The organism is Stenotrophomonas maltophilia (genome assembly GCF_900186865.1).
Taxonomy (GTDB): domain Bacteria; phylum Pseudomonadota; class Gammaproteobacteria; order Xanthomonadales; family Xanthomonadaceae; genus Stenotrophomonas; species Stenotrophomonas maltophilia.
The window spans coordinates 2,083,170-2,196,758 of the sequence record NZ_LT906480.1 but is presented as its reverse complement, the minus strand read 5'-3'; the positions used below and the strand labels follow the sequence as shown (position 1 = coordinate 2,196,758).

Sequence of the window (113,589 nt, the reverse complement as noted above, 5' to 3'; positions counted from 1 at the left end):
CCAGGAGGCCCGCCGGCGGCTGTGCGAAGGGCAGGCACTGGCCGTGGTCGCGCATGCGCTGGGTTTTGCCGACCAGAGCCATTTCCAGCGGGTCTTCAAGGCCCACGCCGGTGCGACCCCGGGCCAGTACCGGCGCTGAGCCTGCAATAACGTTCAATACCGTCGCGCGGCGCATCCCCAGACTGGCGCCCCAGCCAGCCGCCGCCGGACCCGATGGAACAGTTCCTGGTCATCGCCACCGTACATTTTCTCGCCCTGCTCTCACCTGGCCCCGACTTCTTCCTCGTTGCACGCACCGCGATCACCTCGGGATGGCGCACCGCCAGTGGCGCCTGCGCAGGCATCGCCCTCGGCAATGGCGTCTTCATCGTAGCCGCTTTCACCGGAACGGCCATGCTGCGCCCAGGCAGCGCAGGGTTCATCGCGGTGCAGTTGGCGGGCTGCGGGTTCCTGCTGTACCTCGGCACGCTGTTCCTGCGCCATGCGGGTTCGACGACGTTGCAGGCAGCTGAAGCGGCCGATGGATCGCCAGCGGGCGGTGCCCACGGATGGTGGAGGGCGGCTGGGCTGGGCGCCCTGTCTGCGCTGCTGAACCCGAAGAATGCGCTGTTCTACGCAACGCTGGCGGCGATGCTCAACGGTCCGCAGGCCGCAACGAAGTTCTTATATGGCGCGTGGATGTTCGGCATCGTCCTGCTATGGGATCTGCTGGTTGCCGCGCTGGTCGGCCACCCGTGGGTGCTGGGTCGATTCGCGCGTGCCCTGCCGTGGCTGGAACGGGCCGCAGGGCTGCTGATGATTGCGCTGGCGCTATGGATCGCCGTGTCGCTGTGGCTGGGCTGATGCCGGTAATTCGCGCCTGTCGCAATAGCGTTCAATACGGCGCGTCCAGCGCAGCCCACACTCGGCACTTTCTGTAGTTTGGTGGCAGGTTTTCGTGCAGCAGTTCTTCATCGTCGCGGTGCTGTACGGCTTCGCCATGCTCCTGCCTGCGTCGAATCACGCGAAGATCCTGCGCACCGCGATGGGCGCTGGCGGGCACGCCGCCATGGCCGCATCGTTCGGTATCGCCATCGGTACGGGCATCAGCTGCGCCACGGCCTTCGTAGCGGCGGGCATGCTGGGAAACCGCGGCCTGTGGACGCTGGCGATGGAGTGCGCGGGTTGCCTGCTGCTGCTGCGCCTGGCGGGCATGTGCCTGCGCGACGCTGGGCTGACCTCCCTCTCTCCGCTTTCCCTGCAGATGCCCCGGGGCCTGAAGGCCCGCTCCCGCTGGCCGCACGCCGAGGCTGGATGCCTGTTGGCGCTCGCCAGCATCAACAACTGGACGCTGCAGTTCGCGGTTGCAGCCCTGGTCAGCGGCCTCGTTGCCGACATGGATACAAAGGCCGCTTACGTGGCCTGCCTGGGCGGCGTCGCGCTGTCGCTCGGCCTGCTGATGGCGTGGCTTGGCAGCCACCCACGCTGGGCACAGGGGTGTTGCCGATTGCTTCCGTGGCTGGAGCATGCCGCGGGCCTGGTGATCGGCGCGGTGTCGGTGGCGTACCTGGCAGGGGTACTGGGTACCACCCTGGTCTGGGCAAGCCTCACGGGGCAGGCGCAGCTGCCCGAATCGATGATGGCCGCGCCCCGCAGCGCCCCATGCGCGTTGCCGCATTGCCGCGCTCGTCGCAACAGTTCGCCATGATCGAGGACTGTAGACGTAGGGGTGGTGCCGGCCGCTGGCCGGCAACCTCGTGAACACGCCAGGCATCATCGGGTTGCCGGCCAGCGGCCAGCACTATCACAGACAAGAAAGGCGGCCCTGCGGCCGCCTTCCCGTGAATCACTTGCCCTTGACGTGCTTCATCAAGCGCCGCTTGGCCTTGACCTGCCGCTCGGTGAGGACGTTCTTCTTGCCCTCGTACGGGTTGGTGCCCTCGCGGAAGATGAAGCTCACCGGCGTGCCGATCAGCTTGAAGCGCTTGCGGAAGAAGTTCTCCAGGTAGCGCTTGTACGACTCCTGCAGTTCCTTCAGGCGGGTGCCGTGCACGATGAAGGTCGGCGGGTTTGCGCCGGCCGGGTGCACGTAGCGCAGCTTGGAGACGTGGCCGCGGATGGTCGGCGGCGGGTTGGTCTCGTAGGCCACTTCCAGCGCCTTGTTCACTTCGCTGGTGGTGAAGGTCTTGTTCGCCGATTCGTGCGCGCGGTGCACCGCACGGAACAGCTCGCGCAGGCCCGAGCCGTGCTTGGCCGAAATGCGCACCGATTCGGCCCACGGCACGAAGCCCAGCTTCAGCGACAGCATGGTTTCAGCCTGTTCGCGCTGGTACTCGGTCAGGCCATCCCACTTGTTGATGGCGATCACCAGCGCGCGGCCGGCGTCGAGCACGGCACCGAGCACGGTGGCGTCCTGGTCGGTCACGCCTTCGGTGGCGTCCAGCATCAGCACGGCGACCTGGCACTGCTCGATCGACTGCATGGTCTTGACCACCGAGAACTTCTCGACGACCTCGTCCACGCGCGAACGGCGGCGCAGGCCGGCGGTATCGATCAGCCGGTACTCACGTCCATCGCGCTCCAGGTCCACCGCGATCGAGTCGCGGGTGGTGCCCGGCACGTCGGAGGCGATCATGCGCTCCTCGCCGAGGATGCGGTTGACCAGGGTCGACTTGCCCACGTTCGGACGTCCGACGAAGGCGATGCGGATACGGTTCGGATCGTTGTCCAGCTCTTCGCCGCTGCCTTCTTCCGGCAGGCGCTGGATCACTTCGTCAAGCAGGTCGTCCAGGCCCTGGCGGTGCGCAGCCGACACGGTCAGCATCTCGCCGAAGCCGTAACGGGCGAACTCCGAACGGACGCTGTCCTCGTCGGTGCCGTCGATCTTGTTGATCAGCAGCAGCGTCGGGCGCGACAGCTTGCGCAGCCAGGCCAGGATCTCGTCGTCCAGCGCCGAGGTGCCCTCGCGGGCGTCGACGACGAACAGGATCAGATCGGCTTCGGCCGCCGCAGCCCGGGCCTGGCGCGTGGTGGCACCCGCCAGGCCTTCGTCTTCCCCGGCAATACCGCCGGTATCCACGACGAGGAAATGGTTGTCCTCGTCGAGGCGGCAGACGCCGTAGTTGCGGTCACGGGTGACGCCGGGCTGGTCATGGACCAGCGCGTCGCGGGTGCGCGTAAGCGCATTGAAAATAGTCGACTTGCCGACATTCGGCCGTCCAACCAGGGCGACCAAAGGCAGCATCGCGATTACTCCAATTTTTAATTTGCCAACCGGAAGGCGGTCAGCTTGCCATCCACGTTCTGCACCAGCAGCACCCCGTCGACGACGACCGGCTGGGCCAGCAGGGCGTCACCGCCACTCTTCGCCCGTGCCGCCATCGCACCATCGGAGGTCTTCAACCAGTGCACGTATCCCTTGTAGTCGCCGACGACCACGTAATCACCGTGCAGCGCCGGGCCGGTCAGCGAACGACGCGCCAGCTCGGTCTGCGACCACATGGCAGCGCCGGTCGCCTTGTCCAGGCCGAACACGCCACCCTTGTTGTCGGTGACGAACACATTGCCCGACGACACCGCCACGCCACCTGCACCGCCATGGTCGCGCGCCCACAGCGGGCGACCGGTCGGGCCCTCGATGGCCATGGTCTGGTTCTTGAAGCTGCTCACGAAGAGGGTGTTGCCCTCCAGCACCGGGGCACCGTCGACATCGGCCATGCGGTCCAGCTCGGTACGGCCTTCGCCGTTGCCAAGGTTCTGTTCCCACAGGGTACGCCCATCCTGCATGGCCAGCGCGGCAACCGCGCCTTCGTCCTTGCCGATGAACAACACGCCCGGACCGGTGACCACCGGCGCGTTGCCGCGCACGGTCAGCGCCGGCAGTTCGCTCGGGTTGAACCACTTCTGCGTGCCGTTGCCGGCATCGAACGCGGTGACGCGGCCGTCGTTGCTGCGCACGAACACCAGGCCCTGGGCCACGGCCGGCGCGGCAATGACCTCACCCGGAACACGGGCGCGCCACTTCTCGCTGCCGTCATTGATGTCCAGGGCGATGACCTGGCCATCGAGCGTGCCGATCACGACCAGGTCCTCACCGACACCCGGGCCGCCGGACAGGCGCAGCTTCGGCTTCTTCTTTTCCTTCTGCGGCTCCCAGGTCCAGACCTTCTTGCCGGTCTGCAGGTCGATGGCGTGCACGCCGCCGGTGATCGCCGCAGCGAACACATGGCCGTTGGCCACGGCCGGGCCCTGGCGCACGCCGATGCGGCGCTCGCCCTTGCCGAGGTTGACCGACCAGGCCTTGTTGACCTTGACGCTCGGCTCGAACTTGACCAGCTCAGCCGGCTCCTGGGCCTTCTTCGCTGCCGCGTCCTTGCCGGCGAACCAGCCCTTCATGGTGCTGCAGCCGGTCAGGGCCATGCCCATCAGGAGCACGGTGGCGACGCGGGTGATCATGACCTTCTGACTCATCAAACCGACTCCGCAGGGGCGGCGACCGTGCCGCCGGCATCCATAACCTTGGTTTCCAGCAGGCGCCGCTGCGGCGCTGCCACGTCAAGCGACTTCAGCGCCTTCTCGTACTGTGCGCGGGCGTCATCGCGCTTGCCCTGCGCCATCAGCGCATCGCCATGGATTTCCAGGCTGCTGCTGTCGGTGGCGCTGCCCAGCAGCTTGATCGCCTCGTCGCTCTTGCCGGTGGCCACCAGCAGGCGGGCCACACGCTGGTCGACCACGCGCTGCAGGTCGCTTTCGACCTTCACGGCGCGCAGGGTGGCCAGCGCTTCTTCGTTCTTGCCGGCGTCGACCTGGGCCTTGGCCAGCTGCAGCGCCGCGAGGTCGCCATAGATGCTGGACGGGCCCGCTTCGAGCGCCTTCACTGCCTTGGCAGCGTCGTCGAGCTTGTTCTGCTGAAGACCGACCAGGGCCTTCTGGTATTCCACGTTGGCCGAGGCCAGCTTGCCGCCCTGATCCTTCTGGTACCACTGCCAGCCGGCAATGGCACCGATCGCGATGGCTACGCCACCGAGGATGCTGGCGCCATTCTTCCGCAGCCAGCTGCGGACGCGTTCACTTTGTTCGTGCTCGTCGAGCAGATCGTCGATCGCCATGCGTACTCTCGCCCCGCCCATCGGGAGGGACCATTGGGTTTAATCGAAGGTGGTGAAACCGCGCCTCAGTGCGAAACCGGGACTACGGAGCCTTCAGAGGATACCTGAAAGCGTGCCACGTTGGCTCGCTGGTAGGGGGTCAGATCGACGATAGCGCCGTTCTGCTGAACCTGGACCGCCGAGGCGTTGCCCAGGGTCACCCGGGTCACCTGGCCCGGCGTGAAGCTGCGGCTCTCGCCGGACTTGATCAGCGCCTTTTCGACCGTGGCGCCGTCCGGACCACCGATATCGACCCAGCTGTCGCCGCTGAACTGCATCTCCAGCGTATTGGCGGCTGCGGGCGCAGCGGGTGCCGAACGCGGCACCGGGGACAGCGAAGCGACATACGGGGTTGCGGCCGGCTTGCTGGCCGGGGCGCTCGCGACTTCAGCCGGGGCTGCCGGCTCGACACCCGCAGCGGACGGAGCTACCGGCACAGCGGCCGGGATCGCGTCCAGCGAGGCCGTGTTCGGCGACGGCGTGGCGCTGCCATCGAAATGGCCGCGGGTGGCGAACCACACCGGCACGGCCAGCACGGCGGTGATGCCGACGTACAGCACGCGCCGGCCGAGATTCTCGGCAATGCGGCGCGCACGCGGGGTATGGGTATGGCTGACCAGGGTGGGCGGCACGACAGGACCCACCTGGGCCTGCTCCAGCAGTTGGCTCACATCGACGTCGAGCAGGCGCGCGTAGCTGCGCAACTGGCCGCGCACGAAGACGGGCGCGCCCAGCTTCTGCCACTGCTCTTCCTCCAGCGACCTGACCACCTGGACCGGCATGCGCAGGCGCGAGCCGACATCCTCAAGGGTCAGTCCGGCCGCTTCACGGGCCTGGCGCAGGCGGGTGCCGCAGCCGGCCGCAGTCTCGAGAGCGCTCACAGTCTGGTCATCAATCACAATGCATCAACCCTGGAGTTAGGAGCCCGCTTCCTGCGGAAATTCCTGTCGAATGCGCTGAAGATAGCGGTCAGATGCCGCCCGATCACCCAGCCGCGCTTCGATTTGAGACGCAAGTTGTAACACGGAACGCGTTGCGGGTGCAGCCGCAATCCTACGTTCGGCGAAGGCCCGGGCCTCCATGTAGCGGCCCTGGCGGAAGCTGAGCTGGGCCATGGCCTCCAGCGCGACCGGGTTTCCCGGCAGCGCCGACAGCGCCGCGCGCAGGTCGCGCTCGGCACGCTCGAACTGGCCTGCATCCAGCGCACAGCTGCCGGCATTGGACTGCGCTTCGGCGACGGCGGGATTGCCCGGCGCCCGCTGGGCATGATCGAACCACACCAGCGATTCGGCCGCCTGGCCCTGCTGGCACAGCCAGGCACCATAGTTGTTGAGCACGTCGCCACGTTGCGGCGCCAGCTCGGCAGCCTTGCGGAAGTTCTCGCCGGCCTGCTGGCTGCGACCGCGACGCTCGTCGATGCCCGCAAGCAGGACCAGGCCGTCGGGGGCCGTCGGCACCAGCTTCTGGGCTTCGCGCGCCTTGCGCTCGGCAGCATCGAGATTGCCGCCCTGGATGTCGCGGCCGGCCAGGGTCAGCAACTCCTGCCAGCGCACCTGCTGCCGCACCCCTTCCGGATCACGGACGGAGTAGACCGGCGCCTCGCTCGGGCCAAGCTTGGCCTTGGGATGGGATTTGCAGCCGCCGACCGCGAGGGCCAGCGTGCCTGCGAGCAGAACCAGCCAGAGGCGGTCAGGCCGCGGCATCGCTCCCCTTCCCCGCCTGCAGCGTCTTGTTGAACTCCGCCTGGCGGCGGGTGCGGTCCATCACCTGGCCCTTGAGCTGGCCACAGGCGGCGTCGATGTCGTCGCCACGGGTACGGCGGACCATGGTCAGCACGTTGCTGTCGAGCAGGATCTTCTGGAAGGCGCGGATGTGAGCCTCTTCCGAACGCTCGTAGCGGGTACCCGGGAACGGGTTGAAGGGGATCAGGTTGACCTTGCCCGAATCCTTGGCCTGCACCGCGTTGTCGAACTGGCGCATCAGGCGGGCCAGCTCGCGGGCATGCTCGGGCTTGTCGTTGATGCCCTTCATCAGGGTGTATTCGAAGGTGACCGATTCGCGGCGCTTGTTGGCGCGCAGGTAGCGTGCGCACGAGGCCATCAGCTCGGCGATCGGGTACTTCTTGTTGAGCGGCACCAGGGTCTCGCGCAGCGCGTCGTTCGGCGCATGCAGCGACACCGCCAGCGACACGTCGCTTTCGGCAGACAGGCGGTCGATCTGCGGCACCAGGCCGGAGGTCGACAGGGTCACGCGCTTGTTGGCCAGGCCGTAGCCCAGGTCGTCGCGCATCACGCTCATGGCGCGCACGACGTTGTCGAAATTCATCAGCGGCTCGCCCATGCCCATCATCACCACGTTGGTGAGGCGGCGCATCTGGTGCGGGACGTTGCCCAGGTGGCGCGCGGCAACCCACACCTGGCCGATGATCTCGGCGGTGGTCAGGTTGCGGTTGAAGCCCTGGGTAGCAGTGGAGCAGAACGTGCAGTTCAGGCCGCAACCGACCTGCGAGGACACGCACAGCGTGCCGCGGGTCTTGTCCGGGATGTACACGGTCTCGATGGCGTTCTTGCCATCCACGCCCATCGCCAGCAGCCACTTGTGGGTGCCGTCGGCGGAGGGCTTGTCGAACACGATGTTGGGAACCAGCACCTCGGCATGGGCCTGCAGCTTGGCGCGCAGGACCTTGCCGAGGTCGGTCATTTCATCGAAGTCGGTGACGTAGCGATGGTGGATCCACTTCATCACCTGATGGGCACGGAACTTCTTTTCGCCGAGAACCTCGACGAAGAACTTCTCCAGGCCCGCGCGATCGAGGTCGAGCAGGTTCTGCTTGCCAGCCGTGGGTGCCGACTTCGGCAGCGGCTGGATGGCGGGGGACTGTACGACCTCGTTCACGGCATTACTCTCAGCGCGAAACGACTTCGGTGGCGGCGAAGAAGTAGGCGATTTCAATCGCGGCATTCTCGACCGAGTCCGAGCCGTGGGCGGCGTTGGCATCGATGGATTCGGCGAAGTCGGCGCGGATGGTGCCCGGCGCGGCTTCCTTCGGGTTGGTGGCGCCCAGCAGGTCGCGGTGGGCCAGGACGGCGTTCTCGCCTTCCAGGGCCTGGATCATCACCGGGCCGGAGATCATGAACTCGACCAGCGCGTTGAAGAACGGACGCTCGCGGTGCACGGCGTAGAAGCCTTCGGCTTCACGACGCGACAGCTGCTTGTACTTGGCGGCCACGACCTTCAGGCCGGCCTTCTCGAAGCGGGCGTAGATTTCGCCGATGACGTTCTTGGCAACGGCGTCCGGCTTGATGATCGAAAGGGTGCGCTCCAGCGCCATGGGATGTCTCCAATGGAATCGGGCCGCTGATGGCCCGAAGGGTAACATGAAAAAAACCCGCGTCGGGACGCGGGCTTAGCCTGATAAACGTAGGCGAATTGTAAAAGATAAAGCGGCGGCATGGTAGTGCCGGCCGCTGGCCGGCATTGGGCGCCATTCAACCTAGGAGCTGCCGGCCAGCGGCCGGCACTACCCCATTCACCGACCTGAGTGAAATCTGACCGGACCGGCCGATTTTGCTGCACTGCAAAATGCCATACGGTACCGTCTGGTCCTAGTATCAAACAATCGTTTGATTAAGGTCCGCCCACCGATGGCCAAGCCCGCCCACTTCTCGACCAAGGACCGGATCCTCGGCGCGGCCGAGGAGCTGTTCGCCCAGCACGGCTTCGCCGGCACCTCGCTGCGCCAGGTGACCAGCCAGGCCGACGTCAACATCGCCGCGGTCAACTACCACTTCGGCTCCAAGGAAAACCTGGTCAACGAGGTGTTCCGCCGCCGCATGGACGAGATGACCGGTGCCCGCCTGTCGCAGCTCGAGCGCGCCCGCGCCGAGCACCCGGGTGAACTGCGCCCGGTGCTGGCTGCCTTCGTCGAGCCGGCCCTGGCGCTGGCCCAGGACCGCCAGAACGGCGGCGCCTTCGTGCGCGTGATCGCCCGCGCCTACGCCGAGAAGAACGACAACCTGCGCAAGTTCCTGTCCGACCACTACGGCCACGTGCTGCGTGCGTTCGGCAAGGCCATCGGCGAGTGCGTGCCGGACCTGAGCAAGGAGGAGCTGTACTGGCGCCTCGACTTCCTGGCCGGCTCGCTGACCTATGCGATGGCCGACTTCGGGCTGATCAAGCGTCCCGCCGGTGTCACCGAAGCGGCGCATCGTGCCCATGCCGCCCACGAACTGATCCATTTCGCCGAAGCCGGGTTCCGCGCCGCCGCACGCGCCAGCGCCCTGCCCGCTTCCCTTGATTCCACCCAGTAACTGCTGACCAACAAAGGCCCTACACCATGTCCAATTCCCTGCTAGTCCGCCGCGCCGCCGTGCTGGGTGCCGGCGTCATGGGTGCCCAGATCGCCGCCCACCTCACCAACGCTGGCGTCGACACCGTGCTGTTCGACCTGCCTGCCAAGGAAGGTCCGGCCGACGGCATCGTGCTGAAGGCGATCGCCAACCTGGGCAAGCTGAGCCCGGCGCCGCTGGCCAGCAAGTCGCTGGCCGAAGCCATCACCCCGGCCAACTACGAGTCCGGCCTGGAGCAGCTGAAGGACTGCGACCTGATCATCGAGGCCATCGCCGAGCGCATGGACTGGAAGCAGGACCTGTACAAGAAGATCGCCCCGTTCGTGGCCGACCACGCGGTGCTGGCCTCCAACACCTCGGGCCTGGGCATCAACAAGCTGGCCGACGTGCTGCCCGAGCAGCTGCGCCACCGCTTCTGCGGCGTGCACTTCTTCAACCCGCCGCGCTACATGCACCTGGCCGAGCTGATCCCGGCCAGCACCACCGATGCCGCCGTGCTGGAAGGACTGGAAGCATTCCTGGTCACCACCCTGGGCAAGGGCGTGGTGTACGCCAAGGACACCCCGAACTTCATCGGCAACCGCATCGGCGTGTTCTCGATCCTGTCCACCATCCACCACACCCAGCAGTTCGGCCTGGGCTTCGATGAAGTGGACGGCCTGACCGGCCCGCTGGTCGGCCGCCCGAAGTCGGCCACCTACCGCACCTCCGACGTGGTCGGCCTGGACACCATGGCCCACGTCATCAAGACCATGGGCGACACCCTGCCGAATGACCCGTGGCATGAATTCTTCAAGTCGCCGAAGTGGCTGGACGCGCTGATTTCCAAGGGCGCGCTGGGCCAGAAGACCGGCGCCGGCATCTTCCGCAAGGTCGGCAAGGACATCGTCGTGCTGGACCTGGAGAAGCAGGACTACCGCCCGGCCGACCGCACTGCCGCACCGGAAGTGGTCGAGATCCTGAAGATCAAGAACCCGGCCGAGAAGTTCGCCAAGCTGCGCGAGAGCCAGCATCCGCAGGCGCAGTTCCTGTGGGCGACCTTCCGCGACCTGTTCCACTACAGCGCCTACCACCTGGCCGACATTGCCGAGACCGCGCGCGATGTCGACCTGGCCATCCGCTGGGGCTACGGCTGGTCGCTGGGCCCGTTCGAAACCTGGCAGGCCGCCGGCTGGAAGCAGGTCGCGCAGTGGATCGCCGATGACATCGTCGCCGGCAAGAGCATGAGCAATGCCCCGCTGCCGGATTGGGTCTTCGACGGCCGCGACGGCGTGCACGCCGCCGAGGGCAGCTACAGCCCGTCGCGCAACGCCAAGCTGCCGCGCTCGTCGCTGCCGGTGTACCAGCGCCAGCGCTTCCCGGACCCGCTGCTGGGCGAGAAGTTCGCGCCGGGCGAGACCGTGTTCGAGAACGACGGTCTGCGCATGTGGCACGACGGTGATGGCATCGCCGTGGTCAGCTTCAAGACCAAGATGAACACCGTGTCCGACCAGGTACTGGACGGCCTGCAGGAATGCGTGAGCCGCGCCGAGAAGGACTTCCAGGGCCTGGTGATCTGGCAGCAGAAGGAACCCTTCTCCGCCGGTGCCGACCTGGCCGGTGCACTCGGCCTGCTGCAGGCCGGCAAGGTCGACCAGTTCGAGGAGATGGTCGCCAACTTCCAGCGCACCAGCCAGCGCATCAAGTACTCGCTGGTGCCGGTGGTGGCTGCGGTGCGTGGCCTGGCCCTGGGTGGCGGCTGCGAGTTCCAGATGCACAGCGCCAAGACCGTGGCCTTCCTGGAAAGCTACATCGGCCTGGTCGAGGCCGGTGTCGGCCTGCTGCCAGCCGGTGGCGGCCTGAAGGAACTGGCCGTGCGTGCCTCGCAGGCCGCGGGCCCGGGCGGTGACGTGTTCGCCGAACTGAAGAAGACCTTCGAGACCGTGGCGATGGCCAAGGTGTCCAACTCGGCGGTCAACGCCAAGGAACTGGGCCTGCTGCGCAGTACCGACAAGGTGGTGTTCAACAGCTACGAGGCCCTGCACATCGCCAAGGCCGAAGCCCGTGCACTGGCCGAAGCGGGCTACCGTCCGCCGCTGCCGGCACGCCGCATCCAGGTGGCCGGTGACGTGGGCATCGCCACCTTCAAGATGATGCTGGTCAACATGCTGGAAGGCCGTTTCATCAGCCCGTACGACTACGAGATCGCCGAACGCATCGCCACCGTGCTGTGCGGTGGCAAGGTCGACCGCGGCACCCTGGTGGACGAAGAGTGGCTGCTGACCCTGGAGCGCAAGCACTTCGTCGAACTGGCCCAGCAGGAAAAGACCCAGGCCCGCATCGCGCACATGCTGAAGACCGGCAAGCCGCTGCGCAACTGATTGATGGCGGGTGCCGACCCCTGGTTGGCACTCCTCTGCCTCTGGTGGGTGCCGACCGTTGGTCGGCACCCCGGCTAAAAAATTCGAGAGATCACTGCAATGACCAAGCAAATCCAGGACGCCTACATCGTCGCCGCCACCCGCACCCCGGTCGGCAAGGCGCCCAAGGGCATGTTCCGCAACACCCGCCCCGACGACATGCTTGCGCACGTGCTGCGCAGCGTCGTCGCCCAGGCCCCGGGCGTGGACGTCAACCGCATCGATGACGCGATCATCGGCTGCGCCATGCCGGAAGCCGAGCAGGGCATGAACGTGGCGCGCATCGGCGTGCTGCTGGCCGGCCTGCCCAACACCATCGCCGCACAGACCGTGAACCGCTTCTGCTCCTCCGGCCTGCAGGCCGTGGCGCAGGCCGCCGACGCGATCCGCCTGGGCAATGCCGACCTGATGCTGGCCGGCGGCACCGAGTCGATGTCGATGGTGCCGATGATGGGCAACAAGATCGCGATGGCGCCGAGCGTGTTCGACAACGACCACGTGGCCATCGCCTACGGCATGGGCATCACTGCCGAGAAGGTGGCCGAAGAGTGGAAGGTCTCGCGCGAAGACCAGGACGCCTTCGCCCTCGCCTCGCACCAGAAGGCCATGGCCGCGATCCAGAACGGCGAGTTCAAGGACGAGATCAGCCCGTACGAGATCGTCTCGCACCTGCCGGACCTGGCCGACGGCCAGCGCATCATCACCCGCAACAAGATCGCCGACACCGACGAAGGCCCGCGCCCGGATTCCTCGGCTGAAGGCCTGGCCAAGCTGCGCCCGGTGTTCCGCAATGGCCAGTTCGGCGGCACTGTGACCGCCGGCAACTCGTCGCAGATGAGCGACGGCGCCGGTGCCGTGCTGCTGGCCTCGGAACAGGCGATCAAGGACTACGGCCTGACCCCGCTTGCCCGTTTCGTCAGTTTCTCGGTGGCCGGCGTGCGCCCGGAAGTGATGGGCATCGGCCCGATCGCTGCGATCCCGAAGGCACTGAAGCAGGCCGGCCTGACCCAGGACCAGCTGGATTGGATTGAACTGAACGAAGCGTTCGCCGCGCAGTCGCTGGCGGTGATCCGCGATTGCGGCCTGGACCCGAGCAAGGTCAACCCGCTGGGTGGCGCGATTGCCCTGGGCCACCCGCTGGGTGCGACCGGCGCGATCCGTACCGCCACCCTGCTGCACGGCCTGCGTCGTCGCCAGCAGAAGTACGGCATGGTGACGATGTGCATCGGCACCGGCATGGGCGCAGCGGGTATTTTCGAGGCGCTGTAAGGATCAAGGCGTTGCCGGCTGATTGTTGGTTGGCTGTGGGGCCCGGGTGGGTGAGGCTGCCCGGGACACGCCGTGAACCCCCAGACCGGCCCAGCCGCTGGCGGCTGTGCGTTCGGGCGCTTGCGAAGCAGTGCTTCGCAAGCAAAGCGCCCTCACCCATGGGGGCTTGGCAGCGGCTTGCTAGCGTGCGCAATCCTGCGCACGCAGCAAGGCCGGGGTTGGGCGTCCTGCCCAACCCGCCAGGCGCATGCGCCTGGCCCATGCCGCTGACAGTCCCGGTCAGCCTCACCCACCCGCGCCACCCAACATTCCGCGCGGCGGAGGGTTTAGCAAAAGCAAGGTCAAAAGCTGGGGTCAGAGCCCTTTGCTACGCAAAGGGATCTGACCCCAACAATCAAAAAAGGCAGCCATAGGCTGCCTTTTTTGCTTGTGCTCCCGCCCTTGATTCCGCCCTTCCCGTCCGCGCCCGCAGGAAACCTAGCAGGCGGTACGGGTGGGCCTTTGCAGGACCGTTGGCGCCATGGATGGCGCCATCGAGCCCCCATGGATGGGTTTACGGCGTGTCCTGCAAAGGCCCACCCGTACCGCCCACCACGTATCAATCAAGGCGCCGCGAACGGAGCGCTTGATAAACCTTATTCCGCCAACATCGCCGTCAGCTTCTCCCGCGCCGGCCCTGCCAGCTTCGGGTTGTCCAGCGCGAAGCGGATCGTCGCTTCCACCAGCCCCAGGTGCGTACCGCAGTCGAAACGAGTGCCCTCGAAACGGTAGGCATCCACCTCTTCGGTCTTCAGCAGCTGCGCGATCGCATCGGTCAGCTGGATCTCGCCGCCGGCACCGCTGCCGGTCTGCTCCAGCAGCTCGAAGATCTTCGGGCTCAGCACGTAGCGGCCGACCACGGCCAGGTCGCTCGGCGCGTCCTCCGGCTTCGGCTTCTCCACGATCTGCGAAATACGGCCCTTGCGGCCATCAAAGGCCTCGGTCGCAACGATGCCGTAACTGGCGGTCTTGTCGTGCGGCACATCTTCAACGGCAATGACGCTGGCGCCACTGGCTTCGTTGAGATCGGCCATCTGCTTCAGCGCACCGTCGCCGCGGTTCCAGATCAGGTCGTCCGGCAGCAGCACCGCAAACGGTTCGTCACCGATCACGGCCTTGGCACACAGCACCGCATGGCCCAGGCCCAGCGCCTCGGCCTGGGTCACGAAGATCGCGCGCACGCCATTGGGCAGCACGTGACGGATCAGCTCCAGCTGCTCCTGCTTGCCGGCGCGCTCGAGCTTCTGCTCCAGCTCGTAGGCCTTGTCGAAGTAGTCGGCGACCGCGTGCTTGTAGCGGTTGGTGATGAACACCAGCGTGTCACAGCCGGCCTCGATTGCTTCGTCCACTGCGTACTGGATCAGCGGCCGGTCAATGATCGGCAGCATCTCCTTCGGCACGGTCTTGGTTGCTGGCAAAAAACGCGTCCCCAAACCCGCTACGGGGAAAACTGCTTTGCGAATTCGCTTGCTCATTGGTGCCTGTTGGCCTCGCGTGCGGGAAAGGGCACGACTTTAGCGGATGAAATGTAAGCATCCTGTTCGATTGGCGAGAACTCGGGCATCGTCGCGAACAGGACTTCCTTGATGGTTTCGGTGTCGTAGCTGCACACCGCCTCGCGCAGGCGCGGGACGTTGCCCAGCACCAGATCGCGCGAGAACATGCGCACGCCGGCCTCGAGGACCTTCGGATGCGCGGTTGCGCGGTAGTCCTCGTCCGAATAGAACAGCGTCTCGTGCAGCTTCTCGCCCGGACGCAGGCCGGTATAGATGATCTGCACATCCTTGTACGGCTGCTTGCCCGCCAGACGGATCATCTGCTCGGCCAGCAGCCGGATCGGCACCGGCTCGCCCATGTCGAGCGTGTAGATCGCACCGTGCGAGGCCGAGGCTGCGGCCTGCAGGATCAACTGGCAGGCCTCGGGGATGGTCATGAAGTAGCGGGTGACTTCCGGATCGGTGACCGTGACCGGACCACCGCGCAGGATCTGCTCGCGGAACAGCGGCACCACGCTGCCGGCCGAGGCCAGCACGTTGCCGAAGCGCACGGTAACGAAACGGGTGTGCGTGGACTTCTGGTCAAGGCTCTGGCAGATCATCTCGGCATAGCGCTTGCTGGCACCCAGCGCGTTGACCGGATCGACCGCCTTGTCGGTGGAGATGAACACGAAATGCTCGACGCGCGCTTCCAGGCAGGCGCGGGCCACGTTCTCGGTCGCCAGGATGTTGTTGCGCACAGCTTCGCGCAGCTGCCGTTCCAGCACCGGTACATGCTTGTACGCTGCGGCATGGAACGCGGTGTCGACCGGATGCAGCGACAGCGCATGGCGGATCACCGCAGGATCGCCACAGTCGCCCAGCACCGCTTCGATCTCGATATCGGGGAAGCTGCGACGCAGCTCACCCTCGATGGTCAGCAGCAGCAGTTCGCTGATCTCCAGCAGGATGATGCGGCCGGCACCGTGGCGCGCGCACTGGCGGCACAGCTCCGAACCGATCGAGCCACCAGCACCGGTAACCATCACGGTGCGACCGCCCAACCAGCCACGGATCAGGTTCCAGTCCGGGGTGATCGGCTTGCGGCCGAGCAGGTCCTCGATCGCCACTTCCTTCAGTTGGCCGGGCAGCGACTGCCCCTGCAGGATGTCGCTCAGCTTGGGCACGGTGCGGAACGGCACGCCGGTGCTTTCGCAGATGGCGACCACCCGCTGCATGCCTGCGGCATCCAGCGAGGGCATGGCGATCACCAGCAACTTGGCCGCAGTCTCGCGGACCACCGCCGGGGCATCATCGAGGCTGCCCAGGATCGGCAGGCCCTGCAGCTTGGCGCCGCGCAGGTGCGGTGCGTCGTCCAGCAGGCCGACCGGTTCGAAGTTGCCGGAGCGGCGCAGATCGCGGACCAGCGTTTCGGCGGCTTGCCCGGCACCGAGGATCAGCACGCGGCGCGCGCTCGAATCCGACTGCAGTGCCTGGTAATCCTTCCAGGCCCGGTACAGCAGGCGCGGCGCGCCCAGCAGCGCCGACAGCGCGAACGGATAGATCACCAGCACCGACATCGGCACGCCGTCGAAACGCTTCCACATCAGCACCAGCACGATGCCGACCAGGCCGATGAAGCTGGCCTTGAAGATGTTCAGCAGGTCGCTGACGCTGGCGAAACGCCACAGCCCGCGATACAGGCCCACGCGCCAGAACACCAGGCCCTGCAGCAGCAGCACCAGGGTGGTGTCGACATTCCAGAGCGGAAGCGAGGGCGCGTTGGGGAGGATCGAGTACCGCCCGGCGTGGAGCAGCTGCCAGCATGCCCAGACCATGAACAGGTCGTGGCAGACGATGGCCGAACGCGGCATCAGGCCGAGGATTCTGTCCCGCCAGGGTGAAGCCATAAGTCAGGTATTTCCTTGTCGGTGACGCAATCCATTGCGCAGGAGGATCCAGAGGACGCTCAGCGCGAGAAACCACGCGACCGCCAGGACAGCCTCCCACCTCGGCTGCAAATTGGAGCAGACATTAAGCACTGTAATACTGAACAGGCCCAAAGCAAAGTACATCCCTGTCACCTGGGCGTGGCCGGCTCCTGCCTGCACCGCCCGCTGGTAGACGTGCTGGGTATGGGGTTCCATCCAGCGTTGTCCGGAGATGATGCGCGCCGCCAGTGTGAAGCCCGCGTCCACGAGGAACGCCGAAGCCGGGACCAGCAGCAGGATCCAGTTGATATCGGTACGCACCGCAGCGATGGCCAGGACGACGGCGACTGCATAGCCCAGCGCGCCACTTCCGACATCACCCATGAAGATCCGGGCCCGCGGGAAATTGAACGGCAGGAAGCCCAGGCAGGCCAGGCCCAGCGCCACCGCGGCCAGCGAATACGGCCAGGGCAGCACCGGCGCCAGGCCCAGCGCAACAACAATGGCCTGGCTGGCGGCAATACCGTTGATGCCATCCATGAAGTTCCAGATGTTGATCAACGAGGCGGTGAATACCAGCACCAGCCCGGCCAGCAACCAGCTTCCACCATGCACCTTGACCAGGGCGGCCAGCAGCGCGGCGGCAATGAAGTGCACCAGCAGGCGGCGCATGGCCGGCAACGGCCGGTGGTCGTCCCACCAGCCGATGCCCGCCACCAGCACCAGGCCCACGCTGGCCACCAGCAGGCTCGGTGTCGATTCAGGCCAGACCCACATCGCTGCACCGGCGGTGACCAGCAGGCTGATGACGATGGCGATGCCACCACCGCGCGGCGTTGCCACGCTATGGCTGCGACGCTCGCCGGGCTGGTCCAGCAGTTGCTGGCGCAGGGCATAACCCCGTGCCGCCCAGGTCAAGCCCGCACTCAGCAGGGCCAGCCCCAGCAGCGCGCCCATCACGAGCCACGGCATGGATCAGAGCACCGCGTAGTTCAGCAGTGGCTTGACCGTGCCCCATTCCTTGCAGCTCGGGCACTGCCAATGGTGGGTACGTGCACCGAACCCGCAACGGGTGCAGCGATAAGCGGGATTGCGCACCAGCAGCTGGTCGGTGATGTGCTTGAGGTCATGCAGGGTCGCCGTGGAATCGGCGCCCTCGGCCAGGGTCAGGTCGATCAGCGCCGATTCGCCACGCACCGACGGACGATCCTTGAGCTGGCGGCCAAGGTAGGCTCGGGCCGGAGCCACGCCCTCCTGCTCTTCCATCAGCCGGGTCAGGGCCAGCACCGGGGCGATGCCACGGTAGTGCTCGGTCATTTCCGACAGGAACGCACGTGCGCCTGCCAGATCGCCCACCTTGCGATAGTTCTGCATCAGCGCCGGCAGCAGCTCCGGCAGGTACTCCGGATCGTTGCGCGCGGCGCGCTCGAAGGCGCGCACGGCCGCTTCCGGATTGCCGGCATCGGTTTCCAGGCGACCCTCAATGATGCCGGCACGCACCGACATCGCATCGGCCTGGTAGGCCCGGGCAATCGCTGCCCTCGCCTCTTCCAGCTTGCCGGCGCCGCGGAAACGTTCGGCCAGTTCGCACTCGAACTGCCCGATCAGCTTGCCCATCGGCTCGCCGGTGACGTCTTCGAAACGGGTGGCGTTGTCGATCGCCTTTTCCCAGTCACGCTCAGCCTGGTAGATGCCGATCAGGTGCTTGAGCGCCTGCGGGGCGCGCTGGTCCAGCTGCGCCAGCTCGGTGAACACGGTTTCTGCACGGTCCAGCAGGCCGGACTTCATATAGTCCTCGCCCAGCGCCAGCAGGGCCTGCACGCGCTGCGCGTCGCTCAGGTCGTGGCGGTTGACCAGCCCCTGGTGCAGGCGGATGGCGCGGTCGACTTCACCGCGGCGGCGGAACAGGTGGCCCAGCGCGACCTGGGTCTCGAAGGTTTCCTTGTCCAGTTCGGCGATGTGCAGGAACAGTTCGATGGCCTTGTCCGGCTGCTCGTTGAGCAGGTAATTCAGGCCACGGAAGTAGGTGCTGGACAGGCGGCTGACCTGGTTGTCACCGTGGCGCTGGCCACCGCGCCGGCCGATCACCCACCCGGCCAGTGCGGCCAGCGGAACGAACAGGAAAAACCAAAGCCACTCGGTGACGAAATCCATCTTCGATCAGCGTCCATCAAAAGATTGGGGGGAAACACCCGCGGCCGGCGTTGCCGCCACGGACTTGTTGGCACGGCGCAGCTGGCTGTAGAGCGGAATGACCACGCTCACCAGTACCAGGCCGGCACCGACCACGACACCCACCAGCAGTGCAGCGATCAGCGCCACGCCCACCGAGGTGTGCAATTGAGTGAAAAGCAGGTTGATCGACATCGCGGTCATGTTGACCGCACCAATGATCAGCCCAAGAATCAGGACCGCCAGCAGGACCAGCAGACGAAAGACCTTCATGCGACAGCTCCAGTGGCAGGAGTCCGTAGCTTATCCGACCCGCGGCTGGATTCGCACGCGGTGGCGCGACGGGGGCTCAGGCCGGATCGGCGTCCAGCGGCAGCACACTGCTGACCCGCTCGCGCAGTTCCTTGCCCGGCTTGAAATGGGGGACGTGCTTGCCCGGCAGGGCAACCGATTCGCCGGTCTTCGGGTTGCGACCCAGGCGCGGCGGACGATAGTGCAGCGAGAAGCTGCCAAAACCACGGATTTCGATGCGATCCCCGGCGGACAGCGATCCGCCCATCATCTCCAGCAACGACTTCACCGCCAGATCGACATCATCGGCCTTCAGGTGCGCCTGGCGGCGCGCAAGGATTTCGATCAGTTCGGATTTGGTCATTACCGGCTCACATCAGGGGCATCTCAGCCTGAAACGGCCCGGGCAGAAGCCCGGGCCGTCCAGGAAACAACAAACAGCGTAAGGCCGATTACTCGGACTTGTTGCCGTTCAGCTGTGCACGCAGCAGCGCGCCCAGCTGGGTGGTGCCGCTGGAAGCCGAAGAGGACTGGTATTCCTCCAGCACTTCGCGCATTTCCGCGTCGTCCTTGGCCTTGATCGACAGCTGCAGGGTGCGGCCCTTGCGGTCCATGCCCACGAACTTGGCTTCGATCTTGTCGCCGACCTTCAGGTGCTGGGTGGCGTCGTCAACGCGCTCGTTGGCGATGTCGCGAGCCGAAACGTAACCCTCGATGCCGTCAGCCAGCTCGATGATCGCGCCCTTGGCGTCGACTTCCTTCACCACGCCTTCGACCTTGGAGCCCTTCGGATTGGCAGCCATGTACTGGCCGAACGGATCCTGCTCCAGCTGCTTCACGCCCAGGGAGATGCGCTCGCGCTCCGGATCGACGGCCAGGACGACGGCGTCCAGGGTATCGCCCTTCTTGAAGTTGCGAACGACGTCTTCGCCGGTGGTGTTCCAGCTGATGTCGGACAGGTGGACCAGGCCGTCGATGCCGCCGTCCAGGCCGATGAAGATGCCGAAGTCGGTGATCGACTTGATCTGGCCCGACACCTTGTCACCCTTCTTGTGGGTGGCAGCGAAGGTTTCCCACGGATTGGCGGCAACCTGCTTCATGCCCAGCGAGATACGGCGACGCTCTTCATCGACGTCCAGCACCATCACTTCGACTTCATCACCAACCTGCACAACCTTGGACGGGTTGACGTTCTTGTTGGTCCAATCCATCTCGGAGACGTGCACCAGGCCTTCGACGCCCGGCTCGATCTCAACGAACGCACCGTAATCGGTGACGTTGGAGACCTTGCCGAAGACGCGGCTGTTGGCCGGGTAACGACGGCCGATGTTGTCCCACGGATCCTCGCCCAGCTGCTTCAGGCCCAGCGAAACGCGGTTGCGCTCGCGGTCGAACTTCAGCACGCGGACGTCCAGCTCGTCGCCGACGTTCACGACTTCCGACGGGTGACGCACGCGCTTCCACGCCATGTCGGTGATGTGCAGCAGGCCGTCGATGCCGCCCAGGTCCACGAACGCGCCGTAATCGGTCAGGTTCTTGACGACACCCTTCAGGATCGCGCCTTCCTGCAGCTTGTCCATCAGCTGCTCGCGCTCTTCCGAGTGCTCGCTTTCGACGACAGCGCGGCGCGAGACCACGACGTTGTTACGCTTGCGGTCCAGCTTGATGAGCTTGAACTCGAGTTCCTTGCCTTCCAGGTAGGCCGGATCGCGCACCGGGCGCACATCGACCAGGGAACCCGGCAGGAAGGCGCGGACATCCTTGATGTCCACGGTGAAACCACCCTTGACCTTGCCGCTGATGCGGCCGGTGATGGTTTCGTTCTTTTCCAACGCTTCTTCCAGCTCGTCCCACACCATCGCGCGCTTGGCCTTCTCGCGCGACAGGACGGTTTCGCCGAAGCCGTTCTCGATCGAGTCGAGGGCGACCTTGACGATGTCGCCTTCGGCGACGTCGATTTCGCCAGCGTCGTTACGGAACTGTTCGATCGGCACGATGCCTTCGGACTTCAGGCCAGCGTTGATCACCACGACGTCGCCGCGGACTTCAACAACGGTACCGCTGACGATGGCGCCCGGCTTCAGCTTGGCCAGATTGGCCTGGCTGGCTTCAAACAGTTCGGCAAATGATTCGGTCATTAGATTTACTCTGTTGGACACATGGGTCGGTGGCGTCCCCTTCAGGGGAATGGCGACCGCCCGCCTGTTGGTCGACCCCGGAAACGCAGGTCGTGTGTAGTAGGAAAACCGCCACGCATCATTGCGCGACGGAGCTGGTACAGCACTGCTTTGCGCGACCACCGATGCAGCTGGCAGTGCTCCCGCGCGAACGGATCAGGCAGCCGGAACCGGAAGCAGATCCATCACTCGGGCAACGACATCATCGATGCCGATGCCTGTGGTGTCGATGAGGACAGCATCGTCTGCCGGCTTCAGGGGCGCCACGGTACGCTGGGCATCACGGGCGTCGCGGGCCATGATCTCGCGCAGGAGGTCATCAAAGTTAACAGAAACCCCCTTGTCTTTCAACTGCTTATGCCGGCGCTCGGCGCGCTCCTCGGCACTGGCGGTCAGGAAGACCTTGTAGGGGGCGTCCTTGAAGATCACCGTGCCCATGTCGCGGCCGTCGGCAACCAGGCCGGGCAGCTCCCTGAATGCGCGCTGGCGCTCCTTCAGCGCGGCCCGGACCTCAGGAATTGCGGCAATGGCCGAGGCCAGCGCGCCGGTGGTCTCCAGGCGCAGCTCGTCGGTGGCATCGGTGCCGTTGACCATGACCCGCATCGACTCGCCCTGTTCAACAAACTGAACATGGGTGTCGAAGGTGCAGCGCACCAGCGCCGAGGCGTCAGAGGTGTCGATGTCGGCCCAGCTCGCGGCCACGCCCACCGCGCGGTACAGCGCCCCCGAATCCAGGTAATGCCAGCCCATCCGGCGCGCGATGATGCGGCTGATGGTACCCTTGCCGGCCCCGGAAGGGCCGTCGATGGTCAGGACGGGAGCGAGTGGATTCATGGGGTTCCCAGAGCGTGTGAAGGGGTCATTCTAGCCCCTGCCAGACACCCCCAGCGGGATCTTTTGTGCAACCACTTGAAACCACGAGGAAAAGCCCGGTAGAATGGCGGGCTTGAACGAGCGTCAACTGCCGATTGTCTTTCGCATATCGCGGCCACGCTCCACCCGAACAACTACTGTTTACGCCGAGGTATGCCATGAAAGTCCTGTCCTCCCTGAAGTCGGCGAAGGCCCGTCACCGCGACTGCAAGGTCGTCCGTCGTCGCGGCAAGATCTTCGTCATCTGCAAGTCGAACCCGCGTTTCAAGGCGCGTCAGCGCTAAGCCCAACAGCCTTCACGGCTGCGGCTGGCCCTGCGCGGGGCCGACCCGATGCAAGAAACCGCCTTCGGGCGGTTTTTTGTTTATGCGGCTTTTTCCTGCTGATTTTGCTGTAATCGCCTTTCTTGACCACTGGGGAGTAGATCGAGATGAAGCGTTACCTGTCCGCCCTGGCCGTGATGGCCACCCTGGCCGCCGCCACACCGGCGCTGGCCGATACCCTGCTTGTTGACCGCGCCCGCGAGAAGCCGGCTGGTGCCCTGCCCGTGCGCGGCCAGAGCATGCAGCAGGTACAGGCGCAGTTCGGCACGCCGAGCGAACAGCTGCAGCCGCGCGGCGGGCAGAAGCGGCAATGGCCGACCATCAACCGCTGGGTGTACCCGCAGTTCACCGTCTACTTCGAGAAGCAGAAGGTGATCGACGTGGTGGCCAACCAGGCGGACCCGAACGAAATCGGCCCGAAACCGCCGATCCGTTGATCCCTTTACCCGCCGTGGGCGGGCCTGTGTAGCGAGACCATGAACCAGACCCTTCGTTTTCCTGCCGAGTGGGAAGCCCAGAGCGGCGTCCTGATTGCCTGGCCCACCGCCGACACCGACTGGGCCGACCGCCTGGGCCAGGTGGAAGAGACCTACATCGCCCTGGTCGCGGCCATCACCCGCTTCCAGCCGGTGCTGATCTGCGTGGCCGACGACGATGTGGAGACCTATGCCGAAATGCGACTGCGCTCCAACCGCATCGACATGGACAAGGTCCACTTCACCACGGCCGCCTACGACGATACCTGGCTGCGCGACTCCGGCCCGATCACCCTGCGCCGTGCCGACGGCGGTTTCCAGCTGCTGGATTTCCGCTTCACCGGTTGGGGCGGCAAGTTCGACGCCACCCTGGATGACCAGCTGGTGGGCGTGCTGGACCACGCCGGCGTGTTCAACGACGCGCCGGTGCGCAGCATCCCGTTCGCGCTGGAAGGCGGCGGCATCGAGACCGATGGCGAAGGCACCCTGCTGACCACCTGGAAGTGCCTGCACGAGCGCCATCCGGACCGCGACCGCGCCAGCCTGAGTGCCGACCTGGCCGACTGGCTGCAGCAGGACCGCGTGCTGTGGCTGGACCACGGCTACCTGGAAGGCGACGACACCGACGCGCACATCGACACCCTCGCCCGCTTCGCCTCGGCCGACAGCATCGTCTACCAGGCCTGTGACGACGAGAGCGACTCGCACTACGCCGAACTGCAGGCGATGGGCAACGAGCTGGCCGCACTGCGCACCAAGGATGGGCAGCCGTACCGCCTGTTCCCGCTGCCGTGGGCACAGCCGGTGATCGACGAAGGCCGCCGCCTGGCTGCGTCGTACGCCAACTACCTGATCGTCAATGGTGCAGTGCTGATGCCGGCCTATGGCGATCCGGCCGATGACCTGGCCCGCGACGTGCTGGCGCAGGCGCACCCGGGCCGCGAGATCGTGCAGGTGCCCTGCCGCTCGCTGATCTGGCAGAACGGCAGCCTGCACTGCATCACCATGCAGCTGCCGGAAGGGCTGTTGAAGGCATGACGTTAGTGCCGGCCGCGGGCCGGCAACCCCGCACTGCCTGATGGATCCACGGGATTGCCGGCCCGCGGCCGGCACTACCGATCGCACCCATTCAGCGCGCGACACGCCGTCGCCGTCCATCCGCGCTAACATGCTGGTTTTCCCCCGCAGGAACGCCCCGCATGAACTCGCGCAGCCCCCTTACCGTCGCCCTGATCCAGGAGCGCAACCACGGTGATGCCGCCGCCAACCTGGCGGTGATCGAAGCACGCGTGGCCGAGGCGGCTGCGCAGGGTGCCAAGCTGGTGCTGCTGCAGGAACTGCATAACGGTCCGTACTTCTGCCAGCACGAATCGGTGGACGAATTCGACCTGGCCGAGCCGATTCCGGGCCCCAGCACCGAGCGCCTGGGCGCACTGGCGAAGAAGCATGGCGTGGTGCTGGTCGGCTCGCTGTTCGAACGCCGCGCTGCCGGCCTGTACCACAACACCGCCGTGGTGTTCGAAAAGGACGGTACGCTGCTGGGCAAGTACCGCAAGATGCATATTCCGGACGATCCGGGCTTCTACGAGAAGTTCTACTTCACCCCGGGCGACATCGGCTTCAAGCCGATCGATACCTCGGTGGGTCGCCTTGGCGTGCTGGTGTGCTGGGACCAGTGGTACCCGGAAGCGGCGCGCCTGATGGCGCTGGCCGGTGCCGAACTGCTGCTCTACCCGACCGCGATCGGCTGGGACCCGGACGACGTGCAGGACGAGAAGACCCGCCAGCGCGACGCCTGGGTGCTGAGCCACCGCGGCCACGCCGTGGCCAACGGCCTGCCGGTGCTGAGCTGCAACCGCGTCGGCCACGAGGCCTCGCCGCTGGGCGCCTCCGGCATCCAGTTCTGGGGCAACAGCCACGTGCTGGGCCCGCAGGGCGAATTCCTGGCCGAAGCCGGCACCGATGCCACGGTTCTGCTGTGCGATGTCGACCTGCAGCGCAGCGAGCATGTGCGCCGCATCTGGCCGTTCCTGCGCGACCGCCGCATCGATGCCTACGGCGACCTGCTCAAGCGCTACATCGACTGAGCCGGAGCCCGCGCATGGCCGTCCTCATCCGTGATGCCGGCCCGGCCGACATCGCCGCGATCACCGCGATCTACGCGGTGGAAGTGACCGACTTCGTCAACACTTACGAGTACGACATCCCGGACGCGTCCGAGATGCTGCGCCGCATGCGCGACATCATCGACCGCGGCTTCCCCTACCTGGTCGCCGAGATTGACGGCCAGGTGGCCGGCTATGCCTACGCCAACACCTACCGCACCCGCGTTGCCTACCAGTGGACCGTGGAAAACTCGGTCTACGTCGATGCTGCGTTCCAGGGCAAGGGCGTTGGCACCGGCCTGCTGCAGGCGTTGATCGACGCCTGCGTGGCGCGTGGCTACCGGCAGATGGTGGCGGTGATCGGCGAACCGACCAATACCGCTTCAATCAAGCTGCACGAACGCTTCGGCTTCGAGCTGGTCGGCGTGTTCCGTGGCCTCGGCCGCAAGCATGGCCGCTGGCTGGATACCGTGCAGATGCAGCGCGCACTCGGCGATGGCGCCGACACTGCACCTTCCAATGAATGAACCCATGACCGAAACCCTTCCCGAGACCGGCGACGACCTGTTCGCCGGCCAGCCGGTACGCGTTGTTGAACGCGACGGCGTGCGCTACACCCTGCTGGGCACTGCCCATGTCTCACGCGCCAGCGTCGAGGCGGTGGAGAAAGCCATCGACAGCGGTCGCTTCGACGCCGTGGCCGTTGAACTGGACCCGCAGCGCCTGCAGGCGCTGAGCGACCCGGACACGCTGGCCAAGCTCGACCTGGTCGAGGTGATCCGCAAGGGCCGCGTCGCCCTGTTCGCCGCCAACCTGGCCCTGTCCGCCTACCAGCGCCGCCTGGCCGAACAGCTCGACATCGAGCCGGGCGCGGAACTGAAGCGCGCGGTGGAACTGGCGCGCGAACGCGACCTGCCGGTGCACCTGATCGACCGCGAGGTCGGCCTGACCTTCCGCCGCGCCTCGCAGCGGTTGGGCTTCTTCGGCAAGCTGAAGCTGGTTGCCGGTCTCGGCGCCGGCCTGTTCTCGTCCGAGGAAGTGGGCGAGAACGAGATCGAGAAGCTCAAGCAGGGCGACATGCTGGAATCGAGCTTCGGCGAGTTTGCCAGCGAGAGCCCGGCACTGTACGAGACCATCATCGGCGAGCGCGACCGCTACATGGCCACGCGCCTGCGCGAGGAACACAACCCGCAGCAGCGTGAAGTGCTGGCGGTTGTCGGTGCGGGTCATCTGGCAGGCCTGGCGCGTTACCTGGAAACCGACACCGAGGCACCGGCACCGCTGCGCGCCGAGCTGGAGACGGTGCCGAAGAAGCGCAACATTCCGTGGTTCACGCTGGGCATCCTGGCCATCGTGGCGACCGGCATCGGCGTGGGCTTCTACCGCGGTGGTCTGGGCGTGGGGACCGAACTGCTGGCGACCTGGGCGATGTATACCGGCGGCCTGGCGGGCCTGGGCTGCCTGCTGGCAGGCGGTCACCCGCTGAGCATCCTCACCGCGATCGCGGTGGCCCCGTTCAAGCCGTTCCGCCTGAGCATCCCGACCGGCGCATTCTCGGCGCTGGTGGAAGCGCGCCTGCGCAAGCCGGCGTACGAAGACTTCCTCAAGCTGCGCGACGACGCGCAGAGCCTGAAGGGCTGGTACCGCAATCGGGTCACGCGCGTGGTGCTGACGTTCATGCTGACCAACATCGGCAGCATGCTCGGCCTGTGGCTGACCACCTTCAAGGTGTGGGGCAAGGTGGCGGGTTGATTGTTCCGTGTAGCGTCGAGCCAAGCTCGACTGCGCTCTGGTAGGTGCCAACCTTGGTTGGCACGCCATGCCCGGCAAAAAAAGGGTTCTTCTCCCATCTGAGGGGAGAGGCTCACGGCCGACCCGCTAGATTGTGGTTGTCGAGACTACAAACTGGGGCCGGCCGTGGCCAAGCTGGATTGTATGCCGTTGCTGGGATGCTGGGCGGGATATCGCTTGGATGGATGGCGCCGGGAGGCGCGTGGAGGAGCCACTTGGCTGGTGCTTTCGCTGCTGCCTGATTCACGCCGCCGCCGACGCTGTAGCGGATGTGGCAAGTGGGTGGTGGCCATCCATGACCAGACGCTCCGGCGGGTCCGTGATCTACCCGTGTTCGATGAGCCGGTCGAGCTGGAAGTCCAGCGCCAGCGGCTGGCCTGTCCTCGCTGCGGGCCAAAACTTGAGCATCTGGATTGGCTGGAGCGACATGCCCGGGTAACACAACGGCTGGCGCAGAGCGTGGCACGCATGTGTGCCACGGCCTCCATCCATGCCACCGCAAAGTGGCATGGCCTGGACTGGAAGACGGTCAAGGCGCTTGATTTCAGGCATCTGGTGCGGACGCTGGGTCCGGTGGACCTATCGAACGTCCGGGTGATCGCGATGGATGAGTTTGCGATCCAAAAGGGGCATCGCTACGCCACGGTGGTGGTCGAACCATCACGCAAGCGCGTGCTTTGGGTCGGTCGAGGACGCAGCCGCGCAGACGTACGTCCCTTCTTTGAGCTACTCGGAAAGGACGGCTGCGAACGCATCCAGGCGGTTGCTATGGACATGAATTCGGCATTCGACCTGGAAGTGAAAGCCCAATGCCCAAACGCCGAAGTGGTCTACGACCTGTTTCATGTGGTGGCCAAATACGGTCGGGAGGTCATCGACCGGGTCCGCGTGGATGAAGCCAACAGGCTGCGTCAGGACAAACCTGCCCGGCGTGTGGTGAAGACCTCTCGCTGGCTCTTGCTGGGCAACCGGCAGAACGTCCCGGCCGATCAACGAGTGAAGCTCAAGGAGCTGCTGGCTGCCAACAAGGCCCTATTGACGAGCTATGTGCTGAAAGACGACTTGAAGCAGCTCTGGCGCTACCGTAGCCAGGCCTGGGCAGCAAAAGCGTGGAAGAGCTGGCGACAGCGCGCATTGCGTAGCCGCCTGGAGCCCCTGCGAACGTTTGTCCGTCGCCTACAGCCCTATCTGCCAGGCATCCTGGCTCATTGCCGATGGCCCCTTGGAACGAATCTGGTCGAGGGAATCAACAACAAGATCAAGGTCATCAAGCGCGTCGCCTACGGATACCGAGACGACGCCTATTTCTTCCTCAAAATCCGTGCAGCCTTCCCCGGACTTGGGTGAAGAACCAAAAAAAGGGGGAGGCCGCCCCACTACGACCGGCCTCCCCCACACCACAACACGTTGATGTGCATTACAGCCGGGCAGCGCCCGGCTCTACCATTTCCACTCCACGCGCGCGGCGGATCAACCGCGTCACGGCATTGCGCAGGTCATCCAGCACCGCATAGATGGTCGGCAGGAACAGCAGGCTGACCACCGTGGAGAACGCCAGGCCGCCGGCAATCGCGCGCGCCATCGGCGCGTACTCCGGGCCGTTGCCGAACATCTGCGTATTGGTCAGCGAGATCGGCACCATCGCCAGGATCGCCGTGCCCATGGTCATCATGATCGGGCGCAATCGCTCGCGTGAACCCTCCACCAGCGCCTGCGTGCGTCCCATGCCGCCGCGCCGCAGGTTGTTGATGTGCTCGATCATCACGATGCCGTTGTTCACCACCACGCCCATCAGCACCAGGATGCCGATGAAGGACATGATCCCGAACGAGGTACCGGTGATCCAGAACAGCCAGAACACGCCGAAGATCGAGAACAGCACGCCGCTCATGATCGCCGCCGGGAACAGCAGCGACTCGAACACCGCCGCCATCACCACGTAGATCATCACCAGCGCGATCAGCAGGTTGAACACCATCTGCTGCATCGCTTCGTCGTCGTTGCCGTAGTCGCCGCCATCGAAGGTGAAGCCATAGCCGGCCGGGAAGTTCATCGGCTTGAGCACCGATTCCATCGCCTTGCGGCCATCGGGCGCGGTGACCTTCTCGGCCAGGTTGGCCTTGATGGTGAGCGTGGTCTGGCGGTTGGTACGACCGATCTGGGTCGCCGATGAACCGACGTCAACGGTGACCAGGCTCAGCAGTGGCACGCTGCGACCGTCGCCGGTGCGCACGCTGAAGCCGGCCAGGTCTTCCGGGCTGCTCTGCTCGGCGCCAGCGAAGCGCACCCATACCGGTACTTCATTGTCGCCGCGGCGGAACTCGCGCATCGGCGCACCGCGCAGGGCCAGGCCGACGAAGCTGGCGACCTGCTCGGCATTGAAGCCGAATGCGGCGGCACGCTCGCGGTCGACGCGTACCTTCAGCTCGCCGCCCTTCTCGCCGTTGTCGATGCGCACGTCGCGCAGCTCGGCACGCTGGGCCAGCAGCGGCACCACCTCCTGGCCGATCTCCTGCAGCATCGAACTGGAGTCGCCCACCAGCTGCACCTGCACGCCCTGGTTGCCGCCACCGCCGCCATCACCGCCCTGGTTGCCAACGAAGTAGTCGGTGCGGGCCGACTTCGGCAGGCCCTTGCGCAGCTCTTCCTGCAGCGCCTTGATGTCCTTGGCGTACTTCTCGTCCAGGGTGACCACGGTCGAGCTGCCTTCCTGCTCGCTGTACCAGGAGTACACCTGCTTGACGTGCAGGCGCTCGCGGTTGGCGTCGATCCAGTTCTCCACGCGCGCCACCTCCTCGGACATCTGCCGATAGGTGTAGGCGCCCTTCCACATGTAGCCGATGAAGATGTCCTTGCCGCCATCCCCACCGAACATGTCGACCTTGGTCAGCTTCATCGGCACCAGGCTGACCAGCACCACCAGCACGATGCCGAGCAGGCTCCAGCCGCGATGGTGCAGCGACCAGTCCAGCAGCCTGGCGTAGCGGCGCTGCAGCCGCGCGATCAGTCCGGTCTGCGAGTGCACCAGCTTGGGCGTGGCCATGCGCGCGGACAGCATCGGGATCAGGCTGACCGCGACCAGCCAGGAGGCCAGCAGCGAGACCGAGATGGTGATCGCGATCTGCGCCATGAAGATGCTGATGTTGTTGGTCTCGCCAAACAGGTTCGGCACGAACACGATGCAGTGGCACAAGGTGCCAGCACTGAGCGCGATGGCCACGTTGCGGGTGCCGATGATCGAGGCCAGGCGCGGCTGTCCCGGCATGCGCTCGCGCTCCTGGTAGATGCTCTCCACCACCACCACGGCGTTGTCGACCAGCATGCCCACCGCCAACAGCAGGCCCATCATGGTCAGGATGTTCAGCGTCACCCCGACGAAGTACATGAAACCCAGGGTGATGGTGAAGCAGATCGGAATGGCCAGGGTCACCATCAGCGTGGACGGCCAATGGCGCAGGAAGAAGAACAGCACCGTGATCGACAGGATCAGGCCGACCGCACCGGCCTCGGCCAGTTCCAGCAGCGAGGAGGTCACCGCCTTGCCCTGGTTGTCGATCACCTTGATCTGCACGTCGCGCATCGACGCTTCGGCACGGATCGCTTCAACCTCGGCCAGCGCCGCGCGCGACACCTCCACCAGGTTGGCACTGCGCTCCTTGAAGATATCCAGCCCGACCGCCGGGTTGCCGTCCAGGCGGCGCCCGTAGTTCATCCGCGCCGGCTTCAGGCGCACGTCGGCGATGTCGCCCAGGCGCAGGCCCTTGGCGTTGATCACCAGGTCGCGCATTTCCTGCAGGTCGGTGATCTCGCCCACCGGCTGCACGCGCACGCGCTGGCCGTTGTCGTCGATCTGCCCGGCCGAGATCGAGAAGTTCAGCGTGCGCAGGCGGTCACTCAGCTCGTTGATGCTCAGCCCATGCGCGTTGAGCCGGTTCGGATCAATGGCGATCTCCACCTCGTTCGGCGGCGCGCCGGTAATGTCGACGCGGGCCACGCCGGGGATACGCTCGATGCGCCGCTTGAACTCGCGGTCGAGCATGTCGTAAGCGGTGGTCAGGTCGCTGGTGCTGGCCAGGCGCACCTTCAGCACCGGCTGGTCGCTGCTGGACCACTTGAACACGTTGTAGCGCTGCAGGTCGTCCGGCAGATCGCTGCGGATCGCGTCGATGCGTTCGCGTGCATCGGAGGCGGCGATGGCGATGTCGCGGTCCCAGTCGCTGAACTCGATGAAGATCAGCGCCGCCTCGGAGGTGGCCGACGAGCGCATGCGCTTGATGCCGGTCATCGTCGCCAGCGATTCCTCCACCGGGCGGATGATGGTCCGCTCCACTTCCTCCGGGGTTGAACCGGTGTACGGAATCTGCACGAACAGGAAGGGCGCGGAAATGTCCGGCAACGCTTCCAGCGGCAACCGGAACGAGGCGATCAGGCCGATCACCACCAGTGACACGAAGCACATGATGGTGGTGACCGGGCGGCGGATGGAGAACTCGGCAACACTCATGCCGGCTCCTCCGCACCCGCCGCGCTGCCTGCTGCGCCCGGCTCGATCTCGCCGGCGTGCTTGCGGCCACGCTCGCGGTAGTAGGCGTCACCACGGCGGTCCATCAGGTCATAGACCACCGGGATCACCAGCAGGGTCAGCAGGGTCGACACCAGCAGGCCACCGATCACAGTGATCGCCATCGGCGCGCGTACTTCGGCGCCCTCGCCCATCGCCACCGCCAGCGGCAGGAAGCCGAACAGCGTGCATAGCGTGGTCATGATGATCGGCCGCAGACGCGAACGTGCACCTTCCACCAGGGCCTCGTGCTTGGCCACGCCGGCCTCGCGCAGCTGGTTGACCTTGTCGATCAGGATGATCGCGTTCTTGGTGACCAGGCCGACCAGCAGGATCAGGCCGATGAACACCACCACCGAGATGGGCTTGCCGGTCAGCATCAGTGCCAGGATCGCGCCGACCAGCGCCAGCGGGATGGTGAACAGGATCACGAACGGATGCAGCAGCGATTCGAACTGCGAGGCCATCACCAGGTAGACCAGGAAGATCGCCAGGCCGAAGGCGAAGATCAGCGACTTCGCCGCCTGTGCCAGTTCCTCGCCCTGGCCGCCGATATGCAGGCCGACGCCGGCGCCCAGTGGCTGCTCGGCCACCATCTGCTGCACTTCACGCATGGCCGCGCCAAGATCGATATCGCGCAGGTTGGCCGACACCACCGCAACGCGGGTCTGGTCGGCACGATGGATCTCGCTGGGGCCAGTGGTGGCAACCACGTCAGCCACCGCGTCCAGGGTGACCGGCCGGGTGCTGCCCGGGTTGACGATCAGCCGGCGGATGCTCTCCACGCTGGCGCGGTCGCCTTCCTGGGCACGCACCAGCACGTCGATCTTGCGGTCGCGGAAGCTGTAGCGGGTGGCCACGTCGCCGCGCACCTTCTTCACCACCACGTCGGCGATCTGGCGGGTGGTCAGGCCCAGCGCACCGGCACGTTCCTGGTCGAAGCGGATCTGGATTTCCGGGAAGCCCTCTTCCACCGTGGACTTCACGTCGGCGTAGTGCGCATTGCCGCGCAGCATCGCCGCCAGGCGCTGGCCAGCCACTTCCAACGTCGCCATGTCCTGCCCGCGCAGCTCGATTTCCAGCGGCGTGGAGAAGCTGAACAACGCCGGCCGCGCGAAGTCGACCTGTGCCCCCGGATGCTGGCCCATGCTGTCGCGCAGGCGCTCGGTGATCTCGGCTTCAGTGCGTGCATTGCCACCGCCTTCCATCACCACGGTCAGCTTGCCGATGTTCTCGCCGCTCTCGGTCGGGCTGGCATCCAGGCGGGTGCCGCTGCCACTGACACCGTACAGCGAGGCCACGCCCTCGCCGTTGCCGTGGGCCAGCTGCAGCTCACGCACCAGCGCATCGGTCTGCTTGAGCGGTGTGCCGGCCGGCAGCTTCACCGTCATCTCGAAACGGTCCTGCGCCAGCTGCGGGATCAGGTCGGCACCGAGCATCGGCACCAGCGCCATGGTCGCCACGAAGATGATCGTGGCCACGCCGAGCACCTTGCCCGGATGGGCCAGCGCGCTCGGCAACAGGCGCAGATAGCCGCGCTCGGCACCGGCGTAGGGCTTCATTGCCAGGTCGCTGGCCTTGCGCATCACCGGGCCGACCACTGCCACGACGCCCCGCCACGCACGTACGACCAGCCAGGCCAGCGCATAGAAGCTCCAGCGCGCGGTTGCGACGGCACCACGACGGCCCAGCGCCACCGGCTTCTGCCAGCGGTTCTGCGGCTGCCACGGTTCGTTCGGCGCCTCTTCCGGGAATGCCAGCGGCGGCCGGCCCTTCAGCGAGCTCAGCATCGGGATCAGCGTCATCGATACCAGCAGCGAGATCGCGATGGCGATCGCCACGGTCAATGCCTGGTCGCGGAACAGCTGGCCGGCGATGCCATCGACGAACACCAGCGGCAGGAACACCGCGATGGTGGTCAGGGTCGAGGCGACCACCGCCATGCTCACTTCGCGGGTACCGACGATCGCTGCCTGCAGGATGCCCAGGCCACGCTCGCGGGCCTTGGCAATGCTCTCCAGCACCACGATCGAGTCGTCCACCACCAGGCCGGTGGCCAATGCCAGGCCGCCCAGCGACATCACGTTCAAGCTGAGGCCGAGCTGGCCCATGAAGAAGAACGTGGCGATGATCGAGACCGGCAAGGACAGGCTGATCACGAACGTGCTCCAGCCATCACGCAGGAACAGGAAGATGATCAGGATCGCCAGCAGGCCACCGATCACCGCATCCTTCTTGACGTCGGCGATGGCGTGCTCGATGAAGCGCGACTGGTCCTCGATGGTGGTCATCTCGACGTCGGACGGGAACGTGCCCTTGATCTGCTCCAGGCGCTTGCGCAGCGCTTCGGCGGTGGACACGGTGTTGGCGTCGCCTTCCTTGTAGATGGCCAGTTCAACCGATTCCTTGCCGCCCAGGCGGATCACCGCTTCGCGTTCCTTGTAACCCTGGCGAACGGTGGCCACGTCCTTCAGGCGCACCGGCACGCCATTGGCGACCACGCTGGAGCCAGCACCGGACGATGCGCTCTGCGCCGCCGAAGCCGCCGCGATGGCTGCGGCCGAACCGGTCGAGGCGGCGATGTTGAACATCTGCTGCAATGCCGAGTCGGCTGCACTTCCGTTCGAGCCCTGGGTGGTGACCAGCAGGTTGCGGATCTCCTCCAGGTCAGCGAACTGGTTGACGGTGCGCACCAGGAAGCGCTGCGACCCCTCCTCCAGACGGCCGCCGGAGATGTTGATGTTCTCGTCCTTCAGGCGCTTGATGACGGTGTCGATCGGCAGGTTCAGCTGTGCCAGCTTCTGCTGGTCGATGTCGACCTGGATCTCATCTTCCAGACCGCCACCGACCTTGACCGCTGCCACGCCGGCAACCGGCTCCAGCTTCTTCTTCAGGTCTTCATCGGCATAGCGGCGCAGGCCGGTCAGCTCGCGGACCGCATCGGCATCGCTGGTCGGCGCCACCTTGTTCGACAGCACCAGGCGCATGATCGGCTCGGTGGACGGATTGAAGCGCAGCAGCACCGGGGCCTTGGCCTCCAGTGGCAGGTTCAGCGCTTCCATCTTGTCACGCACCTCCAGACTGGCCTGGTCCATATTGGTGCCCCAGGCGAACTCCAGCACCACGTCGCTCTGGCCGGTTCGCGAGACCGACTTCAGCTTGCGCAGGTTCTTGACCACGCCGACCGCCTCTTCGACCGGCTGGGTGATCAGGGTTTCGATTTCGGTCGGCGCCGAACCGGTGTACTCGGTGCGCACGGTCAGCGTCGGGTAGCTCAGGTCGGGCAACAGGTTGACCTTGAGGTTGCCCAGCGCGATCAGGCCGAACAGCAGCAGGGTGACCGTGCACATGGCGATGGTCACGCGGCGGCGGGTGGCGAACTCCACCAGGCCGCCGCGCATGCCGGCGGCGGCGCCATCGCTCGCCGGCGAGGCACCGTGGTCGTGGCCCGGGGCGGTCATTGCTTGCTCCCGGCCTTGTCTGCCGGCTTGGCGGCCGCTGCGACCGTCTTCGCCTTTGCCTTCGGATCGGCGATCACCTGCACCGCGGTACCGTCGCGCAGCGCGACCTTGCCGGCGGTGACCACCTGATCACCGGCCGCCAGGCCATCACGGATCTCCACCCACGGGCCCTCGGCGTAACCCAGCTTGACCGGAACACGTGCGACCTTGCCTTCGCGCACCCGGAACACCGCCGGCTCACCGTCGTCGAGCAGCGCCAGGCGCGGCACCACGAGCGCATCGGCACGCTGGTCGTAATCGATGCGGATGCGCCCGAACATGCCGGGCTGCAGCGCGTGCGCGGCGCCATCGAAGGCGCTGACCACGCGAAACGTGCCACTGCCCGAATCCACCACCGGCGCGATGCGATCGACGGTGCCGGTGAAGCTCTGGCCCGGCAGCGCATCGGCGGCCAACGTCACCGGCTGGCCGGCACGCAGCGTGGCCAGCTCGCGTTCGGGCACGTTGAGGGTGGCTTCCAGGCGCGAGTTGTCGACGATGCGGAAGATCGGCGTGTTGATCTGCACGAAGTTGCCGGTCTTGATCGAGCGCGATGCGATCACGCCGGAGATCGGTGCCACCACCGTGGTGTAGGACAGTTCCAGCGTGGCCAGGCGGTACTGCGCACGGACGTTTTCCAGATCAAAGCGCAGCTGGTCGACATCGGCAGCACTGACCATCTGCTGGCCAACCAGTTTCTGTGCACGCTGGTAGTTGTTTTCCAGCTTGCGCATCTGCGCTTCGCTCTGGGCTACGGCCAAGCGTGCGCGGTCCGGGTCCAGGCGCACCAGCGGCTGGCCGGCGGTGACCCGCTGGCCTTCCTCGACCAGCACCGCCAGCGCCACACCGGAGGTCTTGGCCACCACCTGCGACTCGGCGCGTGGTTCCAGCGCGGCGGTGCCTGTGTAACTGGCCGCGACCGCGCGATGGCTTGCCACGGCCACTTCGACCGGGACCGCATCGACCTTCTTCTCCTCCTTGGTCTCGGCGGCCTTGGCTTCGGAATTGGGCCCTGCGGCGCAACCGCCCAGCAACAGGGAGGTGGAGATCAGCAGTGCGGCAGCGCAGATTCCGCTGCGACGGCCGGACAGGAAGGTTGGGTGCGACATCGTCAGGTCCCTGGAGGATGCGTGGACAGGTGTGGTAGCAAAGTAATGCACCACTTCACGGCAACACCATATCCCAAAGGTCATGGTGTCTTCACGCCGCTGGTCGGCCCGACCCCATTTCAGCTAGATGAAACCTGAGGCTATACTCGGGGCGTTCCGTACCCCACGCCGGAACGACCAGACCCGAATCCCCGGAAACGACACCATGCGCCCGCAGCCGCTCGCCGCTTGTCTCGCTCTGGCCGTCCTCCTGCCCCTTGGGGCCGCCGCACAGCCCGCTCCTGCTCCTGCCACACCCGCTCCGGCCCCGGCTCCTGCCGCCGCGCCGGCGCCTGCCGCGCCCACCGGCAACTTCGACAATGGCCGCGTGCTGGCCTACACCTGCCAAGGGTGCCACGGCATCACCGGCTACAAGAACGCCTACCCCAGCTACCGGGTGCCGAAGATCGGCGGCCAGACCCAGCAGTACCTGGCCCAGGCCCTGACCGAGTACCGCCAGGGCAAGCGCCGGCATCCGACGATGCAGGCGCAGTCGATGAGTTTCAGCGAACAGGAGATCGCCGATCTCTCTGTTTACCTGTCCACCGTCAAGTAAGGCCCGCCCATGTCGAAAGCCGCGCATCCGCTGCGTCACGCCATCGCCCTGTCCGTTGCCCTGCTGCTGGCGGCCTGTTCACAGTCGCAGGTGGAAAACAGCGAGACATCCGCCGCCGATCCGGGCCATGCCAGTGGCGAACACGGCTCTTCTTCTTCGGCTGGCCTGCCTGCAGGTCGCGAGGCCGCCGGTGAAGCCCGCGCCAAGGTGAAGGGCAAGGCCACCAACCAGAGCTGCATCGACTGCCACGGGGCCGATGGCAATGCGCCGATCGATCCGACCTATCCGAAGCTGGGTGGGCAGTACGGTGACTACCTGGCGCATGCGCTGCAGGCCTACCGCGCCGGTGACCGCCAGCACATGTTGATGACGCCACAGGCGAAGGACCTGAGTGATCAGGACATCGCCGATCTGGCGGCGTATTTCGGCAGCCGGCCGAGCCAGCTGCGGGATCTGCACGGGGTCAAATGACCGCAGGCCCCCGGTGGGTGCGGATCGTTGATTGGTAGGTGCGGACCGTTGGTCCGTACGGAGGTGTAACCGGCTTCGGTGGGTGCGGACCTTGGTCCGCACTGATGCCACCATCCACGCATGGCGTGGATCTACTGATTCCCGACTCGATCAATCGGCGCACTGCTGGCGCCGACCGATACTCAGCCTTCCAGCTCTTCCCAGCGCGCGTAAGCGGCATCCAGCTCGGCCTGCACCTTCGCCAGCTGCTGCGTGTGCGCGGTCACTTCGGCGCTGCTGCGGGTGTAGAACGACGGGTCGTTCATCGCCGAGGTCAGGCCTTCGACATCGCCTTCCAGCTTCTCGATGGTCTTCGGCAGCTGCTCCAGTTCGCGCGCTTCCTTGTAGGCCAGCTTGCGCTTGGGTGCGGCCGGAGCTGCGGTGCCCGGGGTGGCCGGCGCAGCAGCCGCCGGCTTGGCGGCAGGGGCCGCGGCAGGCGCTGCGATGCTGGCCGCATAACGCTGCCAGTCGCTGTAACCGCCCACGTACTCGCCGATCACGCCATCGCCTTCCATCACCAGCGTGGAGGTGACCACGTTGTCGATGAAGTCACGGTCATGGCTGACCAGCAGCAGGGTGCCGGTGTATTCGCCCAGCAGCTCTTCCAGCAGCTCCAGGGTTTCCACGTCCAGGTCGTTGGTCGGTTCGTCCATCACCAGCAGGTTGGACGGCTGCGCGAACAGCTTGGCCAGCAGCAGGCGGTTGCGCTCGCCACCGGACAGGCGGGTAATCGGCGCGCGCGCGCGCTCCGGGGTGAACATGAAGTCCTGCAGATAGGCATGCACATGCTTGCGCTTGCCGTTGAACTCGAGGAAATCGCGGCCTTCGGCGACGTTCTCGATCGCGCTCCAGTCTTCGCGCAGCACGGCGCGGTACTGGTCGAAATACGCGATCTGCAGGTTGGTGCCGGCGTTGACTTCGCCCTTGGCCGGCTGCAGTTCGCCCAGCAGCAGCTTCAGCAGCGTGGTCTTGCCGCTGCCGTTGGGACCGATCAGGCCGATGCGGTCGCCGCGCATGATGGTGGTGGTGAAATCGCGGACCATGGTGCGCTCGCCGAAGGCGAACGAAATGTCCTTGACGTCGATGACCTTCTTGCCGGAGCTGACGCCCTGCGCGGCCTCCATCTTGACGTTGCCGCTGAGGTCGCGGCGCTGCGAACGCTCCACGCGCATCGCCTTCAGGCGGCGCACGCGGCCTTCGTCGCGGGTGCGACGGGCCTTGATGCCCTGCCGGATCCAGACTTCTTCCTGCGCCAGCAGCTTGTCGAAGCGGGCGTTTTCCTGCGCCTGCGCATTGAGGCGTTCCTCGCGGCGGCGCTCGTAGTTGGCCCAGTCGCCTGGCCAGCTGGTGACCTGGCCGCGGTCGATCTCGACGATGCGGGTGGCCAGGGCACGCAGGAAGCGACGGTCATGGGTGACGAACACCACGCTGCCGCTCCAGCCCTTCAGGAACGCTTCGAGCCAGTCGATGGCTTCGATGTCCAGGTGGTTGGTCGGTTCGTCCAGCAGCAGCACATCGGGGCTGGACACCAGCGCGCGGGCGAGCAGCACGCGGCGCTTCATGCCGCCGGACAAGCGGCCGAACTCGGCCTCGCCATCCAGGTCGAGCTTGGTCAGGGTTTCGCTGACGCGCTGGTCCAGGCCCCAGCCGTTGGCGGCATCGATCTTGGCCTGCACGTTGCCGAGGGCTTCGCCATCGAAGACTTCGGCATGGCTGAGGTGGTGGAACTCGGCCAGCCACTGGCCCAGTTCGCCGAGGCCATCGGCGACGACGTCGAACACCGAGCCGGCGGCGCCGTGTGGCACTTCCTGCTCCAGGCGGGTGACACGCACGCCCTGCTGCACGCGGACTTCGCCGTCATCGGGCTTGTGGTCGCCGGACAGCAGCTTGAGCAGGGTGGATTTGCCGGCGCCGTTGCGGCCGATCAGGGCGATGCGTTCGCCCGGCTCGATCGACAGTTCGGCCTTTTCCAGCAACAACGGGCCGCCGACGCTGAAGTCGACGTTCTGCAGAGTAATCAGAGGCATCCGGATATTGTACGGGTTGGGGGCGTCGGCCGGGTTGCACCCGGCACCCGCGGTAGTGCCGGCCGCTGGCCGGCAACTTCAACGGCAACGTCAAAAGCTGGTTTCCTGTGGGATGGCGGGATGGTTGGAATCGACTGGGGATCTGATGGCTTATTCCACGTCCCCCAGCAGCGCCTGCAACCCCGGCAGCCACTGCTTGCCGGGATGCCGTACCAGCCACAGCGTGCGCTGCAGGGCCGGCAGCGGGGTTTCGAGCACGCGCAGGCGGCCCAGGGCCAATGGCTCTTCCAGCGCGTGACGCGAAAGACAGGCCAGGCCGAGGCCGGCGATGGCGGCCTGCTTGATTGCTTCGGTATTGCCCAGCTGCAGGGTCTGGGCGAAGCCACGCAGGTGCGGCAGCAGCGCCTGTTCGACGGCTTCGCGGGTGCCGGAGCCTGGCTCGCGCAGCAGCCAGCGTGCGCGGCGCAGTTCGTCCAGCGACCAGCTGGCGGGGGCATCGGCGGCAGCCACGATCACCAGCGGGTCCTGCTGCCAGGCGGTCACCTGCAGGCCGCGCTCGTGGCACGGGCCTTCGATCAGGCCGGCGTCCACGTCCAGGCGCTGCACGGCAGCGACCACGCCGGCACTGTTGTCGATGCGCAGGTCGACCTCGGCCTGCGGCGCCTGCCGCAGCAGTTCGGCGATGCGTGGCGGCAGCAGGTAATTGCCGATGGTGGTACTGGCGGCCAGCACCAGCCGCAGCGGTGCCCCCTGCGATGGGTCGCCGCCGGCGGCCAGCTGACGCTCCAGGTCGGCGGCGTTGACCAGCAAGGTGCGCGCCGGCTCCAGCAGTGCGCGGCCATGCCCGTTCAGCGCCAGGCGGCGGCCGATGCGGTCGAACAGCGGGGTGCCGAAGTGTGCCTCCAGCTCCTGCAGGGCCGCGCTGCTGGCCGACTGCGAGAGCGCAATGGCCTGGCCGGCAGCGGTGGTGCTGCCATGGTCGGCGATGGCGACGAAAACCTGCAGCTGGCGCAAGGTCAGGCGCATGGCACTTACCTTCTTGATGGGTAGGTTTCACCCATATTATTCGTTTTACAGGTCAGCGACAGACGCGCACGCTTGCCCCATCACTCCAGCCCTGCCCCTGCCATGAATGCCCCCGCTCTCTCCCCCTGGTCCCTGCCCGCCCTGCGCCAGCGCTGGCAGCCGCGCCTGCCCGGCCTGCTGCTGGTGGGCCTGATCGCGGCGGCGTCGCTGTATCTGGCCGAGCTTCCGTGGCTGCAGGCACATGGCTTGAGCGCGCTGACCGTGGCGATCGTCGCCGGCATCGTGGTCGGCAACACCTTCTACCCGCGGCTGGCACCGGGCAGCGCGGCCGGTGTCGGCTTTTCCAAGCACTGGCTGCTGCGCGCCGGCATCGTGCTGTACGGGTTGCGCCTGACCTTCCAGGACATCGGCCATGTCGGCGTCACTGGCGTGCTGATGGACGTGCTGGTGGTTGCCAGCACCTTCGGCCTGGCCTGCTGGCTGGGCGTGCGCGTGTTCAAGATGGAGCGCGAGGCAGCCATGCTGATCGGCGCTGGCAGCGCGATCTGCGGTGCGGCAGCGGTGATGGCCGCCGAGCCGGTGGTGCGTGGCCGCGCTGCGCATGTCACCGTCGCGGTCTCGACGGTGGTGGTGTTCGGCACGCTGGCGATGTTCCTGTACCCGGCGCTGTATGCACTGGTGCAGTCGCACGGCTGGCTGGCAATGGACGCGCGGCAGTACGGCCTGTTCACCGGTGCGACGGTGCATGAAGTGGCACAGGTGGTGGCGGCCGGCCGTGCGGTCAACGAAGCGGCAGCTGACACGGCGGTGATCACCAAGATGGTGCGGGTGATGCTGCTGGCGCCGTTCCTGATCGCGCTGTCACTGTGGCTGGCCCGTGGCGGCAAGGCCAGCGCCGATGGCAGCAAGGCGCGCATCGTGGTGCCGTGGTTCGCGTTCGGTTTCGTGGCCGTGGCCGGTTTCAACTCGCTGCATCTGCTGCCGGCCGGCCTGCAGGCCGGGCTGGTGCAGCTGGACACGGTGCTGTTGGCGATGGCGATGGCCGCGCTGGGCCTGACCACCCACGTCTCGGCGCTGCGCCAGGCAGGCCTGAAGCCGCTGCTGCTGGCGCTGATCCTGTTCGCCTGGCTGCTGTTCGGTGGCCTGGCAATCCACCAGGGTGTGCTGGCGGTGCTGGGCTGATCAGGAGCGTGCCGACCAGGGTCGGCACCTGTAGATTCACGCCGTGCGTGGATGACGACTCCGACGGGGTCAGAGCCCTTTCCTGCGGAAAGGGATCCGTCCCCACCCCATTAGGCGGGACCGGCCGTGCAGGCAGGTACAATGCGCCATGACTGACTTCTCGACCCTGCCGCTGAGCCCGGCCCTGCAGCCCGGCCTGGATGCCCTCGGCTATACCACCCTCACCCCCGTGCAGGCGCAGAGCCTGCCGGCCATCCTGGATGGCCGCGATGTAATCGCACAGGCACCCACCGGCAGCGGCAAGACCGCCGCCTTCGGCCTGGGCCTGCTGCAGTCCATCGACCCCAGCCTGATCCGCGTGCAGGCGCTGGTGCTGTGCCCGACCCGCGAACTGGCCGACCAGGTCGGCAAGCAGATCCGCAAGCTGGCCACCGGCATCCCGAACCTGAAGCTGTTGCTGCTGGTCGGCGGCGTGCCGCTGGGCCCGCAGCTGGCCTCGCTGGAAGGCCATGACCCGCACGTGGTGGTCGGCACGCCCGGCCGCGTGCAGGAGCTGGCACGCAAGCGCGCGCTGAATCTTGGCGCGGTGCGCACGCTGGTGCTGGACGAGGCCGACCGCATGCTCGACATGGGCTTCGAGGAGCCGATCCGCGAGATCGCCGGCCGCACCCACAAGGACCGCCAGAGCCTGCTGTTCTCGGCCACCTTCCCCGACAGCATCCGCGCCATGGCGCGTGACCTGCTGCGCGACGCGGTGGAAGTAACGGTGGAAGGCGCCGACCAGGCACCGGCGATCCGCCACCTGTTCTGCGAGGTGGAACCGGCGCACCGCCAGAAGGCGCTGGCCGGCCTGCTGCTGAAGTACACCCCGGAATCGGCGGTGGTGTTCTGCAACACCCGCAAGGACGTGGACGAAGTTGCCAACTCGCTGCAGCAGTTCGGCTTCTCCGCACTGGCCCTGCATGGCGACATGGAGCAGCGCGACCGCGAGGAAGTGCTGTTGCTGCTGGCCAACCGCAGCTGCAACGTGCTGGTGGCCAGTGATGTGGCCGCACGTGGCCTGGACGTGGAAGAGCTGGCGGCGGTGATCAACTACGAGCTGCCGACCGACGTGGAAAGCTACCAGCACCGCGTGGGCCGCACCGGCCGTGCCGGTGCCAGCGGCCTGGCGATCAGCCTGGTGGCCGGTCGCGAGAAGACCCGTGCCGAAGCCATCGAAGCGCAGATGGGGCAGCCGCTGGACTGGCAGAAGACGCCGCTGGCAACCTCGCGCCCGGCCGAACTGCCGCAGGCCGCGATGCGCACGCTGCGGATCGACGGTGGCAAGACCGACAAGCTGCGCCCAGGCGACATTCTCGGTGCACTGACCGGTGATGCCGGCCTGTCGAGCAAGTTCATCGGCAAGATCGCGATCTTCCCGACCCGCTCCTACGTGGCGATCGCCCGTGAGCAGGCCAACAAGGCCGTGGCCAAGCTGGAAGCCGGCAAGATCAAGGGCCGTCGTTTCCGCGTGCGGATGATGTGACTGAAGCAGCGTGGCCAACCACGGTTGGCAACGATCTGACCTGGTAGTGGCCAACCTCGGTTGGCCCATCCGTGGCGTCAATCGCGAAAAGTGCTGCCAACCAAGGTTGGCAACTACCGGTTCCCGGCCATTCGCCCTGGTAGATGCCAACCTTGGTTGGCACCTGCCCTTCGATCAGAACACCAGTTCGGTGTGCAGCGGCAGATCCGATTCCCAGCGGGCGCGACCACCCAGGCCGTCCAGTTCGACCAGTACACCGGCACCGACCACGTTCACGCCCAGGCGGCGCACCAGCGACAGCGCAGCGACCAGCGTGCCGCCGGTGGCCAGCACGTCGTCGATGATCGCCACGCGGGCCCCGGCCGGCAGCGCATCGGCGTGCACTTCGATGCAGTCACTGCGGTATTCCAGCGTGTATTCCTCGCGCAGCACCTGGCCCGGCAGCTTGCCCGGCTTGCGCACCGGCACAAAGCCCACGCCCAGCTCCAGCGCCATCGCGGCGCCGAGGATGAAGCCACGCGATTCGATACCGATCACCGCGTCCAGCTTCTGGTCGCGCCAACGGTCGGCCATCGCGGTGATGGCACCGCGGAAGTCCTCGCTATGGGCGAGCAGCGGCATGATGTCCTTGAAGAGGATGCCGGGCTTGGGGAAGTCGGCGATGTCGCGCAGTCGGGAGGCCCACTGCGGAGCGACGAGGGCGTCGGTCATGTCACATTGGCTATCTGATGGCGGCATAGGGTACCTGTTCCGGGCGCCGCCTGCCTGTTGGGGGTGTTCGGCCGGGCTGCGCCCGGCACCTGCGGTAGTGCCGGCCGCTGGCCGGCAACCTCAACGGCAACAGCAAGGGCAACAGCAAGGGCAACAGCGGGTTTCCTGTGGGATGACGGGGTGGGTCCGGTTGCGGGAGACGCCGTAAACCCGTCCGTGGGGGCTTGGCCGCGGCTTGCTCGTGTGCGCTGTCCTGCGCACACGGCAAGACCGGGGTTGGGCGTCCTGCCCAACCCGCCCGAGGCATGCCTCGGGCCCATGCCGCGGACACTCCCGCAACCGGCCCCCCCACCTTCGATAGTTTCCTGCGATCTGTCGTAGATCCACGCCATGCGTGGATGAATCTCTATCGAAATCGAACATTTCGAGAATTGAACGAAGAGCATCCACGCATCGCGTGGATCTACCGTGTCGACCAAGGTCGACACCTACCCACAGCCGCGGGAATCTGTCGGAGGTGGGGCGGTGTGGGGCTGCAGGACCGTTGGCGCCATGGATGGCGCCATCGAGCCCCCATGGACGGGTTTACGGCGTGTCCTGCAGCCCCGCACCGTCCCGCCAGACCATCCGCAATCCAGAGCCGCTTTGGCTTTGGCCGTTGCTTGCGCGGTGGCCTCTGCAGGTGCAGGGCGCAGCCCTGCCGAAACCCACCCTCAGGAACTGCAGGACAGCATCGAGCAGCCGGCGCGGTTGTCTGCCCATGCCGGGCGCTTTGCGGCAAAGTGATCGAGCCCCGCACGCTCGGTGTATGGATCGCGCAGCACGTCCTGCAGTGCGTGAACACCGCCGAGGTCACCCCGCTCTGCGCGGTCGATCGCCTCCTGGGCCAGCCAGTTGCGCAGCACATACAGCGGATTGGCTTTGGCCATCTTCGCCGCGCGCTCACTGGCCGAAAGTGGATCGGCCTGCAACCGCGCCGCGTAGTCCTGCAGCCACTGCTGCAACGGCGCCTGCACCGCCTGCTGGCGCGACTCGTCGTAGTACACCGCATCCAGCACGCCCACGTCTGGCGCCGCTGGATCAACCCGCATCAGCGCACGCCAGGCCAGGGTCATATCCATGCCGCCGTCCTGCATCAGCTGCTGCCAGCGCTGGTAGAGCCCCAGGTCGTCATCGTCGGCAGCGGCCAGGCCCAGCTTGGCTGCGGCATCGCGACGCGTGCAGGCCACGAAGGTGGACTGGTAGGCCGCCAGACCGGCCTGCAGCGGCGCCACATCGGCAAACAACGGCGACAGCGCCTGCGCCAACCGGCTCAGGTTCCAGTACGCCACCTGCGGCTGGGTACCGAAACGATAACGGCGGCCCTGTGCGTCGGTGGTGTTCGGCGTCCAGTCCGGGTCGAAGTCCTCGACCCAGCCATAAGGACCGTAGTCGAGCGTGAGGCCGAGCACGGACAGGTTGTCGGTGTTCATCACGCCATGCACGAAACCGACGCGCATCCAGTGCGCGATCATCTCGGCAGTGCGCACCGCGATCTGCGCGAACCAGTCGCCGTACAGCGCCTCACCCTGCCCTTCAAGCTCCGGAAAGTCGCGGGCGATGCACGCGTCGACCAGCTGCCGCAACAAGGCAGTTTCGCCGCGTGACGCTGGCAGTTCGAATGAACCAAAGCGCAGGAACGAGGGCGATACCCGGCACACGATGGCGCCGGGCTCGGCACGCGGGTGGCCGTCGTAGAACATGTCGCGTACCACGTCTTCGCCGGTGCCGACCAGCGACAGCGCGCGCGTGGTCGGTACGCCCAGGTGATGCATCGCTTCGCTGCACAGGAATTCACGGATGGATGAGCGCAGCACTGCGCGGCCATCAGCACCCCGCGAATACGGCGTGGGACCGGCACCCTTCAGCTGCAGTTCCCAATGACGGCCATCCGGTGCGACCAGTTCACCCAGCGAGATCGCGCGGCCGTCGCCGAGCTGGCCCGCCCAGTGGCCGAACTGATGGCCACCGTAATTGGCCGCCCACGGCTGCATGCCGGCGTACAGCGCATTGCCGCCGAACACCCGCGCGAAGCCTTCGCTTTCGACTTCAGCGGTATCGAAGCCGAGCATCGCGGCGACGTCCGGCGCCCAAGCCAGCAGCGTAGGCGCCGCCACTGGAGTCGGCATCACCGGCGACCAGGCCGCGCCCAGCACTTCGCGGCGGCGCGGGCCGGATTCGGGGTCGCCCGGCAGGGTGTGCAGCAGGCGGTTGTCGAAACGGGGGCTGTCGGTATCCATGGTGCTGAAGATGGGGACGACCGCCGCCCGCCTCAATTGCCGCTGAGCGCCTGCAGATGACCGCCGTGGGCCTCGGCACGCTGGTAGGCCGGGCGCTCGCCGATACGCTTGAGGAAGCCACGCAGCGCCGGCTTGTCGTCGAGGCCACCGCCGCGCGCGGCGGCCGCCTGGATCGGGAAGCTCATCTGGATGTCGGCCGCGCTGAAGCGTTCGCCGGCGAACCATGGGCTTTCAGACAGGCGGCGCTCCATCCAGTCCAGGTGCAGTTGTCGCTGCGGGCCGATGAAGCCACGCTCGGCCTTGTCGGCGATGCTGCGCGCAATCGGGCGGGCGAAGAACGGCATCGGCGCGTTGCGGATGCGGCCCATCACCAGGGTCAGCAGCAGCGGCGGCATCGCCGAGCCTTCGGCGTAGTGCAGCCAATAGCGGTAGGCAATGCGCTCGGCGCCATCGGCCGGCATCGGTGACGGCGACAGCTGGCGTTGGGTGTCATAGCGATCCGCGAGGTAGTCGAGGATGGCACCGGACTCGGCCAGTACCAGCTCGCCATCCTGCAGCACCGGCGACTTGCCCAGCGGATGCACGTTACGCAGTTCGGGCGGTGCCAGCAGCGTCTTCGGATCGCGGGGATAACGGCGCAGTTCGTAGTCCAGCCCCAGCTCCTCCAGCATCCACAGCACACGCAGGGAACGGGAGTTTTCCAGGTGGTGGACGATGCGCATGGGGATGATCCTTGGGGAGGCCTGCATCGTACCGCGCCAGCTGCATGCCCTTTGTAGAGTCGAGCGTGCTCGACTGCTTTCCAGAGACAGTCGAGCAATCTCGACTCGACAAAGCAGCAGGCAATAAAAAACGCCGGAAGCTTTCGCTTCCGGCGTTCTGGCTACCAAACGGTAGCAGACGGATTAGACCGCCTGCACCTGGTCAGCCTGCATACCCTTCTGGCCCTGGACGGCGATGAAGGTAACCTTCTGGCCTTCCTGCAGGGTCTTGAAGCCGGTGCCCTGGATGGCACGGAAGTGCACAAACAGGTCCGGGCCGCTTTCCGGGGTGATGAAGCCGAAGCCCTTGGCGTCGTTGAACCACTTGACGGTGCCGGTCTGACGATCAGACATTTGACTAACTCCTGAAACACATGTTGAAAAAATCGCAGCCACCGGGTATCGGGGCCGAGACTGAGTTGCAGGCGTTGGTAAAGCGGATCGATGAGCGGATCGTGAGATCAACTGCACCAGGCCACGATTCACGGTGACCCTAGCAAACACAGTGGGACGAACGATACGCGTGTTTTCTGCAAAAAGCGATAGCCCGGACGTTCATCGGCTGGCCCCGCCCGCTAGACGTGACAAGGGCTGGCAGCCGATCGAGGCTAACCCCGAGTCCCCATTCAGGATTTTCCTACCCTACACTGGGTAAATGACTGAAGCTGAAACCCAAGCTGAACCCGCCCTCCCCCGCATCTGGGTGGACGCGGACGCCTGCCCCACCGTCATTCGCGACATCCTGTTCCGTGCCGCTGAACGCGTTGGCATCGAGCTGACCCTGGTCGCCAACCAGTGGATCCGGACCCCGCCCTCACGCTGGCTGCGTTCGATCCAGGTGCCCCAGGGCCTGGACGTGGCCGACAGCGCCATCGTCGAACGGGTCGCTGCCGGAGACCTGGTCGTCACCCAGGACATCCCGCTGGCCGCGCTGGTGCTGGAGAAGAAGGCCGTGGCGCTGAACCCGCGCGGCCAGCTGTACACGCCGAACAACATGGCCGAGCGGCTGTCGATGCGCAATTTCATGGAAGAACTGCGCGGCGCCGGGGTCCAGACCGGCGGCCCGCCGCCACTGGGCCAGCGCGACCGGCAGCTGTTCGCCGCCGAGCTGGACCGATGGCTGGCGCGGCGCCCGGCCCGCTGACCCGCGCTAGCCGCCCTGCTCCATTCGGCACAGGCGGCGCTGGCTGCTGAACCGCCGCGGTTCCCCGGTCAGCGGATCATCGAAGGCCAGCACCTGTGCCAGCAGCTGCAGTGCAGGCTCGGCGCTGCCCTCCGGCCGCGACTGCAGCTGCGGGTAAAGGTCGTCGCCCTCGATCGGTGCGCCCAGCGCGGCCATATGCACGCGCAGCTGGTGCTTGCGACCGGTTTCCGGCTTCAGCCGGTAGCGCCAGATCGGCCCTTCGGCCTCGATCGGCTCGATCAGGCTGCGCGCATTGGGCTCGCCCGGCACTTCGGCCATGCGGAAGAACGGCTCCCCCGGCACCAGACGGCTGTCCCGCTGCAACGGAAACGCCAGCCCGGGCAGCGCCGGTGCCAGCGCCTCATAGGTCTTCTCGATGCGCCGCTCGCGGAACAGCCGCTGATAGGCATCGCGCGTGGCCGCCTGGGTCGAGAACAGCACCAGGCCGGCGGTCAGCCGATCCAGGCGGTGCAACGGCGCCAGTTCGGTGTTGCCGGTGCGTGCGACCAGGCGCGACAGCAGGGTTTCGCGCACATACCCACCGGCCGGCGTTACCGGTAGGAAGTGCGGCTTGTCGGCCACCAGCAGGTGCGCATCCAGATGCAGGATGGTCTCGGCGAAGGGAATCACCGGCTCGTCGGCAACCTCGCGGAAGTACTGGATTTCCAGCCCCACCTGCCAGGGCATGTCCGGCGCCAGTGCCCTGCCCTGCGCATCCTGCACACGGCCTCGGGCGAAGCGGTCCTGCCATTGCGCGCGACCGATGCGCGGGAAACGCGCGCACAGGCCATCGAGCAGGCTGGGCCAGTGGCCGGGGGGCAGCTGCAGGTGGCTGGGCAGGGTCATGGCGTCCATTCCGGCCACGGGAAAGAGCGCCAAGAGTGCCACCGTTGACACTGCGCAGACAGCCCGGCAACGGACACCCTTGGAGCAAACCTCTATCATTGACGTCTTTAGTCCACGGATCCCCCATGGCTCTTACCGCCACCATCCGCAAGGCCGAACTGCAGATCAGCGACATGGATCGCGGCTACTACGCGACCCACAACCTGACCCTGGCCCAGCACCCGTCCGAGACCGACGAACGATTGATGGTGCGCCTGCTCGCCTTCGCGCTGAACGCCGGCGACCGCCTGGAATTCGGCCGCGGCCTGAGTACCGACGATGAGCCGGACCTGTGGGAACACGACTACACCGGCGACATCCTGCAATGGATCGACCTGGGCCATCCCGACGAATCCCGCATCCGCAAGGCCAGCAACCGCAGCCGGCAGGTGCAGGTGGTCAATTACGGCGGCAACGCCTCGGAGATCTGGTGGGGCAAGCAGGGCAAGGGCCTGGCGCGCTTCGACAACCTGTCGGTGGTTGACCTCGATGGTGCCTTCGTCGAACTGTGGGGCCAGCAGATCCAGCGCGCGATGCGCTGGAGCGTGCTGATCCAGGACGGTGAAGTGCAGCTGCTCAACGATCAGATGCAGCTCGACGTGGTCCCGAACTGGCGCAAGCGCGCCAAGGCATGAGCACGATCCGTTGCGACGTGGTGGTCATCGGCGCCGGCGCGGCCGGGCTGATGACCGCGATCACGGCTGGCCAGCGCGGCCGCCAGGTGCAGGTGATCGACCATGCCAACAAGGTCGGCAAGAAGATCCTGATGTCCGGCGGTGGCCGCTGCAACTTCACCAACACCGGCACCACCCCGGCCAACTTCCTGTCGGCCAACCCGCACTTCTGCAAATCGGCGCTGGCGCGCTACACGCCCTGGCACTTCATCGAGCTGGTCAGCAAGCACGGCATCGCCTATCACGAAAAGGAGCTGGGCCAGCTGTTCTGCGACATCTCGTCCAAGCAGATCGTGAAGATGCTGGTGGACGAATGCCAGGCGGCCGGTGCCCAGATCCGCACCGAATGCAGCGTGCAGCGCATCGAGCACGGCAGCGACGGGTTCCGCGTGCACACCACGCAGGGCCTGTTCCACTGCGCCTCGCTGGTGGTTGCCACCGGCGGCCTGTCGATTCCGAGCATGGGCGCCACCGGCTTTGGCTACGAGATTGCCCGCCAGTTCGGCCATCAGGTGCTGCCGACCCGCGCCGGGCTGGTGCCGCTGACGCTCAGCGGCAAGCACCAGGAACGGCTGGCTGATCTGAGTGGTGTCGCCCTGCCGATCGAGGCGCGCTGCAACGGCAAGAGCTTCCAGAACTTCATGCTGCTGACCCATCGCGGCGTGAGCGGCCCGGCGATCCTGCAGATCTCCTCGTTCTGGCAACCCGGCGATGCGCTGGAGCTGGACCTGCTGCCCGGCCAGGATGCCGGCGAGTGGCTGCGCCAGATGAAGCGCGAGCGTCCGGCCGCCGAGCTGCGCACGGTGCTGGCCGAGGTACTGCCGAAGCGGCTGGCGCAGCGCCTGTGCGAGCACTGGCTGCCCGACCGGCCTGTGCGCCAGCTGGACGAGCCGGTGCTGCGCCAGGCCGCGCAGCTGCTGGGCGCGTTCCCGCTGGTGGCCAGCGGCACCGAGGGCTATCGCACCGCCGAAGTCACCCTGGGCGGCGTGGATACCGCTGAGGTGTCGTCCTCGACAATGGAATCCAAGCGCGTACCCGGCCTGCATTTCGTCGGCGAGGTGCTGGATGTGACCGGCTGGCTGGGCGGCTACAACTTCCAGTGGGCCTGGGCCAGCGGCCACGCGGCCGGTGGCGTGGTGTGAACCAGATCGCCGTTCGATGCGTGCAAGGGGCGCGCGCATGGACGGTTCGCCGCGCATCGTGTATCTAGATTCGCAGATTGGGGAGCAGTGCATGCAGAACGCGAACGACATCACCATCCGCCTGCTGATCGTCGATGACAGCGGCGAGAATGCCGAAGCCATCGTCAGCACGCTGCGCAACAGCGGCATCGCGGTGCGCCCTTGGCGTCCGCAGGATGCGGCCGAGCTGTCCCAGGTGCTGTCCAGCCAGGCCATCGACCTGGTGCTGGCGTCCCCCTCGCAAGGCATCCCGCTGCCGCTGGTGGCCCAGCACATCGCCGCCAGCGGCAAGGACATTCCGCTGGTGCTGCTGGCCGATCGCATCGACGAGGACGAGCTGGTGCAGGCCAGCAGCCACGGCATCCGTGCCCTCGCCCTGCGCCAGCGCTCCGAGCATCTGTTGGCCGTGGTCCGCGACCAATGGGTGGACCTGCAGGCCCGTCGCGGCCTGCGCCGCATCGAAGCGCAGATGCGCGAGACCGAGCGCCGCTGCGATGCGCTGATCGCCTCTTCGCGCGATCCCATCGCCTACGTGCACGAAGGCATGCACATCCGTGCCAACGATGCCTACCTGGAAATGTTCGGCTACGAGCAGTTCGACGACATCGAAGGCATCTCGCTGCTGGACATGGTCGCCGCGCAGCATGTGGAAGGCTTCAAGCAGCTGCTGAAGGGCCTGAGCCGTGGCGAGGCGCCGCCGCCGCAGTACCAGCTCGATGCCCGCCACGAGGATGGCAGTACGTTCGCGGCAACCATGGAATTCACCGCCGCCACCTACGAAGGCGAATCCTGCCTGCAGGTGGTGCTTCGCCGCCGCATGGAGTTCGATCCGGAGCTGGCCCGCGAGGTCGAGGACCTGCGCCAGCGCGATCAGGTCACGGGCCTGCTCAACCGCCCGACCTTCATGCTGCAGCTGGAAAGCGCAGTGGCACAGGCCGGGCGCAGCGAAGGCCAGTTCGGCCTGCTGCTGATCGAGCCGGACCACTACGCGCGCCTGCTGCCGGACATCGGCCTGGCCTCGGCCGACGCGCTGATCGGCGCCCTTGCCGGCCTGCTGGCCGAGGTCGTTGGCGAGGACGCGCAGCTGGCCCGCTTCGGCGAACACAATTTCGCCGTGCTGCAGGCCGGGCCCTACGCGCAGACCGTGGCACTGGCCGAGCGCATCCGCGAAGCGTATGCAGCGCATGTGTTCAGCATCGGCGCGCGCTCGGCCACGGTGACGGTCAGCATCGGTGGCGTGCAGGTGGGCGAGAAGATCGCCAGCATCGGCCAGGTGCTCGCACGCGCCAGCGAGTGCACGCATGCCGCCGCCGAACTGGGCAATACCTGCCGCATCTTCGACCCGGCTGCGGCCGACCGCGTCGAGGAAGAACGCGTGCTGCGCTGGGTCACCCGTATCCGTGAAGCACTGGCCGGCGACGGCTTCCAGCTGCACTACCAGCCGGTGCTGAACCTGCAGGGCGAGCCGCTGGAGCTGTACGAGGCCTACCTGCGCCTGGAGCACAACGGCGAACTGCTGAGCCCGACCGCGTTCCTGGGCATCGCCGAGGAGTACGGCCTGCTGGCGGAGATCAACCGCTGGGTGGTTTCGCAGGCCATCGCCGTACTGGGTCAGCGCGCACGCCAGGGCCACGCCACCCAGGTACTGGTGAAGGTAACGCCGGAATCGTTCGACGACCCCGAGATGATCGCCACCCTGCGGCGCGAGCTGCAGACGCAGGGCGTGCCCTGCGAACGGCTGTGGCTGCATGCGCCGGAAGCGAAGGTGTTCACCCACCTGCGCAGTGCGCAGCAGTTCCTTGCCGAAGTGGCGCCACTGGGCTGCCGCATCGGGCTGGAGCAGTTCGGTTCGGGATTGGACTCGTTCCAGCTGCTCGCCCACTTCCAGCCACAGTTCCTCAAGCTGGACCGCGGTTTCACCAGCGATCTGGCGGCCACCCGCGAGAACATCGACCGCATCAGCCAGATCACCGCACGCGCGCAGGAGGCCGGCATCCGCACCATCGCCGAGTTCGTCAGCGACGCCAATTCGATGACCCTGCTGTTCAGTGCCGGCGTGGATTACGTGCAGGGCGATTTCGTCGGCCCGGCGCTGCCGGAGATGGGGTTCGAGTTCGGGTGACCGCGGTAGTGCCGGCCGCTGGCCGGCAGCCTTTGGTACCCAGGGTTGCCGGCCAGCGGCCGGCCCCACCAAAAGAGAAGGCCGGCTTTCGCCGACCTTTTCATTGATCAGGTCATGTCGACCAGATTATCGATCTTCACGTCCGGATTGACGTCGGCCTCGTAGTCGACACCCTCCACGCCAAAACCGAACAGGCGCAGGAAGTCGGCCTTGTAGCCGGCCAGGTCGCTGATCTCGTACAGGTTCTCGTTGGTGACCTGCGGCCACAGCGCGACCACCTTGCCCTGCACGTCTGCCGCCATTTCCTTGTAGTCGGCACGCAGGCGGCCTTCCTCGTCGACCAGCGCGACGGTATGGCCATCGCCATCGACCAGATCGTGGCGCAGGCGATCGATCGCCACGCCGTCGGCCTTGCCGCCGTAGAGGATGTCGTACAGCACGTCCAGCTGCTCGATGCAGCCTTCGTGGGTGCCCTTTTCCTTCATCACCTTGAACAGGAGCGACAGGTAGAGCGGCATGGTCGGAATGGCCGAGCTGGCCTGGGTGACCACGGCCTTCAGCACCGACACGCGCGCGTCGCCGCCGATTTTCGCCAGCTTCTCGCGCAGGCCCAGCACCTTGGTGTCCAGGTCCTTCTTGGCGGCGCCGATCGAGCCGTTCCAGTAAATCGCCTGGGTGATCTCTTCGCCCACGTAGGTGAAGGCCGTGGTGGTGCAGCCGTTGGCCAGCACGCCGGCGTCGGCCAGCGCGTCGATCCACATCTGCCAGTCTTCGCCACCCATCACCGCGACGGTGCCAGCGATCTCTTCCGGGGTAGCCGGCTGCAGGGTGGTTTCCGTGATTACTTCCTTGTCGGTATCCAGGCCGCGCAGGGTGATCGGCTCGCCGATCGGCTTCAGCGTGGAGCTGATGACTTCACCGGTCTTGGGGTGCTTGCGACGCGGCGCCGCCAGGCTGTAGACGACCTGATCGACCTGGCCGAGATCGGCCTTGATCATTTCGATGGTCTTCGCCTTCACTTCATCGGAGAAGGCATCGCCGTTGATGCTCTTGGCGTACAGGCCGGCTTCGTCGGCGTACTTGTGGAACGCAGCCGAGTTGTACCAGCCCGCAGTACCCGGCTTGCTCTCGCTGCCCGGGCGCTCGAAGAAGATGCCCAGGGTCGCGGCGCCGCTGCCGAAGGCAGCGGTGATGCGCGCAGCCAGGCCGTAGCCGGTGGAGGCGCCGATCACCAGCACGCGCTTGGGGCCGTTCTGGATCGGCGGACGCGCGCGGATGTAGTCGATCTGCTGCTTGACCGCGGCTTCGCAGCCGGTCGGGTGGGTGGTGACGCAGATGAAGCCGCGGACGCGCGGTTTGATGACCATGGATACCTCGGGTTGGCAGATGCGGCGCACGGGGCGCTCAGCAGGAATACGGGTGCGCGCCTGCGCGCGCGAACCGCAGGATCGTAGTGCGCGGGGGCCGAATGCACAACCGACGCTGGCGTAGGGTGGGGTTTGTTTTGCAGGGTTGCACCCTGCACCCGCAGAGGCCTGAGCAACGGCCAGAGCCAGAGCAACGTCAAAAGCTGGGTTCCTGGGGGTGGGCGGGGTGGGTCCGGTTGAGGGGGACGCTGCAAGCACGTCCATGTAAGCTCGGTCGCCGCATCCATGCGGCTCACGCCCCCTCAACCGGACCCACCCCGCCTTCGACAGACTTCCGCGATCTGTTGGAACGGCGTGCGGCCTTGGTAGGTGTCGACCTTGGTCGACACGGTTGAATTCATTCGATATCTGACAGATGTGTCGACCAAGGTCGACACCTACCGACAGCCGCAGGAATCTGTCAAAGGTGGGGCGGTGTCGGAGTGCGGGGTGTCAGCCGCATGGATGCGGCTGCCAAGCCTACAGGGACGTACTTGCGGCGCCCCCGCACTCCGACACCGCCCCACCAATCCACGGAATGCCCGCTGTTGCTGTTGCTGCTGCCTCTGCAGGTGCAGGGCTGCAAGCCCTGCCAACAAAAAACCCCGCTTGCGCGGGGTTCTCTGTGCATTGCGTGCAGCGCGAACGCTTACGGGCGACGGGCCAGGGCCTCGACGTCCTTCGCCTTCGGCAGCAGGTCCTGCTTGCTGACACGCAGGAAACCGATCGTCAGCATCGGCACCGCCACCAGGATCGAGGACAGCACCACAATCACCGCACCGATCATGTGCGTCTCGGCCAGGCCTTCCATCGAGCTGCCGCCGTACAGGTACAGGGCCAGCGCCGACAGGAAGAACATCACCGCGGTGATCACCGTACGCGACAGCGTCTGGTTGATCGAACGGTTCAGCACTTCCATCGAGTCCACGCGCAGGCTGCGGAAGTTCTCGCGGACGCGGTCGAAGACCACGATGATGTCGTTGATCGCAAAGCCCATCACCGACAGCAGGCCGGCCAGCACGGTCAGGTCGAACTCACGACCCAGCAGGGACACGTAAGCGACCGTCACGATCAGGTCGAACATCGCCACGATGCTGGCGGTGACCGCGAACTTCCACTCGAAGCGCACCGCGATGTAGATCAGGAAGCCGGCCAGCATGAAGATGGTCGCGTACAGGCCATTCATCGCCAGGTCCTTGCCGATCTGCGGGCCGACGAACTCGTTGCGCAGCACGGTGGCCTGGTTGTCGGCAGAAGACAGCGCCTTCACTACTGCGGCAGCAGTGGCCTTGTCCTCGGCGGCGGCGTCACCGGTACCCGGCGCATGCTCACCGTGCGGGGCCAGGCGGATCAGCAGGTCGGTGTTGCCACCGACGCTCTGGACCTGGGCGCCTTCGAAGCCACTCTGCTCGAGCTTGTTGCGGACCTGCTCGACGTCCACCGGCTTGTCGAAGCGGGCTTCGATCAGGGTGCCGCCGGTGAAGTCCAGCGCGTAGTTGAAGCCCTTGATGCCGATGATGGCGACCGAGGCCAGGAACACCACGATGGTGACTGCCATGGCGACATGGCGCCAGCGCATGAAGTCGATCTTGGTGTCGTTCGGGAGGATGTGCAGCGGAAACAGTTTCATTGTGCGTGTCGTCCCGTCAGATGGCCACGTTCTGGAGCTTCTTGCGACGGCCGTAGATCAGCGTCGCCAGCGCACGCGACACGGTGATCGCGGTGAACATGGAGGCGAAAATACCGATGATCATGGTCAGTGCGAAGCCCTTCAGCGGACCGGTACCGAATGCGAACAGCGCCACACCGACGATCAGGCCGGTCAGGTTGGCGTCGAGAATGGTGCCCGAGGCACGCTCGTAACCGGTCACAATCGCGGTCTTGCCCGGCACGCCGGCACGCAGCTCTTCACGGATACGCTCGTTGATCAGCACGTTGGCGTCCACCGACAGGCCCACCGACAACGCCAGGCCGGCGAAGCCCGGCAGGGTCATGGTCGCGCCAAACAGCGACATCACCGCCACCACGATCAGCAGGTTGAACAGCATCGCTGCCGAGGTGATCACGCCGAACATGCGGTAGTACACGCTGAAGAACACCAGGGTGAACAGGAACGCGAACACCACTGCGCGCATGCCGTTCTTGACGTTCTCGGCGCCGAGGCTCGGGCCGACCACACGCTCTTCGACGAAGTCCATCGGCGCGGCCAGCGAGCCGGACTTCAGCAGCTTGGCCAGGTCGTCGGCTTCCTTCTTCTGCAGGCCGGTGGTCTGGAAGTTCTTGCCGAACACGCCGTTGATGTTGGCCACCGAGATCACTTCCTCGTTGACCTTGAAGCCACGCACTTCCTGGCCGTCAACCAGGGTCACGGTCGGCACGCGTTCGGTATACACCACCGCCATCGGCTTGTTCACGTTGGCGCTGGTGAAGTCGAACATGCGCTGGCCGCCGACGTTGTTCAGCGTCACGCTGACCGCCGGGGCACCGCTGGTGGAGTCGGTCACCGCCTGCGCGCCGACCATCTGGTCGCCGGTGACGATCACGCGCTTGTTCAGCAGGATCGGACCGCCGCCGTCACGGCGCTGATAGACCTTCGCTTCCGGCGGGATGCGGCCGGAGTCGATGGCGTCCTGGGCATTGCCCTCGACCACCGCGCGGTATTCCAGGGTGGCGGTGGCGCCGATCATGCGCTTGGCTTCGGCAGTGTCCTGCACGCCGGGCAGCTGCACGACCACGCGGTCGGCACCCTGGCGCTGGATGATCGGCTCGGCGACGCCGAGCTGGTTCACGCGGTTGCGCAGGGTGTTGATGTTCTGCTCGATGGCGCCATTGGCGATCTGCGCGATCTCGGTCTCCGGCACGGTCACCGTGATTCGGTTGCCGCTGACGTCGTAGCCGAGCGTCGGCTGCGCCTTCACCAGCGCCGCACGGGCACGCTGTGCGGCGTCATCACCGGCGGACGGGCTGAGGTTGGCCACGATGCTGTTGTCCGCGCGACGCTCCACCGACTGGTACGCGATGCGCGCGTCACGCAGGGTGCTGCGCACGTCTTCGGTGTAGGCGTCCAGGCGCTTGTCGAGGGCGGCCTTCTGGTCGACTTGCAGCACGAAGTGCACACCACCCTGCAGGTCCAGGCCCAGCACCATCGGGCGACCGCCGAGGTTGGCCAGCCAGTCCGGCACGGTCGAGGCCAGGTTCAGGGCCACGGTGTACTTTTCGCCGACCGTGTCGCGCAGGGCGTCGCTGGCAGCGGACTGCGCCTTCAGGTCCGGCAGGCGGACAATCAGGCTTTCCCCTTCCTTCTCGACACCGACGGGGGTGACACCGGCCGTCTTCAGGTCGGCCAGCACACGGTCGCGCAGCGCATCGTCGATCTGCCCGCCACGGTTGGCGGTGATCTGGAGGGCCGGGTCCTTCTGGTAGATGTTGGGCAGCGCGTACAGCGCGCTGAGCGCCAGTACGATCAGGATGACGACGTACTTCCAGCGTGGAAATTCGAGCATTGCTTGGGTCCCGCGCGGCGCCATCCCCGGCGCCGCGGTTGTGCATCGGAAAGGGAGTGGCTTACTGGGCCGACTTCAGGGTACCGGCCGGCAGCACGTTGCCGACAGCGCCCTTCTGCACGCGGATGCGCACGTTGTCAGCCACTTCAATGGTGATGAAGTTGTCGCCGATGTCGGTGACGATGCCGGCGATGCCGCCGTTGGTCAGCACTTCATCGCCACGCTTGATCTTCTCCAGCATGGCCTTGTGCTCCTTCTGCCGCTTCATCTGCGGGCGGATCATCAGGAAGTACATGATGGCGATCAGGATGACCGGGAACAGCAGCGTGGTCAGGCCCATGCCCTGCGGTTGGCCGCCGGCGGCCTGGGCGTGGGCGGCGGGAATCAGGAAAGCAAGCAGGTTCATCGTTGGTCCTTTGGTTGGGCGGCGCTTCGGCCCTTTCACGGGCACGAGGTGTCGACCGCGGATCTGGGTCAGCCTTGAAGTATGCCACGGCCCCGGGCGTTCGTCCTTGGGCCGTTTGGCAGGGGCGTTCGGGTTACAGGGGCGGGGCCACCGCCCCGCGTGCCGCGTAGAAGGACTCGCGGAAGGCCAGGAAGGTTCCCGCCTCGATGGCCGCGCGGATGTCGGCCATCAGCTTTTCGTAATAGAACAGGTTGTGCAGGGTACCGAGCATCGGCGCCAGCATCTCGTTGCAGCGGTCCAGGTGGCGCAGGTAGGAACGCGTGTAACCGCCGGTGCAGGCCACGCAGCCGCAGCCCGGCTCGATCGGGCCCATGTCCCGCGCGTACTGGGAATTTCGGATGCGAACGGTGCCGAACGAGGTGAAATAGTGGCCGTTACGGGCGTTACGGGTGGGCATCACGCAGTCGAACATGTCCACGCCACGTGCGACACCCTCGACCAGGTCCTCCGGCCGGCCCACACCCATCAGGTAGCGCGGACGGTCGCTTGGCAGCTCCGGGTCCAGGTGGTCGAGCATGGCGTTGCGCTCGTGCTCCGGCTCGCCCACAGCCAGGCCGCCGATGGCATAGCCGTCGAAGCCGATCGCCTGCAGGGCCTCGGCCGAGCGGCTGCGCAGGTCGGTGTGCACGCCGCCCTGGACGATGCCGAACAGGGCCGCGTCATTGCCCAGCTCGTCATGCGCGTTGCGGCTGCGCTGGGCCCAGCGCAGGCTCAGCTCCATCGACCGGCGCGCCACATCCTCGGTGGCCGGGTACGGGGTGCACTCGTCGAAGATCATCACCACGTCCGAATCGAGCACCTTCTGGATCTTCATGCTCTCTTCCGGGCCCAGGAACACACGGGCGCCGTCGGTGGGCGAGGCAAAGGTCACGCCCTGCTCGGTGATCTTGCGGCGGTGGGCCAGCGAGAACACCTGGAAGCCACCGGAGTCGGTCAGGATCGGGCCATCCCAGCGGCAGAAGCCGTGCAGGCCGCCGTGGTCGGCGATGATGTCCAGGCCCGGGCGCAGGTACAGGTGGAAGGTATTGCCGAGGATGATCTCGGCGCCCAGCGCACGCACCTGGTCCGGCAGGATGCCCTTGACCGAGCCATAGGTCCCCACCGGCATGAAGGCCGGCGTTTCCACCGTGCCACGCGGGAAGGTCAGGCGGCCACGGCGGGCACGGCCGTCGCGGGTCTTGAGCTGGAACTGCAGTCGGGACATGGAGCGGTCATTCGGGCAAATAGTTGCTCATTGTCTCCCAAAACCGGCTCGACCGCCCATTCAGGCCTGAACGGCACGGCAGTAGAGCCACGCCATGCGTGGCTTTCCTGGTCTCCAGGCACCTGCAAGTGCGCACCAACGGTGCGCACCCACCACAAGCAGGCAGAGGTCAGCGCCCTACCCTGCCTGCGGGAACAGCAGCATCGCGTCGCCGTAGCTGAAGAAGCGGTAGCGCTGCTCGATCGCGTGCTGGTAGGCCTCGAACACGCGCTCCTTGCCGGCGAACGCGGAGATCATCATCAGCAGCGTGCTTTCCGGCAGGTGGAAGTTGGTCACCATCGCGTCGACGCTGCGGATGCGGTAACCCGGGGTGATGAAGATCTGCGTTTCACCGGCAAACGGCAGCAGCTCGCCGTCGCGCATCGCGCTTTCCAGCGCGCGCACCACGGTGGTGCCGACGCCGATCACGCGGCCGCCGGCGGCGCGCGTGCGCCGCACCTGCTGCACCAGCTCGGCACCCACGTTCAGCCACTCGCGGTGCATCACGTGGTCCTTCAGGTCATCGGCACGCACCGGCTGGAAGGTGCCTGCACCCACGTGCAGGGTGACGTGCCCGAACTCCACGCCCTTGTCCTTCAGTGCGGCCAGCAGCGGTTCGTCGAAATGCAGGCCGGCGGTCGGCGCCGCCACCGCCCCCACTTCGCGCGCGAACACAGTCTGATAGCGCTCGCGGTCGTCCACGCCCGGCTCGCGCTGGATGTACGGCGGCAGCGGCAGGCGGCCGGCATGCAGCAGCCACTGTTCCAGCGATTCCGGCACATGGAACTGCAGTACGTAGAACTCGCCATCGCGGCCCAGCACCTCGGCTTCACCGCCGGCATCCAGCGCAATGCGGCTGCCGGCCTTCGGTGACTTGCTGGCGCCCACCTGGGCACGGGCCTGCTGGCCGCCCAGCAGGCGCTCGATCAGTATCTCCACGCGGCCGCCGCTGGCCTTATGCCCGAACAGGCGCGCCGGGATCACCCGGGTGTCGTTGAACACCAGCAGGTCGCCCGGCTGCAGCAGCGACGGCAGGTCGCGCACCTGCAGGTCGGTGAAGGCATCGGGCGCCGGCGGTACCAGCAGCAGGCGGCTTGCGGAACGTTCGGCCAGCGGGGCCTGCGCGATCAGTTCAGCCGGCAGGTCGTAATGGAAATCGGACTTCTTCAAGGCAGTGGGCGGCAACAGGTCGACAATGGCGCGCATTGTACGTCCAGCGTCTGCGAGCCGGCGTGCTTCGCGGCGAACGTCGCGGAAAATGCTGCTATGCAGCAGGTTTCTGCGGGGTTATCGCGCAAAAAAACAAGTGCTAGCATCGAGCCGGAAGTCCGCTGCACGAGCCTGCCCCCAAGCGCGCGTGATGACGCGCGTTTTGCTTTTGAAGACCCGTGCGACCCATTGTTTCAGGAGATCTGCAATGAGCTTCATCGAACGCCTCGCCCCCCTGCGCAGCCAGCCCGGCACCCGTCTCACCACCGGGCTGGACGATGCCACCCTGACCGCCCTGTCCGCCAACCACCCGCAGCTGATCGCCGCGGTGGACGCCGCTGCCGAGGAATTCGCGCGCGTGCAGGCCGACCTGGGGCCGCTGCTGGCGCAGGACGAACAGGCGCAGATCGACGCGATGCAGGACGGTTTCGTCAATTTCTATGCCGATGACGCGGTGACCCCGTACGTGGCACTGGCTGCGCGCGGCCCATGGGTGGTCACCCTGAAGGGCGCCGTGCTGTACGACGCCGGCGGCTACGGCATGCTCGGCTTCGGGCACGCCCCTGACGCCGTGCTGGAGGCGATGGCCCGCCCGCAGGTGATGGCCAACATCATGACCCCCAGCCTGTCGCAGCAGCGTTTCATCACCGCCCTGCGCGCCGAGATCGGCCACCGCCGTGGCGGCTGCCCGTTCGCCCGTTTCATGTGCCTGAATTCCGGTTCCGAAGCGGTTGGCCTGGCCGCGCGCATCGCCGACGTCAACGCCAAGCTGCAGACCGACCCGGGTGCGCGCCACGCTGGCGCTGCGATCAAGCGCGTGGTGGTCAAGGGCAGCTTCCATGGCCGTACCGACCGCCCTGCCCTGTATTCCGATTCCAGCCGCAAGAGCTACATGCAGCACCTGGCCAGCTACCGCGGTGAGGACTCGGTGATCACCGTGGCGCCGTACGACGAAGCCGGCCTGCGCAAGGTGTTCGAGGACGCCGCACGCAACCAGTGGTTCATCGAGGCGGTGTTCCTGGAACCGGTGATGGGCGAAGGCGATCCGGGGCGTTCGGTGCCGCCGTCGTTCTATGCCGTTGCCCGCGAACTGACCCGTGCCCACGGCAGCCTGCTGCTGCTCGACTCGATCCAGGCCGGCCTGCGCGCGCATGGCGTGCTGTCGGTGGTCGATTACCCGGGCTTCGAAGGCCTCGACCCGCCGGACATGGAGACCTATTCCAAGGCCCTCAACGCCGCGCAGTACCCGCTGTCGGTGCTGGCGGTGACCGAGCATGCCGCGCAGCTGTACCGCAAGGGCATCTATGGCAATACCATGACCAGCAACCCGCGTGCGCTGGACGTGGCCTGCGCCACCCTGGCCCAGCTGACCCCGCAGGTTCGCGCCAACATCGCCGAGCGTGGTGCCGAGGCCGTGCGCAAGCTTGAACAGCTGAAGAACGAGCTGGGCGGGCTGATCACTAAGGTGCAGGGCACCGGTCTGCTGTTCTCCTGCGAGCTGGCCCCGCAGTTCAAATGCTACGGCGCCAACTCCACCGAGGAATGGCTGCGCCAGCACGGCATCAACGTGATCCATGGCGGCGAAAACTCGCTGCGCTTCACCCCGCACTTCGGCATGGACAGCGAGGAGCTGGACCTGCTGGTGGGCATGGTCGGCCGCGCCCTGCGTGAAGGCCCGCGCCGCGAGCAGGCCGCTGCCGCGTAAGCCTGCTTGGCGTTTGTAGAGTCGAGCCGTGCTCGACTCGGCCTTTGCCGCGATCTGAACGAAGAGCAGCCGAGCATGGCTCGGCTCTACAGAAGGGCTCATAATCCAAGGACACCCCGTCCCCGACCGCCCTGCGGTTGGCGACGGGGCGTTTTCGTTTCCGGCCAAGAGACAGGAAGATCCATGAAATCGATCTGTGTGTACTGTGGTTCCAACGCTGGCAGCAAGCCGGCCTACACCGAACGCGCCATTGCCCTGGGTGACCGCATCGCCCGCGACGGCCTGCGCCTGGTGTATGGCGGCGGCAACGTCGGCCTGATGGGAACCGTGGCCAATGCCGTGCTCGCCGCTGGCGGCGAGGTGACCGGCGTGATCCCGCGCCAGCTGGCCGACTGGGAAGTGGCCCACCGTGGCCTGACCGAACTGGAGATCGTCGGTTCGATGCATGAGCGCAAGTCGCGCATGTTCGATCTTGCCGACGGTTTCGTCGCCCTGCCCGGCGGCTTCGGCACCATGGAAGAGATCTTCGAGATGCTGACCTGGCGCCAGCTGGGCATCGGCAACAAGCCATGCGCATTCCTCGATGTGGACGGCTTCTACGCCCCGCTGATCGGCATGATCGATCGCATGGTGGAAGAACGCTTCCTGCATCCGGACCAGCGCCAGGACCTGTGGTACGGCTCGGACATCGAAGAGATGCTGGAGTGGATGAAGAACTACCAGCCGGCCCAGGCCTCGAAGTGGATCGACGAGAAGCGCCGCGCCGCCCTGCGATGATGCGGCTGCACGCGGTGGCTCAGGCCGCCGCGTGCGCCCACGGCGCGGGCCGCCCCAGCAGGTAGCCCTGGCCGTAGTCACAGCCCAGTTCACGCAGGGTCTGCCGCTGCGCGTCGGTCTCGATGCCTTCGCCGATGGTCTCAATGCCCAGCGTGCGCGCCAGCGACAGCACGCCTTCCACCAGCGCCCGCGTACTCTGCACTTCCGGACCGTGCAGGCCGGCGATGAAGCTCTGGTCGATCTTCAGCGTGCTGATCGGGAAACGGTGCAGGTAGGACAGCGCGGAGAACCCGGTACCGAAATCGTCCAGCTGCACCTGGATGCCGCGCTCGCGCAGGCCCTGCAGGATACGCAGCGTGTGCGGGCCGTCGTCCAGCAACGCCACCTCGGTGATTTCCAGGCGCAGCCGGCGCGGATCGGCACCACAGCTGTCGAGCAGGCCGAACAGGCGATCACTGCCTCTGCCGAGCGGAAATGCCGGGGCGATACGTTCACCGAGACGTAGCCTTCGCCTCCCCGTGCCAGCCCCGCGATGACCTGCTCGTAGATCAGCCAGTCCACCTGTTCGATCAGGCCGCTCTCTTCACCCAGCTCCAGGAACGCGCCGGGCAGCAGCAGGCCACGGCGCTCATGCTGCCAGCGCAGCAGCGCCTCGTGACCGACCACTTCGCCGTCGGACAAGCGCACGATCGGCTGGTAGAACGGTACGAAATCGCGGTTGTTGATCGCACGGCGCAGATCGGCTTCCAGGTCCAGGCTGCGCATGGCTTCTTCGCGCATGTCCTCGTCGAAGATCGCACAGCGGTCATGGCCTTGCGCCTTGGCCCGGTACATGGCCGCATCCGCATCGCGCAGCAGCTCTTCTCCGGTGCGGTAGCGCGGATTCCACAGGGCAATGCCCAGGCTGCCGGACGGAAACAGTTCGCGCCCGGCGATCCACATCGATTCCTGCAACGCCAGCAGCAGCCGCTGGCCGAAATCCAGTGCCTGCGCCAAGCCCTGCGGGCACTGCAGCAGAACAGCAAACTCATCACCGCCGAGCCGGGCCACCACATCTTCGGTACCTGCCATCGACACGATGCGCTTGGCCACTTCCACCAGCATGCGGTCGCCGGCGGCATGGCCGATGCTGTCGTTGACCAGCTTGAAGCGGTCCAGATCGAGGAACAGCACGGCGAACACCGGTCCGCCCTCACGCTTGGCCAGCGCAAGTGAATCCTGCAGGCGATCCAGCAGGTGCAGGCGGTTGGGCAGGCCGGTCAGCGCATCGTGCATGGCCTGGTGGGTCAGGCGCTGCTCGGCACGCAGGCGCTCACCGATCTGCCCAAGCAGCTTTTCGTTGACCTCGGCCAGTTCGCGGGTGCGTTCCTCAACGCGCTTTTCCAGCTCGGCATGTGCCGAACGCAGCCGCTGCTGGTCGCGCTGGCGCGCAAGCCCGGTTCCGATGTTCTGCGCAACGAAGGTCAGCAGCCGCTGATCGTGCACGCTGAACGTGCTGTTCTCGCTGTAGCTCTGCACCACGATCGCACCCACCACCTCATCGTCGCGCAGCAACGGCACGCCCAGCCAGCAATGCGAGCGCGCGCCGGACTCGCGCACTTCACCACTGGCCAGCAGCGCATCGATCTGCGCGCGTGACGCCAGCAGCGGGCGCCGGTTGCGCACCACGTATTCGGTCAGGCCCCGGCTGAACGGCCGTGGCGCGCGGCTGGCATTGTGCTCGTCCACCGAATACACGAAGTCCAGGCCGTTGCCGGCCGGGTTGACCAGGGCGATGTAGAAATTGCGTGCGTCGAGCAGGCGCCCGACCACCCCATGCACCTGACCATAGAACTGGTCCAGGCTGTCGGCCGACATCGCCATCTCGGCGATGTTGTACAGCGCGGTCTGCAACTGTTCGGCACGGCGACGCTCGGCCACCTCATCCTGCAGGCTGCGGTTGGCGCGCTGCAGTTCCTGGGTGCGCCGCGCCACCTGCTGCTCCAGCCGCACCTGCGCCTGGCGCCGGTCCATCGCGGTCTGTACGTGCTGCGCAACGAAGCCCAGCAATGCGCGCTCGGCCTCGCCATAGCGGGCTGCCTGTTCATAGCTCTGAACCACGATGGCGCCGCAGACGCGGCCGTCGCGCAGCATCGGCACGCCCAGCCAGTCCAGGCTTTCGGGCCCACGCTGCGGGTCGTGCTCCTGTTCCATCACCTGCGCCAGCAGCCTGCGCGAGGGACCACTGAGCGGCTTGCCATGGCGCAACAGCGCCACGGTCAGGCTGCGCGGCATCTCGCTGGCGTCATGGCTCTGCGTGGGATCGGCGACGAAGTCATCGACCTGATCGGCGAAGTACAGGAAGCGGATCTGGTCGCGCACATCGTCGTATTCCACGATGTAGCAGTTCTCGGCATACATCAGCGTGCCCAGCACACCATGCACGTGGCGCAGCATCTCGGGCATTTCCAGGTCGGCACCGGCCAGATCTGCAATCTGGAACAGGGCCTGCTGCAGCCGTTCGGCCTCTTCCAGTGCCTTGATCTGGCCGGCCTGGCGGCCGCGCTGCAGCGCCAGCTCCATCGCCTGCCGGGCCAGCCCCCACCACGCGGGTGAAGGCACCGCGCCCGCAACCGACAGCAGCAGCCGCGCACCGTCATACTCCCAGCCGTGCTGGCCATCGCCGGTGGCGGGCTCCACGGACGCAGCGCTGTCAATCGCATCAGGCAAGGGCCAGCCCCCTCGGCCACTCCCCAGCTGCGGGTCGTCCCAGCCAACGCGGACCACGGCCGTTTCCGGCAAAAGCGCATGCAACGCGCGCACCAGCGCCGTGCTCAACACGGCCTCGTGTAGTGGCTCTTCCGCCGATTCAGCATGCGTGGACAAATGACAATCTCTTGGCGCCGTCTGTGCGTCGCCTCCCCTGAGCCGCCGAGCATAGCGCGCCACCCGGGGGGCAATGGAAGCCCGTAAACCCCGAATCGTGCGCCCGTACGTTTTTCGTGCTGTCCGTAGCTGCTTCCATGCCATGAACCTCGCCCTGCCCGCCCCTGCCACCGGCTATGCGCCACCGCCTGCAGGCCTTACCCTGTACGCCGTGGAAGCCAGCGCACTGCCAACCGATGAAGCCTTGATGCTGGCCTGGGCCGGTGGCGACCTGCGCGCGTTCGAAAGCCTGTATGGGCGCCACCGCAAGCGCCTGTTCGGCTTCCTGCTGCGGCAACTGCGCGACACCGCGCTGGCCGAGGAGATCTTCCAGGACGTCTGGCAGCGGGTGATCAGCGCCCGTGCCGGGTGGCAACCAGACGCGGCCTTCAGCACCTGGCTGTTCCGCATTGCCCACAACCGCCTGAACGACCATTGGCGCGCCGCCCGCCACCGCCCGGCTGCCCCGGCCGATGCCGATCTGCGCCTGGCCGCGATCGAGGATGGGCAGACCCCGGAAGGCGAGCTTTCCGAATTCGAACAACGTCGCCGCATCCAGCTGGCGATGGAACAACTGCCGCCTGAGCAGCGCGAAGTGCTGCAACTGCGGCTGGATCAGGAACTGAGCCTGGAGGAGATCGGCCAGATCACCGGCGTAGGCCGGGAAACCGTGAAATCGCGGCTGCGCTATGCGATGGACAAGCTGCGTGCGGGATTGAACGCATGAACCGAGACGAACCGCTGACGCCGGAAGAACGCGAGCTGGCCCGGCTGCTCGGCCGTCGCGCCGAGCAGGCTCCGCCCGCCGCACTGGACGCCGCCATCCTGGCCGCGGCCCGCGCTGCCGTGGACGCGCCGGCCGCCGATGCGGTCGCCTCTCCCGAGGCGCCGCGCACGCAGCGCACACGCCCGCGTTGGCCGGCGGTGTTCGGCATCGCCGCCTCGATGGTGTTTGCCATCGGCATCGCCTGGCAGCTGCGTCCGGAACCTCCGCCGGTTCCGGCCGGTGAGGCCGCTGTTGCTGCGGCACCGGCAGCGGCAGAAGACGTTGCGGCTGCCGATCAGGCCGCTGACCGCAGTGCAGCCGACAGCGCTGTGGCGGCCGCCGAACCAAGCGCTGCGCCCGCAGCACCCGAGGCCGCCCCTGTTGCCGCTGCCCCGGCACCGGCCATCGCACGCGCGCCCGAGCCGGCGCCGGCCCAGGCTGCACGATCGATGGCTGCGGATGCGGCCGCCGATACCGCCTTTGCGGCCCTTCCGCCAGCGCCGACGGCAGCACCGTCCGCAGCGCCGCCTGCGCCACCGGCACCCGCCGCCTACTCGGCACCGGCACCTGCACCGGCATTCGCGCCGGCAGCGTCCGGGGCACTGAAAGCACGCACGGCCGCGGCACCTGCACCGGCACCAGCAGCCAATGCCGCCGAGGTCGAGCGGGCGGAGGCGCTGGATCGGGTGGAGATCACCTCGATGAAGCGTGAGGCTCCCAGCCGTTCGGCTCCGGGCATCATGCGCCGCGGCAGCGATGCGGGCCTGAGCGCGGATACCGTGCAGGCCGAGGTGGACGCCGACGCGCGCCTGCCACGCCGGCAGTGGCTGCAGAAAATCCGCGAGCGCCGTGATCAGGACCAGCGCGACCTCGCCCGCGCCAGCCTGGAGCGCTACATCCAGCAATATCCGGAAGCGCGCCTGCCGCGCGACCTGCGCCCGCTGCTGGACGACTGAAACGGGCGGGGGTACCCGGCAACACCGTAGAATGGCGGGAATGCTCGATACCCTCGCCCAGCCCGTCAGCCACACGCTGGAAGTCAAACACAGCCGCTTCATCGCCCATGCCGCGCCGATCGACGGCGCCCCCGCAGCGCTGGCGTTCCTGCAACAGGTTGCCGTGGCCGACGCCACCCACAACTGCTGGGCCTACCGGCATGGCCAGGACTACCGCTCCAGCGATGATGGCGAGCCGGCAGGCACCGCCGGGCGGCCGATCCTGGCCGCGATCGACGGGCAGGGCTTCGATCGGGTGATGGTGGTGGTGACGCGCTGGTTCGGTGGCATCAAGCTCGGCGCCGGCGGCTTGGTCCGGGCGTACGGTGGCGCCGCCGCAGAATGCCTGCGCACCGCGCCGCGGCTGGCGCTGGTCGCCATGGCACGGCTGCAGCTGCAGGCCGGCTTCGAAGACCTGGGCACCCTGCATGCGGCCCTGCCGGCATTCGGCGCGGAGAAGCGCGATGAACAGTTCGACGCGAACGGGGTGTGCCTGCGGGTCGAATTGCCGGCCGATCAGGTCGACGCATTGAAAATCCGCCTGCGCGACGCCACTCGTGACCGTATCCGCATAGAAGACGACCACCAGGATGACTGACAAGGACGGCGCCCCCGCCTCGCCCCCGCCGCTGCGCCGCCTTGGCAGCCTGCGCACGCTATGGCCGTTCGTGCGCCGCCACAGTGGCCTGTTCACCGCTTGGCTGATGGCCCTGGCGGTGTCTTCGGCGGCCACGCTGAGCCTGCCGCCGGCGGTCAAGCAGATGATCGACCATGGCTTCAGCAGCGGCGGCCAGATCAACCGTGCCTTCGCCCTGCTGATGCTGGTGGCCGTGGTGCTGGCCCTGGCCACCGCCGCGCGCTTCTACTTCGTGTCGCTGCTGGGCGAAAAGGTCGTGGCTGACCTGCGCAGCCGCCTCTACGCACACCTCATCCAGCTCGGTGCCGGCTTCCATGACCGCAGCCGCAGCGGTGAGCTGGTCTCGCGCCTGACCGCCGACAGTGAGCTGCTGCGCAGCGTGGTCGGCTCGACCATGTCGGTGGCATTGCGCAGCAGCGTCACGGTGGTCGGCAGCCTGGCGATGCTGTTCGTCACCAGCCCGCGGCTGGCGGCGTGGTCGCTGCTGGGCATTCCGCTTGCGGTACTGCCGATCATCATCGGTGCGCGCAAGCTGCGCACCGTCGCGCGCAGCAGCCAGGACCGCATCGCCGATGCCAACAGCCTGGCCAGCGAGACCCTGGGCGCCGTAAGGACGGTACAGGCGCATGCACGCGAACCCTACGAGCGCGGCCGCTTCGACCATGCACTGGGCGATGCCATCAAGGCCGCCCGCCGCCGCATCGGTGCGCAGTCGCTGGTCACCGCCAGCGCCATCCTGCTGGTGTTCGGCGCCATCGTCGGCGTGCTGTGGCTGGGCGCGCACGATGTCATCGACGGCCGCCTCAGCGCAGGCACCCTTGGCCAGTTCGTGCTGTACGCGCTGATCGGTGGTGGCTCGGTCGGTGCGCTGGCCGAAGTCTGGAACGAACTGCAGCGCGCGGCCGGCGGCATGGGCCGCATCGGCGAACTGCTGCAGGAAGACATCGAGATCCGCGCGCCGGCGCAGCCGCACGTGCTGCCGCAGCCGCTGCGGGGCGAGATCCGGTTCGACGACGTGGTGTTCCATTACCCGCAGCGGCCGGACCAGGCGGCGCTGGACCATTTCAACCTGCACGTGCGCCCGGGCGAGACCGTGGCCCTGGTTGGCCCGTCCGGCGCAGGCAAGAGCACGGTGCTGTCGATGCTGCTGCGCTTCCACGATCCGGCCAGTGGCCGCATCTGCGTGGATGGCATCGACGTGCGCCAGGTCGACCCGGCCGAACTGCGCGGACAGCTGGCGCTGGTTTCGCAGCAGCCGACGCTGTTTGCCGCCAGCGCGCGCGACAACATCCGCTATGGCCGCCTGCAGGCCAGCGACAGCGAGGTGGAAGATGCCGCACGCGCCGCCGAGGCGGACGGATTCCTGCGCGCGTTGCCGCAGGGCTATGACAGTGAGCTGGGCGAGCGCGGCGCCCGCCTGTCCGGTGGCCAGCAGCAGCGTGTGGCGATTGCCCGCGCACTGCTGAAGGATGCGCCGATCCTGCTGCTGGACGAAGCCACCAGCGCGTTGGACGCGCAGAGCGAGCACAGCGTGCAGCAAGCGCTGGAACGCCTGATGACGGGCCGCACCACGCTGGTCATTGCCCACCGCCTGGCCACCGTGCTCAAGGCCGACCGCATCGTGGTGATGGACCAGGGCCGCATCGTCGCCGAGGGCACGCACGCGCAGCTGCTGGCCGAAGGCGGACTGTACGCTGAACTTGCACGCCTGCAGTTCATCGATTGATGACGTCCGCCTAACATCGGCGCGGCCAAGCTGGCCGCGCAACAGCAGCATCCGCTGAAGGAGGTGCACGATGTCGTTCCGTCAGTTCCCCGCCGTCGACAGCAACGGCGAAAGCCACATCATCATCGAGTTCAAGCCCGAGGCGAATGGCAGCGGGCACCATTCCGAAGCCACGCCACGCTACGAACTGGATGATGGACGGCCGCTGGTACGCGACGGCCGCGAGTTCACCACCAGTGGCGGTGAGCTGAGGCTGACGATCTGAGGTTCGCCGGGCATGGCCCGGCGCCACCGGATTTCGTACCGCTCCGCTCTGGTGGGTGTCGACCTTGGTCGACACGCCTTTTGCCAAAGGCGGTCGAGCATGGCTCGACCCTACAAAAAGCGTGATCAATTTTTGACCAAGCATCTTGACAGCCTTTGCTACCAAGGGCTGAGCGAGGTTATCCACACCTTTGCTCAGAAATCATCCACACCGCCTGTGGATGAATGTGCTCAGCCCAGCACCCGCCCGATGCCGCTGGCGTCCACTTCGGCGGCCGCACGGCTGATCGACCCCGGATCGCTGCCGGCCACGAACCCGATCCGGAAATGCACTTCGCCGCCAGGCGTGCGCGAGGAATGGATCGAGGCCAGGCTGATGCGGTGCTGCTCGAACACGTTCAGCAGCTCACGCAGTGAGCCCGGCCGGTCTTCCGGCAGGTGCACCGACAACGCATTGCGCTCGGTCAGGTCAGCCAGCAGATAGCCTACGCGTTCAAAGGTGTAGTTGCCCGCAGCCAGTGCCTGCTCGCCGAAGGCACTGCGGTTGGCCGACAGCAGCTGCTCACGGAATGCACTGCGTGCAGTGTCGTCGCCCTGCCCGACCTGGGCCTGCAGGGCCTGCAGCTGGCCGACCAAGCGCTCCAGCATCGGCGCCACGTACGGGTTGCCGAACTGGATGTCCTCGTAGATCGCGGGGTTCAGCGACAGGATGCGCGAGATGATCGCCGTATCCAGTTCGAACGATGCCGACCGGTACGGCATCATCGCGGCCAGGTCGCCCAGCTGCGGCTGGTATTGGCGCAGCACGCCGGCCTGGGCCAGGTGGGTGGCATGCACCATCGCCTGTACCAGCGCCATCATCTGGTCGTGATGCTGTGGCGTGGCCCGCACGCACTCAGCCTGCAACGCCGTGCACAGCGAATCGACCCATGGCTGCCAGTGCCGCAGCCGCGCTTCGCAGACCACCATCACCCGACCCTTCAGTGTCGGCGCTTTCGGTGGCGCGGTCATCGGGTGCAGCCCGACCACCTCGGCCTGCGAGGCCAGCATCGCCTGCACCGGTGCCTCCTTCACCGAGGTCACGTCCAGCCACAGCCGGTCCTGCTCGCGGCCGGCCGACTGCCGCACGTACTCGGCGATCAACGCGGGCGTATGCCGGATCGGCGCTGAGAACACCAGCACATCGGCCTGCGCGAGCAGCTGTTCCGGCGTATGCGAGCCCGGATCAGCCGGATCATGGCCGATGACCCGCAGCTGCATGTGCTGCTGGAAGAAGCGGGTCAGCCAGCGCCCGTAGGCGCCTGCACTTCCGACGATGCCGACCGTGCGCGGCGTGCGTTCGAGCAGGCCGCTCATGCCACGCGTTCGGCGCGGAAGCGCGTCCCCTCGGCCAGCGCGGCAGGCGCTGCAGCGATCACGTCGAATTCTTCGAAGCCGTTGTCCAGGGTCGCCTCCAGGGCCGCGTGGGTGCCGGCAATCGCACGCGAGATCGCCTGCTGCATCGATTCGTCGCGCAGCAGGAACGACACCACCAGCGACATCAGCACATCACCCGTACCAGCCACGTCCACCGGCAGCAGGGGCGAGGTCCAGCGCCAGGTCTCCTCGCGGCCGACAGCCAGGGTCACCAGTTCACCCGGGGTGCCGCCCACGCTGTGCGCGATCACCCAGTGCGGGCCACGATCCAGCAGCGTGCGTGCGGCGGCGATGGCATCGGCCTCGGCGAGCGCCGGCATGCCGGTGAGGCGATTGAGTTCAAAGGCGTTCGGGGTCACCAGCCAGGCATGCGGCAGCAGGCGCTCGGCGAAGATCGCTTCCAGGCCCGGTTCCACGTAGGGGCCGGTATGGGTATCACCAATCACCGGATCCAGGCAGTAACGCAGCTGCGGGCAGGCCGGCAGGATGTCATCCAGCCAGTCGGCGAAGGCCGCACCGTTGGCGGTACTGCCGAAGTAGCCGGACACCAGCATCTTCGCCCGCTGCGGCAGGCCGCGCTCGTGGGTGCCCAGCAGCAGGTCGGCGAACCAGTCGGCGGGCAGCACGCGACCGCGCGTGGTGTCGTAGAACGGCGCGTTGCTGAGCAACACGGTCGGAATTTCTGCTACGCGCACGCCGAGAGCGCGCATCGGCGGCACGGCGGCGCTGTTGCCGGCGTGGCCGTAGACAAGTTGCGACTGGACCGAGATGACATCGATCGGCGACGGGCCGTCGGGCCGCTGGCGGCGGCCGTGGACCAGGTGGTTATCAAGGGATTCGCTCATGGCCGCATTCTACGCCCGGTGGGGGGTTCGGCAGGGCTTGCAGCCCTGCGCCTGCAGAATCAACGTCAACATCAAAAGCCAGAGCGGGCTATCCGTGGGATGGCGGGGCGGTGTGGGCGTGCGGGGACGCCGCAAGTACGTCCTTGTAGGCTTGGCAGCGGCATCCATGCCGCTGACACCCCGCACGCCGACGCCGCCCCGCCTTCGACAGGTTCACGCGGCTGTTGGTAACTGCGGCTGTTGTTGCGCGCTGTTGGCAGGTGTCGACCTTGGTCGACACATCTGTCAGATATCGAATGAGTCATCCACGCATAGCGTGGATCTACCGTGTCGACCGAGGTCGACACCTACCAGAGCAGTAAGCCGTTCCGGCAGATCACGGAAAACTGTCGAAGGCGGGGTGGGTCCGGTTGCAGGGGTGTCCGCGGCATGGATGCCGCGGCCAAGCCCCCAGGGATGGGTTAACGGCGTCCCCTGCAACCGGACCCACCCCGCCAATCCACGGATAGCGCGCTTCGGCTGTTGCCGTTGCCTCTGCGGGTGCAGGGCTGCAAGCCCTGCAAGCCAAAACCCCTCAGTGAGCAGCAGGCCGCGACGGCGGCAGCCACGCCGCCACGATGCCAAGCAGCGGCAGGAACGCAGTCAACTGGTAGACGTACTCGATGCTGGTCTTGTCCGCCAGCAGGCCGAGCACGGCAGCACCCAGTCCACCCATACCGAACGCAAAGCCGAAGAACAGGCCGGACACCATGCCGATGCGGTGCGGCATCATCTCCTGGGCATAGACCACGATGGCCGAGAACGCCGAGGACAGCACGAAACCGATCAGCACCGCCAGCACCGTGGTCCAGAACAGATCGGCATGCGGCAGCATCAGTGCGAACGGTGCAACGCCCAGGATCGAGGTCCAGATGATCGGCTTGCGGCCGATGCGATCGCCCAGCGGGCCACCGAGGAAGCCGCCGGCGGCGGACGCCACCAGGAATGCGAACAGATGCAGCTGCGCCTGTGCCACCGGAATGCCGAAATGGTGGATCAGGTAGAAGGTGAAGTAGCTGCCGATGCTGGCCATGTAGAAGTATTTGCTGAAGATCAGCACCAGCAGGATCGCCAGCACCTTGGCCACGGTGCGCGGCGGATGGCGCGGCGCCATCGAGGCGGTGCTGGCCGGGCGCGGGGTGCCCAGGTGCAGCGCGTACCAGCGGCCGACATAGGTCAGCAGTGCAATGCCGATCAGCGCGGCGCCGGCAAACCAGGACGCGGCATGCTGGCCATGCGGCACGATCACGGCTGCAGCAATCAGTGGGCCGAGCGCGGTACCGAAATTGCCACCCACCTGGAACACCGACTGCGCGAAGCCATGGCGGCCACCCGAGGCCAGCCGCGCAATGCGCGATGCTTCCGGATGAAAAATGGCCGAACCAATGCCGACCATCGCCGCAGCCATCAGCACCACCGCATAGTTCGGCGCGAAGCCGAGCAGCAGCATGCCGCACAGGGTCGAGGCCATGCCGATCGGCAGCGAGTACGGCGCCGGGCGACGGTCGGTGGCGGCGCCAACCAGTGGCTGGAAGATCGAAGCGGTCAGCTGGTAGGTCAGCGTGATCAGGCCGATCTGGGTGAAGCTCAGGTTGAAGCCGCCCTTGATCACTGGATAGATGGCCAGGATCAGCGACTGCATCATGTCGTTGACGACATGCGAGGTGGAAATAGCTGCCAGCACACCGGGAGCCACCGGACGTGAGGTCGTTGCGGGAGAAGCCAAGGCGGACATGGACGCAGTCAGGTTGGGGGCGAGTCACGCATGCTACGGTTGCCCTCCCCTCCCTTCTGCCGCGTTCGGGTCATGGCCTATCGCAAAAAGGACATTGCCGGCGATGTCGACCCGGCTGCGCCGTGGCGTGATGTGCCACTGCATCGTCCGGTCACCTACCGGGTTACCCAGTACCCGGCAGGCACCCATATCGCAGGCCACAAGCACCAGCGCCACCAGCTGGTCTATGCCATCTCGGGGCTGATGGTGGTGCGCTCGGAAGTCGGTCGCTGGGTCGTGCCCTCCACCCGTGCGATCTGGATGCCGGCGGGCATGGTGCACGCGGTGGACTGCATTGCCGCCGTGCACATGCGCAGCCTGTACATCGATCCGTCGTTCGCCCCGCAGTTGCCGGCCGAACCGTTCGCGGTACAGGTGGCACCGCTGCTGCGCGAACTGCTGCAGGCAGCCACCCTGATCAAGGGCGAGCACATCGAAGACAGCCGCGATGGCCGCGTGGTGCGCCTGCTGCTGGACGAACTGCATCGCATGGACGTACTGCCGCTGCACCTGCCCTCGCCCACCGACCCGCGCCTGCAGCGGATCTGCCAGCACATCCAGAAGCACCCCGGCGACGACGCCACGCTGCAGGACTGGGCACAGGCGCTGCAGGTGGACGTGAAAACCATCCAGCGCCACTTCGCCCACGAGCTGGGCATGACCTTCGGCCAGTGGCGACAGCAGGCGCGACTGCTGGCCGCATTGGAGCGGCTGGCGGTCGGCGACAAGGTCATCGATGTCGCGCTGGCGATGGGCTACGACAGCCCCAGCGCGTTCACCAGCATGTTCAAGCGCCAGCTGGGGCAGACGCCGGCGGCGTTTTTCCGCTGATCGCAAACGAAAACGCCGGGCATGGCCCGGCGCTGCCGCTCAACGCTTCGGTTGAAAAACTCAGGACGTCATCCGGTCCCAGAAGCCCTTCACGCCATCCATGAAGGTGGCCGACTTCGGCGAATGCTTGCGTGCTTCCTCGCCGACGAAGGTGGCTTCGAACTGTTCCAGCAGCTTGCGCTGCTCAGGGGTGAGGTTGACCGGAGTCTCCACCACCACGCGGCAGTACAGGTCGCCCTCGCTGCGGCTGCGCACCGAACGCACGCCCTTGCCGCGCAGGCGGAACAGCTTGCCGGTCTGGGTCTCGGCCGGAATGCGGATCTCCGCTTCGCCGCCGAGGGTGGCCACGCGCACGGTGTCACCCAGTGCCGCCTGCGAGATGCGGATCGGCACTTCGCAGTGCAGGTCGTCGCCATCGCGCTGGAAGATCGCATGCTCGCGCACGCGCACTTCCACGTACAGGTCGCCCGGTGGCGTACCGGCCGGACCGGCTTCGCCCTCGCCCTGCAGGCGGATGCGGTCGCCGGTATCGACGCCGGCCGGCACCTTCACCGACAGCACCTTGTCTTCCTCGACACGGCCGTTGCCGTGGCAGGTCTTGCAGGGCTTGGCGATGATCTGGCCACGGCCGCCGCAGTTGTGGCAGGCCTGCTGCATGGCGAAGATGCCGCGCTGGATGCGCACCTGGCCGCGGCCATGGCACACATTGCAGGTTTCGACCTTGCCGTCTTCCGAGCCACTGCCATCGCAGTCGCCGCACTCGGCCAGGGTCGGAATCTCGATGCGGCGCTCGACGCCGCGCACGGCTTCTTCCAGGTCCAGCTCCATCACGTAGCCGATATCGGCGCCGCGACGCGCCTGGCGCGGACCACCGCCACCGCCGCCAAAGATGTTGCCGAAGATATCGCCGAAGATATCGTTCATGTCCGGGCCGCCCGGCCCGCCGCCGCCCATGCCGTGCTCGAACGCCGCGTGGCCATGGCTGTCGTACATGCGGCGCTTGTTGCCGTCGGACAGCACTTCGTAGGCTTCCTTGCACTCCTTGAAGGAGGCTTCGGCCGCCACATCACCCGGGTTGCGGTCCGGGTGGAACTTCATCGCGCAGCGACGGTACGCCTTCTTCAGCTCGTCGTCGGTGGCGGTGCGGGCAACGCCCAGCACTTCGTAATAATCGCGCTTGCTCATATCGTGGATCTGGTTCCGGAAAGTCGGGATTCGTCAAAGCGGAAGAGCGGAACCAGGTCCGCTCTTGCGTCGGGCGCCCCGACACGCCGGTGGGCGGTCAGGACCCTGATGCGACAACGGGACGCTGGTGGCCAGCGTCCCGTGTCGGTCCGGATCAGGACTTCTTGTCGTCCTTGACTTCGGTGAACTCGGCGTCGACCACGTCGTCCTGCGCCTTGCCGGCATTGCCGGCGTCGGCACCCGGGGCACCGCCCTGGTCGGCCGAAGCAGCGGCGAACAGCGACTGGCCAGCTTCTTCCAGTGCCTTCGACTTGGCTTCGATCTGTGCCTTGTCGTCACCCTTCATCGCGGTTTCCAGGTCGGCCAGGGCCGCCTCGACCTTGCCGATGACATCGCCGCCGACCTTGCTGCCGTGCTCGGTGATGGCGCTGCGGGTACCGTGGATCAGGGCGTCGGCCTGGTTGCGGGCCTGCACCAGTTCCTGGAACTTCTTGTCTTCTTCGCGGTTGGCTTCCGCGTCGGCGACCATGCGCGCGATCTCTTCCTCGGACAGGCCCGAACCGGCCTTGATCTCGACCTTCTGTTCCTTGTTGGTCTTCTTGTCCTTGGCCGACACGTGCAGGATGCCGTTGGCGTCGATGTCGAAGGACACTTCCACCTGCGGCAGGCCACGCGGGGCCGGCTCGATGCCGGACAGGTCGAACTTGGCCAGCGACTTGTTGAAGCGGGCCTGTTCGCGCTCACCCTGCAGCACGTGCACGGTCACGGCCGACTGGTTGTCCTCGGCGGTGGAGAACACCTGCGAGGCCTTGGTCGGGATGGTGGTGTTCTTCTCGATGATCTTGGTGAACACGCCGCCCATGGTCTCGATGCCCAGCGACAGCGGGGTCACGTCCAGCAGCAGCACGTCCTTGACGTCGCCGCCCAGCACGCCGCCTTGGATCGCAGCACCCAGTGCCACGGCTTCGTCCGGGTTGACGTCCTTGCGCGGTTCCTTGCCGAAGAACTCGGTCACCGCCTGCTGCACCTTCGGCATGCGGGTCTGACCGCCGACCAGGATCACTTCGCTGATGTCGCTCGAACGCAGGCCGGCATCGTTCAGGGCGACGCGGCACGGCTCGATCGACTTCTTGATCAGGTCGTCCACCAGGGCTTCCAGCTTGGCGCGGGTCAGCTTGATGTTCAGGTGCTTCGGACCCGACGCGTCAGCGGTGACGTACGGCAGGTTCACTTCGGTCTGCTGGGCGCTGGACAGCTCGATCTTGGCGCGCTCGGCAGCATCCTTCAGGCGCTGCAGGGCCAGCGGATCCTTGCGCAGGTCGATGCCCTGGTCCTTGTTGAACTCTTCAACCAGGTACTCGATGACGCGGTTGTCGAAGTCTTCGCCACCCAGGAAGGTGTCGCCGTTGGTGGCCAGCACTTCGAACTGCTTTTCACCGTCGACGTTGGCGATCTCGATCACCGAGACGTCGAAGGTGCCGCCGCCCAGGTCGTACACCACGATCTTGCGATCCTTGTTGTCGCCCTTGTCCAGGCCATAGGCCAGCGCGGCCGCGGTCGGCTCGTTGATGATGCGCTTGACGTCCAGGCCGGCGATGCGGCCGGCGTCCTTGGTTGCCTGGCGCTGGCTGTCGTTGAAGTAGGCCGGCACGGTGATGACCGCTTCGGTGACCTTCTCACCGAGGAAGTCCTCGGCGGTCTTCTTCATCTTTTCCAGCACCTTGGCCGAGATTTCCTGCGGAGCCATCTTCTTGCCGTCGCTGGTGGCCACCCAGGCGTCGCCATTGTCATGGGCCAGGATGCTGTACGGGACGTGCGCGATGTCCTTCTGCACTTCGGCGTCGGTGAACTTGCGGCCGATCAGGCGCTTCACCGCGTAGAAGGTGTTCTTCGGGTTGGTCACGGCCTGGCGCTTGGCCGAGGCACCGACCAGGACTTCGCCGTCCTTGGTGTAGGCGACGATCGACGGGGTGGTGCGATCGCCTTCCGAATTCTCGATGACGCGGGCCTTGCCGCCGTCCATGATCGCCACGCACGAGTTGGTGGTGCCGAGGTCGATACCAATGATCTTGCCCATGGGGGAGACTCCTGAGGATGCTTGTTGGTGTCAGTCCGGCCGTTCGGCCGGTGGATGAATACGATGTGGGGGAGGCTCGTGGAACATTCAAGCCATCTCCCGAACGCTGTGTTCAGCGCCTGGAAAACCTTGCCAGGCATGGCCTGGCACAACCGGGACCGGGCAAAGCCCGGCCTGGTCCATCAATCGGCGGCCACCACCACCAGCGCCGGCCGCAGCAGGCGCTCGTTGAGCAGGTAGCCCTTCTGGAACACGGTCACCACGCTGCCCGGGGCGGCGCCCGGCGTCGGCACCTGGCTGATGGCCTGGTGGTGTTCCGGGTTGAACGGCTGGCCGATCGGATCCAGCAGGACCAGTCCGTTGTCGGCGGCCACCTTCAGCAGCTGCTTGTAGGTCAGCTCCAGGCCTTCGCGCAGCGGGTGCGGGTCGTCGCCGGCGGCCTTCAGGCCGGCATCCAGGCTGTCGAACACGGGGAGCAGATCGCCCAGCAGCTTCTCGTTGGCGAACTTGCGGGCCTGTTCGATGTCACGGGCAACGCGCTTGCGCTGGTTCTCCAGGTCGGCGCGCTCACGCAGGGCATCGGCCTTGACCTGTTCGATTTCGGCGCGCAGGCGCTCGACTTCGTCGTTGACGCCGGCGGTGGCGGCCGCATCGGCGGCACTCTGCTGGGATTCGATATCTGGCTGTTCGTGGTTCATGTCTGGGTCCCTGGCGGTCAATCTCCGCCTCCACCCACCCTAGTGTGGGCGGGATGCTGCGTTTCAAGCGTCGGATGTTCCCGGCGGGCGGCCGGCTGGCGAAAACGCCGCGCCCAGTACATCGGCGGTAGCCTGGACCAGCGGGATCACGCGGTCGTAGGCCATCCGCTTGGGGCCGATCACCCCCAGCACGCCCAGCACTTGGCCATTGGCCGTGTAAGGGGCAGTGACCAGCGAGACGCCCTGCAGCGGCATCATCCCGGTCTCCTCGCCGATGAAGATGCGCACGCCGGGCGCCTGGATGGTCCGCTCCAGCAGCTGCAGGATCTCCCGCTTGCTGGAGAACAGCTCGAACAGCTCGCGCAGGCGCTCCAGGTCGGACAGGTCCTGCACCCCCATCAGGCGGGTCTGGCCGGCCACCAGCATGTCGTCGGCAGCCGGCTGCAGGGCCTGTTCGGCCAGCTCGATGCTGTGCGCCAGCAGCTGTTCCAGCTCGGAGCGGGCATCGCGCAGTTCCAGCAGCAGTCGGGTGCGGATCTCGGCCATCGGCAGGCCGGCGAAATGGGCATTGAGATAGTTCGCGACCTGCTCCAGCTGACCCGGCGCAAACTCCTGCCGGGTCTCGATGACGCGGTTCTGCACCTCGTTGTCGGCAAACACCAGGATCGCCAGCACCCGGCGCCCGTCCAGCGCCACGAAGTCGATCTGGCGGAAGGCGAACTGCTCGCGTCGCGGCGCGCTGACCACGCCGACGAAGTGGCTCATCGCCGACAACAGCTCCGAGGCGCTGCCGAGCAGGGCCTGGGTGCTGCCGCCGCCAGCCAGTTCCTGGCGCAACCGGGCCAGCTCGCCTTCGCCCGGCGGCTGCATCTGCAGCAGGCTGTCGACGAAGACCCGGTAGCCATGTGCCGTCGGGACGCGCCCGGCGGAGGTGTGCGGCGAGGCCAGCAGCCCCAGGTCTTCCAGGTCACCCAGGATGTTGCGTATGGTCGCCGGACTGACCTCCAGCCCGGCCACGCGCGCCAGCGTCTGCGAGCCGACCGGCTCACCGTCCTGGATGTAACGCGCGATCAGCGTGCGCAGCAGATGGCGCGCACGCGGGGCAAGCTGGTCGGGAGAACCGTGCATGGAATCAACCTGTGAGACACGGACACTAGATAATGGCGGCGCATCACCTTGGCAAGTCATTGGACCTCCCTCGCCCGCGTGCTAGCGTTGCGCGGCTGCTGATACCCCCTTACCCATGCTCAGACATCTTTCGATCAAGGATTTCGCCGTCGTCCGCGCCACCGAACTGGAGTTCGGGCCAGGCATGACCGTGGTTTCAGGCGAGACCGGCGCCGGCAAGTCGCTGATGGTCGACGCGCTGGGCTTCCTGTCCGGCCTGCGCGCCGACAGCGGCGTGGTCCGCCACGGCGCCGCGCGCGCCGAGCTTTCGGCCGAGTTTGCGCTGGAGCAGCTGCAGGCTGCACGCCAGTGGCTGGCCGACAACGAGCTGGACGACGAGGAGCAGTGCCAGCTGCGCCGGGTCATCCGCGCCGATGGCGGTTCGCGGGCCTGGATCAACGGCCGCCCGGTGACCCTGGCGCAACTGGGCGACCTGGCCTCGCTGCTGGTGGAGATCCACGGACAGCACGAACAGCAGGCCCTGCTGACGCGCCCGTCGCAGCTGGCCCTGCTCGACGCCTATGCGCGCAACGAGAACGAACGCCGCCAGGTGCGACGCGCCGCCGCGGCCTGGCAGGCATTGGTCGATGAATCGCTGGCGCTGTCGCAACAGGGCGACGTCAGTGACCGGATCGGCTTCCTGGAGCACCAGCTGCGCGAGCTGGACCGTGAAGACCTGGAGCCGGAGTCGATTGCCGCACTCGGCGCCAGCCACCGCCGCCAGGCCCATGCCAGCGCCCTGCTGAGCGCCTGCCAGGCCGCCAGCAACCAGCTCAACGGCGACGACGGCAGCTCCGCGCTGGACCTGCTGCAGCAGGTGCGCCATGAGCTGTCGCGCCTGATCGAGCACGACCCGCGCCTGGGCGAGGTGGATGGCCTGATCGAGAACGCTTCGATCCAGCTGCACGAAGCCCTGTCGCTGCTGGATCGGGTGCATGACGACCTCGACGCCGACCCGGAACAGTTCGAGGAGAACGAGCGCCGCCTCGGCCGTCTGCACGACCTGGCCCGCAAGCACCGCGTGCCGATGGACGAGCTGGGTGCACAGCGCGAGCGCATGCACGCCGAAGTGGAACAGCTGCGCGGCGCCGACGAACGCCTGCAGCGCCTGGCCGGCGAGATCGAGAAGGCCGCCGCCGCCTGGCGCGCACAGGCCGAAGTGCTGACCGCCAGCCGTCGCAGCGCTGCTGCCGAACTGTCGGCCACCACCACCGGCATCATCGCCGAGCTGGGCATGGGCGGCGGCCAGTTCCTGATCGAGCTGGAACCGCAGGACGCCGGCAAGCCCGACCCGCAGGGTGCCGAGCGCGTGGAATTCCTGGTCGCAGCCAATGCCGGCCAGCCGCCGCGCGCCCTGCGCAAGGTGGCCTCCGGCGGCGAACTGTCACGCATCTCGCTGGCCATCGAAGTGGCCGCGCTGGACCTGGATGCCGTACCGACCATGGTGTTCGACGAAGTCGACTCCGGCATCGGCGGCGCGGTAGCCGACATCGTCGGCCAGAAGCTGCGCGCGCTCGGCGAGAAGCGCCAGGTGCTGTGCGTGACCCACCTGCCGCAGGTTGCCTCCAAGGGCCATGCCCATTACCGGGTCAGCAAGGCCCCGGTGGAAGGCATGACCCAGAGCGCCGTGGAAAAGCTGGACAGCAAGGCGCGCGAGGAAGAGCTGGCGCGCATGCTCGGCGGCGTGGAAGTGAGCAAGGAAGCGCGCGCCGCCGCGCGCAAGCTGCTGCAGGTGTAACGCCGCCCGAGCCGGGCATAGGCCCGGCTTCCGCACGGTAGTGCCGGCCGCTGGCCGGCAACCGATGCGAGGGGTCGAAGATCGTGAGGTTGCCGGCCAGCGGCCGGCACTACCCCCGTGGCTGCGTCAGGTCGACGTTCTCCACCAGGAAATCAAGAAACGCGCGCACCCGCAGCGGCAGGTAGCCGCCCTGCCCCAGGAACACCGCGTGCACCTCTTCCAGGTCACCGGGGTTGGCCTCTTCCAGCACCGGCAGCAGGCGCCCGGCGGCAATATCCTGCTGCACCTGGAATGCTGCCAGCCGCGCCATGCCCAACCCACCCAGCACCAGCTGGCGCAGCGCATCGCCGTTGCTGGCGCGGGCGTTGCCACTGGGCAGCAGCATGCGTTCGCGCCCGTCCTGCAGCAGCGGCCAGCCCTGCATCGCGCGCGCATGGCCGATATCCAGCCGGTTGTGCGACTGCAGCTCCTCGGCAGTGCGTGGCAGCCCGTGCCGCTGCGCGTAGGCCGGTGCAGCCACGATCATCATCCGCGTCGCGCCCAGCCGCCGCGCCACCAGGCTCGAGCTCTTCAGCGGACCGGCCCGCACCGCCACGTCGGTGCGCTGCTCCAGCAGGTCGATCACCTCGTCGTTGAGGGTCAGGTCCACGCCTACCTGCGGATTGCGCTGCAGGAACGCCGGCAGCAACGGCAACAGGAAATGCTGGCCGAACGGCACGTTGGAATTGACCCGCAGGCGTCCACGCGGCTCGGCGTGAGCACTGGCACAGCGCTCGGCCTCGTCCAGGTCGGCCAGCACGCGCAGGCCGCGCTCGTAGAACGCGCAGCCCTCGGGAGTCAGCTGCAGCTGGCGGGTGGAACGCTGCAGCAGGCGCGTCCCCAGCCGTTGTTCCAGCCTCGCCACCAGCTTGCTGACCGCCGACGGGGTCATCTCCAACGTTCGGGCGGCTGCGGAAAAGCCCCCGGTCTCGATCACCCGCACGAACACTTCCAGTTCGCCGGATCGGTTGATGTCGGAGCGCGCCATGGCAATGAATCCAGTTCACAGATGATTGTCCATGCGCAGTCTAGTTCACAGATGAGTACGGAATCACCATGGCCTTCCCTCCACCCGGGATTGCCCAATGAATCGTTTCAGCCAGCTCGTCACAACCGCATTGATCGGCCTGTCCAGTGCCGCCAGCGCCGCCCCTGCGCCGCACTGGGTCGCCAGCTGGCAGGCCAGCCCGCAACCGGTCTGGGGCCCGGAATTCCTGTTTCCGACCCTGGTCCCAGCCGCACTGCAGGACCAGACCTTCCGCCAGACGGCACGTATCAGCCTGGGCGGGTCTCGGCTGCGGGTGCGGCTGAGCAATGCCTACGGCACTCAACCACTGCGGATCGGGGCGGCGAGCGTGGCCGCCCGGGCGGGGGACACCCCGCAGCCGCTCAGTTTCGAAGGCCAGCCCGGAGTGCTGATCGGCCCCGGGCAGGAACGGCTGAGCGATCCGCTGCCACTGGCCACGGCTGACCGGCAGGCGCTGCAGGTCAGCGTCTTCGTGCCGGGACCGATGCCGGTACAGACGTTCCATTGGGAGGGCAGGCAGACCAGTTGGATTGCGCCTGGCGACCAGAGCCAGGCCCAGACACTGAGCGGGGCCAGCAGCACCACGGCCCGCCTGTTCCTGGCCGGCATCGAGGTCGAGGCGCCGACCAGCGCACGCAGCGTGGTGGTGATCGGCGATTCGATCACCGACGGCGCCACCGCCAGCCTCGACCAGGACCAGCGCTGGACCGACCATCTGGCCGCGCGTTTGGCACCGCGGGGCATCGCCGTGGTCAATGCCGGCATCTCCGGTGGCCGCCTCTTGCACGACGGCATGGGGGAATCCGCGCTCGCCCGCTTCCAACGCGATGCACTGGATCAGCCTGGCGTGTCCAGCGTGATCGTGCTGGTTGGCATCAATGACATCAGCTGGCCCGGCACCGCCTTCGCGCGCAAGCAGGCGCGGCCCACGCTTGCCGAGCTGCAGGCGGGCTACCGCGCCCTGGCCGAACAGGCCCATCGGCGGGGTCTACGCATCCTCGGCGCCACCCTGATGCCGTTCGCCGGCGCCCTGCCCGGCACGCCGCTGGACGACTACCACCACCCGGACAAGGACGCCCTGCGCAGCCAGCTCAATGCCTGGCTGCGCACCGACGGGCCGTTCGACGCGGTGATCGACCTGGACGCGGCCCTGCGCGATCCGGCCGATCCGTCACGGATGGCCGCCGCCTACGATTCCGGCGACCACCTGCATCCGGGTGATGCGGGGAACCGGGCGATGGCCGAGGCGGTGGATCTGGACGTGCTGCTTGGAGGTCAGGGGTCGGCCGGGGTCGGATCCCTTTGCGCCAGCAAAGGGCTCTGACCCCAGCACGCGACCCGGCAACGAAAAACCCCGGGCAGGCCCGGGGTTTCGTCGCATCTGGCTGGCTGGATCGGCTTACTTGCGCTTCTTGCGCACGTACAGCACCAGCGAGTGCTCTTCCAGTTCGTAGCCGTGGTCGGCTGCGATCTTGCGCTGCAGCTCCTCGATCTCATGGCTCTCGAACTCGATGATCTTGCCGCTGTCCACGTCGACCATGTGGTCGTGGTGGCCGCCACGGTCAAGCTCGTAGACCGCCTGGCCGCCCTCGAAATTGTGCTTGAGCACAAGGCCGGCGGCCTCGAACTGGGTCAGCACCCTGTACACCGTCGCCAGGCCGATCTCGTCGCCATGCTCCAGCAGCTGGCGGTAGATGTCTTCGGCGGTCATGTGGTGCTGGGCATTGCGCTGCTCGAGCAGCGCCAGGATCCGCATCCGCGGATGGGTCACCTTCAGGCCGACTTTACGCAGGTCGTGGGTTTCCATAGGTCTCCGTTCATTGGCGATTTAGCGCCAGCTGCCTCGGATTGGGTCGCGGTGGCACGCCGGGAGTGTATCATCGGTTTGATTTCCCCAACCGCCAGTCCCGATGCGCAATCTCCTGTTGGTCGCCGCCGTCGCCCTGTCCACCACCGGGTGCGGCATCATCTACAAGCAACCCATCTATCAGGGCAACCTGATCCGGGAAGATGCCGTGGCCAAGCTGCAGGTCGGGCAGAGCAAGCAGCAGGTCACCGCGCTGCTGGGCACCCCGTCCATTCCCGATCCGTTCCACGCCCAGCGCTGGGACTACACCTCCAGCCAGCGGGTGAACCGCCTGGGACGTACTGAAGTGAAGAACTTCGTGGTGTTCTTCGAGAATGACACCGTGACCCGTTGGGAAGGCGATTACTTCCCGGGTAACGACAAGGCCCTGGCCCAGCAGACCGTGCGCCAGTTCGGCCGCAACCTGCCGAAGGACAAGAAGAAGAAGGGCCGCTGAGGCCCCCTGCCCGTCCCCACGGACGGGTTGCGGGCATCAACCGCCGAGCGCGCGTCGCCGGCGGTTGTCCTTGGGGTCGGCCAGCAACGGGCGTAGCAGCTCAATGCGGTCACCCTCCAGCAACACCTGCTGCGGGCGCGCCAGTACGCCATGCACGGCCACGGCCGGGCATCGGTCACTGCCTTCCAGCGCGGCGGCGGCAATGGCATCGGCCACGGTCGCGCCCTCGTCCAGCTGCAGCCGGCGCGACAGCACCTGCTGCGGCCAGGCCAGCACCACCTCGACCTCGATCATCGCTCAGGCCTCGTCGGCGACGCGGACGAAATCATTGACCATCCGATCGGCCAGACCCTGGAAGCCGATCGCCAGGGCCGGCCCCAGCAGGCGCGAGCTGGGCTCGAATTCCAGGGTCAGGGTGACCTTGCAGGCGTCCTCGGCCAGCGCATGGAATTCCCAGCGGCCGTGCAACTGCTTGAACGGGCCATCGCGCAGCTGCATGTCGATGCTGTGCGGGCGCTGCAGGGTGTTTTCGGTCTGGAACCAGGTGCTGAACGAACCCAGGCCCAGGTCCAGGCGCGCCACCAGCCGGTCCTCGCCCTGCTCCAGGATCTGGGCAGCCGAGCACCAGCGGAAGCGGCGCGGATAGGCCTGGACATCGTTGACCAGGTCGAACATGCGCGCGGACGAATGTTCGACCAGGGCGCTGCGGCGGATAGTAGGCATGAATACAGGACGTTTCGGCAATCGACCGGGCGGGCCCGAATCGGAGACAATACGGAAATGAGCAAGAACAGCGGCAAGGATAAAGCAAAGAGCGCGACGGCCAACAAGACCATCGCGTTGAACAAGCGTGCCCGCCACGAGTACCACATCGAAGAACGCTTCGAGGCCGGCCTGGCACTGCAGGGCTGGGAGGTGAAGTCGATCCGCGCTGGCCGCGGCAACATCATCGATGCCTACGCCTACGTGAAGCACGGCGAGATCTTCCTGATCGGCGCCCAGATCACCCCGTTGATCCAGGCCTCCACCCACGTGGTGGCCAACGACCGGCGCGAGCGCAAGCTGCTGCTGCACCGGAGCGAGATCGACAAGCTGGTCGGCAAGGTCGAGCGCGATGGCTACACCATCGTGCCCACCGCGATGTACTGGAGCAAGAACAAGATCAAGCTCGAAGTCGCGCTGGCCAAGGGCAAGCAGACCCACGACAAGCGCGATGCCGCCAAGGACCGCGACTGGGCGATCGAGAAGCAGCGCGTGATGCGTCGCGGCAACCGCGACGCGTAAGGCCGCTGCGCATCACCCTGTAAAGCCGAGCCATGCTCGGCTGTCTTGGTCTTCTGTAGAGCCGAGCCATGCTCGGCTTCGGTAAGAAAAGCAGTCGAGCATGGCTCGACGCTACAAAAGGCGGGTCACCCCGCCAGCATGCCCTGCCCGCGCATGCGCGGCGCCAGCGCCGCGTGCATCACCGCCAGGTGCATCACCACCGCCAGTTCCGGCGCGTAGCGGTCATCGCCTTCCCGCCACTGCTGGGCCAGCTGCGCGGCATCATCGGGCAGCAACGACAGCAACTGGGCATCATCCAGCGCATCGGCGGCGCCCTGCAGCTGGCGCGCCAACTGCCGCGACTGCCACACGTGCACGCCAATACTGAGACTGGCCAGCGACATCAGGACCACGGCCAGCCCGTGCTCGAACCACTGCGACAGCACTTCCGGCCCCCACAGCAGGGCCGCCAGTACGGCCAGGCCCGGTAGGCGCCAGCCGAGCCAATGGATGCGACCGCGCTGCGACCAGTGCACCACCACCGCGCTGGCGACCAGTGCCGCCGCGGCCGTGGCCGGCAACTCCGTCACCCAGGTGGCCGCCAGCAGCACCGCCAGCACGGCCCAGACCCAGCCGGGCGGCAACGCGCGCCGCTGATAGTCGGCACCGACCGGCCCGATCAGCTGTCGCAGGCTGCGTTGTTGGCTTGCATCGGTCACCCACAGTCTCCGTGTCTGTCCTGGCTCGGATGGTCGTCGCCAGTGTGTCGCAAATTCGTGCCAATGACGTTACCAATCCGCTATGACGGCGGCTCTACAACGTGTTGTGGATTGCAAAGGTGACTGTTCAGCTGTTTTGCCGTAGCATTGCAACCGTTGGGCAGGCCCTGACCGTGGCAACGCGGGATAGGCCCTGTACCTTGCAGCACTGTAGAAGCCGGGGGTGCATTGGTTTCGACGGGGGTTGTGAAGTCGCCTGGCGCATGCCGAGGGGGTAGCTTTCCTCGTAAATCCAGCTGCAAAACTCTAGTTGCCAACGACGACAACTACGCTCTGGCCGCTTAAGGCCTAAGCCTCGAAACCGCTTGTGTCCATGCTCGCGGTGTAGAGTCACTATCATGGAATCGCGCTGGGTGGCTGCCTGTCAGTCCGGCACTAGAACACAACAGGCTGGTTCCCGGATGCGCTTTGCACGCCGTGCTGTTCGGGGACGAGATCCAACGGTGAGCTAAGCATGTAGTGCTGGGGATGGAGTGCCTTCGGACGGCGGTTCAATTCCGCCCACCTCCACCAACTGCTTGCAAAATCTATCACTAAGTGGCTGATTTTGCAAGGGTTTTGGCATCGGAGTGATACACGAACTGAGCCTGTCTGCAGGTATCAAAGTAGGTATCACTCCGTGCCAAAGCCATTTTTCCTGCGCCGACCGAGCGGGCTATACGTCCGTTTTTTTGTGCCTACGGATCTACAGCCTCTTATTGGCTCCCGCTACCTGGTGCGACGCCTGCCCCCTGCTTCAATCGATCTGATGCGGCTTACAGCGGCAAGCGCCGCTGTGGCACTCTCTCAAGCATTCGACCGCATGAGACGCAGCCCAATGACCGAGAAGGATCGGGACGCCCTGCTGAGAGCGTTGGCCGGAACCATTGACCGCTGGACCGGGAACATTGAGCTGCCTAACGGCGCGAGATTGACCGACCTACAGGTGAATGGACGCGAGGACGCCAAAGCTCTGCTGGACACCATCAAGGGACTCGCGAGCTCAGGCTTTGCCCAAAGTTCACCGCTGCCCGGAGCCGGGGACACCCTGACAAAGCGTGTTGGTCTCTACCTGGAAGACCTTAGGAACGCTAAGACATCGCCAGGCAATCTGCTCGACAGTGAAAACACGCTCACCATCTTCCGCGAAATAGCAGGGCTCGACCTGCTCATGTCGCAAGTGGGGGAGACCCAAGTGCGCGCCTTCCTAAATGGGCTTCATGACTGGCCGAGCAATGCGCGCAAGAAGGCAGAATACAAAGAACTGAGCGCCGCGCAAATCATCGCCAAGGTCAAGCAACAACGCGCCAAAGGGCTCGTTATCGCGGGCCTGTCTGATCGGACTCTAGGCAAACATCGTGACCGACTGGCCAGCTTCCTCAATGCACAAGTAGCCGGTGGGCTGCTCACACGTTCGCCGCTCGATGGAATCAAGCGCCAGAGCTCGGCCACCGCAATCGCCACGCTCCCCCGTCGCCCCTTCAGCATTGAGGAAATCAACCAACTCTTCGATATGGAGAAGTTCCTTCCCTGGTCAGAGGAGCGGCCTGATCGATACTGGGGAGTCCTGCTAGCAGCGGGCACTGGGGCGCGGGTCAACGAGCTTGGGCAACTCTATGCCGACGATGTGGCCGAGGTGAATGGCATTTGGGGAATCCACATTCGTGCGGGGCGGCGGGATCAAAAGCTGAAAAACGCAAACTCCTTGCGCTTCATCCCACTCCACCCACGCTTGTTGGAGGCGGGCTTCTTAACTTACGTCGAAGATGTAGCGCAGTCGGGCCATGAGCGCCTGTTTCCCCACCTGCCTTGGCATAAGAAGGCAGGCTACGGGGACGCCCTCGGAGATCAGTTCCGCGCCTATCTTGTTGGCTTGGGCATGATGCAGCCCGGCATGGGCTTCCACTCGTTCCGACATACTGCGAGCACCCGGCTTCTCTATGCGGGGGTGCTTAGCTCTATTGCCGCTGCCATTACGGGGCACAAGGCGCATATGCCCGGCGAGCTCGGAACCTATGTAGATGTGCCCACGCTCCAATCGCGCGCAGACGCGGTAGCGCTTCTCCCCGTTCCCGAAGGTCTGCCGGCCTATCAGCCTGGAGAGGCAGCGCAGTCTCTCAAGCAAGCGCAACTCAGAGCGAAGCGGAGGGTGGTGAATGCAGCTGCACGTGAACGAAAAGCGGTCGCTCTTGCCAAAAGCGCGCACTCCACGACGCCAGCAAGTCGGATGAGGAAGCCATCGAAGGCGTCGTAGCGCCCGGGGGATCGCGGCGACAATGATTAGGCAACGCCATCAACCACTCCAGGTGCCCAAGATTCGGGGCTGGACTCTTGCTATCGCCTCGCTGTCAGCTTTGCCACCCGTCCCGGCGCGTCTTGCCAAGTCTGGCCCTGCCGAAAGGCACGCGGCGCCCCGCCAAAAATGTGACAGACATCAAACTATTGAATAGATGGGTTGCCTGAGGCAGGATCTCATGACTGAAGGGCGCATCAGCCAGGGAATTTCAGGGGGAAAGTAAAAGCTCGCAGTAGGCGTCAAGAAGCCCGGCAGATGTATCTGTCGGGATGATAATTGTGGCACGGGATGAAAACGACCAATAAATATGCCGACATCTACGCCCGCGCGAGCAATGAACATCTCACGTCAGCCGCTGCTGACCAATACGGCGCACAGATAATGCGCCGCCCAACTTCGCATGAGCAGAATACGTATCCAGGAGAACAAGCGTGTCTAGCCCGTTCCAAGATGTCGCACCCCGCATTACTGGAAATCCGAAGGTCAGAGAACCGCAACAAGGAGCCTATGAGGCGCTAGCACAGCATGTAGCTGACGGTGCGGACATAAGAGAAGTTAGCGTAGTACTGCCCGTGGGATGCGGAAAGTCAGGAACTATAACGCTCACTCCATTTGCGTATAAATCGAAACGAGCATTGATCATCGCTCCCGGCGTTGCGATTGCAACGCAGCTGGCAGCTGATTTCGACTTTAGTAGCGAGAAGCTATTCTATGCACGCTGCGATGTGATGGACGGCCCCAATTATCCAGAGCCAGTGGAAATAAGAGGCACCGATGCAAATCGAAGTGACCTTGACGCCGCACACGTTGCCATTACAAACATCCAGCAGATTTCCGGCGATGGCAACAAGTGGTTGCGAACGCTTCCTGCCGACTTCTTTGACCTGATCATTTTCGACGAGGGCCATCATAGCGTTGCAGCAACCTATGAGGCCCTGAAAGCAAAATTCCCTGCAGCCTCGGTCGTGAACTTCAGCGCCACGCCGCTTAGAGCTGATGGCCAGATGATGAGCGGTCCCGTCGTTTACTCATACCCAATCTTCAAGGCGATCAGAGCGGGCTATGTTAAACAGCTCAAAGCAATCCAACTCAATCCGAAGACCTTACGCTATGTCAGGCGACCAGGCGATTCGGAGGTTGAAGTCTCCCTAGATGAGGTCCGACGCCTAGGTGAGGAGGACGCGGATTTCCGCAGAAGCATCGTAACGTCCGAAGAAACACTGAATACCATTGTTGATGCGTCCCTCCGGGAGCTCGACCGGCTCCGTAACTTGACAGGGGAGCCACGCCTAAAGGTAATCGCCTCGGCATTGAATTATGAGCATTGCATTCAGATTGTGGAGGCTTATCGCGCACGGGGAAGGAAGGCCGATTTTGTGCATTCCCGTGAGAGTAAAAAGAATGACCAAGTCATGCAAAGGCTGGCGAATCATCAACTGGACGTGATCGTACAGGTGAGAAAACTTGGCGAAGGTTTTGACCATCCGTTCCTGTCGGTAGCGGCGGTCCTTAGCGTGTTCTCCAACCTGTCTCCATTCGTCCAATTCGTTGGGCGAATCATGCGCGTAATCAAGCAAGATGCGCCGGGGGACGTTGTAAACCAGGGCAGTGTGATCTTTCATGCGGGCGGCAACATTGCCGCCAGGTGGGGAGACTTCCAGCAGTTCAGCGAAGATGACCAATCCTTCTTTGACCAGCTTCTTCCTCTTGAAGGCTTGGATCCAGCAGATCCCACGGAGTTCCGTGAGTATGCGCCTCGCGACACTACCAATGGGAAGCCCGAGGTCAAAGAGCAGTCCGAGGTGGAAATGCAGGAAATCCACCTCCTAAAGCAGGAAGAGGAAGACGCCATTCGCCTGTTGAAGCAGAGCGGAATTATCCCTGCAGACTTTGACCCTACTACCCAAGCCCTCAAGCCCATCGCTGTCCCTAAGGCAGCAAAACGACAGGCCGCCAGAGACGCTCTTAACGAGCTTATTCAACTCCACGCAGGACGAATTCTCAATGAGCGAGGAATTAAGCATGGCGGGCGAGAGTTGGATCACAGACGGCTTGGTCGCGACAACTACGTAGTGGTAGTCACCACTCTCAACGAGGCGGCGAACACCTTGGTCGGCCGGAAGCCAGGGGAACGAAGTGAGATGTCACAGGTGGAACTGGACACCATTCGGGGGCAGTTCGATGCCCTTACAGCAAGCGTTTGCAGGAAGCTGTTCGATGGCGACTAAGTCCTTGATCGTCTCGACAATGGTAGACAGGGCGAAGAAGGCCCACAACTGCCAAGCTAACAGTAAACATAGGATCGAACGCGGAGACATTCGACTAGGGGTGCGAAAAGACCGGGGCTGGGATCGATACTGTGTTGCTTGTGCGCAGAGCATGATCGAGCGCGGTTTATTGCGACTGGGAGAACTGAGCAAGTTGGAGCCTGAGGAAAGCGAAGACTAAGAGGCAACATAGGCCCATCATTCCGCGCATGGAGGATGGGCCACTCTGCTTTCCTGCCTAGCTGCATTCGCTGGAATGGGGCTGCTTAGATGGTGCGCGTTTCAGTAAGCCAAGCTTTCATCCTAGCGAACCATTCATCCCTCTCAGTCTCATTGACAGCTGTGCTCTTGAGCCAACGGTCGGAGTGGCGCACGAAAGGAACCAGCCAGAGCGGGTGAACAACGTCCCGCACCTGGACTTCCAGACGATGGGTGATGACTCCTTTGTAGCTGTATTCCCCAGTGCGGATGGCGAGCACTTCAGCCCGCCGCAGGTAGCGCTCGCCCTTCACGGGCTCCCGGATCCAGATAGTGTCCCTGCCCAGGTCCAAGGCGATATGGTCATGGCAAACAGTGGGCTCAAACTCTTCAGGCCTATGCTTCTTCAGTTTGGGCGCGCGGCGACGGAACAGCCACGGCAAGCCCCACAGCAGCGCAAGGGGCCAGAAGACCAGCTGCCCGAACAGCATCAACCCGAACACGGCACCCTCAGCCGTCGTGCCCTTTTCGAACACCACACCGCACAGCCACCAAAGTGCAAGACCGGTGATGATCCAGCGGACTACCTTGAACAAGGTCCACATACGAGCTTCCTAGCGATGGTTGGGAAGGACCTGGGTCAGCGACGGTCTACGACAGTCCAAGTGCCATCGACCTTATCGATGACGAAAGTGCCGACAAGCTGCTGTTGCTCAGTGCGAGTGCCCAGCTGATACCGCGCAGTTCCGGTGACACTGCACGCATAGCCGGGGCTGTCCCCACGCACGCACTCTCCTACCTTCAAGTGCTCAAACGTCATCGTCGTTCCCGTCGCCTCCTTGAAATACACGGCCAAGGCTTTCTCAACATCGCCGCTCCCAGGACCACCCGAGCAAGCAACCAGCAGCGCAGTAGCGGAAAGCGTCCAAAGCTTCTTCATGTGTGTTCCTTCAGTCGATGAGTAGGCAGTGATTGCCCGGATTCGTTGCAGTGCCAGGTAGGACTTCGCTATCAATCAGTGACCCGGCCTTGTTGATGACGATCACGATCTGACTAGGCCGCGCAGAGGAGTCCTCCTCACGCTCCCCTAGATAGACCAGAGCGACGGCATCCTTGAAGTCATAGACCTTGCCGAAGCCAATGACGCTATGCGCTTCGGGAGGCAGCAGAACCGGCTTTCCATCGAGCTTGATAGCGCGTTTGTAGTCCCGGCCTTCGACGGAGTCGATGCGGCCGATGCTGGTTCGGATGGGGCCGGTGGGGATCGCGGAGCCATGACCCGTGGCCCAAATGAAAGCGGATACCTTCGGCCGCCATCCCCCATCCACCCTGAACTGGCCAGTCTGCAGTTGGCACGACAGGCTGGGCATAGCGTCAGCAGAAGCAGTGAACGCCAGAAGACCCACCAATGCCCAGCACCTCATATCCATAACCACCTCCTCGCCCAACGAATATTTGCGTTCAATGCAAATGACCGGCTAAGCTTAGGCGGGCACACTTCGGGTAGTCAATGCCCTTCTTGCTGCCCCGAATGCCCGCGCCGTTACCAACAACCACTGCTCTTGGCCAACGCCTCCGCGCCGCACGCGCAGCCAAGGGCTGGACTCAGGCCCAGCTAGGGGAACTATTGATGGGAGTGGATGACCCAAACACCACTGCGCCCCGCATCAGCAGGTATGAGAGGGGCCTTCATAAGCCTGATCTGGAGACCATTGAGAAGCTCGCGGAGCTTCTGGATCTCCCAGCCGCTTACTTCCTTGCTGCCTCTGACGTGGTTGCGGAGGCAATCTTGGTGCTGACACAGCTTGATGCCCGAAAACAGAAAGAAGCACTGGCGCTTCTAAAAAGCCTCGCCCCCGCTAGCAAGTGACGCGCACCGAACGGCCTAGCGACTTCCTACGCTATGCCTAGGTGCCAGCAAGGAAGACCCTAATGACAAGCCTCGCCTACGACCTCCTGATGGCATTGATTCCCGGCACGGCCGCTGGATACTACTCGGGCTTGCTGATGGCCAAGCTCTCAAAGTTCAATGCGCTGAAATACGAGGCACTTCGAGCTATTCGATCAATCAACTACATGGGCGATGCCAGTAACACACAGATCATCAGTTCAGATAAGAGTGAAGAACTTCACCTGATAGCATCCGAGCTCTTCCTTCTCAAGCACAAGGGCGCCGGAATTTCCTTGATGCAAGTTAGCAATGAGCTTCTAAATTCCATAGCAGCATGTAAGCACTCGGCGCATCCCGTCGATAGCTTCATAAAACAGATCAGTGACTGGCAAGCTCGAATTCGCGGCCTAAAGGTAGGACGACGCTTCTTCCTTCCTTGGGGTCAAATCTGATGTGCCTTTGACCGAACATTGAAACATTCGTCGGCGCCCGGAAATTTTCGGTCCGCTCCGTTTTTCTGCTGTAGAACTCCAAGTGCTCCTTTACGGACAAGGCCACCTCCGCCCCCGATTCAGGACACATCTTCCTGCTGACTCAGGACACTATGGGCCCGCTGTTTTGCCTCGGTCTTTGCTTCTAACCGCCGACCGACCGAGGCAAAGTCTCCCCCAACCCGCAATAAGCGAGCCTGGGGACCTTTGCCGGGCCGGCCTACTCTTGCCTAGGCAGAGGACCATCGTCGGCGCTGTGATCACTGTCAATACACAGCTGCGGCAGGTTCACGCCTGACATGGCGCCGGGGCTGGGGTCCTGCCACCAGCATTCACTGGCGTCTCTCCCATGGGCTTTGCCCCGTGATCAGGCTGTCGCCTGACGCTCTCCAATCTTGCCCTTCGCATACATGGCCGACCCGAGACGGGGCACACAATCCAAGGCCAGCTAGGGAACCCATGCCTTGGAACCTCCGCGACGCAGAAGCCATGCTGCCGGATGTGGACGTATTCCTCCACGGTTTAAGGCCGCTATCCGTAGGAGATGGATAGCCCCGGATTGTCACCGGGCGCGAACTAATCGGACCTCCGTGCGATAGCCATTGGTTCCAGCTGGGTTGCGAGGGGTTGCGCTCTTCCCGATGTCGGCTATGTTGTTGCTTGGGGCCGATGCCTGGGTGTGTAGAGCTGCTTTCTACCTACTCGCAGCCGTTGCTGTTATCAACGAGCTGCCGCTAAAAAACAGCATGAGGCCAACGCCAATTCTGTCAATGCCCCCCGAAGAATATTCGGGGGCATTGTTTTTCTAGCTTCAAACGCGAGGTCCGCGACATCTTCTTTGGTCCTTTTTCTCCAACTCGCTATCGTTCAGTTGTTCCGTAAGCGTGCGCGTTGGGGTAGTTCCAGAACACTGCGATTTGTGCGGCTGTGCTGTATCAGCAGTGATTGGATAGCGCTTCAGCATTGATGCTGCGAGCCTATCCAAAGCTTCTACACTCGTAGCTGCCTGCGCCGCATACTTCACCTGTGCTTCCGGGCCTGTAGCTAGACGCGCAGCATCGTGCCGCGTCCTGCGCCGCTCAATGCGCTCTTCGCCACTCCGACGCCGCTGCGCCCAATCGCGCCTGCTACCGCTCCAGAGCGACGGCTTGGGATTTTTCCTCTCCCATGTCACCAATTTCATTTGGGCTTCCGTGAGTGAAATGTTTGCCTTAACTTCGGCTTGTAGCCTGCGCTCCCATCGAGTGGCGTCACGAGCCACCTGCTTCAATGAACTGTGAAGCTCGCGCATATCGTTTCGATATGACGCCCTGTGGGGGTAGGCGCCCGCCCTGCTCGACATGTCAAAGAGCTTGGCGACCGTCGAAAGACTTTGCCGAACGGCAGCATCTATATCCTCCAGCCAAACCCGTCTCGCTTCCATCTCCAGCTGCTCTATTTCAGCGTCGTAACGAGCCATGGCCTCGTCTGCTTGCTTGTTCGCAATCTTGCTACGAAGACGCCTAGCCGCCTTCATCAATACTGGCTTGAGACTTGGCGGAAAGCGCGATGCGGCAGACCCCACTCGTGCAGCTCGCTGCTCTACTGATGCTGGCCTTTTTCGTGCTCGTGGCGGCGCCAGCGCGACCTGCCCGAGGTGCGGTTGCCGCTCTTCTTTGCCAACAGCTGCAAGCCGCTCACGTTGAGCTGCTTCTTGCGTATGGGAGCGTGGCGTCGCCATCACCCTTCCCTCTTGCTCCAAGCGTTCCAGGTAGTCACGCAGTTCAATGCGATTGGCGTTTTGGATCTGGTTATTTACCGTGGCCCGCTCGCTATCTTCACCCCTCCTACGCATCGCGGTTGCTGCCTTACCCTCGTGCTGGGTGGCTTCGCGAGCCAGCATGGCTGCGAACCCGATATAGCCATCAGCTTCGGCGGCATGTGCTTGCTTAGCTAGGCTGCGATGATCAACACGTTCAGCGACCTGTGCTCGTTCCAGATGCGAATTGATACGGTCAGCCACCGCCTCACGAAGAATGCGGATAGCCTCCGGTCCTGCGCCACCACGCGCATCAAATTCAGCACATGCACGTTCACCCAGGCCATCAGGACCGATCTGACGAGGCGTCATAAGGAGATGCACATGGTGATTGCGCTCATCCCCTTTCTTATCGGGCTCATGGACTGCAACAAGCACCGCAACCTGATAGCGGTCAACCAACATCTGACCCAAGTCGCACGCGAGCGCACGACGCTGCGCTTCGTTCAGTTCTGCAGGCAGAGCAACTTCAAGCTCTCGCGCCGTCCTGGCGTTTAGCCGGGTCTCGGCCATTTCCGAGCGATTGAAACAGGCGACCGGATCTCGCGCCCATTCGGGGGCATTTTGCGGGGCCAACATATCAACCGAGGCAACGCCACTGCGCCTTGTGTAGTCGTGTTTGATACCGGTCAATTCGTCATTAATCACAATGCCCGCACGATACGCCGCAGCGGCAGTAGAGGAATGACCCTTGCCGCGCGAAAAGGCTTTGACGGTGGCGTGATAAATGGCCATTTCGATTTTTGTCCTTGCTCCTGCTCTTGTTTTTGGCGACGCCCCCGAGGGGGCTAGCATCGGGGGCGGCCTGCGAAGCGGGCCGGGGTCTGGGGCGGAGCCCCGGCGCACGGTTTCCCGCAGGGAAACCATAAGTGCGCTCTTGCTTTGATCCTTGCCGCCACTATTCGTGACGGCTTCGGGCAAGAGACCGGGGCTCGCTTCGCTCGCGTTTCCCGCTGGGGCTGGCTCGCTCTCGCTCGCCCGTGCCCCTCTATTTCAGGATGGCAGGTAATTGCAATATGACAAGTCGATGACTTGCCAATAGCCGATTTTCTGTTTGCATGAGGTGCAGGACATCAGGAGAGCTCAACAATGGCAACACGCTCTATACAAGAACAAATAACCGCCGCCACTGAGCGTCTCGCAAAATTGAAAGCACGGGAGATGCTGGCCGAGCAAAGATCAAAAGCAAAGACAAGAGCGAGCGAACGCAAAGCAGACGCGCACCGCAAGATTCTCCTGGGCGGCGCGGTCATCGCTGCGGGGGCTGATGCATTGGATGAGGCCGAGCTTGTTGGCCTACTACTTGCGTATCGAGATCGCATTGAAAAACCGGAAAACGCTCAACAAAGAGATGGAATGCGCACACGCGGGCGCATTTATCTAGCGGAGCGAGAAGCGTCCCGTGCAAGGAAGCGCTGACCATGAAGCCTTCACAACTAAATCATGCGGTTCTCTGTGAACTGAGACACCAACATCGGCAACGTGGCATCTCATTGATCGAGGTGATGCTGGCAGTAGGCGCTATGACACTACTTTCCGGTGCGGCTTTCGCTATCTATCAGTCATCGGCAAACAACGCAGATGTTCGCGCGGAACAAGCGAATATTCACACCATTGCTCGAAATGCAGACATGACGTATGGAGCGCTCGGCTCCTATGCGGGACTGACAACCGCTCAGGCTATTGCCGACCGCGTTCCACCCGTTTCAATGAACTCTGGCGTTGGCCTAATGAGCCGATGGGCGCAACCCGTTATTCTTGAGCCTGCCACCATTGATGGTCGCCCCAACGCAGGGTTGAAGATTGTTTACCACGCGGTTCCAACGCGTGCGTGCCTAAAGCTAGCTGCTGCAGCAAGTGAAGGCATGTATGACCTGGAAATAGGCGATACATCCGTCTTCCATCGAAGCAACAATGGTCGTCCGACTGTATTGGACATCCAAGCCGCGACTCAACAATGCAGGAATCCAGCGCAGCTCGCGTTCACATACTACGGCGGCGCTACTGGCCTGTCAGCGCAAGTTCTCACACCCGTTGCACTGCCAACGCCCCCTCCAACATCAGCTCCGCCACCACCGGCGCCGGTGGTGGCGCCACCGCCCGTAGCTGTTACTCCACCGGCTCCATCTCCTGGCTGCGCAGCGGCTCCCACGGCTCCAGCCACAGGAACGACACCTGCGGGTCAAACGTGTTCGTTTATTTGGAATTCGGTAGCGGCTCCTGCTTGCTGGGCTCCGCTGGCGTTATGCGTGCCAATCGCCGCTCAACCTCCAATTCCAACCGCACCACCGGCACCACCCGCCGTCACTCCTCCTATTGTCCCTCCCGTCATCACACCCGTCTGCTCAGCGCCTTTACCGTTGAGCGAAAGCGCGGCGCAAACGGGCGTTTGTCCTTCAGGCACTCTCACCATCAGTGGCGCCAATTCTTTTCCGCAGACCCGCACCCGCACTACGACGTATTCATGCCCCGACCCGTTCGCAAGCCCAACAGCACTGACGGGACCATGGTCAGCCTGGTTACCGGCAGCAGCAAGTATGTGTGCTCCCGAATGCACGTCTGCGCCGCCAACCAGCGTTGCAATCACGCGCGCCGCGCCAGCAGAGAGCCAGAACGTGGGTTGCCCGGCCGGGCAGGCAGGTCAGCACTGGCGACAACGCAACCGCGTTGAGAACGGCACGCGCACCACGTCCTGGTCCTGCCCGGCCGCGACCGGATCCCCGGTGTCGAGCACCTCGGAGAGCTGGAGCGGCACCTACACGGCATCCAGTGGTTGGGTTACCACCTCCAACACCTGCACGCCCCCGGCACCTCCGGCAAGAACCTATCCGACCTACACCGGGAAATCGTGGATTTCCTGGGGCGACGGTGGGCTTTACGGCTGGGGCGTGTTCTGCTCGGTGTCGCAGTTCCTCGCTGACGGATTTCACTGCACGCAGAGCGTTAATACCAACGATGACGCGACGTTTTCGGGTGGCCTCGCGAGGCCTCAAGAACAGGCATTGACGCCAGAGCGCCGGACCTGCGTCGCCGCACTTAAACAGAAGCTGACACCAATGCCTGGATTTGGCTCCCCAAGCACCGGGCCAGTTAGTTGGCCGACAGAGTGCGCCTGTGAGGTGGTCGGAGCTGGCTCGGCGTTCTACTGGCAGACCGTGGGCGCATCGGACTGGTCAGCCTTCGAGTTCCAATGCCAGTAAACGGCCATTGGTTCACTCCGCGGAGAGGGAGACCGGGCCAAGCCAAGCCAAAAAAGCAAAGCCCCCGCGCGAGCGAGGGCTTTGGGTGTCGGCGGGCAAAGCAATTTCTCTAATTTTTCTAAGCTGCCCATAGGGCAGTGAACTGCCGACGTTCCAGATCTAAGGCAGTTCAAGGCGTTGTCAAGCGTTCGACCTGCATCACTCCGTGGAGAGGGCTACCGGGCCAAGGCGCTCGGTCTTTCCGTTGACCAGGTGCAGCAACTGCCCGCCAGCAATCAGCCAACCATCTCCGTTAGCGCGGTCGGCCTTGCTGAACCCTACTGCTCCGTCGTTGCGCAGGGTCGGGGCCCCGGCATTGCCGTCCTTGTAGAAATGGCTCCACGCCCTGGCGGCCGGCGTCATCGTCAGCACCTTCTGCCAAGGATGGCTGTGGATGGTTTCGCCAGTGAAAGCAGAACCTTCCATCACCTCGCTGGTCCGTATGACACAGCCGTGTGGCACGCCATCTGTGTAGAGGCGCAGGGAAAAACGCTGGCCGTCGCTGGCAATCGCGCCACAGGCCTCGTTCCCGCTCTGGCGGGTGTAGTCGTGGAGCACTCGCCCAGTGCGTCGGAGGAAATCCGGTAAAGCCTCGCCGGGTTCGCTGACATGGTCGCCCAGATGCTGGCGCTCCCAACCCTGTTTGGTTCCGGCGGGCGGAATTGAACCGGCCTGCGCCAGTGCCTCACCACACGCTCCAAGCCAAATGGTCAACACCACCATCACCGATGCAATGCGCACAACTGCTCCTAAGCAGTTGTGCTTTGCACCTCGGCCCCATGCCGGGTATCATCAGAGGTATGAAAATTTGCACCTTTTGGAAGCTAAATATCGTTTGCTTTCAATAGGTTGCAAATGGGCGCAAATGGCTCCGCCCACCTCCACCAACGAACGGTTCGTAAAGGACCGGAGAAGCCCGGAAACCCCCGCATCACAAGGGTTTCCGGGCTTTTTTATTGTCCGCAGCAGACCGGGGTAATCCGTTTCAATCCATGAGACGGTGGGGGTATATCAAGGGGTATCCGACCGCACCCACTGAAGCGATACCCCCAATGCCTCTGACCGACGCAGCCATCAGGCGCGCCAAGCCCAGCGACAAGCCGCAGAAGATCACCGACGGTGGCGGCCTGTACCTCTACCTCACCCCGACCGGTGCACGCAGCTGGCGCTGGAAGTACCGCATCGCCGGCAAGGAGAAGCTGCTGTCGATCGGCCTGTACCCGGATGTCTCCTTGGCGCGCGCCCGCGAGGCCCGCGACGAAGCCCGCCGGCTGCTGGCCCGAGGCGTCGACCCGGGTGCGCAGAAGAAGGCTGCCGCCCTCGCCCACTCCGCCCTAGGCTCGGACAGCTTCGAGACCATCGCCAATGAGTGGCTGGCCACACGCCCCTGGGTGCCCAGCTATGCGGAGAAGGTCGAAGCCTGGATGAAGAATGACGTATTCCCGTGGATCGGGTCGCGTTCCGTAGGTGAACTCACCGCTCCTGACTTCCTTCGGGTAGCCCGTCGCATCGAGGACCGCGGCGCGATCGAATCCGCGCACCGGATCATGCAGAACTGCGGCCAGATCATGCGGTACGCCGTGGCCACCGGCCGCGCCGAGCGGAACCCCGTTGCGGACCTGAAGGGAGCGCTCGCGCCACCCAAGGAGGCCCACCACGCGGCGATTACCGACCCCGTGCAGCTGGGTGGCCTACTGCGCTCCATCGAGGCATACAGCGGATCTGCCATCACCCGGTCGGCGCTGCGGCTGGCGCCGCTGGTGTTCCTGCGTCCTGGAGAACTGCGGCATGCGGAATGGGAGGAATTCGACCTCGACGCGGCCGTGTGGACCATCCCTGCCAGCAAGATGAAAATGCGTGCGGCACATCTGGTGCCGCTGTCCAGGCAGGCGCTGCAGATCCTGGAGGACATTAAGCCGATCACCGGCCGGCACAAGTGGGTGTTCTCTGGCGCCCGCGACTCCAAACGCCCGATGTCGGAGAACGCCGTTACCGCAGCGCTGCGCAACATGGGCTACGACCGCACGATGATGACCGGCCACGGCTTCCGCGCGACAGCTCGCACCATTCTGGACGAAGTCCTGCACTTCCGCCCGGACATCATCGAGCACCAGCTTGCGCACGCGGTGAAGGATCCCAACGGCCGGGCCTACAACCGCACATCGCACCTGCAGGAGCGCGTGCGCATGATGCAGGTCTGGGCGGATTACCTCGACGGCCTGCGCGATGGCAATGTGGTGAAGCTGCGGGCCGGATGACGCCTATACACCCCGCCGTAGCTGCTCCAGCCCTGCCCTCACCCGCGCCTTGCTGCGGATGTCCCTCGCGCGGGGTTTCGTCTCCGCCGGCGGCTTGCGCGGCTCCAGCGCTGCCTTGATCCGCTCGATCTCCTTCGACCCAGCCTCAGCCAGGCGCCGGGCCTGTTGCCGCTGCTCGCGGGTCGGCGGTTGGCCGGGCAGTGGCGGGGGCAACTGGATCGGCGTGCTGTCGGTCAGCCGGGCAACGGCCTCACGCAGCGGCAGCTCGGGATAGAGCCTGGCCGCGCACCAGCGCTCGGCGTAGAGCTTCGCCTGTCGAACGTTGGCGGCGCGCACTTCCTTCACCTGCCACATCTTCTGGCCTTCCATCCATAGCCGGACCCCGGGACCGCCATCAGGCGTGACGCTGGCCGTCTCTCGCCCGTTGTACCAGAGCGCCCAGCGCTCACCGGTCTGGACCCAGCCAGAGGGAATTGTGGCGGTTCGGAAGCCGTGGGAGTACTGCATGGCCGGAAGGATACGGCTGGCCGTCGCAGATCCTGCGAAGCGCGGGGCACATGTCTGAATCGGTCACATTCGGACGCGTGTCACATCCCCCGCCTCGGTCGGGCTTTACCTACACCGAGATGGCCGGTTTTCTGATTGCACCTCTGATGAGGGGTTGCGACCTTGCGCGGGCAGTGCAGCACTACCCTACTCATGGAGAGATGGAAGTGAACTCAATGCAAAGCGATTGCAGGACTGCCCGCTCGACCCCTCGCCGCCTGATGCTGGGCATTTCACTTGCTCTGTTGTCGGTCGGCTTTGCCCAAAGCGCGTCCGCCGGCCAATGGGTCCCAACGGGCCGCGTGCTATGGGTGGATTCCGAAACTATCCAGCCTTATCCGGTGGCCTATACCAATTTCTGCCAGGGCGGCGTGGACGGGCCGAGCGGCGTCTACTTGTACGGCGACTGGGGTTCGGAAGGGCTTGGCTCGTGCCCGACGGACGCATACACCGGTTTTGACAACATGAAGTACGGTGGCGGCACCTGCAGGCCAGATCCTCAAGGTGTTGGCGGCGGCTATTCCTGCCAGGAGTATCACCACGTTTTCGCAGGCCAGAAGTACCAGGGTCCGATACCGGCGACCTGTAGTACACCGGGACTTTACGGGGTCACCAACTACTACCGTGCAGAGCTTGTGTACTTCGGCTCTGGCGATAATCCCAACGACTATTACGACAGGTTCTTCGAAAGCTCTACGGAGTACGTTTGCCAGTAGTCGGCATCCAAACACCAAGCTCTCAGGCGATGTGCCCTAAGAGCTATTGATCCCCATCTGACTACTACAAGCAGGATCGTCCCCGCGCGAGCGGGGACACTACTTCATATCGCCCCAAGGTCCTTCACGACGGCCTGTCCTCTTTGAAGGAATCCGATCAGCAGACGGCCGCCGGCCACTTGCCGCCCCATCTGCTCATTGAGGTAGTTGGCCTGGAGCCGCCCAGCCGTCATCAGATCGGACTGCAGCATGCTGGGCGCGACGCCCTTGAGTGGGTCACCTGGGGACGCGAAGTGACCACCGATCGGCTGGACCGTGGTTGCGCGCCGACTGTCGCTCTTAGCATAGGCAGTGGCCATCATCCTGCCACTTCCCGACGACCACCCGCCCAGGATGATCTCGGTCCCCAGCTGTTCGATTGGCAGGTCAGCCTCCGCCGCGGCCTTCTCGTAGTTCAGCCATAGCTGGTCCATTACAGATCCCATCTCGGCGGACAGCTTCTCAATGGAGAAATCCGCACGGAAGCTGGCCTGCAGGACCAGCTCGTAGATCTTCAGGAAGAACTGGGCCGCACCTCTCGTCGCCAGCAGCATGTTGTGCTGCGGTATCAGGAGCATCTTGGCGCCAGCAGAGTGGGCGCCGGTCAAGGCATCCTCCGCAAGGGTGTCCACCGCAACGACAAGCTGGTCACGGCTGATCAGAACGTTGAGGATGCTCATAGCGGACTCGTCTAGAGGTCCGCAGACTATCGCCTTCCCCGCCCAGCCTGTCGAGACCGCCATGACCGCCGAAATCACGGAAATACTTGATCGCCTCCAGACCTGCGAGGCCGGACTCGAGATGCACCGCGGCTACCTCAAGGCGATGGAGTACGCGTTGCGAATCTGCGTACTGACCCACCCCGAGCCTGAGCGGCTGACCGAAAACTGGCTGCGACTACTGCCGAGCATGGCGGCCAAGCACAGAGAGGATGGAGGCGACCTATTCGCTGCCGCCTTTCAACAATCGCTCACGGTTCTTACCGAGCAAATAGGCGCAGGGAACACGCCTCCTTAGGCTGCTATGACAAACGGCGCCATGAACGCCACCAGCAGATCCATCTCGGTAGCGATTACGTCGTCCGCAATGCCGCGCTGATTGAACCTGGTCCAGTCCACGCGGTCCAGCCGCACTACTCAGCTCAGTGCTCTCAACGAGTCATAACATATTTCCCAAAAACCACCGCGCGTGATCTGCTGCCGCCGAACGGTACTAGCGGAACGACCAGGGGTGTGCGATATCTTAAGCGCTACGCGCCCCAAGCTCGAACACCCACCTCAACGGAATGAAAATGAACTCATTGTTGAAGAAGCCAGACCAGCCCCACATTTCAGAAACGGATGCCTGGAAGGATGATCCATTTGACAGAAAGAGGGATGCAGAGATGCTGTCGCGATTAATCGCATCAAGCGTCACAGATCCACTGGTCTTGTCGCTTCAGGCTCCTTGGGGATCTGGAAAGACAACCTTTCTAAAGAGGCTCCAAGTACACATAAAGAACGAATTCGCCATACCATCAATCTCCATCGACGCGTGGAAGAATGACGAATCCCAAGACCCTTTGTTGACGATCATTTCAGAGATAAAGTTATCTTTGGAGAGGAAGGCGACCCAAGCGAAAAGCTCGGAGATTAAAGGCGCCTTCGGAAAAACCATCACTGCAATTGCCGACAAAGGCTCAAAGTTGGTCATGCCTGCTGTTGCGATTGCAGCTGAGCTCATGCTCCCTGGAGCAGGGATCGGAACTGCTGCAGCTGGCGTAGGAGACTTGGGGGAACGCCTGCTTGATGCGCAAGACGAAAGGCGTAGAGCAGAACCAAATTTCCGAGAAGCGTTAGCTGAAGCCCGAGACCTACTAGCACGACGGAAAAAGAACGGTCCGGTGCTGCCGATACTCCTCATCATCGATGAGCTAGACAGGTGTCGTCCCGACTATGCAATTAAGATGCTCGAGAGAATCAAACACTACTTTGATATTCCGGGCGTAACCTTCCTTATAGCGACAGATCGCGGAAACCTTCCTTCAGCTGTTCGGACTGTTTACGGGGCACACGTCGAAGGAGAGCTTTATCTCAGGAAGTTCTTTGACTACGAGTTTCACTTGTCAGCGCCTTGCGTCAACACTTATGCGAAGCATGTAATCGCCAGGCACCTCATGCCCAATGTGGAACCACTGGAGCGAAGGGAATTTCGCAAATTCCCTTGCTACCTCTCCAACTTATCCGATTTCATGAATGAAATACCTAGGGATGAACTCGACAAAGGCGAATACCTAGAGCACTTCCCGGCCATGGTCTCAGCAATGAAATTGAGTTTGCGAGACACCGGCCAAGCATTGACCATGCTTACGGCGTTCGTTCACTCTAGAGACAAAAACGGAGCAACCATCCCCGCGGTGGACTGCTTCGTATCTTGCCTTCGATTTGGATATCCAGAGGGCTTTAGACTGTTGATTGAAGAATCTGAGCTATATATTCCAACAACCTCTGACCCGCAATGGCTGCAGGAGATGTATGGCCGTCTCCGCAAAACCGAACAGTGGGATGCACTGAAGGGATTCTTCAACAAGGCCAGCCTGATGACAGGGGCATCTCTCTCACAGCGCAATCGCTACGAAGAGGAGATCACCGAGCAGTGGCATAGCGTTCTTGGTGGCCTGGGCCGCACTTTGATCTCTGGCGCCGAGCAATGCTACCGAGCGATAACGGCCATCAGAGTCCGAGACGCAGACAACGTCAATCCATGGGCATACGCGCGAGAGTTCGTTCGATTGACTCCCCCCATCAGCACCATCGGCGGTACAGTGTCCCAACAGTCCTGAACAGACCCGTTGAAGCTCGATCGACGTGATCATGCGGCCAAGCGGTGCTCGTAGAACGGGTGCCGCTTGTCGTCAAAGATCCGGTACAGCGAGGCCAGGTCCGCCGGGTCAGGGTTGAGCCAGGCGTCCACGTGCTCCGGCTTGATGTTGATGATGGTCCGGTCGTGGCCGGCCGCGGCCACCTCGGGCTCAGGGTCGTCCGTGATCGCGGCGAACGACAGTAGATCAGGCTCTTTGCCGGCCGGATCCTTCCAGTGCGACCACAGGCACGCTACCAGCATGGGCTCGCCAGTGCGCGGCGTGAACTGCACCACCTGGTTCTTCCCGTCCGGCCCCTCGACGTTCTCGTAGAACGTGTCCACCACCATCAGCCCGTGGGTGTGGCCGAACGCCGGCGCCCAGAACTTCTCAAGGCTGTCGCGACGGGCGTTGTAGGTGCCGGGGAAGCGCTGGTCGTAGTTGGCCGGCTTCCCGGCCAGCCGGCACTGGTAGCGCATCGGCTTGATGACCAGCTTCCCTGCCTCGGAAACGATCACCGGGGCATAGACGCCGGGAAAGATGCGGCTGTCACGGTTCTTCGGCTCAACGCGCTGCAGATCCGCCAGCCGCGCCTTGGCCCGCTCGATCTTGTTGCCGGCAATCCGCACGTCCTCGCGGGCCTTCTTCGTCTCCTTCACCTGGAGCGCCCGCTCGGCGTCGGACAGCCGCTTGCGGTTGGCGAACAGCTCCTGCTCCAGAATGGTGGCCTCGGCCCTGTTCCATTGCTCGACCTCGGCCCACACCGCCAGCTCTGCCGGGCTCACACCGGTTCGGAAGGCGTCGTCCATCGCCTTGGGGGTCTTGGGCCGCTTCTTGCCCGGGTCGTGGGCATAGAGAGCGGCGAACTCCTGCAGCGACAGCGTGGCGCCGGTCATCCGGACCAGCTTCTGATAGGCGGCGGTGATCTGGGCGGAATAGCACATGCCGCCATCTGGCCCCCATGGCTGTTGAAGCAGCGTGACGGCGTCCCCATTACGGATCGACAACCAGTGAGAGGGAACACCCATGGGCGAGACACCCGAGCAGCTGCAGGACGAGATTGACTTCCTGAAGCAAGAGATCGAACGAGTCAAAGCTTTGCAGGAGCAGCTCAGTCCTGCTGAGTACAGGGCCAAGATTGATGAGAACCACGAGCGTATTAACGAAATCGATCAGATTCTGGCCGGCTTGGGAGAGGAAGACTTGGAGGAGGAGAACGACCTGCTCAATGAGCGCGACTCCCTCCTGAACGAAGGTCCGGGCGGCCTCGATTCTCTCGATGAAGAGATTGTGGAGCGCGAGGAAAAGCTGAAGAAGCTCGGCTAGAAGTGATGGCGGGGCCCTAAAGGCCCCGCTTTTTCAATCAAGCCACGAAGCAAGGCGCATACCCAGCAGCCGGTGCCCCCGGGGATACCGCGTCAGCCGCGCGGTGAACACGCCGCGGAACAACGGCGAAGACCTGCTGCAGCAGGGCGCATAGGCGCGCTTCAATCGAACCCCAGCGGCATCTCGGTCCGGTGCAAACGGTCAGTAGTTCGTCACATCCACGGCCATCACGATCCCGACCACGGCCTGGTTTGGTGAGCCGCCAGTCCCGATTTTCGGGATGGTGATGGCGTTGCCGAACAGGCCGTGCTTCCCGCTAACGCCCTGCCCGTTGCCGATCCCCATCACCGTGAAGCTGTTCTGGAACGTGCTGGTCGCCGGCGCGCAGATCACCCCGGCGACCGTCTTGCCGGTGAAGTCAGGGAACCTATCCTCTTCCATACCGCCATTGGGAAAGACGCCGCCTACACCGATGATCCGCATGGGCTTTGCACCCAGCGCGTACGTCAGCCGGCCGTTCGCATCCCACAATGCCAGATACTGCGCATCCTCGTTTGCGGGGCGATCGAACACGTACGCCCAACCTTGCAGGCGCGCGGGCGTATTCGTCCACAGCGTCAGCCGGAACTGATTCGGACCGATCTCCTGGAGCTGTGGGAAGAACGGATACGGGTCACCGATGAATGCCACCATCGGGGCCTCGGCATTGATTATCATCTCCGCATATTTCCAGTTGCCCCCCGGGTTGTTTCCTGGGTAGGTCACCGGCGAAACATCGATGCGTATTTTCTGCTTCAGTACCAGCGACGGGGTGTCCTCGCTAATCAGCGTGGTTCCAGCGTCGCTAAGAATCTCTACTGTGGCCTTTGCCATCACCGCACTCCGTAGTAGAACTTGACCGGTTTGATCGTGCCGACGAACTGACCGCTGCCATTCTTGTTCAGCGCCCAGTACACCCGACCATTCGCGTAGCCGACCACGGGAACGTAGCCCAGCGAGTCAGAAGGAATGATGGGAATGTAGAAGAACTCCCCTGGCGGCAGATTGGCAGCAAAGCCATTGCCGGGCGTTGCATCCGACCACGCCAGGCCGCACAGCAGGCCCAATCGACTGGCGAGGTCCCACAGCCGATTGCCGTTCTCATCGTTCACTTCCATCACGATCTGCATACCGCCTCCTGTTGGTTCAGGAGGGCTGGTTTTCCAGCCCTCCTTGGTCTGTCACGGCACTACGCCCCATCGCATACGCAGACGCCCGTTCTGGTCGTAAACACGCCAGTTTCCGTCGCTGTACTCCGTGCGCATACCGCCGCTCGGTGACGACACACGGAACACGTCAGCCAGCACGTCGAACGCAGCCACACCGTTGGTGCTGGCGACCCTCAGGCCACCCACCTTGCCGTCCGTGCGGACGTTGATAGACCAGGACGCCATGCTCTCCATACCGCCAGCGGACCACGGGCCCGGCGCTCCCTGCGACTCAGTGGCCTCTGCCAACATCGGACGCACCCAACGGGTGAACGTCGCAACCGGCGAGGTCCAACGGGTGATGAGGAACATCCAGACGCGAGTTGTGCCCGGCGGTGCCTTCATCTTCACGTAGTGCCGGCTATAGCTGGACAGATGCTGCCCACCGCCGGGCGTGCCGGCTTCGGGCGAACGCGAGGCCCCCAAGCTGTTGCCGTTGGCATCCATGAACTCCAACGCCACCTGGACGTATCGGTTGCCTGAGGCATACGCCGAAGCCATGTACCACTTACCCACCTCCGCCGTGATGGCGTTGCACCACTGAAGCAACGATCCCGCGCGGTCCGGCGTGCCGGCCGTGATGAGGGCCGTGCTGCCAATCGGAACACCGGCGTCCTGCGAGCTAGTCGAGGTCCACCAAGTCAGGCCGCGAGTGTCCTCCGGCGCCCAGTAGTTGGGCCAACCGTCAAGGCCAGAGGTGAACGTGGCGTTCGGCAGGAGGTTACCGCCACCCAGTTGATCAATGCTGGCTTCCATGCTCTGCATCACAGCCGCATCTGGGTAGTCATCCACCTTCACCTGGAGGCCTTGGATCGCCTGGGCGTTCGCGTCGATCTTGACCCCGTCCTGCTGCACCTGAGTCTTCAGCTGGTTCACCGCGGCCGCGTTCACGTCGCCAACCTGGGTTCTCAGCTGAGTCAAATCCTGAGCGGTAGCATCCAGCGTGGTCCCCTGCTGGATCACCGTGGTCTGCAGCTGGTTGAACGCGGTTGCGTTCACGTCGCCAACCTGCGTCTTCAGGCTGGTCAAGTCCTGAGCCGTCGCCTCCAGTTTCTGGCCCTGTTGAGTGACCGTCGCGGTGAGCCCCTGGATTGCAGCGGAATTGGCATCTGCCTTGGCATTCACCCCATCAACGCCGGTCTGCAGCTGGGTGATCTGCTGCGAGGTCGTCTCTATCTTGTCCTCGGCGGTCGTGACGCGCGTCGTCAGCTGCTGCAAGGCGGTGGTGTTAGCCGCAGTTGTTCCAGCCAAATCGGTCACATCGCTGCGTAAAGCGGTGATCAGCCCTGCTTGCGACGTGATCGTCTCGTCATGCTGGGTAACCTTGGTGCTGAGATCCGATATCGCCTGAGCGTTGTTGTTGCCCTGGTCAATGATCGCCGGCAGCGAGGCATTGATGGTCGTGATCGACTGCGCCAGCGCACCGGTTGTGGTCGCCGTGGCTTCCTCGAGCGATGTGACCGACGCAGCAGTAGCAAGCGCCCCCTCCCCCGCGGGCATCCTGGCCTCCATGGTGCTGATGCGCCGCACCTGCGCGGCATCTGCCGCAACGCGGGCCTTCAGCTCCTCGTACGCCAGGCCAGAGGTCAACTGGAGCGGGTCCGAGCCGGTGTAGTTGCCTCGGATCTGCACCGCCAGCGTGTTGCGCTGGGCGGCCTCGGCAGCATCGGCCGAGATCCGGGCCTCCGTTTCGGCCTGAACCACCGCCATGGACGCCCCAGGCTGCGGGCGTCCGACGGCGACGTAGTCGATCAGGAAGTAGTTGGCCACCGATTGCTCGGTGCCCAGCTGCAGGCGAATAGCGTCGACCGTAGCCGGCCACCAGGCAATGTCCTGCACGTCCACGGTGGCCACTCCGCTGGCGTCCCACGCCGGCTCCGGGATGACGGCGCGCTTCTGCGTGCTCCATGCCTGATCCGTGGTCGTGATCCACTGTAGGGATCCGCCCCACGCCGGGCTGCCCACACGCTTCACGCGCAGCTTGACGAATCGATAGGCGCTGCCGTCGACGGCCAAGGCCACCGGCGACTGCACCCAGGGCGCAGTGGCATGGTTGGCGGGCCGCAGCCAGCCATCCACGAGGGTGGGCGCACCGTTGCCCGTCCACCCTTCAATGGTCTGATTGAACGGCCAGAGCTTGATGCTGTCGAATTGCGTTCCGCTGCCGGCCGCGACCTCCGACACCGCGCGCGCCAACGATTCATCGGCGCTTTGCCGCAGCTGCTCTTCGCGGCTGATCGCCGCCTCGCGCGCCATCTTCTCGTTCAGCAGTGCATCGATCCGGGCCTGGGCCTCGGCGCTGATCGCCTGCATGGCTTCGGTCACGCCCTGCTGCCGCAGCAGGGCCTCGGCGACCAAGTCCTGTGCCGTCTGCGCCAGGCCGGCGGCGCGAGCAGCCGCCTCGTCTGCGATCGCTTGGATGCGGGCACTGATCTCCGCCGCCAGCTTGGCCTGCTGTTCGGCCAGGTCCTTCGAAGTGGTGGGCGGAACAACGCCCACCACGGTTCCGGTGCCTGCCTTGCCGCGAACGGTCGGGGTGATCTGGAACCACCACGTCTTGCCGCTGCCGTCGCTATAGACGTAGCGCGTCTCGGTGGTGCGGTGAATCTCCGTCCAAGGGCCGTCCTGGCTCTCGCTGCGCGAGATGACGTAGATCACGCCCTCCAGATCGACGGCATCCCATTCGAGGACAACGCCGTCGGCCACCGGCGTGGGATTGACCCCATTCGCCGGCGGCACGTCCGGCGCCTTGAAGGGCACCGGGAACCACGTGGAAAAGCGCGGTGCCACCGGTGACGCGGACGGCAGCCCGCCCACGCCGATTTCCACCAGCGTGAGTTTCCTTGCTTGCATTGCTGATTACCTCGCGTTGAGTGCTTCGCGCAGCGCTGAACTGCTGGCGTTGCGTACGCCCTGGGTAGTGGTGGACACGAGTTGGCGGAGCAGCTGGTTCTGTTCGGCGAGCAAAGCGTTGCTCTGCTGTATGGCGGCGGTAGTTTGCGTCTGAGCGTCGTTGTTAACGACCAGGTCGAACACGGCCCGGCTGAAGTTGTCCGGCAACGCCTCGATGGCGTCGGCCAGCGTCCCCATGCTGGTGCCGTCCTGGGTGTTCAGGTCGCCGATCTTCATGCCATCGATGAGGCCGGTGACCCGGCCGTACAGGCTGTTGTAGTCCTGCCCGCTGGCGTACAGGTTCCGACCGAAGCCCAGCGCGGCCTGAGCGGCCGCCTGCGCGGCGCTGGTGTCGCCACCGGACACCGCCCGCTCCAGCTCCTTCATCGCCTCGCCCAGCTTCTCCTGGTCCGTCAGCGGCGAAAGGTCACTGATCGACAGGCCGTACTGCATGGCCTTCTTGTCCTTGTCGATCTGCGCCTGCAGCTTGCCCATGTTGGTGGCACGAAGCGCCTCAATCTTGGCCAGGTCCTCAGCCCGAGCGCCGGACAAGCCGAGCGCTTTGGCATAGTCGTTGGCCGACTTCACCTGCTGGCGATACGTGCGCTCGATCGACAGCGCCTGCGACTGGTACTGCGTCAGGTTGGCCGTCATCAGCTGGGTGCTCACATCGGCCATGAGGCTGGCGTAGTTGCCGAGCAGCCCGGTCACCTTCTGCACCTGGGTGGCCAAGTCCGTGCCGGCGACGCCGGCCAGGTCCTGGAAGTAGTCAACCGCCTTGTTGACCTTGTCGACCTCCAGCCCGTTGAGTGCTCGGCCCAGCTCATCGGCATTGCCCACGGCCAGCGCGATCGACGCACTGAGCGCGGTGAACACGTCCGCCGACTCGAAGTAGCCGTCGAGCTGGCCACCGAACCCCGCCGCCTTGACCGCCTCGGTATACAACCGATTGGTCATGTCGGCGAGGTAAGCCTCCAGCTGCGCCTTGGCCTCGGTGGAGTCCGCCGACAACTGGAGCTTGCCCAGGTCTACACGCACGCTGCCGAGCTTCTGGGTCAGGTCCACACCCAACTGCTTGGCCAGATCGGTCGCCGCGCCACGCACCTGCCGCGCCGCCATATCGAACGTGCGATCGATGCCCGGATCTAGCGCGCCGAACTGTGTCCACTTCTTGTCGCTGCGGAACAGGCCGCCCTTGGCCTTGATATCGGCATAGCTCTGGCCATCGAATCCGCCGAAGCCATAGCTACCCGTGATGCCCTGCCCGGTGACCTTGGGAGCCTGCCGGCCGAACAGCTTCGCGTGGATGCTGGAGCCGGACAGGATCGACGCGACCTTGTCGTTGAAGCCCAGGGCGCGGAACCCCTTGTCGGCCAAGCCGACAGCCCCGGCGGTGGCGATTTTGCCGGCCCAGCTCTCACCATTGGCGATGTTCCAGCCCTGGTCGAACAACTGGGCGTTCTTCATCATGCCGGCGACGATCCAGCCGATGATGGGGACCGCCGCCGCTGCTGAGCCAGCAGCGCCTGCACCCGCCGCACCCGCGCCGGCTCCTGCACTGCCACCACCGATCAACCCGGAGAAGCTGGAACCGGTCATCCCGGCCATGCTGGTCACGTCGCCGAAGCCTGTCAGGGTTCCCGCTGCGGCCCCGGCGGAACGGCCGAACCCGAACAGGCCCTGGCCCTTGGAAAGCAGCCCGGCCACCGTGCTCACGTTCTGGCCGCCGGCCGCAGAGCCATTGCCGCCGAACAACCCCATCAGACTCTGCAGGTTCAAGCCACCGCCCTGCCCGTTCATGCCGTTGAGGATCTGCGCCTGGATCGGGATCACCAGCTTCTGCTGCAGGAACTCGCGGGCCAGGTCACGCAGGCCGCGCTTGGCGGCATCCTTCAGGTCATCCCACAGGTTGTCGAAGTCGCGCATTCCCCCCGCGACAAAGTCGGCCATCGCGTCAGCGGCGTCTCCAACGCCGTACACCAGCACGTTGGCCCACGCCTCTACATTCGCAGCAGCTTCCTCCACTCGCAGAGACAGATCAGCCGATGCACGAGCCGCGGCGAGCATGGACTGCTCGTAAGCCTCGTAGGAGGCTACGCCCTTCCTCCTGGCAAGCTCCTCCTTGCTACCTGCCGCCTCGACGGCTTTCTGCAACTCC

The 113,589-nt window shown here is 65.2% G+C and carries 99 protein-coding genes, 1 other RNA gene and 1 pseudogene (2 of these 101 running past the window's edge); 45 read left to right on the top strand and 56 right to left on the bottom strand.

The features are described from left to right. The 3 genes from CKW06_RS10680 to CKW06_RS10670 form a co-directional block, all read left to right on the top strand. Positions 1-139, top strand: the final stretch of a protein-coding gene (locus CKW06_RS10680; protein ID WP_024956137.1) for a helix-turn-helix domain-containing protein. 677 nt of this gene lie to the left of the window's left edge; only the last 139 of its 816 coding nucleotides appear in the window; its start codon lies beyond the left edge, outside the window; the stop codon is at positions 137-139. 74 nt (positions 140-213) lie between these two features. Continuing rightward, on the top strand, positions 214-843 hold the full coding sequence (locus CKW06_RS10675; RefSeq protein ID WP_024956138.1) for a LysE family translocator: 630 nt from the start codon (positions 214-216) through the stop codon (positions 841-843). A 94-nt stretch (positions 844-937) separates the two neighbouring features. After that, positions 938-1,687 carry a hypothetical protein gene (locus CKW06_RS10670; RefSeq protein WP_024956139.1) on the top strand — a complete coding sequence of 250 codons (750 nt, stop codon included), beginning with the start codon at positions 938-940 and terminating at the stop codon, positions 1,685-1,687. A gap of 138 nt (positions 1,688-1,825) precedes the next feature. On the opposite strand, the gene der is transcribed toward CKW06_RS10670, so the two are convergent. The 7 genes from der to ndk form a co-directional block, all read right to left on the bottom strand. Continuing rightward, positions 1,826-3,223, bottom strand: a complete 1,398-nt coding sequence (gene der, locus CKW06_RS10665; protein WP_012479950.1) for a ribosome biogenesis GTPase Der — start codon at positions 3,221-3,223, stop codon at positions 1,826-1,828. A gap of 17 nt (positions 3,224-3,240) precedes the next feature. After that, positions 3,241-4,449, bottom strand: a complete 1,209-nt coding sequence (gene bamB / locus CKW06_RS10660; RefSeq protein WP_024956140.1) for an outer membrane protein assembly factor BamB — start codon at positions 4,447-4,449, stop codon at positions 3,241-3,243. Next, complete coding sequence (locus CKW06_RS10655; protein ID WP_005409299.1) at positions 4,449-5,087, bottom strand: YfgM family protein; 639 nt, start codon at positions 5,085-5,087, stop codon at positions 4,449-4,451. The genes bamB and CKW06_RS10655 overlap by 1 nt, the downstream gene beginning before the upstream one ends. A gap of 65 nt (positions 5,088-5,152) precedes the next feature. Further along, positions 5,153-6,025, bottom strand: coding sequence for a RodZ domain-containing protein (locus CKW06_RS10650; protein ID WP_005409298.1), 873 nt, complete (start codon positions 6,023-6,025; stop codon positions 5,153-5,155). Between the two features lie 18 nt (positions 6,026-6,043). Further along, positions 6,044-6,829 carry a tetratricopeptide repeat protein gene (locus CKW06_RS10645; RefSeq protein ID WP_032963099.1) on the bottom strand — a complete coding sequence of 262 codons (786 nt, stop codon included), beginning with the start codon at positions 6,827-6,829 and terminating at the stop codon, positions 6,044-6,046. Further along, on the bottom strand, positions 6,816-8,021 hold the full coding sequence (gene rlmN / locus CKW06_RS10640; RefSeq protein ID WP_005409296.1) for a dual-specificity RNA methyltransferase RlmN: 1,206 nt from the start codon (positions 8,019-8,021) through the stop codon (positions 6,816-6,818). The genes CKW06_RS10645 and rlmN overlap by 14 nt, the downstream gene beginning before the upstream one ends. Before the next feature lie 10 nt (positions 8,022-8,031). After that, positions 8,032-8,457, bottom strand: coding sequence for a nucleoside-diphosphate kinase (gene ndk, locus CKW06_RS10635; RefSeq protein ID WP_005409295.1), 426 nt, complete (start codon positions 8,455-8,457; stop codon positions 8,032-8,034). Between the two features lie 313 nt (positions 8,458-8,770). Here ndk and CKW06_RS10630 point away from each other — a divergent pair, with 313 nt between their 5' ends. From CKW06_RS10630 to CKW06_RS10620, 3 genes are all read left to right on the top strand, one after another. Then, on the top strand, positions 8,771-9,436 hold the full coding sequence (locus CKW06_RS10630) for a TetR/AcrR family transcriptional regulator (RefSeq protein ID WP_005413120.1): 666 nt from the start codon (positions 8,771-8,773) through the stop codon (positions 9,434-9,436). A gap of 26 nt (positions 9,437-9,462) precedes the next feature. Continuing rightward, positions 9,463-11,835 carry a 3-hydroxyacyl-CoA dehydrogenase/enoyl-CoA hydratase family protein gene (locus CKW06_RS10625; RefSeq protein WP_024956142.1) on the top strand — a complete coding sequence of 791 codons (2,373 nt, stop codon included), beginning with the start codon at positions 9,463-9,465 and terminating at the stop codon, positions 11,833-11,835. Positions 11,836-11,934: 99 nt separating this feature from the next. Next, entirely contained in the window at positions 11,935-13,143 is a 1,209-nt protein-coding gene (locus CKW06_RS10620) for an acetyl-CoA C-acyltransferase (RefSeq protein WP_005409292.1), read from the top strand. 635 nt (positions 13,144-13,778) lie between these two features. On the opposite strand, the gene galU is transcribed toward CKW06_RS10620, so the two are convergent. The 8 genes from galU to cmk all read right to left on the bottom strand — a co-directional run bounded on the left by galU (position 13,779) and on the right by cmk (position 22,062). Next, entirely contained in the window at positions 13,779-14,657 is an 879-nt protein-coding gene (gene galU / locus CKW06_RS10615; RefSeq protein ID WP_024956143.1) for a UTP--glucose-1-phosphate uridylyltransferase GalU, read from the bottom strand. Beyond that, positions 14,654-16,567, bottom strand: a complete 1,914-nt coding sequence (locus tag CKW06_RS10610) for a polysaccharide biosynthesis protein (RefSeq protein ID WP_005413043.1) — start codon at positions 16,565-16,567, stop codon at positions 14,654-14,656. Before CKW06_RS10610 ends, galU begins: the two co-directional genes overlap by 4 nt. Before the next feature lie 3 nt (positions 16,568-16,570). Then, positions 16,571-17,560 (bottom strand): MraY family glycosyltransferase, encoded by a 990-nt coding sequence (locus tag CKW06_RS10605; RefSeq protein WP_024956145.1) that lies wholly within the window; start codon positions 17,558-17,560, stop codon positions 16,571-16,573. A gap of 3 nt (positions 17,561-17,563) precedes the next feature. Continuing rightward, on the bottom strand, positions 17,564-18,742 hold the full coding sequence (gene lapB / locus CKW06_RS10600; protein WP_005409288.1) for a lipopolysaccharide assembly protein LapB: 1,179 nt from the start codon (positions 18,740-18,742) through the stop codon (positions 17,564-17,566). Between the two features lie 6 nt (positions 18,743-18,748). Beyond that, entirely contained in the window at positions 18,749-19,033 is a 285-nt protein-coding gene (locus tag CKW06_RS10595) for a lipopolysaccharide assembly protein LapA domain-containing protein (protein WP_005409287.1), read from the bottom strand. A 76-nt stretch (positions 19,034-19,109) separates the two neighbouring features. Then, complete coding sequence (locus CKW06_RS10590) at positions 19,110-19,415, bottom strand: integration host factor subunit beta (protein ID WP_005409286.1); 306 nt, start codon at positions 19,413-19,415, stop codon at positions 19,110-19,112. Between the two features lie 88 nt (positions 19,416-19,503). Continuing rightward, complete coding sequence (gene rpsA, locus CKW06_RS10585) at positions 19,504-21,189, bottom strand: 30S ribosomal protein S1 (protein ID WP_005409285.1); 1,686 nt, start codon at positions 21,187-21,189, stop codon at positions 19,504-19,506. A gap of 195 nt (positions 21,190-21,384) precedes the next feature. Further along, the gene (gene cmk, locus CKW06_RS10580; RefSeq protein ID WP_005409284.1) at positions 21,385-22,062 is read right to left on the bottom strand and encodes a (d)CMP kinase; all 678 of its coding nucleotides are present in this window, start codon (positions 22,060-22,062) and stop codon (positions 21,385-21,387) included. Positions 22,063-22,259: 197 nt separating this feature from the next. Between cmk and ykgO the strand changes: the two genes are divergently transcribed. The 7 genes from ykgO to CKW06_RS10545 all read left to right on the top strand — a co-directional run bounded on the left by ykgO (position 22,260) and on the right by CKW06_RS10545 (position 28,143). Then, a complete protein-coding gene (ykgO, locus tag CKW06_RS10575) occupies positions 22,260-22,385 on the top strand; it encodes a type B 50S ribosomal protein L36 (RefSeq protein WP_005409283.1) in 126 nt (41 codons plus the stop codon). 176 nt (positions 22,386-22,561) lie between these two features. Continuing rightward, a complete protein-coding gene (locus CKW06_RS10570; protein ID WP_407627000.1) occupies positions 22,562-22,861 on the top strand; it encodes a hypothetical protein in 300 nt (99 codons plus the stop codon). Between the two features lie 39 nt (positions 22,862-22,900). Next, a complete protein-coding gene (locus CKW06_RS10565; protein WP_024956146.1) occupies positions 22,901-23,938 on the top strand; it encodes an agmatine deiminase family protein in 1,038 nt (345 codons plus the stop codon). Positions 23,939-24,099: 161 nt separating this feature from the next. Then, entirely contained in the window at positions 24,100-24,987 is an 888-nt protein-coding gene (locus CKW06_RS10560) for a carbon-nitrogen hydrolase (protein WP_005409280.1), read from the top strand. A gap of 14 nt (positions 24,988-25,001) precedes the next feature. After that, positions 25,002-25,532: a GNAT family N-acetyltransferase gene (locus CKW06_RS10555; protein ID WP_005409279.1), complete on the top strand. Its 531-nt coding sequence runs from the start codon at positions 25,002-25,004 to the stop codon at positions 25,530-25,532. Positions 25,533-25,536: 4 nt separating this feature from the next. Then, positions 25,537-26,757: a TraB/GumN family protein gene (locus CKW06_RS10550; protein ID WP_024958405.1), complete on the top strand. Its 1,221-nt coding sequence runs from the start codon at positions 25,537-25,539 to the stop codon at positions 26,755-26,757. A 183-nt stretch (positions 26,758-26,940) separates the two neighbouring features. Beyond that, a complete protein-coding gene (locus CKW06_RS10545) occupies positions 26,941-28,143 on the top strand; it encodes an ISL3 family transposase (protein ID WP_032964867.1) in 1,203 nt (400 codons plus the stop codon). A 70-nt stretch (positions 28,144-28,213) separates the two neighbouring features. Here CKW06_RS10545 and CKW06_RS10540 read toward each other — a convergent pair whose 3' ends face one another. The 3 genes from CKW06_RS10540 to CKW06_RS10530 are packed head-to-tail and all read right to left on the bottom strand — an operon-like array spanning position 28,214 to position 35,966. Further along, positions 28,214-31,300, bottom strand: a complete 3,087-nt coding sequence (locus CKW06_RS10540) for an efflux RND transporter permease subunit (RefSeq protein ID WP_024958283.1) — start codon at positions 31,298-31,300, stop codon at positions 28,214-28,216. After that, positions 31,297-34,818, bottom strand: a complete 3,522-nt coding sequence (locus tag CKW06_RS10535) for an efflux RND transporter permease subunit (protein ID WP_005413037.1) — start codon at positions 34,816-34,818, stop codon at positions 31,297-31,299. Before CKW06_RS10535 ends, CKW06_RS10540 begins: the two co-directional genes overlap by 4 nt. Beyond that, a complete protein-coding gene (locus CKW06_RS10530) occupies positions 34,815-35,966 on the bottom strand; it encodes an efflux RND transporter periplasmic adaptor subunit (protein WP_021204157.1) in 1,152 nt (383 codons plus the stop codon). The genes CKW06_RS10535 and CKW06_RS10530 overlap by 4 nt, the downstream gene beginning before the upstream one ends. 205 nt (positions 35,967-36,171) lie before the next feature. Here CKW06_RS10530 and CKW06_RS10525 point away from each other — a divergent pair, with 205 nt between their 5' ends. Together CKW06_RS10525 and CKW06_RS10520 are read left to right on the top strand one after the other, a co-directional pair. Further along, a complete protein-coding gene (locus CKW06_RS10525) occupies positions 36,172-36,561 on the top strand; it encodes a c-type cytochrome (RefSeq protein ID WP_005413034.1) in 390 nt (129 codons plus the stop codon). Between the two features lie 9 nt (positions 36,562-36,570). After that, the gene (locus CKW06_RS10520) at positions 36,571-37,032 is read left to right on the top strand and encodes a c-type cytochrome (protein WP_012479939.1); all 462 of its coding nucleotides are present in this window, start codon (positions 36,571-36,573) and stop codon (positions 37,030-37,032) included. A gap of 182 nt (positions 37,033-37,214) precedes the next feature. On the opposite strand, the gene CKW06_RS10515 is transcribed toward CKW06_RS10520, so the two are convergent. Further along, complete coding sequence (locus CKW06_RS10515) at positions 37,215-39,098, bottom strand: ATP-binding cassette domain-containing protein (protein WP_024958284.1); 1,884 nt, start codon at positions 39,096-39,098, stop codon at positions 37,215-37,217. Positions 39,099-39,248: 150 nt separating this feature from the next. Further along, a complete protein-coding gene (locus tag CKW06_RS10510; protein WP_038645894.1) occupies positions 39,249-40,124 on the bottom strand; it encodes a LysR family transcriptional regulator in 876 nt (291 codons plus the stop codon). Positions 40,125-40,226: 102 nt separating this feature from the next. Here CKW06_RS10510 and CKW06_RS10505 point away from each other — a divergent pair, with 102 nt between their 5' ends. Together CKW06_RS10505 and dbpA are read left to right on the top strand one after the other, a co-directional pair. Then, positions 40,227-41,306: a YeiH family protein gene (locus tag CKW06_RS10505; RefSeq protein WP_038645891.1), complete on the top strand. Its 1,080-nt coding sequence runs from the start codon at positions 40,227-40,229 to the stop codon at positions 41,304-41,306. Positions 41,307-41,454: 148 nt separating this feature from the next. Further along, positions 41,455-42,831, top strand: a complete 1,377-nt coding sequence (gene dbpA / locus CKW06_RS10500; protein WP_005413029.1) for an ATP-dependent RNA helicase DbpA — start codon at positions 41,455-41,457, stop codon at positions 42,829-42,831. Between the two features lie 174 nt (positions 42,832-43,005). Here dbpA and CKW06_RS10495 read toward each other — a convergent pair whose 3' ends face one another. The 4 genes from CKW06_RS10495 to CKW06_RS10475 all read right to left on the bottom strand — a co-directional run bounded on the left by CKW06_RS10495 (position 43,006) and on the right by CKW06_RS10475 (position 46,936). Then, positions 43,006-43,542, bottom strand: a complete 537-nt coding sequence (locus tag CKW06_RS10495) for an adenine phosphoribosyltransferase (RefSeq protein ID WP_032964924.1) — start codon at positions 43,540-43,542, stop codon at positions 43,006-43,008. 713 nt (positions 43,543-44,255) lie between these two features. Continuing rightward, a complete protein-coding gene (locus CKW06_RS10485) occupies positions 44,256-45,821 on the bottom strand; it encodes a protein adenylyltransferase SelO (RefSeq protein WP_024958680.1) in 1,566 nt (521 codons plus the stop codon). A 32-nt stretch (positions 45,822-45,853) separates the two neighbouring features. After that, on the bottom strand, positions 45,854-46,543 hold the full coding sequence (locus CKW06_RS10480; RefSeq protein WP_024958679.1) for a glutathione S-transferase family protein: 690 nt from the start codon (positions 46,541-46,543) through the stop codon (positions 45,854-45,856). A gap of 183 nt (positions 46,544-46,726) precedes the next feature. Further along, the gene (locus CKW06_RS10475) at positions 46,727-46,936 is read right to left on the bottom strand and encodes a cold-shock protein (protein WP_004153307.1); all 210 of its coding nucleotides are present in this window, start codon (positions 46,934-46,936) and stop codon (positions 46,727-46,729) included. A gap of 301 nt (positions 46,937-47,237) precedes the next feature. Between CKW06_RS10475 and CKW06_RS10470 the strand changes: the two genes are divergently transcribed. Beyond that, on the top strand, positions 47,238-47,726 hold the full coding sequence (locus tag CKW06_RS10470; RefSeq protein ID WP_024958678.1) for a YaiI/YqxD family protein: 489 nt from the start codon (positions 47,238-47,240) through the stop codon (positions 47,724-47,726). A 6-nt stretch (positions 47,727-47,732) separates the two neighbouring features. Here CKW06_RS10470 and CKW06_RS10465 read toward each other — a convergent pair whose 3' ends face one another. Further along, positions 47,733-48,611: a pseudouridine synthase gene (locus CKW06_RS10465; RefSeq protein ID WP_024958677.1), complete on the bottom strand. Its 879-nt coding sequence runs from the start codon at positions 48,609-48,611 to the stop codon at positions 47,733-47,735. A 125-nt stretch (positions 48,612-48,736) separates the two neighbouring features. On the opposite strand from CKW06_RS10465, the gene CKW06_RS10460 reads away from it, so the two are divergent. From CKW06_RS10460 to CKW06_RS10450, 3 genes are all read left to right on the top strand, one after another. After that, positions 48,737-49,285: a YaeQ family protein gene (locus CKW06_RS10460; protein WP_005409263.1), complete on the top strand. Its 549-nt coding sequence runs from the start codon at positions 48,737-48,739 to the stop codon at positions 49,283-49,285. After that, on the top strand, positions 49,282-50,466 hold the full coding sequence (locus CKW06_RS10455; RefSeq protein WP_005409262.1) for a BaiN/RdsA family NAD(P)/FAD-dependent oxidoreductase: 1,185 nt from the start codon (positions 49,282-49,284) through the stop codon (positions 50,464-50,466). The genes CKW06_RS10460 and CKW06_RS10455 overlap by 4 nt, the downstream gene beginning before the upstream one ends. A 91-nt stretch (positions 50,467-50,557) precedes the next feature. Further along, positions 50,558-52,627 carry an EAL domain-containing response regulator gene (locus tag CKW06_RS10450; protein WP_024958676.1) on the top strand — a complete coding sequence of 690 codons (2,070 nt, stop codon included), beginning with the start codon at positions 50,558-50,560 and terminating at the stop codon, positions 52,625-52,627. A gap of 107 nt (positions 52,628-52,734) precedes the next feature. Here CKW06_RS10450 and fabV read toward each other — a convergent pair whose 3' ends face one another. From fabV to queA, 6 genes are all read right to left on the bottom strand, one after another. After that, positions 52,735-53,994 (bottom strand): enoyl-ACP reductase FabV, encoded by a 1,260-nt coding sequence (gene fabV, locus CKW06_RS10445; RefSeq protein WP_005413023.1) that lies wholly within the window; start codon positions 53,992-53,994, stop codon positions 52,735-52,737. 688 nt (positions 53,995-54,682) lie between these two features. Then, on the bottom strand, positions 54,683-55,663 hold the full coding sequence (secF, locus tag CKW06_RS10435) for a protein translocase subunit SecF (protein ID WP_005413022.1): 981 nt from the start codon (positions 55,661-55,663) through the stop codon (positions 54,683-54,685). Positions 55,664-55,679: 16 nt separating this feature from the next. After that, a complete protein-coding gene (gene secD, locus CKW06_RS10430; RefSeq protein WP_005409258.1) occupies positions 55,680-57,536 on the bottom strand; it encodes a protein translocase subunit SecD in 1,857 nt (618 codons plus the stop codon). A 61-nt stretch (positions 57,537-57,597) separates the two neighbouring features. Beyond that, complete coding sequence (yajC, locus tag CKW06_RS10425; protein ID WP_005409257.1) at positions 57,598-57,942, bottom strand: preprotein translocase subunit YajC; 345 nt, start codon at positions 57,940-57,942, stop codon at positions 57,598-57,600. 133 nt (positions 57,943-58,075) lie between these two features. Further along, on the bottom strand, positions 58,076-59,206 hold the full coding sequence (gene tgt, locus CKW06_RS10420) for a tRNA guanosine(34) transglycosylase Tgt (RefSeq protein WP_024958291.1): 1,131 nt from the start codon (positions 59,204-59,206) through the stop codon (positions 58,076-58,078). A gap of 177 nt (positions 59,207-59,383) precedes the next feature. Then, positions 59,384-60,451 (bottom strand): tRNA preQ1(34) S-adenosylmethionine ribosyltransferase-isomerase QueA, encoded by a 1,068-nt coding sequence (gene queA, locus CKW06_RS10415; protein WP_024958290.1) that lies wholly within the window; start codon positions 60,449-60,451, stop codon positions 59,384-59,386. A 211-nt stretch (positions 60,452-60,662) separates the two neighbouring features. Between queA and CKW06_RS10410 the strand changes: the two genes are divergently transcribed. Together CKW06_RS10410 and CKW06_RS10405 are read left to right on the top strand one after the other, a co-directional pair. After that, entirely contained in the window at positions 60,663-62,159 is a 1,497-nt protein-coding gene (locus CKW06_RS10410; RefSeq protein ID WP_012479926.1) for an aminotransferase class III-fold pyridoxal phosphate-dependent enzyme, read from the top strand. Between the two features lie 183 nt (positions 62,160-62,342). Further along, the gene (locus CKW06_RS10405; RefSeq protein WP_005409253.1) at positions 62,343-62,936 is read left to right on the top strand and encodes an LOG family protein; all 594 of its coding nucleotides are present in this window, start codon (positions 62,343-62,345) and stop codon (positions 62,934-62,936) included. Between the two features lie 19 nt (positions 62,937-62,955). Here CKW06_RS10405 and CKW06_RS10400 read toward each other — a convergent pair. Further along, positions 62,956-65,801, bottom strand: a pseudogene (locus CKW06_RS10400) (bifunctional diguanylate cyclase/phosphodiesterase). A 247-nt stretch (positions 65,802-66,048) separates the two neighbouring features. Here CKW06_RS10400 and CKW06_RS10395 point away from each other — a divergent pair. The 5 genes from CKW06_RS10395 (at position 66,049) to CKW06_RS10375 (ending at position 70,229) form a co-directional block, all read left to right on the top strand. After that, positions 66,049-66,567: an RNA polymerase sigma factor gene (locus tag CKW06_RS10395; protein ID WP_229295586.1), complete on the top strand. Its 519-nt coding sequence runs from the start codon at positions 66,049-66,051 to the stop codon at positions 66,565-66,567. Then, positions 66,564-67,562, top strand: coding sequence for a hypothetical protein (locus CKW06_RS10390; protein WP_024958289.1), 999 nt, complete (start codon positions 66,564-66,566; stop codon positions 67,560-67,562). The genes CKW06_RS10395 and CKW06_RS10390 overlap by 4 nt, the downstream gene beginning before the upstream one ends. A 40-nt stretch (positions 67,563-67,602) precedes the next feature. After that, entirely contained in the window at positions 67,603-68,199 is a 597-nt protein-coding gene (locus tag CKW06_RS10385) for an IMPACT family protein (RefSeq protein ID WP_024958288.1), read from the top strand. Further along, positions 68,192-69,964 (top strand): ABC transporter transmembrane domain-containing protein, encoded by a 1,773-nt coding sequence (locus CKW06_RS10380; protein WP_024958287.1) that lies wholly within the window; start codon positions 68,192-68,194, stop codon positions 69,962-69,964. The genes CKW06_RS10385 and CKW06_RS10380 overlap by 8 nt, the downstream gene beginning before the upstream one ends. Positions 69,965-70,034: 70 nt before the next feature. Beyond that, positions 70,035-70,229, top strand: coding sequence for a hypothetical protein (locus CKW06_RS10375; RefSeq protein ID WP_005409247.1), 195 nt, complete (start codon positions 70,035-70,037; stop codon positions 70,227-70,229). Between the two features lie 230 nt (positions 70,230-70,459). Here the strand turns inward: CKW06_RS10375 and CKW06_RS10370 are convergent, their stop codons facing one another. The 3 genes from CKW06_RS10370 to CKW06_RS10360 form a co-directional block, all read right to left on the bottom strand. Beyond that, positions 70,460-71,584 (bottom strand): prephenate dehydrogenase, encoded by a 1,125-nt coding sequence (locus tag CKW06_RS10370; protein WP_024958286.1) that lies wholly within the window; start codon positions 71,582-71,584, stop codon positions 70,460-70,462. Continuing rightward, positions 71,581-72,489: a pyridoxal kinase gene (gene pdxY, locus CKW06_RS10365; RefSeq protein ID WP_005409245.1), complete on the bottom strand. Its 909-nt coding sequence runs from the start codon at positions 72,487-72,489 to the stop codon at positions 71,581-71,583. Before pdxY ends, CKW06_RS10370 begins: the two co-directional genes overlap by 4 nt. Before the next feature lie 574 nt (positions 72,490-73,063). Then, positions 73,064-74,263 (bottom strand): MFS transporter, encoded by a 1,200-nt coding sequence (locus CKW06_RS10360; protein ID WP_012479919.1) that lies wholly within the window; start codon positions 74,261-74,263, stop codon positions 73,064-73,066. 72 nt (positions 74,264-74,335) lie between these two features. Here CKW06_RS10360 and CKW06_RS10355 point away from each other — a divergent pair, with 72 nt between their 5' ends. Beyond that, positions 74,336-75,133 carry an AraC family transcriptional regulator gene (locus CKW06_RS10355; protein WP_024958282.1) on the top strand — a complete coding sequence of 266 codons (798 nt, stop codon included), beginning with the start codon at positions 74,336-74,338 and terminating at the stop codon, positions 75,131-75,133. 60 nt (positions 75,134-75,193) lie between these two features. On the opposite strand, the gene dnaJ is transcribed toward CKW06_RS10355, so the two are convergent. From dnaJ to hrcA, 4 genes are all read right to left on the bottom strand, one after another. Beyond that, on the bottom strand, positions 75,194-76,318 hold the full coding sequence (gene dnaJ, locus CKW06_RS10350; protein ID WP_024958281.1) for a molecular chaperone DnaJ: 1,125 nt from the start codon (positions 76,316-76,318) through the stop codon (positions 75,194-75,196). Between the two features lie 154 nt (positions 76,319-76,472). Then, positions 76,473-78,395, bottom strand: a complete 1,923-nt coding sequence (dnaK, locus tag CKW06_RS10345) for a molecular chaperone DnaK (protein ID WP_005409241.1) — start codon at positions 78,393-78,395, stop codon at positions 76,473-76,475. 182 nt (positions 78,396-78,577) lie between these two features. Continuing rightward, a complete protein-coding gene (gene grpE, locus CKW06_RS10340) occupies positions 78,578-79,093 on the bottom strand; it encodes a nucleotide exchange factor GrpE (RefSeq protein ID WP_005409240.1) in 516 nt (171 codons plus the stop codon). A gap of 63 nt (positions 79,094-79,156) precedes the next feature. Continuing rightward, positions 79,157-80,221 carry a heat-inducible transcriptional repressor HrcA gene (gene hrcA / locus CKW06_RS10335; protein WP_005409239.1) on the bottom strand — a complete coding sequence of 355 codons (1,065 nt, stop codon included), beginning with the start codon at positions 80,219-80,221 and terminating at the stop codon, positions 79,157-79,159. Positions 80,222-80,336: 115 nt separating this feature from the next. Between hrcA and recN the strand changes: the two genes are divergently transcribed. Next, positions 80,337-81,998 carry a DNA repair protein RecN gene (gene recN, locus CKW06_RS10330; protein ID WP_024958280.1) on the top strand — a complete coding sequence of 554 codons (1,662 nt, stop codon included), beginning with the start codon at positions 80,337-80,339 and terminating at the stop codon, positions 81,996-81,998. 109 nt (positions 81,999-82,107) lie between these two features. On the opposite strand, the gene CKW06_RS10325 is transcribed toward recN, so the two are convergent. Beyond that, on the bottom strand, positions 82,108-83,025 hold the full coding sequence (locus tag CKW06_RS10325; protein WP_005409237.1) for a LysR family transcriptional regulator: 918 nt from the start codon (positions 83,023-83,025) through the stop codon (positions 82,108-82,110). A gap of 97 nt (positions 83,026-83,122) precedes the next feature. Here CKW06_RS10325 and CKW06_RS10320 point away from each other — a divergent pair, with 97 nt between their 5' ends. Further along, a complete protein-coding gene (locus CKW06_RS10320) occupies positions 83,123-84,388 on the top strand; it encodes an SGNH/GDSL hydrolase family protein (protein ID WP_024958279.1) in 1,266 nt (421 codons plus the stop codon). Between the two features lie 75 nt (positions 84,389-84,463). Here CKW06_RS10320 and fur read toward each other — a convergent pair whose 3' ends face one another. After that, complete coding sequence (fur, locus tag CKW06_RS10315) at positions 84,464-84,871, bottom strand: ferric iron uptake transcriptional regulator (RefSeq protein WP_005409235.1); 408 nt, start codon at positions 84,869-84,871, stop codon at positions 84,464-84,466. A gap of 103 nt (positions 84,872-84,974) precedes the next feature. Between fur and CKW06_RS10310 the strand changes: the two genes are divergently transcribed. After that, complete coding sequence (locus tag CKW06_RS10310) at positions 84,975-85,367, top strand: outer membrane protein assembly factor BamE (protein WP_005409234.1); 393 nt, start codon at positions 84,975-84,977, stop codon at positions 85,365-85,367. 36 nt (positions 85,368-85,403) lie between these two features. Here CKW06_RS10310 and CKW06_RS10305 read toward each other — a convergent pair whose 3' ends face one another. Beyond that, complete coding sequence (locus CKW06_RS10305) at positions 85,404-85,661, bottom strand: RnfH family protein (RefSeq protein ID WP_005409233.1); 258 nt, start codon at positions 85,659-85,661, stop codon at positions 85,404-85,406. A gap of 3 nt (positions 85,662-85,664) precedes the next feature. Beyond that, positions 85,665-86,090 carry a type II toxin-antitoxin system RatA family toxin gene (locus CKW06_RS10300; protein WP_005409232.1) on the bottom strand — a complete coding sequence of 142 codons (426 nt, stop codon included), beginning with the start codon at positions 86,088-86,090 and terminating at the stop codon, positions 85,665-85,667. 57 nt (positions 86,091-86,147) lie between these two features. Between CKW06_RS10300 and smpB the strand changes: the two genes are divergently transcribed. Then, positions 86,148-86,651 (top strand): SsrA-binding protein SmpB, encoded by a 504-nt coding sequence (gene smpB / locus CKW06_RS10295; RefSeq protein WP_005409231.1) that lies wholly within the window; start codon positions 86,148-86,150, stop codon positions 86,649-86,651. Positions 86,652-86,776: 125 nt separating this feature from the next. On the opposite strand, the gene CKW06_RS10290 is transcribed toward smpB, so the two are convergent. Beyond that, a complete protein-coding gene (locus CKW06_RS10290; protein WP_005409230.1) occupies positions 86,777-87,349 on the bottom strand; it encodes a hypothetical protein in 573 nt (190 codons plus the stop codon). A 219-nt stretch (positions 87,350-87,568) separates the two neighbouring features. On the opposite strand from CKW06_RS10290, the gene ssrA reads away from it, so the two are divergent. From ssrA to CKW06_RS10275, 3 genes are all read left to right on the top strand, one after another. Further along, positions 87,569-87,922, top strand: a transfer-messenger RNA (tmRNA) gene (gene ssrA / locus CKW06_RS10285). Positions 87,923-88,226: 304 nt separating this feature from the next. Beyond that, positions 88,227-89,642, top strand: coding sequence for a site-specific integrase (locus CKW06_RS10280; RefSeq protein WP_024958278.1), 1,416 nt, complete (start codon positions 88,227-88,229; stop codon positions 89,640-89,642). 473 nt (positions 89,643-90,115) lie between these two features. Then, positions 90,116-91,912 carry a DEAD/DEAH box helicase gene (locus CKW06_RS10275; RefSeq protein ID WP_004153231.1) on the top strand — a complete coding sequence of 599 codons (1,797 nt, stop codon included), beginning with the start codon at positions 90,116-90,118 and terminating at the stop codon, positions 91,910-91,912. A gap of 305 nt (positions 91,913-92,217) precedes the next feature. On the opposite strand, the gene CKW06_RS10265 is transcribed toward CKW06_RS10275, so the two are convergent. Genes CKW06_RS10265 through CKW06_RS10255 form a run of 3 tightly spaced genes read right to left on the bottom strand, consistent with a single transcriptional unit; the run spans position 92,218 to position 93,519 of the window. Then, a complete protein-coding gene (locus tag CKW06_RS10265) occupies positions 92,218-92,754 on the bottom strand; it encodes a hypothetical protein (protein ID WP_004153229.1) in 537 nt (178 codons plus the stop codon). 35 nt (positions 92,755-92,789) lie between these two features. Beyond that, a complete protein-coding gene (locus tag CKW06_RS10260) occupies positions 92,790-93,089 on the bottom strand; it encodes a hypothetical protein (protein ID WP_024958276.1) in 300 nt (99 codons plus the stop codon). A 10-nt stretch (positions 93,090-93,099) separates the two neighbouring features. Then, positions 93,100-93,519: a hypothetical protein gene (locus CKW06_RS10255; protein WP_176573236.1), complete on the bottom strand. Its 420-nt coding sequence runs from the start codon at positions 93,517-93,519 to the stop codon at positions 93,100-93,102. 140 nt (positions 93,520-93,659) lie between these two features. Between CKW06_RS10255 and CKW06_RS10250 the strand changes: the two genes are divergently transcribed. Continuing rightward, a complete protein-coding gene (locus tag CKW06_RS10250; protein ID WP_313770477.1) occupies positions 93,660-94,019 on the top strand; it encodes a helix-turn-helix domain-containing protein in 360 nt (119 codons plus the stop codon). A 62-nt stretch (positions 94,020-94,081) separates the two neighbouring features. Next, the gene (locus tag CKW06_RS10245) at positions 94,082-94,492 is read left to right on the top strand and encodes a hypothetical protein (protein WP_024958273.1); all 411 of its coding nucleotides are present in this window, start codon (positions 94,082-94,084) and stop codon (positions 94,490-94,492) included. 850 nt (positions 94,493-95,342) lie between these two features. Here the strand turns inward: CKW06_RS10245 and CKW06_RS10240 are convergent. Beyond that, positions 95,343-97,064 (bottom strand): MobA/MobL family protein, encoded by a 1,722-nt coding sequence (locus tag CKW06_RS10240; RefSeq protein WP_004153227.1) that lies wholly within the window; start codon positions 97,062-97,064, stop codon positions 95,343-95,345. A 354-nt stretch (positions 97,065-97,418) separates the two neighbouring features. On the opposite strand from CKW06_RS10240, the gene CKW06_RS10235 reads away from it, so the two are divergent. Then, positions 97,419-97,748, top strand: coding sequence for a conjugal transfer protein TraD (locus CKW06_RS10235; protein ID WP_076738497.1), 330 nt, complete (start codon positions 97,419-97,421; stop codon positions 97,746-97,748). A 2-nt stretch (positions 97,749-97,750) separates the two neighbouring features. Further along, complete coding sequence (locus CKW06_RS24080) at positions 97,751-99,529, top strand: type 4 pilus major pilin (protein ID WP_004153226.1); 1,779 nt, start codon at positions 97,751-97,753, stop codon at positions 99,527-99,529. 198 nt (positions 99,530-99,727) lie between these two features. On the opposite strand, the gene CKW06_RS10225 is transcribed toward CKW06_RS24080, so the two are convergent. Then, on the bottom strand, positions 99,728-100,309 hold the full coding sequence (locus CKW06_RS10225) for a hypothetical protein (RefSeq protein ID WP_004153225.1): 582 nt from the start codon (positions 100,307-100,309) through the stop codon (positions 99,728-99,730). Positions 100,310-100,560: 251 nt separating this feature from the next. Here CKW06_RS10225 and CKW06_RS10220 point away from each other — a divergent pair, with 251 nt between their 5' ends. Next, a complete protein-coding gene (locus tag CKW06_RS10220; RefSeq protein ID WP_024956492.1) occupies positions 100,561-101,826 on the top strand; it encodes a tyrosine-type recombinase/integrase in 1,266 nt (421 codons plus the stop codon). A gap of 3 nt (positions 101,827-101,829) precedes the next feature. Here the strand turns inward: CKW06_RS10220 and CKW06_RS10215 are convergent, their stop codons facing one another. Then, a complete protein-coding gene (locus tag CKW06_RS10215; protein ID WP_050426936.1) occupies positions 101,830-102,333 on the bottom strand; it encodes a hypothetical protein in 504 nt (167 codons plus the stop codon). A gap of 50 nt (positions 102,334-102,383) precedes the next feature. Here CKW06_RS10215 and CKW06_RS10210 point away from each other — a divergent pair, with 50 nt between their 5' ends. Next, positions 102,384-103,088: a hypothetical protein gene (locus CKW06_RS10210; RefSeq protein WP_231910927.1), complete on the top strand. Its 705-nt coding sequence runs from the start codon at positions 102,384-102,386 to the stop codon at positions 103,086-103,088. A 104-nt stretch (positions 103,089-103,192) separates the two neighbouring features. On the opposite strand, the gene CKW06_RS10205 is transcribed toward CKW06_RS10210, so the two are convergent. After that, positions 103,193-103,807: a hypothetical protein gene (locus CKW06_RS10205; protein ID WP_024956489.1), complete on the bottom strand. Its 615-nt coding sequence runs from the start codon at positions 103,805-103,807 to the stop codon at positions 103,193-103,195. Positions 103,808-103,868: 61 nt separating this feature from the next. Between CKW06_RS10205 and CKW06_RS10200 the strand changes: the two genes are divergently transcribed. Further along, entirely contained in the window at positions 103,869-104,144 is a 276-nt protein-coding gene (locus CKW06_RS10200; RefSeq protein WP_024956488.1) for a hypothetical protein, read from the top strand. 274 nt (positions 104,145-104,418) lie between these two features. After that, the gene (locus CKW06_RS10195) at positions 104,419-105,948 is read left to right on the top strand and encodes a KAP family P-loop NTPase fold protein (RefSeq protein WP_157740194.1); all 1,530 of its coding nucleotides are present in this window, start codon (positions 104,419-104,421) and stop codon (positions 105,946-105,948) included. Positions 105,949-105,977: 29 nt separating this feature from the next. On the opposite strand, the gene CKW06_RS10190 is transcribed toward CKW06_RS10195, so the two are convergent. Then, the gene (locus CKW06_RS10190) at positions 105,978-106,910 is read right to left on the bottom strand and encodes an SOS response-associated peptidase family protein (protein WP_024956485.1); all 933 of its coding nucleotides are present in this window, start codon (positions 106,908-106,910) and stop codon (positions 105,978-105,980) included. An 82-nt stretch (positions 106,911-106,992) separates the two neighbouring features. Here CKW06_RS10190 and CKW06_RS10185 point away from each other — a divergent pair, with 82 nt between their 5' ends. Next, on the top strand, positions 106,993-107,292 hold the full coding sequence (locus CKW06_RS10185; RefSeq protein ID WP_024956484.1) for a hypothetical protein: 300 nt from the start codon (positions 106,993-106,995) through the stop codon (positions 107,290-107,292). Positions 107,293-107,493: 201 nt separating this feature from the next. Here the strand turns inward: CKW06_RS10185 and CKW06_RS10180 are convergent, their stop codons facing one another. The 4 genes in view from CKW06_RS10180 to CKW06_RS10165 are tightly spaced (at most 51 nt apart) and all read right to left on the bottom strand, a layout consistent with a single transcriptional unit that may run on beyond the window. Beyond that, complete coding sequence (locus CKW06_RS10180; RefSeq protein ID WP_024956483.1) at positions 107,494-108,165, bottom strand: hypothetical protein; 672 nt, start codon at positions 108,163-108,165, stop codon at positions 107,494-107,496. Beyond that, positions 108,165-108,461 carry a hypothetical protein gene (locus CKW06_RS10175; protein ID WP_024956482.1) on the bottom strand — a complete coding sequence of 99 codons (297 nt, stop codon included), beginning with the start codon at positions 108,459-108,461 and terminating at the stop codon, positions 108,165-108,167. The genes CKW06_RS10180 and CKW06_RS10175 overlap by 1 nt, the downstream gene beginning before the upstream one ends. A gap of 51 nt (positions 108,462-108,512) precedes the next feature. Then, positions 108,513-111,392, bottom strand: coding sequence for a coiled-coil domain-containing protein (locus CKW06_RS10170; RefSeq protein WP_143578652.1), 2,880 nt, complete (start codon positions 111,390-111,392; stop codon positions 108,513-108,515). A 6-nt stretch (positions 111,393-111,398) separates the two neighbouring features. Next, positions 111,399-113,589, bottom strand: the 3' portion of a protein-coding gene (locus CKW06_RS10165; RefSeq protein WP_024956480.1) for a hypothetical protein. The gene runs 1,550 nt beyond the window's last position; only the last 2,191 of its 3,741 coding nucleotides appear in the window; its start codon lies off the right edge, out of view — the gene reads right to left on this strand; the stop codon is at positions 111,399-111,401.

Coding starts and splice junctions, on each gene's coding strand:
- CKW06_RS10675 (WP_024956138.1), top strand. CDS start 214: ATGGAACAGTTCCTGGTCATCGCCACCGTACATTTTCTCGCCCTGCTC.
- der (WP_012479950.1), bottom strand. CDS start 3,223: ATGCTGCCTTTGGTCGCCCTGGTTGGACGGCCGAATGTCGGCAAGTCG.
- bamB (WP_024956140.1), bottom strand. CDS start 4,449: ATGAGTCAGAAGGTCATGATCACCCGCGTCGCCACCGTGCTCCTGATG.
- CKW06_RS10655 (WP_005409299.1), bottom strand. CDS start 5,087: ATGGCGATCGACGATCTGCTCGACGAGCACGAACAAAGTGAACGCGTC.
- CKW06_RS10645 (WP_032963099.1), bottom strand. CDS start 6,829: ATGCCGCGGCCTGACCGCCTCTGGCTGGTTCTGCTCGCAGGCACGCTG.
- ndk (WP_005409295.1), bottom strand. CDS start 8,457: ATGGCGCTGGAGCGCACCCTTTCGATCATCAAGCCGGACGCCGTTGCC.
- CKW06_RS10630 (WP_005413120.1), top strand. CDS start 8,771: ATGGCCAAGCCCGCCCACTTCTCGACCAAGGACCGGATCCTCGGCGCG.
- CKW06_RS10625 (WP_024956142.1), top strand. CDS start 9,463: ATGTCCAATTCCCTGCTAGTCCGCCGCGCCGCCGTGCTGGGTGCCGGC.
- CKW06_RS10620 (WP_005409292.1), top strand. CDS start 11,935: ATGACCAAGCAAATCCAGGACGCCTACATCGTCGCCGCCACCCGCACC.
- galU (WP_024956143.1), bottom strand. CDS start 14,657: ATGAGCAAGCGAATTCGCAAAGCAGTTTTCCCCGTAGCGGGTTTGGGG.
- CKW06_RS10610 (WP_005413043.1), bottom strand. CDS start 16,567: ATGGCTTCACCCTGGCGGGACAGAATCCTCGGCCTGATGCCGCGTTCG.
- CKW06_RS10605 (WP_024956145.1), bottom strand. CDS start 17,560: ATGCCGTGGCTCGTGATGGGCGCGCTGCTGGGGCTGGCCCTGCTGAGT.
- lapB (WP_005409288.1), bottom strand. CDS start 18,742: ATGGATTTCGTCACCGAGTGGCTTTGGTTTTTCCTGTTCGTTCCGCTG.
- CKW06_RS10595 (WP_005409287.1), bottom strand. CDS start 19,033: ATGAAGGTCTTTCGTCTGCTGGTCCTGCTGGCGGTCCTGATTCTTGGG.
- CKW06_RS10590 (WP_005409286.1), bottom strand. CDS start 19,415: ATGACCAAATCCGAACTGATCGAAATCCTTGCGCGCCGCCAGGCGCAC.
- rpsA (WP_005409285.1), bottom strand. CDS start 21,189: ATGACCGAATCATTTGCCGAACTGTTTGAAGCCAGCCAGGCCAATCTG.
- cmk (WP_005409284.1), bottom strand. CDS start 22,062: ATGAATCCACTCGCTCCCGTCCTGACCATCGACGGCCCTTCCGGGGCC.
- ykgO (WP_005409283.1), top strand. CDS start 22,260: ATGAAAGTCCTGTCCTCCCTGAAGTCGGCGAAGGCCCGTCACCGCGAC.
- CKW06_RS10570 (WP_407627000.1), top strand. CDS start 22,562: ATGGCCACCCTGGCCGCCGCCACACCGGCGCTGGCCGATACCCTGCTT.
- CKW06_RS10565 (WP_024956146.1), top strand. CDS start 22,901: ATGAACCAGACCCTTCGTTTTCCTGCCGAGTGGGAAGCCCAGAGCGGC.
- CKW06_RS10560 (WP_005409280.1), top strand. CDS start 24,100: ATGAACTCGCGCAGCCCCCTTACCGTCGCCCTGATCCAGGAGCGCAAC.
- CKW06_RS10555 (WP_005409279.1), top strand. CDS start 25,002: ATGGCCGTCCTCATCCGTGATGCCGGCCCGGCCGACATCGCCGCGATC.
- CKW06_RS10550 (WP_024958405.1), top strand. CDS start 25,537: ATGACCGAAACCCTTCCCGAGACCGGCGACGACCTGTTCGCCGGCCAG.
- CKW06_RS10545 (WP_032964867.1), top strand. CDS start 26,941: ATGCCGTTGCTGGGATGCTGGGCGGGATATCGCTTGGATGGATGGCGC.
- CKW06_RS10540 (WP_024958283.1), bottom strand. CDS start 31,300: ATGAGTGTTGCCGAGTTCTCCATCCGCCGCCCGGTCACCACCATCATG.
- CKW06_RS10535 (WP_005413037.1), bottom strand. CDS start 34,818: ATGACCGCCCCGGGCCACGACCACGGTGCCTCGCCGGCGAGCGATGGC.
- CKW06_RS10530 (WP_021204157.1), bottom strand. CDS start 35,966: ATGTCGCACCCAACCTTCCTGTCCGGCCGTCGCAGCGGAATCTGCGCT.
- CKW06_RS10525 (WP_005413034.1), top strand. CDS start 36,172: ATGCGCCCGCAGCCGCTCGCCGCTTGTCTCGCTCTGGCCGTCCTCCTG.
- CKW06_RS10520 (WP_012479939.1), top strand. CDS start 36,571: ATGTCGAAAGCCGCGCATCCGCTGCGTCACGCCATCGCCCTGTCCGTT.
- CKW06_RS10515 (WP_024958284.1), bottom strand. CDS start 39,098: ATGCCTCTGATTACTCTGCAGAACGTCGACTTCAGCGTCGGCGGCCCG.
- CKW06_RS10510 (WP_038645894.1), bottom strand. CDS start 40,124: ATGCGCCTGACCTTGCGCCAGCTGCAGGTTTTCGTCGCCATCGCCGAC.
- CKW06_RS10505 (WP_038645891.1), top strand. CDS start 40,227: ATGAATGCCCCCGCTCTCTCCCCCTGGTCCCTGCCCGCCCTGCGCCAG.
- dbpA (WP_005413029.1), top strand. CDS start 41,455: ATGACTGACTTCTCGACCCTGCCGCTGAGCCCGGCCCTGCAGCCCGGC.
- CKW06_RS10495 (WP_032964924.1), bottom strand. CDS start 43,542: ATGACCGACGCCCTCGTCGCTCCGCAGTGGGCCTCCCGACTGCGCGAC.
- CKW06_RS10485 (WP_024958680.1), bottom strand. CDS start 45,821: ATGGATACCGACAGCCCCCGTTTCGACAACCGCCTGCTGCACACCCTG.
- CKW06_RS10480 (WP_024958679.1), bottom strand. CDS start 46,543: ATGCGCATCGTCCACCACCTGGAAAACTCCCGTTCCCTGCGTGTGCTG.
- CKW06_RS10475 (WP_004153307.1), bottom strand. CDS start 46,936: ATGTCTGATCGTCAGACCGGCACCGTCAAGTGGTTCAACGACGCCAAG.
- CKW06_RS10470 (WP_024958678.1), top strand. CDS start 47,238: ATGACTGAAGCTGAAACCCAAGCTGAACCCGCCCTCCCCCGCATCTGG.
- CKW06_RS10465 (WP_024958677.1), bottom strand. CDS start 48,611: ATGACCCTGCCCAGCCACCTGCAGCTGCCCCCCGGCCACTGGCCCAGC.
- CKW06_RS10460 (WP_005409263.1), top strand. CDS start 48,737: ATGGCTCTTACCGCCACCATCCGCAAGGCCGAACTGCAGATCAGCGAC.
- CKW06_RS10455 (WP_005409262.1), top strand. CDS start 49,282: ATGAGCACGATCCGTTGCGACGTGGTGGTCATCGGCGCCGGCGCGGCC.
- CKW06_RS10450 (WP_024958676.1), top strand. CDS start 50,558: ATGCAGAACGCGAACGACATCACCATCCGCCTGCTGATCGTCGATGAC.
- fabV (WP_005413023.1), bottom strand. CDS start 53,994: ATGGTCATCAAACCGCGCGTCCGCGGCTTCATCTGCGTCACCACCCAC.
- secF (WP_005413022.1), bottom strand. CDS start 55,663: ATGAAACTGTTTCCGCTGCACATCCTCCCGAACGACACCAAGATCGAC.
- secD (WP_005409258.1), bottom strand. CDS start 57,536: ATGCTCGAATTTCCACGCTGGAAGTACGTCGTCATCCTGATCGTACTG.
- yajC (WP_005409257.1), bottom strand. CDS start 57,942: ATGAACCTGCTTGCTTTCCTGATTCCCGCCGCCCACGCCCAGGCCGCC.
- tgt (WP_024958291.1), bottom strand. CDS start 59,206: ATGTCCCGACTGCAGTTCCAGCTCAAGACCCGCGACGGCCGTGCCCGC.
- queA (WP_024958290.1), bottom strand. CDS start 60,451: ATGCGCGCCATTGTCGACCTGTTGCCGCCCACTGCCTTGAAGAAGTCC.
- CKW06_RS10410 (WP_012479926.1), top strand. CDS start 60,663: ATGAGCTTCATCGAACGCCTCGCCCCCCTGCGCAGCCAGCCCGGCACC.
- CKW06_RS10405 (WP_005409253.1), top strand. CDS start 62,343: ATGAAATCGATCTGTGTGTACTGTGGTTCCAACGCTGGCAGCAAGCCG.
- CKW06_RS10395 (WP_229295586.1), top strand. CDS start 66,049: ATGCTGGCCTGGGCCGGTGGCGACCTGCGCGCGTTCGAAAGCCTGTAT.
- CKW06_RS10390 (WP_024958289.1), top strand. CDS start 66,564: ATGAACCGAGACGAACCGCTGACGCCGGAAGAACGCGAGCTGGCCCGG.
- CKW06_RS10385 (WP_024958288.1), top strand. CDS start 67,603: ATGCTCGATACCCTCGCCCAGCCCGTCAGCCACACGCTGGAAGTCAAA.
- CKW06_RS10380 (WP_024958287.1), top strand. CDS start 68,192: ATGACTGACAAGGACGGCGCCCCCGCCTCGCCCCCGCCGCTGCGCCGC.
- CKW06_RS10375 (WP_005409247.1), top strand. CDS start 70,035: ATGTCGTTCCGTCAGTTCCCCGCCGTCGACAGCAACGGCGAAAGCCAC.
- CKW06_RS10370 (WP_024958286.1), bottom strand. CDS start 71,584: ATGAGCGGCCTGCTCGAACGCACGCCGCGCACGGTCGGCATCGTCGGA.
- pdxY (WP_005409245.1), bottom strand. CDS start 72,489: ATGAGCGAATCCCTTGATAACCACCTGGTCCACGGCCGCCGCCAGCGG.
- CKW06_RS10360 (WP_012479919.1), bottom strand. CDS start 74,263: ATGTCCGCCTTGGCTTCTCCCGCAACGACCTCACGTCCGGTGGCTCCC.
- CKW06_RS10355 (WP_024958282.1), top strand. CDS start 74,336: ATGGCCTATCGCAAAAAGGACATTGCCGGCGATGTCGACCCGGCTGCG.
- dnaJ (WP_024958281.1), bottom strand. CDS start 76,318: ATGAGCAAGCGCGATTATTACGAAGTGCTGGGCGTTGCCCGCACCGCC.
- dnaK (WP_005409241.1), bottom strand. CDS start 78,395: ATGGGCAAGATCATTGGTATCGACCTCGGCACCACCAACTCGTGCGTG.
- grpE (WP_005409240.1), bottom strand. CDS start 79,093: ATGAACCACGAACAGCCAGATATCGAATCCCAGCAGAGTGCCGCCGAT.
- hrcA (WP_005409239.1), bottom strand. CDS start 80,221: ATGCACGGTTCTCCCGACCAGCTTGCCCCGCGTGCGCGCCATCTGCTG.
- recN (WP_024958280.1), top strand. CDS start 80,337: ATGCTCAGACATCTTTCGATCAAGGATTTCGCCGTCGTCCGCGCCACC.
- CKW06_RS10325 (WP_005409237.1), bottom strand. CDS start 83,025: ATGGCGCGCTCCGACATCAACCGATCCGGCGAACTGGAAGTGTTCGTG.
- CKW06_RS10320 (WP_024958279.1), top strand. CDS start 83,123: ATGAATCGTTTCAGCCAGCTCGTCACAACCGCATTGATCGGCCTGTCC.
- fur (WP_005409235.1), bottom strand. CDS start 84,871: ATGGAAACCCACGACCTGCGTAAAGTCGGCCTGAAGGTGACCCATCCG.
- CKW06_RS10310 (WP_005409234.1), top strand. CDS start 84,975: ATGCGCAATCTCCTGTTGGTCGCCGCCGTCGCCCTGTCCACCACCGGG.
- CKW06_RS10305 (WP_005409233.1), bottom strand. CDS start 85,661: ATGATCGAGGTCGAGGTGGTGCTGGCCTGGCCGCAGCAGGTGCTGTCG.
- CKW06_RS10300 (WP_005409232.1), bottom strand. CDS start 86,090: ATGCCTACTATCCGCCGCAGCGCCCTGGTCGAACATTCGTCCGCGCGC.
- smpB (WP_005409231.1), top strand. CDS start 86,148: ATGAGCAAGAACAGCGGCAAGGATAAAGCAAAGAGCGCGACGGCCAAC.
- CKW06_RS10280 (WP_024958278.1), top strand. CDS start 88,227: ATGACCGAGAAGGATCGGGACGCCCTGCTGAGAGCGTTGGCCGGAACC.
- CKW06_RS10265 (WP_004153229.1), bottom strand. CDS start 92,754: ATGTGGACCTTGTTCAAGGTAGTCCGCTGGATCATCACCGGTCTTGCA.
- CKW06_RS10260 (WP_024958276.1), bottom strand. CDS start 93,089: ATGAAGAAGCTTTGGACGCTTTCCGCTACTGCGCTGCTGGTTGCTTGC.
- CKW06_RS10255 (WP_176573236.1), bottom strand. CDS start 93,519: ATGCCCAGCCTGTCGTGCCAACTGCAGACTGGCCAGTTCAGGGTGGAT.
- CKW06_RS10250 (WP_313770477.1), top strand. CDS start 93,660: ATGCCCTTCTTGCTGCCCCGAATGCCCGCGCCGTTACCAACAACCACT.
- CKW06_RS10245 (WP_024958273.1), top strand. CDS start 94,082: ATGACAAGCCTCGCCTACGACCTCCTGATGGCATTGATTCCCGGCACG.
- CKW06_RS10240 (WP_004153227.1), bottom strand. CDS start 97,064: ATGGCCATTTATCACGCCACCGTCAAAGCCTTTTCGCGCGGCAAGGGT.
- CKW06_RS10235 (WP_076738497.1), top strand. CDS start 97,419: ATGGCAACACGCTCTATACAAGAACAAATAACCGCCGCCACTGAGCGT.
- CKW06_RS24080 (WP_004153226.1), top strand. CDS start 97,751: ATGAAGCCTTCACAACTAAATCATGCGGTTCTCTGTGAACTGAGACAC.
- CKW06_RS10220 (WP_024956492.1), top strand. CDS start 100,561: ATGAGACGGTGGGGGTATATCAAGGGGTATCCGACCGCACCCACTGAA.
- CKW06_RS10215 (WP_050426936.1), bottom strand. CDS start 102,333: ATGCAGTACTCCCACGGCTTCCGAACCGCCACAATTCCCTCTGGCTGG.
- CKW06_RS10210 (WP_231910927.1), top strand. CDS start 102,384: ATGTCTGAATCGGTCACATTCGGACGCGTGTCACATCCCCCGCCTCGG.
- CKW06_RS10205 (WP_024956489.1), bottom strand. CDS start 103,807: ATGAGCATCCTCAACGTTCTGATCAGCCGTGACCAGCTTGTCGTTGCG.
- CKW06_RS10200 (WP_024956488.1), top strand. CDS start 103,869: ATGACCGCCGAAATCACGGAAATACTTGATCGCCTCCAGACCTGCGAG.
- CKW06_RS10195 (WP_157740194.1), top strand. CDS start 104,419: ATGAACTCATTGTTGAAGAAGCCAGACCAGCCCCACATTTCAGAAACG.
- CKW06_RS10190 (WP_024956485.1), bottom strand. CDS start 106,910: ATGTGCTATTCCGCCCAGATCACCGCCGCCTATCAGAAGCTGGTCCGG.
- CKW06_RS10185 (WP_024956484.1), top strand. CDS start 106,993: ATGGGCGAGACACCCGAGCAGCTGCAGGACGAGATTGACTTCCTGAAG.
- CKW06_RS10180 (WP_024956483.1), bottom strand. CDS start 108,165: ATGGCAAAGGCCACAGTAGAGATTCTTAGCGACGCTGGAACCACGCTG.
- CKW06_RS10175 (WP_024956482.1), bottom strand. CDS start 108,461: ATGCAGATCGTGATGGAAGTGAACGATGAGAACGGCAATCGGCTGTGG.
- CKW06_RS10170 (WP_143578652.1), bottom strand. CDS start 111,392: ATGCAAGCAAGGAAACTCACGCTGGTGGAAATCGGCGTGGGCGGGCTG.